General features: G+C 67.4%; 155 protein-coding genes and 1 tRNA gene (1 of these 156 running past the window's edge). 100 read left to right on the forward strand and 56 right to left on the reverse strand.

Features of this window, described 5'->3' with window-relative positions; all coding sequences use genetic code 11:
• On the reverse strand, window positions 1-214 hold a 214-nt coding region (locus E1286_RS04835), incomplete at its 3' end, for a GntR family transcriptional regulator (RefSeq protein WP_132609072.1).
• A gap of 67 nt (window positions 215-281) precedes the next feature.
• On the opposite strand from E1286_RS04835, the gene E1286_RS04840 reads away from it, so the two are divergent.
• Window positions 282-731, forward strand: coding sequence for a carboxymuconolactone decarboxylase family protein (locus E1286_RS04840; protein ID WP_132609074.1), 450 nt, complete (start codon window positions 282-284; stop codon window positions 729-731).
• Window positions 728-1897, forward strand: a complete 1170-nt coding sequence (locus E1286_RS04845) for an MFS transporter (RefSeq protein ID WP_132609076.1) — start codon at window positions 728-730, stop codon at window positions 1895-1897. The genes E1286_RS04840 and E1286_RS04845 overlap by 4 nt, the downstream gene beginning before the upstream one ends.
• On the opposite strand, the gene E1286_RS04850 is transcribed toward E1286_RS04845, so the two are convergent.
• From E1286_RS04850 to E1286_RS04860, 3 genes are all read right to left on the reverse strand, one after another.
• Window positions 1880-4093: a heavy metal translocating P-type ATPase gene (locus E1286_RS04850; RefSeq protein ID WP_132609078.1), complete on the reverse strand. Its 2214-nt coding sequence runs from the start codon at window positions 4091-4093 to the stop codon at window positions 1880-1882. The two genes, E1286_RS04845 and E1286_RS04850, sit on opposite strands and share 18 nt — an antisense overlap.
• Window positions 4094-4115: 22 nt before the next feature.
• Complete coding sequence (locus E1286_RS04855) at window positions 4116-4835, reverse strand: hypothetical protein (RefSeq protein WP_246074458.1); 720 nt, start codon at window positions 4833-4835, stop codon at window positions 4116-4118.
• Window positions 4836-5011: 176 nt separating this feature from the next.
• Window positions 5012-5224 carry a heavy-metal-associated domain-containing protein gene (locus E1286_RS04860; protein WP_132609082.1) on the reverse strand — a complete coding sequence of 71 codons (213 nt, stop codon included), beginning with the start codon at window positions 5222-5224 and terminating at the stop codon, window positions 5012-5014.
• Between the two features lie 414 nt (window positions 5225-5638).
• Between E1286_RS04860 and E1286_RS49030 the strand changes: the two genes are divergently transcribed.
• From E1286_RS49030 to E1286_RS04870, 3 genes are all read left to right on the forward strand, one after another.
• The gene (locus tag E1286_RS49030; protein WP_218154143.1) at window positions 5639-5758 is read left to right on the forward strand and encodes a DLW-39 family protein; all 120 of its coding nucleotides are present in this window, start codon (window positions 5639-5641) and stop codon (window positions 5756-5758) included.
• A gap of 15 nt (window positions 5759-5773) precedes the next feature.
• The gene (locus E1286_RS04865) at window positions 5774-6502 is read left to right on the forward strand and encodes an HAD-IA family hydrolase (RefSeq protein ID WP_132609084.1); all 729 of its coding nucleotides are present in this window, start codon (window positions 5774-5776) and stop codon (window positions 6500-6502) included.
• Between the two features lie 16 nt (window positions 6503-6518).
• Window positions 6519-6591, forward strand: a tRNA-Ala gene (locus E1286_RS04870).
• An 89-nt stretch (window positions 6592-6680) separates the two neighbouring features.
• Here E1286_RS04870 and E1286_RS04875 read toward each other — a convergent pair.
• A complete protein-coding gene (locus tag E1286_RS04875) occupies window positions 6681-8372 on the reverse strand; it encodes a site-specific integrase (RefSeq protein WP_132609086.1) in 1692 nt (563 codons plus the stop codon).
• A 26-nt stretch (window positions 8373-8398) separates the two neighbouring features.
• Between E1286_RS04875 and E1286_RS48765 the strand changes: the two genes are divergently transcribed.
• Window positions 8399-8782, forward strand: coding sequence for a hypothetical protein (locus tag E1286_RS48765; protein WP_187368117.1), 384 nt, complete (start codon window positions 8399-8401; stop codon window positions 8780-8782).
• A 545-nt stretch (window positions 8783-9327) separates the two neighbouring features.
• Here E1286_RS48765 and E1286_RS04885 read toward each other — a convergent pair.
• Window positions 9328-9639, reverse strand: a complete 312-nt coding sequence (locus E1286_RS04885) for a hypothetical protein (protein ID WP_132609088.1) — start codon at window positions 9637-9639, stop codon at window positions 9328-9330.
• A 235-nt stretch (window positions 9640-9874) separates the two neighbouring features.
• Window positions 9875-10345 carry a helix-turn-helix domain-containing protein gene (locus tag E1286_RS04890; RefSeq protein WP_132609090.1) on the reverse strand — a complete coding sequence of 157 codons (471 nt, stop codon included), beginning with the start codon at window positions 10343-10345 and terminating at the stop codon, window positions 9875-9877.
• Between the two features lie 157 nt (window positions 10346-10502).
• On the opposite strand from E1286_RS04890, the gene E1286_RS04895 reads away from it, so the two are divergent.
• From E1286_RS04895 to E1286_RS04980, 20 genes are all read left to right on the forward strand, one after another.
• Window positions 10503-10757: a helix-turn-helix domain-containing protein gene (locus tag E1286_RS04895; protein ID WP_132609092.1), complete on the forward strand. Its 255-nt coding sequence runs from the start codon at window positions 10503-10505 to the stop codon at window positions 10755-10757.
• Window positions 10754-11095 (forward strand): hypothetical protein, encoded by a 342-nt coding sequence (locus tag E1286_RS04900; protein WP_132609094.1) that lies wholly within the window; start codon window positions 10754-10756, stop codon window positions 11093-11095. Before E1286_RS04895 ends, E1286_RS04900 begins: the two co-directional genes overlap by 4 nt.
• The gene (locus E1286_RS04905; protein ID WP_132609096.1) at window positions 11092-11799 is read left to right on the forward strand and encodes a BRO-N domain-containing protein; all 708 of its coding nucleotides are present in this window, start codon (window positions 11092-11094) and stop codon (window positions 11797-11799) included. Before E1286_RS04900 ends, E1286_RS04905 begins: the two co-directional genes overlap by 4 nt.
• A 194-nt stretch (window positions 11800-11993) precedes the next feature.
• Window positions 11994-12395 carry a DUF6197 family protein gene (locus tag E1286_RS04910; RefSeq protein ID WP_132609098.1) on the forward strand — a complete coding sequence of 134 codons (402 nt, stop codon included), beginning with the start codon at window positions 11994-11996 and terminating at the stop codon, window positions 12393-12395.
• Complete coding sequence (locus E1286_RS04915) at window positions 12392-12625, forward strand: hypothetical protein (protein ID WP_132609100.1); 234 nt, start codon at window positions 12392-12394, stop codon at window positions 12623-12625. Before E1286_RS04910 ends, E1286_RS04915 begins: the two co-directional genes overlap by 4 nt.
• Complete coding sequence (locus E1286_RS04920) at window positions 12622-12945, forward strand: hypothetical protein (RefSeq protein WP_132609102.1); 324 nt, start codon at window positions 12622-12624, stop codon at window positions 12943-12945. The genes E1286_RS04915 and E1286_RS04920 overlap by 4 nt, the downstream gene beginning before the upstream one ends.
• Complete coding sequence (locus E1286_RS04925; RefSeq protein ID WP_132609104.1) at window positions 12942-13208, forward strand: hypothetical protein; 267 nt, start codon at window positions 12942-12944, stop codon at window positions 13206-13208. The genes E1286_RS04920 and E1286_RS04925 overlap by 4 nt, the downstream gene beginning before the upstream one ends.
• Window positions 13205-14116 (forward strand): ATP-binding protein, encoded by a 912-nt coding sequence (locus tag E1286_RS04930; RefSeq protein WP_132609106.1) that lies wholly within the window; start codon window positions 13205-13207, stop codon window positions 14114-14116. The genes E1286_RS04925 and E1286_RS04930 overlap by 4 nt, the downstream gene beginning before the upstream one ends.
• Window positions 14113-14622 carry a hypothetical protein gene (locus tag E1286_RS04935; RefSeq protein ID WP_132609108.1) on the forward strand — a complete coding sequence of 170 codons (510 nt, stop codon included), beginning with the start codon at window positions 14113-14115 and terminating at the stop codon, window positions 14620-14622. The genes E1286_RS04930 and E1286_RS04935 overlap by 4 nt, the downstream gene beginning before the upstream one ends.
• The gene (locus E1286_RS04940) at window positions 14615-14995 is read left to right on the forward strand and encodes a hypothetical protein (RefSeq protein ID WP_132609110.1); all 381 of its coding nucleotides are present in this window, start codon (window positions 14615-14617) and stop codon (window positions 14993-14995) included. Before E1286_RS04935 ends, E1286_RS04940 begins: the two co-directional genes overlap by 8 nt.
• Window positions 14992-15300, forward strand: coding sequence for a hypothetical protein (locus E1286_RS04945; RefSeq protein ID WP_132609112.1), 309 nt, complete (start codon window positions 14992-14994; stop codon window positions 15298-15300). The genes E1286_RS04940 and E1286_RS04945 overlap by 4 nt, the downstream gene beginning before the upstream one ends.
• 196 nt (window positions 15301-15496) lie before the next feature.
• A complete protein-coding gene (locus E1286_RS04950) occupies window positions 15497-15985 on the forward strand; it encodes a hypothetical protein (RefSeq protein ID WP_132609114.1) in 489 nt (162 codons plus the stop codon).
• On the forward strand, window positions 15982-16176 hold the full coding sequence (locus E1286_RS04955) for a hypothetical protein (protein ID WP_132609116.1): 195 nt from the start codon (window positions 15982-15984) through the stop codon (window positions 16174-16176). Before E1286_RS04950 ends, E1286_RS04955 begins: the two co-directional genes overlap by 4 nt.
• A complete protein-coding gene (locus E1286_RS47545; RefSeq protein ID WP_165969573.1) occupies window positions 16173-16343 on the forward strand; it encodes a hypothetical protein in 171 nt (56 codons plus the stop codon). The genes E1286_RS04955 and E1286_RS47545 overlap by 4 nt, the downstream gene beginning before the upstream one ends.
• The gene (locus tag E1286_RS47550; RefSeq protein WP_165969574.1) at window positions 16336-16500 is read left to right on the forward strand and encodes a hypothetical protein; all 165 of its coding nucleotides are present in this window, start codon (window positions 16336-16338) and stop codon (window positions 16498-16500) included. Before E1286_RS47545 ends, E1286_RS47550 begins: the two co-directional genes overlap by 8 nt.
• Entirely contained in the window at window positions 16497-17537 is a 1041-nt protein-coding gene (locus E1286_RS04960) for an adenine nucleotide alpha hydrolase family protein (RefSeq protein ID WP_132609118.1), read from the forward strand. The genes E1286_RS47550 and E1286_RS04960 overlap by 4 nt, the downstream gene beginning before the upstream one ends.
• The gene (locus E1286_RS04965) at window positions 17527-17721 is read left to right on the forward strand and encodes a hypothetical protein (protein WP_132609120.1); all 195 of its coding nucleotides are present in this window, start codon (window positions 17527-17529) and stop codon (window positions 17719-17721) included. Before E1286_RS04960 ends, E1286_RS04965 begins: the two co-directional genes overlap by 11 nt.
• On the forward strand, window positions 17708-18172 hold the full coding sequence (locus E1286_RS51885; protein WP_246074461.1) for a WhiB family transcriptional regulator: 465 nt from the start codon (window positions 17708-17710) through the stop codon (window positions 18170-18172). The genes E1286_RS04965 and E1286_RS51885 overlap by 14 nt, the downstream gene beginning before the upstream one ends.
• Window positions 18169-18618 (forward strand): hypothetical protein, encoded by a 450-nt coding sequence (locus tag E1286_RS04975; protein ID WP_132609124.1) that lies wholly within the window; start codon window positions 18169-18171, stop codon window positions 18616-18618. Before E1286_RS51885 ends, E1286_RS04975 begins: the two co-directional genes overlap by 4 nt.
• A 104-nt stretch (window positions 18619-18722) precedes the next feature.
• Window positions 18723-19439, forward strand: coding sequence for a hypothetical protein (locus E1286_RS04980; RefSeq protein WP_132609126.1), 717 nt, complete (start codon window positions 18723-18725; stop codon window positions 19437-19439).
• 5 nt (window positions 19440-19444) lie between these two features.
• Here the strand turns inward: E1286_RS04980 and E1286_RS04985 are convergent, their stop codons facing one another.
• Window positions 19445-19654 carry a hypothetical protein gene (locus E1286_RS04985; RefSeq protein ID WP_132609128.1) on the reverse strand — a complete coding sequence of 70 codons (210 nt, stop codon included), beginning with the start codon at window positions 19652-19654 and terminating at the stop codon, window positions 19445-19447.
• Between the two features lie 172 nt (window positions 19655-19826).
• Between E1286_RS04985 and E1286_RS04990 the strand changes: the two genes are divergently transcribed.
• The 12 genes from E1286_RS04990 to E1286_RS05045 all read left to right on the forward strand — a co-directional run bounded on the left by E1286_RS04990 (window position 19827) and on the right by E1286_RS05045 (window position 25593).
• Entirely contained in the window at window positions 19827-20636 is an 810-nt protein-coding gene (locus tag E1286_RS04990) for a helix-turn-helix domain-containing protein (RefSeq protein WP_132609130.1), read from the forward strand.
• Entirely contained in the window at window positions 20633-21556 is a 924-nt protein-coding gene (locus E1286_RS04995) for a DnaB-like helicase C-terminal domain-containing protein (protein WP_132609133.1), read from the forward strand. The genes E1286_RS04990 and E1286_RS04995 overlap by 4 nt, the downstream gene beginning before the upstream one ends.
• The gene (locus E1286_RS05000; RefSeq protein ID WP_132609135.1) at window positions 21553-21834 is read left to right on the forward strand and encodes a hypothetical protein; all 282 of its coding nucleotides are present in this window, start codon (window positions 21553-21555) and stop codon (window positions 21832-21834) included. Before E1286_RS04995 ends, E1286_RS05000 begins: the two co-directional genes overlap by 4 nt.
• Window positions 21831-22229: a helix-turn-helix transcriptional regulator gene (locus E1286_RS05005; RefSeq protein ID WP_132609137.1), complete on the forward strand. Its 399-nt coding sequence runs from the start codon at window positions 21831-21833 to the stop codon at window positions 22227-22229. The genes E1286_RS05000 and E1286_RS05005 overlap by 4 nt, the downstream gene beginning before the upstream one ends.
• Entirely contained in the window at window positions 22226-23425 is a 1200-nt protein-coding gene (locus tag E1286_RS48770; protein WP_132609139.1) for a DNA-methyltransferase, read from the forward strand. The genes E1286_RS05005 and E1286_RS48770 overlap by 4 nt, the downstream gene beginning before the upstream one ends.
• A gap of 43 nt (window positions 23426-23468) precedes the next feature.
• Entirely contained in the window at window positions 23469-23681 is a 213-nt protein-coding gene (locus E1286_RS05015) for a hypothetical protein (RefSeq protein ID WP_132609141.1), read from the forward strand.
• A gap of 42 nt (window positions 23682-23723) precedes the next feature.
• Window positions 23724-24002: a hypothetical protein gene (locus E1286_RS05020; protein WP_132609143.1), complete on the forward strand. Its 279-nt coding sequence runs from the start codon at window positions 23724-23726 to the stop codon at window positions 24000-24002.
• On the forward strand, window positions 23995-24360 hold the full coding sequence (locus tag E1286_RS05025) for a hypothetical protein (protein WP_132609145.1): 366 nt from the start codon (window positions 23995-23997) through the stop codon (window positions 24358-24360). The genes E1286_RS05020 and E1286_RS05025 overlap by 8 nt, the downstream gene beginning before the upstream one ends.
• On the forward strand, window positions 24357-24704 hold the full coding sequence (locus tag E1286_RS05030) for a hypothetical protein (protein ID WP_132609147.1): 348 nt from the start codon (window positions 24357-24359) through the stop codon (window positions 24702-24704). Before E1286_RS05025 ends, E1286_RS05030 begins: the two co-directional genes overlap by 4 nt.
• A gap of 120 nt (window positions 24705-24824) precedes the next feature.
• Entirely contained in the window at window positions 24825-25148 is a 324-nt protein-coding gene (locus E1286_RS05035) for a hypothetical protein (protein ID WP_132609149.1), read from the forward strand.
• Window positions 25145-25324, forward strand: a complete 180-nt coding sequence (locus tag E1286_RS05040; protein WP_132609151.1) for a hypothetical protein — start codon at window positions 25145-25147, stop codon at window positions 25322-25324. The genes E1286_RS05035 and E1286_RS05040 overlap by 4 nt, the downstream gene beginning before the upstream one ends.
• Window positions 25324-25593 carry a hypothetical protein gene (locus E1286_RS05045; RefSeq protein ID WP_132609153.1) on the forward strand — a complete coding sequence of 90 codons (270 nt, stop codon included), beginning with the start codon at window positions 25324-25326 and terminating at the stop codon, window positions 25591-25593. Before E1286_RS05040 ends, E1286_RS05045 begins: the two co-directional genes overlap by 1 nt.
• A gap of 4 nt (window positions 25594-25597) precedes the next feature.
• On the opposite strand, the gene E1286_RS05050 is transcribed toward E1286_RS05045, so the two are convergent.
• Complete coding sequence (locus E1286_RS05050; RefSeq protein ID WP_132609155.1) at window positions 25598-25888, reverse strand: hypothetical protein; 291 nt, start codon at window positions 25886-25888, stop codon at window positions 25598-25600.
• Between the two features lie 156 nt (window positions 25889-26044).
• Between E1286_RS05050 and E1286_RS05055 the strand changes: the two genes are divergently transcribed.
• From E1286_RS05055 to E1286_RS47565, 4 genes are all read left to right on the forward strand, one after another.
• Window positions 26045-26254 carry a hypothetical protein gene (locus E1286_RS05055; protein ID WP_132609157.1) on the forward strand — a complete coding sequence of 70 codons (210 nt, stop codon included), beginning with the start codon at window positions 26045-26047 and terminating at the stop codon, window positions 26252-26254.
• 84 nt (window positions 26255-26338) lie between these two features.
• Window positions 26339-26956, forward strand: coding sequence for a hypothetical protein (locus tag E1286_RS05060; protein WP_132609159.1), 618 nt, complete (start codon window positions 26339-26341; stop codon window positions 26954-26956).
• Between the two features lie 87 nt (window positions 26957-27043).
• Window positions 27044-27181: a hypothetical protein gene (locus tag E1286_RS47560; RefSeq protein ID WP_165969575.1), complete on the forward strand. Its 138-nt coding sequence runs from the start codon at window positions 27044-27046 to the stop codon at window positions 27179-27181.
• 138 nt (window positions 27182-27319) lie between these two features.
• Window positions 27320-27475 carry a hypothetical protein gene (locus E1286_RS47565; RefSeq protein ID WP_165969576.1) on the forward strand — a complete coding sequence of 52 codons (156 nt, stop codon included), beginning with the start codon at window positions 27320-27322 and terminating at the stop codon, window positions 27473-27475.
• 179 nt (window positions 27476-27654) lie between these two features.
• Here the strand turns inward: E1286_RS47565 and E1286_RS05070 are convergent, their stop codons facing one another.
• The gene (locus tag E1286_RS05070; RefSeq protein ID WP_246074463.1) at window positions 27655-27933 is read right to left on the reverse strand and encodes a hypothetical protein; all 279 of its coding nucleotides are present in this window, start codon (window positions 27931-27933) and stop codon (window positions 27655-27657) included.
• Window positions 27934-28043: 110 nt separating this feature from the next.
• On the opposite strand from E1286_RS05070, the gene E1286_RS05075 reads away from it, so the two are divergent.
• The 26 genes from E1286_RS05075 to E1286_RS05190 all read left to right on the forward strand — a co-directional run bounded on the left by E1286_RS05075 (window position 28044) and on the right by E1286_RS05190 (window position 47298).
• Window positions 28044-28316, forward strand: a complete 273-nt coding sequence (locus tag E1286_RS05075) for a hypothetical protein (protein WP_132609163.1) — start codon at window positions 28044-28046, stop codon at window positions 28314-28316.
• Window positions 28309-28920 carry a hypothetical protein gene (locus E1286_RS05080; protein WP_132609165.1) on the forward strand — a complete coding sequence of 204 codons (612 nt, stop codon included), beginning with the start codon at window positions 28309-28311 and terminating at the stop codon, window positions 28918-28920. The genes E1286_RS05075 and E1286_RS05080 overlap by 8 nt, the downstream gene beginning before the upstream one ends.
• Window positions 28910-29053: a hypothetical protein gene (locus E1286_RS47570; protein ID WP_165969577.1), complete on the forward strand. Its 144-nt coding sequence runs from the start codon at window positions 28910-28912 to the stop codon at window positions 29051-29053. Before E1286_RS05080 ends, E1286_RS47570 begins: the two co-directional genes overlap by 11 nt.
• A 28-nt stretch (window positions 29054-29081) precedes the next feature.
• Window positions 29082-29312 (forward strand): DUF6011 domain-containing protein, encoded by a 231-nt coding sequence (locus E1286_RS05085; protein WP_132609167.1) that lies wholly within the window; start codon window positions 29082-29084, stop codon window positions 29310-29312.
• Window positions 29309-29746, forward strand: a complete 438-nt coding sequence (locus tag E1286_RS05090) for a DUF6221 family protein (protein WP_132609169.1) — start codon at window positions 29309-29311, stop codon at window positions 29744-29746. Before E1286_RS05085 ends, E1286_RS05090 begins: the two co-directional genes overlap by 4 nt.
• A gap of 459 nt (window positions 29747-30205) precedes the next feature.
• Entirely contained in the window at window positions 30206-30880 is a 675-nt protein-coding gene (locus E1286_RS05095) for a hypothetical protein (RefSeq protein ID WP_132609171.1), read from the forward strand.
• Window positions 30877-31092 (forward strand): helix-turn-helix domain-containing protein, encoded by a 216-nt coding sequence (locus E1286_RS05100; RefSeq protein ID WP_132609173.1) that lies wholly within the window; start codon window positions 30877-30879, stop codon window positions 31090-31092. Before E1286_RS05095 ends, E1286_RS05100 begins: the two co-directional genes overlap by 4 nt.
• A gap of 475 nt (window positions 31093-31567) precedes the next feature.
• On the forward strand, window positions 31568-32551 hold the full coding sequence (locus E1286_RS05105) for a phage antirepressor KilAC domain-containing protein (RefSeq protein WP_132609174.1): 984 nt from the start codon (window positions 31568-31570) through the stop codon (window positions 32549-32551).
• Between the two features lie 438 nt (window positions 32552-32989).
• Window positions 32990-33223 (forward strand): hypothetical protein, encoded by a 234-nt coding sequence (locus tag E1286_RS05110; protein WP_132609176.1) that lies wholly within the window; start codon window positions 32990-32992, stop codon window positions 33221-33223.
• A 2-nt stretch (window positions 33224-33225) separates the two neighbouring features.
• Entirely contained in the window at window positions 33226-33681 is a 456-nt protein-coding gene (locus E1286_RS05115) for a hypothetical protein (protein ID WP_132609178.1), read from the forward strand.
• 28 nt (window positions 33682-33709) lie between these two features.
• Complete coding sequence (locus tag E1286_RS05120) at window positions 33710-36421, forward strand: LamG-like jellyroll fold domain-containing protein (RefSeq protein WP_132609180.1); 2712 nt, start codon at window positions 33710-33712, stop codon at window positions 36419-36421.
• 9 nt (window positions 36422-36430) lie between these two features.
• The gene (locus E1286_RS05125; RefSeq protein ID WP_132609182.1) at window positions 36431-36745 is read left to right on the forward strand and encodes a hypothetical protein; all 315 of its coding nucleotides are present in this window, start codon (window positions 36431-36433) and stop codon (window positions 36743-36745) included.
• 4 nt (window positions 36746-36749) lie between these two features.
• Complete coding sequence (locus tag E1286_RS05130; RefSeq protein WP_132609184.1) at window positions 36750-37274, forward strand: class I SAM-dependent methyltransferase; 525 nt, start codon at window positions 36750-36752, stop codon at window positions 37272-37274.
• A gap of 37 nt (window positions 37275-37311) precedes the next feature.
• Window positions 37312-37470 carry a hypothetical protein gene (locus E1286_RS47575; protein ID WP_165969578.1) on the forward strand — a complete coding sequence of 53 codons (159 nt, stop codon included), beginning with the start codon at window positions 37312-37314 and terminating at the stop codon, window positions 37468-37470.
• A gap of 89 nt (window positions 37471-37559) precedes the next feature.
• Complete coding sequence (locus E1286_RS05135; RefSeq protein ID WP_132609186.1) at window positions 37560-37865, forward strand: HNH endonuclease; 306 nt, start codon at window positions 37560-37562, stop codon at window positions 37863-37865.
• Between the two features lie 246 nt (window positions 37866-38111).
• Window positions 38112-38588 (forward strand): phage terminase small subunit, encoded by a 477-nt coding sequence (locus tag E1286_RS05140; protein WP_132609188.1) that lies wholly within the window; start codon window positions 38112-38114, stop codon window positions 38586-38588.
• A gap of 2 nt (window positions 38589-38590) precedes the next feature.
• Window positions 38591-40246 carry a terminase gene (locus E1286_RS05145; protein WP_132609190.1) on the forward strand — a complete coding sequence of 552 codons (1656 nt, stop codon included), beginning with the start codon at window positions 38591-38593 and terminating at the stop codon, window positions 40244-40246.
• 21 nt (window positions 40247-40267) lie between these two features.
• Complete coding sequence (locus E1286_RS05150) at window positions 40268-41734, forward strand: phage portal protein (RefSeq protein WP_223189561.1); 1467 nt, start codon at window positions 40268-40270, stop codon at window positions 41732-41734.
• A gap of 92 nt (window positions 41735-41826) precedes the next feature.
• On the forward strand, window positions 41827-42642 hold the full coding sequence (locus E1286_RS05155) for a hypothetical protein (RefSeq protein ID WP_132609192.1): 816 nt from the start codon (window positions 41827-41829) through the stop codon (window positions 42640-42642).
• Between the two features lie 43 nt (window positions 42643-42685).
• Complete coding sequence (locus tag E1286_RS05160; RefSeq protein WP_132609194.1) at window positions 42686-43438, forward strand: hypothetical protein; 753 nt, start codon at window positions 42686-42688, stop codon at window positions 43436-43438.
• Window positions 43439-43457: 19 nt separating this feature from the next.
• On the forward strand, window positions 43458-44171 hold the full coding sequence (locus E1286_RS48775) for a hypothetical protein (protein WP_187368118.1): 714 nt from the start codon (window positions 43458-43460) through the stop codon (window positions 44169-44171).
• A 12-nt stretch (window positions 44172-44183) separates the two neighbouring features.
• Window positions 44184-45218 (forward strand): major capsid protein, encoded by a 1035-nt coding sequence (locus E1286_RS05170; protein ID WP_132609196.1) that lies wholly within the window; start codon window positions 44184-44186, stop codon window positions 45216-45218.
• A gap of 9 nt (window positions 45219-45227) precedes the next feature.
• Entirely contained in the window at window positions 45228-45578 is a 351-nt protein-coding gene (locus E1286_RS05175) for a hypothetical protein (RefSeq protein WP_132609198.1), read from the forward strand.
• Window positions 45578-45964 carry a hypothetical protein gene (locus E1286_RS05180; protein WP_132609200.1) on the forward strand — a complete coding sequence of 129 codons (387 nt, stop codon included), beginning with the start codon at window positions 45578-45580 and terminating at the stop codon, window positions 45962-45964. Before E1286_RS05175 ends, E1286_RS05180 begins: the two co-directional genes overlap by 1 nt.
• A 33-nt stretch (window positions 45965-45997) precedes the next feature.
• Window positions 45998-46294 carry a hypothetical protein gene (locus tag E1286_RS05185; RefSeq protein WP_132609202.1) on the forward strand — a complete coding sequence of 99 codons (297 nt, stop codon included), beginning with the start codon at window positions 45998-46000 and terminating at the stop codon, window positions 46292-46294.
• Entirely contained in the window at window positions 46291-47298 is a 1008-nt protein-coding gene (locus E1286_RS05190; protein WP_132609204.1) for a glycosyltransferase family 4 protein, read from the forward strand. Before E1286_RS05185 ends, E1286_RS05190 begins: the two co-directional genes overlap by 4 nt.
• Here the strand turns inward: E1286_RS05190 and E1286_RS05195 are convergent.
• A complete protein-coding gene (locus E1286_RS05195; protein ID WP_223189563.1) occupies window positions 47295-47840 on the reverse strand; it encodes an SHOCT domain-containing protein in 546 nt (181 codons plus the stop codon). The genes E1286_RS05190 and E1286_RS05195 overlap by 4 nt on opposite strands.
• 71 nt (window positions 47841-47911) lie before the next feature.
• On the opposite strand from E1286_RS05195, the gene E1286_RS05200 reads away from it, so the two are divergent.
• The 18 genes from E1286_RS05200 to E1286_RS05285 all read left to right on the forward strand — a co-directional run bounded on the left by E1286_RS05200 (window position 47912) and on the right by E1286_RS05285 (window position 61725).
• Entirely contained in the window at window positions 47912-48217 is a 306-nt protein-coding gene (locus E1286_RS05200) for an HK97 gp10 family phage protein (protein ID WP_132609206.1), read from the forward strand.
• Window positions 48214-48591, forward strand: a complete 378-nt coding sequence (locus E1286_RS05205; RefSeq protein ID WP_132609208.1) for a hypothetical protein — start codon at window positions 48214-48216, stop codon at window positions 48589-48591. The genes E1286_RS05200 and E1286_RS05205 overlap by 4 nt, the downstream gene beginning before the upstream one ends.
• 78 nt (window positions 48592-48669) lie before the next feature.
• Window positions 48670-49254 carry a phage tail tube protein gene (locus tag E1286_RS05210; RefSeq protein WP_132609210.1) on the forward strand — a complete coding sequence of 195 codons (585 nt, stop codon included), beginning with the start codon at window positions 48670-48672 and terminating at the stop codon, window positions 49252-49254.
• Complete coding sequence (locus E1286_RS05215; RefSeq protein WP_132609212.1) at window positions 49254-49580, forward strand: hypothetical protein; 327 nt, start codon at window positions 49254-49256, stop codon at window positions 49578-49580. The genes E1286_RS05210 and E1286_RS05215 overlap by 1 nt, the downstream gene beginning before the upstream one ends.
• Before the next feature lie 77 nt (window positions 49581-49657).
• A complete protein-coding gene (locus E1286_RS05220) occupies window positions 49658-50098 on the forward strand; it encodes a hypothetical protein (protein ID WP_132609214.1) in 441 nt (146 codons plus the stop codon).
• A gap of 41 nt (window positions 50099-50139) precedes the next feature.
• A complete protein-coding gene (locus E1286_RS05225; protein ID WP_132609216.1) occupies window positions 50140-54363 on the forward strand; it encodes an NlpC/P60 family protein in 4224 nt (1407 codons plus the stop codon).
• A gap of 43 nt (window positions 54364-54406) precedes the next feature.
• Window positions 54407-54670, forward strand: a complete 264-nt coding sequence (locus E1286_RS05230; RefSeq protein WP_132609218.1) for a hypothetical protein — start codon at window positions 54407-54409, stop codon at window positions 54668-54670.
• On the forward strand, window positions 54667-54936 hold the full coding sequence (locus E1286_RS05235) for a hypothetical protein (RefSeq protein ID WP_132609220.1): 270 nt from the start codon (window positions 54667-54669) through the stop codon (window positions 54934-54936). Before E1286_RS05230 ends, E1286_RS05235 begins: the two co-directional genes overlap by 4 nt.
• A gap of 58 nt (window positions 54937-54994) precedes the next feature.
• The gene (locus E1286_RS05240) at window positions 54995-55369 is read left to right on the forward strand and encodes a hypothetical protein (protein WP_132609222.1); all 375 of its coding nucleotides are present in this window, start codon (window positions 54995-54997) and stop codon (window positions 55367-55369) included.
• 81 nt (window positions 55370-55450) lie between these two features.
• Window positions 55451-57280: a phage tail family protein gene (locus tag E1286_RS05245; RefSeq protein WP_132609224.1), complete on the forward strand. Its 1830-nt coding sequence runs from the start codon at window positions 55451-55453 to the stop codon at window positions 57278-57280.
• Between the two features lie 40 nt (window positions 57281-57320).
• On the forward strand, window positions 57321-59135 hold the full coding sequence (locus tag E1286_RS05250; protein ID WP_132609226.1) for a hypothetical protein: 1815 nt from the start codon (window positions 57321-57323) through the stop codon (window positions 59133-59135).
• Window positions 59132-59545: a hypothetical protein gene (locus E1286_RS05255; RefSeq protein WP_132609228.1), complete on the forward strand. Its 414-nt coding sequence runs from the start codon at window positions 59132-59134 to the stop codon at window positions 59543-59545. Before E1286_RS05250 ends, E1286_RS05255 begins: the two co-directional genes overlap by 4 nt.
• Before the next feature lie 128 nt (window positions 59546-59673).
• A complete protein-coding gene (locus E1286_RS05260) occupies window positions 59674-60018 on the forward strand; it encodes a hypothetical protein (protein WP_132609230.1) in 345 nt (114 codons plus the stop codon).
• Window positions 60015-60227 (forward strand): DUF7620 family protein, encoded by a 213-nt coding sequence (locus E1286_RS05265; RefSeq protein ID WP_132609232.1) that lies wholly within the window; start codon window positions 60015-60017, stop codon window positions 60225-60227. Before E1286_RS05260 ends, E1286_RS05265 begins: the two co-directional genes overlap by 4 nt.
• Window positions 60220-60546: a putative phage holin gene (locus E1286_RS05270; protein ID WP_132609234.1), complete on the forward strand. Its 327-nt coding sequence runs from the start codon at window positions 60220-60222 to the stop codon at window positions 60544-60546. Before E1286_RS05265 ends, E1286_RS05270 begins: the two co-directional genes overlap by 8 nt.
• Entirely contained in the window at window positions 60543-61238 is a 696-nt protein-coding gene (locus E1286_RS05275; RefSeq protein ID WP_132609236.1) for a peptidoglycan recognition protein family protein, read from the forward strand. The genes E1286_RS05270 and E1286_RS05275 overlap by 4 nt, the downstream gene beginning before the upstream one ends.
• Window positions 61239-61354: 116 nt before the next feature.
• Window positions 61355-61543, forward strand: a complete 189-nt coding sequence (locus E1286_RS05280; protein ID WP_223189565.1) for a hypothetical protein — start codon at window positions 61355-61357, stop codon at window positions 61541-61543.
• Window positions 61540-61725 carry a hypothetical protein gene (locus tag E1286_RS05285; RefSeq protein WP_132609238.1) on the forward strand — a complete coding sequence of 62 codons (186 nt, stop codon included), beginning with the start codon at window positions 61540-61542 and terminating at the stop codon, window positions 61723-61725. The genes E1286_RS05280 and E1286_RS05285 overlap by 4 nt, the downstream gene beginning before the upstream one ends.
• Before the next feature lie 66 nt (window positions 61726-61791).
• Here E1286_RS05285 and E1286_RS05290 read toward each other — a convergent pair whose 3' ends face one another.
• The 3 genes from E1286_RS05290 to E1286_RS05300 form a co-directional block, all read right to left on the reverse strand.
• Entirely contained in the window at window positions 61792-62358 is a 567-nt protein-coding gene (locus tag E1286_RS05290; protein ID WP_132609240.1) for a hypothetical protein, read from the reverse strand.
• 16 nt (window positions 62359-62374) lie between these two features.
• On the reverse strand, window positions 62375-62953 hold the full coding sequence (locus tag E1286_RS05295; protein ID WP_132609242.1) for a class F sortase: 579 nt from the start codon (window positions 62951-62953) through the stop codon (window positions 62375-62377).
• Window positions 62954-63016: 63 nt separating this feature from the next.
• Window positions 63017-64117: a hypothetical protein gene (locus E1286_RS05300; protein WP_132609244.1), complete on the reverse strand. Its 1101-nt coding sequence runs from the start codon at window positions 64115-64117 to the stop codon at window positions 63017-63019.
• A 377-nt stretch (window positions 64118-64494) separates the two neighbouring features.
• On the opposite strand from E1286_RS05300, the gene E1286_RS05305 reads away from it, so the two are divergent.
• The gene (locus E1286_RS05305; protein ID WP_132609246.1) at window positions 64495-64692 is read left to right on the forward strand and encodes a hypothetical protein; all 198 of its coding nucleotides are present in this window, start codon (window positions 64495-64497) and stop codon (window positions 64690-64692) included.
• Window positions 64693-64796: 104 nt separating this feature from the next.
• Here E1286_RS05305 and E1286_RS05310 read toward each other — a convergent pair whose 3' ends face one another.
• Together E1286_RS05310 and E1286_RS05315 are read right to left on the reverse strand one after the other, a co-directional pair.
• Complete coding sequence (locus tag E1286_RS05310) at window positions 64797-65882, reverse strand: XRE family transcriptional regulator (RefSeq protein ID WP_132609248.1); 1086 nt, start codon at window positions 65880-65882, stop codon at window positions 64797-64799.
• Window positions 65879-66505: a hypothetical protein gene (locus E1286_RS05315; RefSeq protein ID WP_132609250.1), complete on the reverse strand. Its 627-nt coding sequence runs from the start codon at window positions 66503-66505 to the stop codon at window positions 65879-65881. The genes E1286_RS05310 and E1286_RS05315 overlap by 4 nt, the downstream gene beginning before the upstream one ends.
• Window positions 66506-66654: 149 nt before the next feature.
• On the opposite strand from E1286_RS05315, the gene E1286_RS05320 reads away from it, so the two are divergent.
• Entirely contained in the window at window positions 66655-66954 is a 300-nt protein-coding gene (locus E1286_RS05320; RefSeq protein ID WP_132609252.1) for a hypothetical protein, read from the forward strand.
• Here E1286_RS05320 and E1286_RS47580 read toward each other — a convergent pair.
• The 16 genes from E1286_RS47580 to E1286_RS51890 all read right to left on the reverse strand — a co-directional run bounded on the left by E1286_RS47580 (window position 66942) and on the right by E1286_RS51890 (window position 75304).
• The gene (locus E1286_RS47580) at window positions 66942-67100 is read right to left on the reverse strand and encodes a hypothetical protein (protein WP_165969579.1); all 159 of its coding nucleotides are present in this window, start codon (window positions 67098-67100) and stop codon (window positions 66942-66944) included. The two genes, E1286_RS05320 and E1286_RS47580, sit on opposite strands and share 13 nt — an antisense overlap.
• Before the next feature lie 49 nt (window positions 67101-67149).
• A complete protein-coding gene (locus tag E1286_RS47585) occupies window positions 67150-67317 on the reverse strand; it encodes a hypothetical protein (RefSeq protein ID WP_165969580.1) in 168 nt (55 codons plus the stop codon).
• 141 nt (window positions 67318-67458) lie between these two features.
• On the reverse strand, window positions 67459-67749 hold the full coding sequence (locus tag E1286_RS05325) for a hypothetical protein (RefSeq protein WP_132609254.1): 291 nt from the start codon (window positions 67747-67749) through the stop codon (window positions 67459-67461).
• Window positions 67750-67824: 75 nt separating this feature from the next.
• Window positions 67825-68109, reverse strand: coding sequence for a hypothetical protein (locus E1286_RS05330; RefSeq protein WP_132609256.1), 285 nt, complete (start codon window positions 68107-68109; stop codon window positions 67825-67827).
• A gap of 93 nt (window positions 68110-68202) precedes the next feature.
• The gene (locus E1286_RS05335; RefSeq protein WP_132609258.1) at window positions 68203-68430 is read right to left on the reverse strand and encodes a hypothetical protein; all 228 of its coding nucleotides are present in this window, start codon (window positions 68428-68430) and stop codon (window positions 68203-68205) included.
• Window positions 68431-68453: 23 nt separating this feature from the next.
• Entirely contained in the window at window positions 68454-70313 is a 1860-nt protein-coding gene (locus tag E1286_RS05340; protein WP_132609260.1) for a hypothetical protein, read from the reverse strand.
• Between the two features lie 94 nt (window positions 70314-70407).
• Complete coding sequence (locus tag E1286_RS05345; RefSeq protein ID WP_132609262.1) at window positions 70408-71157, reverse strand: hypothetical protein; 750 nt, start codon at window positions 71155-71157, stop codon at window positions 70408-70410.
• A complete protein-coding gene (locus E1286_RS05350) occupies window positions 71154-71555 on the reverse strand; it encodes a hypothetical protein (protein ID WP_132609264.1) in 402 nt (133 codons plus the stop codon). The genes E1286_RS05345 and E1286_RS05350 overlap by 4 nt, the downstream gene beginning before the upstream one ends.
• An 11-nt stretch (window positions 71556-71566) precedes the next feature.
• On the reverse strand, window positions 71567-72004 hold the full coding sequence (locus tag E1286_RS05355; RefSeq protein ID WP_132609266.1) for a hypothetical protein: 438 nt from the start codon (window positions 72002-72004) through the stop codon (window positions 71567-71569).
• Window positions 71991-72263 (reverse strand): hypothetical protein, encoded by a 273-nt coding sequence (locus E1286_RS05360; RefSeq protein WP_132609268.1) that lies wholly within the window; start codon window positions 72261-72263, stop codon window positions 71991-71993. The genes E1286_RS05355 and E1286_RS05360 overlap by 14 nt, the downstream gene beginning before the upstream one ends.
• 171 nt (window positions 72264-72434) lie before the next feature.
• A complete protein-coding gene (locus E1286_RS05365) occupies window positions 72435-72842 on the reverse strand; it encodes an SsgA family sporulation/cell division regulator (protein ID WP_165969581.1) in 408 nt (135 codons plus the stop codon).
• A complete protein-coding gene (locus E1286_RS47590; RefSeq protein ID WP_165969582.1) occupies window positions 72839-74050 on the reverse strand; it encodes a hypothetical protein in 1212 nt (403 codons plus the stop codon). The genes E1286_RS05365 and E1286_RS47590 overlap by 4 nt, the downstream gene beginning before the upstream one ends.
• A gap of 195 nt (window positions 74051-74245) precedes the next feature.
• Window positions 74246-74392, reverse strand: coding sequence for a hypothetical protein (locus E1286_RS47595; protein WP_165969583.1), 147 nt, complete (start codon window positions 74390-74392; stop codon window positions 74246-74248).
• Complete coding sequence (locus E1286_RS05370) at window positions 74389-74775, reverse strand: hypothetical protein (RefSeq protein WP_187368119.1); 387 nt, start codon at window positions 74773-74775, stop codon at window positions 74389-74391. Before E1286_RS05370 ends, E1286_RS47595 begins: the two co-directional genes overlap by 4 nt.
• A complete protein-coding gene (locus tag E1286_RS05375) occupies window positions 74772-74969 on the reverse strand; it encodes a hypothetical protein (protein ID WP_132609272.1) in 198 nt (65 codons plus the stop codon). The genes E1286_RS05370 and E1286_RS05375 overlap by 4 nt, the downstream gene beginning before the upstream one ends.
• A 110-nt stretch (window positions 74970-75079) precedes the next feature.
• A complete protein-coding gene (locus tag E1286_RS51890; protein ID WP_132609274.1) occupies window positions 75080-75304 on the reverse strand; it encodes a helix-turn-helix domain-containing protein in 225 nt (74 codons plus the stop codon).
• Window positions 75305-75502: 198 nt separating this feature from the next.
• On the opposite strand from E1286_RS51890, the gene E1286_RS05385 reads away from it, so the two are divergent.
• Both E1286_RS05385 and E1286_RS05390 read left to right on the forward strand, forming a co-directional pair.
• Window positions 75503-76261, forward strand: coding sequence for a GntR family transcriptional regulator (locus E1286_RS05385; protein WP_132609276.1), 759 nt, complete (start codon window positions 75503-75505; stop codon window positions 76259-76261).
• Complete coding sequence (locus tag E1286_RS05390) at window positions 76258-76818, forward strand: NUDIX domain-containing protein (RefSeq protein ID WP_132609278.1); 561 nt, start codon at window positions 76258-76260, stop codon at window positions 76816-76818. The genes E1286_RS05385 and E1286_RS05390 overlap by 4 nt, the downstream gene beginning before the upstream one ends.
• Window positions 76819-77119: 301 nt before the next feature.
• Here the strand turns inward: E1286_RS05390 and E1286_RS05395 are convergent, their stop codons facing one another.
• Both E1286_RS05395 and E1286_RS05400 read right to left on the reverse strand, forming a co-directional pair.
• Window positions 77120-77449: a hypothetical protein gene (locus tag E1286_RS05395; RefSeq protein ID WP_132609280.1), complete on the reverse strand. Its 330-nt coding sequence runs from the start codon at window positions 77447-77449 to the stop codon at window positions 77120-77122.
• The gene (locus E1286_RS05400) at window positions 77446-77715 is read right to left on the reverse strand and encodes a hypothetical protein (protein ID WP_132609282.1); all 270 of its coding nucleotides are present in this window, start codon (window positions 77713-77715) and stop codon (window positions 77446-77448) included. Before E1286_RS05400 ends, E1286_RS05395 begins: the two co-directional genes overlap by 4 nt.
• A 166-nt stretch (window positions 77716-77881) precedes the next feature.
• Between E1286_RS05400 and E1286_RS05405 the strand changes: the two genes are divergently transcribed.
• Together E1286_RS05405 and E1286_RS05410 are read left to right on the forward strand one after the other, a co-directional pair.
• Entirely contained in the window at window positions 77882-78130 is a 249-nt protein-coding gene (locus tag E1286_RS05405) for a GntR family transcriptional regulator (protein WP_132609284.1), read from the forward strand.
• A gap of 201 nt (window positions 78131-78331) precedes the next feature.
• Window positions 78332-78577 carry a winged helix-turn-helix domain-containing protein gene (locus tag E1286_RS05410; protein ID WP_132609286.1) on the forward strand — a complete coding sequence of 82 codons (246 nt, stop codon included), beginning with the start codon at window positions 78332-78334 and terminating at the stop codon, window positions 78575-78577.
• Window positions 78578-79242: 665 nt separating this feature from the next.
• Here E1286_RS05410 and E1286_RS05415 read toward each other — a convergent pair.
• The 9 genes from E1286_RS05415 to E1286_RS05450 form a co-directional block, all read right to left on the reverse strand.
• The gene (locus E1286_RS05415) at window positions 79243-80535 is read right to left on the reverse strand and encodes a site-specific integrase (RefSeq protein WP_132609288.1); all 1293 of its coding nucleotides are present in this window, start codon (window positions 80533-80535) and stop codon (window positions 79243-79245) included.
• Complete coding sequence (locus E1286_RS05420) at window positions 80535-80717, reverse strand: helix-turn-helix transcriptional regulator (RefSeq protein WP_132609290.1); 183 nt, start codon at window positions 80715-80717, stop codon at window positions 80535-80537. Before E1286_RS05420 ends, E1286_RS05415 begins: the two co-directional genes overlap by 1 nt.
• Window positions 80707-82041, reverse strand: a complete 1335-nt coding sequence (locus E1286_RS05425) for a replication initiator (RefSeq protein ID WP_132609342.1) — start codon at window positions 82039-82041, stop codon at window positions 80707-80709. Before E1286_RS05425 ends, E1286_RS05420 begins: the two co-directional genes overlap by 11 nt.
• A 128-nt stretch (window positions 82042-82169) precedes the next feature.
• A complete protein-coding gene (locus E1286_RS51160; RefSeq protein WP_281282622.1) occupies window positions 82170-82298 on the reverse strand; it encodes a hypothetical protein in 129 nt (42 codons plus the stop codon).
• 9 nt (window positions 82299-82307) lie between these two features.
• Complete coding sequence (locus E1286_RS05430) at window positions 82308-82994, reverse strand: DUF2637 domain-containing protein (RefSeq protein WP_132609292.1); 687 nt, start codon at window positions 82992-82994, stop codon at window positions 82308-82310.
• Between the two features lie 22 nt (window positions 82995-83016).
• The gene (locus tag E1286_RS05435) at window positions 83017-84351 is read right to left on the reverse strand and encodes an FtsK/SpoIIIE domain-containing protein (protein ID WP_132609294.1); all 1335 of its coding nucleotides are present in this window, start codon (window positions 84349-84351) and stop codon (window positions 83017-83019) included.
• Window positions 84344-84655 (reverse strand): SCO3933 family regulatory protein, encoded by a 312-nt coding sequence (locus E1286_RS05440; RefSeq protein ID WP_132609296.1) that lies wholly within the window; start codon window positions 84653-84655, stop codon window positions 84344-84346. Before E1286_RS05440 ends, E1286_RS05435 begins: the two co-directional genes overlap by 8 nt.
• Window positions 84656-85003: 348 nt before the next feature.
• A complete protein-coding gene (locus E1286_RS05445; protein ID WP_246074473.1) occupies window positions 85004-86200 on the reverse strand; it encodes a helix-turn-helix domain-containing protein in 1197 nt (398 codons plus the stop codon).
• A gap of 2 nt (window positions 86201-86202) precedes the next feature.
• Window positions 86203-86499 carry a putative quinol monooxygenase gene (locus tag E1286_RS05450; RefSeq protein ID WP_246074469.1) on the reverse strand — a complete coding sequence of 99 codons (297 nt, stop codon included), beginning with the start codon at window positions 86497-86499 and terminating at the stop codon, window positions 86203-86205.
• 189 nt (window positions 86500-86688) lie between these two features.
• Here E1286_RS05450 and E1286_RS05455 point away from each other — a divergent pair, with 189 nt between their 5' ends.
• Both E1286_RS05455 and E1286_RS05460 read left to right on the forward strand, forming a co-directional pair.
• The gene (locus E1286_RS05455) at window positions 86689-87117 is read left to right on the forward strand and encodes an ATP-binding protein (RefSeq protein ID WP_132609300.1); all 429 of its coding nucleotides are present in this window, start codon (window positions 86689-86691) and stop codon (window positions 87115-87117) included.
• A gap of 596 nt (window positions 87118-87713) precedes the next feature.
• On the forward strand, window positions 87714-89174 hold the full coding sequence (locus tag E1286_RS05460) for a hypothetical protein (protein ID WP_132609302.1): 1461 nt from the start codon (window positions 87714-87716) through the stop codon (window positions 89172-89174).
• 4 nt (window positions 89175-89178) lie between these two features.
• Here the strand turns inward: E1286_RS05460 and E1286_RS05465 are convergent, their stop codons facing one another.
• Window positions 89179-90942, reverse strand: a complete 1764-nt coding sequence (locus tag E1286_RS05465; protein WP_132609304.1) for an AAA family ATPase — start codon at window positions 90940-90942, stop codon at window positions 89179-89181.
• Window positions 90943-91016: 74 nt separating this feature from the next.
• The gene (locus E1286_RS05470; protein WP_165969586.1) at window positions 91017-91880 is read right to left on the reverse strand and encodes a DNA-methyltransferase; all 864 of its coding nucleotides are present in this window, start codon (window positions 91878-91880) and stop codon (window positions 91017-91019) included.
• A 623-nt stretch (window positions 91881-92503) separates the two neighbouring features.
• On the opposite strand from E1286_RS05470, the gene E1286_RS05475 reads away from it, so the two are divergent.
• Window positions 92504-92704 carry a hypothetical protein gene (locus E1286_RS05475; protein ID WP_132609308.1) on the forward strand — a complete coding sequence of 67 codons (201 nt, stop codon included), beginning with the start codon at window positions 92504-92506 and terminating at the stop codon, window positions 92702-92704.
• Window positions 92697-93641 carry a PGN_0703 family putative restriction endonuclease gene (locus tag E1286_RS49035; protein WP_342776157.1) on the forward strand — a complete coding sequence of 315 codons (945 nt, stop codon included), beginning with the start codon at window positions 92697-92699 and terminating at the stop codon, window positions 93639-93641. The genes E1286_RS05475 and E1286_RS49035 overlap by 8 nt, the downstream gene beginning before the upstream one ends.
• 621 nt (window positions 93642-94262) lie before the next feature.
• Here the strand turns inward: E1286_RS49035 and E1286_RS05485 are convergent.
• Both E1286_RS05485 and E1286_RS05490 read right to left on the reverse strand, forming a co-directional pair.
• Window positions 94263-94622 carry an Arc family DNA-binding protein gene (locus E1286_RS05485; RefSeq protein WP_132609312.1) on the reverse strand — a complete coding sequence of 120 codons (360 nt, stop codon included), beginning with the start codon at window positions 94620-94622 and terminating at the stop codon, window positions 94263-94265.
• A complete protein-coding gene (locus E1286_RS05490; protein ID WP_132609314.1) occupies window positions 94619-94864 on the reverse strand; it encodes a hypothetical protein in 246 nt (81 codons plus the stop codon). Before E1286_RS05490 ends, E1286_RS05485 begins: the two co-directional genes overlap by 4 nt.
• Window positions 94865-95170: 306 nt before the next feature.
• On the opposite strand from E1286_RS05490, the gene E1286_RS05495 reads away from it, so the two are divergent.
• Window positions 95171-95401, forward strand: coding sequence for a hypothetical protein (locus E1286_RS05495; protein WP_132609316.1), 231 nt, complete (start codon window positions 95171-95173; stop codon window positions 95399-95401).
• A 309-nt stretch (window positions 95402-95710) separates the two neighbouring features.
• On the forward strand, window positions 95711-95887 hold the full coding sequence (locus E1286_RS47605) for a hypothetical protein (RefSeq protein ID WP_165969572.1): 177 nt from the start codon (window positions 95711-95713) through the stop codon (window positions 95885-95887).
• Between the two features lie 135 nt (window positions 95888-96022).
• On the opposite strand, the gene E1286_RS05500 is transcribed toward E1286_RS47605, so the two are convergent.
• A complete protein-coding gene (locus E1286_RS05500; protein WP_132609318.1) occupies window positions 96023-96301 on the reverse strand; it encodes a hypothetical protein in 279 nt (92 codons plus the stop codon).
• 124 nt (window positions 96302-96425) lie between these two features.
• Here E1286_RS05500 and E1286_RS05505 point away from each other — a divergent pair, with 124 nt between their 5' ends.
• Window positions 96426-96653, forward strand: a complete 228-nt coding sequence (locus tag E1286_RS05505; RefSeq protein ID WP_132609320.1) for a DUF6011 domain-containing protein — start codon at window positions 96426-96428, stop codon at window positions 96651-96653.
• 76 nt (window positions 96654-96729) lie between these two features.
• On the opposite strand, the gene lgt is transcribed toward E1286_RS05505, so the two are convergent.
• From lgt to E1286_RS05520, 3 genes are all read right to left on the reverse strand, one after another.
• Window positions 96730-97659, reverse strand: coding sequence for a prolipoprotein diacylglyceryl transferase (gene lgt, locus E1286_RS05510; protein WP_132609322.1), 930 nt, complete (start codon window positions 97657-97659; stop codon window positions 96730-96732).
• Window positions 97660-97847: 188 nt separating this feature from the next.
• On the reverse strand, window positions 97848-98609 hold the full coding sequence (locus E1286_RS05515) for a class I SAM-dependent methyltransferase (protein ID WP_132609324.1): 762 nt from the start codon (window positions 98607-98609) through the stop codon (window positions 97848-97850).
• Window positions 98610-99164: 555 nt separating this feature from the next.
• Window positions 99165-99902 (reverse strand): class I SAM-dependent methyltransferase, encoded by a 738-nt coding sequence (locus E1286_RS05520; RefSeq protein ID WP_223189569.1) that lies wholly within the window; start codon window positions 99900-99902, stop codon window positions 99165-99167.
• 75 nt (window positions 99903-99977) lie between these two features.
• Between E1286_RS05520 and E1286_RS05525 the strand changes: the two genes are divergently transcribed.
• Window positions 99978-100889, forward strand: coding sequence for a LysR family transcriptional regulator (locus E1286_RS05525; RefSeq protein WP_132609328.1), 912 nt, complete (start codon window positions 99978-99980; stop codon window positions 100887-100889).
• 42 nt (window positions 100890-100931) lie between these two features.
• On the opposite strand, the gene E1286_RS05530 is transcribed toward E1286_RS05525, so the two are convergent.
• The 5 genes in view from E1286_RS05530 to E1286_RS05550 are tightly spaced (at most 11 nt apart) and all read right to left on the reverse strand, a layout consistent with a single transcriptional unit that may run on beyond the window.
• Window positions 100932-101702 carry a serine hydrolase gene (locus E1286_RS05530; protein WP_132609330.1) on the reverse strand — a complete coding sequence of 257 codons (771 nt, stop codon included), beginning with the start codon at window positions 101700-101702 and terminating at the stop codon, window positions 100932-100934.
• The gene (locus E1286_RS05535) at window positions 101699-103288 is read right to left on the reverse strand and encodes an N-acyl-D-amino-acid deacylase family protein (RefSeq protein ID WP_132609332.1); all 1590 of its coding nucleotides are present in this window, start codon (window positions 103286-103288) and stop codon (window positions 101699-101701) included. Before E1286_RS05535 ends, E1286_RS05530 begins: the two co-directional genes overlap by 4 nt.
• Window positions 103285-104037, reverse strand: a complete 753-nt coding sequence (locus E1286_RS05540; protein ID WP_132609346.1) for an amino acid ABC transporter ATP-binding protein — start codon at window positions 104035-104037, stop codon at window positions 103285-103287. Before E1286_RS05540 ends, E1286_RS05535 begins: the two co-directional genes overlap by 4 nt.
• Window positions 104038-104048: 11 nt before the next feature.
• Complete coding sequence (locus tag E1286_RS05545) at window positions 104049-104942, reverse strand: amino acid ABC transporter permease (RefSeq protein ID WP_246074470.1); 894 nt, start codon at window positions 104940-104942, stop codon at window positions 104049-104051.
• A protein-coding gene (locus E1286_RS05550) for an ABC transporter substrate-binding protein (RefSeq protein ID WP_132609334.1) crosses the window boundary here: on the reverse strand, window positions 104933-105548 show its 3' portion. Its footprint extends 269 nt past the window's final position; 616 of the gene's 885 nt are visible here — the last part of the coding sequence; its start codon lies off the right edge, out of view — the gene reads right to left on this strand; its stop codon occupies window positions 104933-104935. The genes E1286_RS05545 and E1286_RS05550 overlap by 10 nt, the downstream gene beginning before the upstream one ends.

Raw genomic sequence — 105548 nt, forward strand, 5'->3', positions numbered from 1 at the left:
CACCCGCCCGCCCTACCAGGAACCCGTCGGCGACCAGCCGGTCGTAGGCGAGCGCGACGGTGTTCCTGGAGATCTCCAGCCGGCGGGCCAGCTCCCTGGTCGGCGGGAGCCGCTCGCCCGAGCGGAGGCGGCCGTCGAGGATGGCGTCGAGCAGCTGCCGGTAGACCTGTGCGGTCAGGTCGGCGCGGCCTTCGAGGCTGATGTGCACGTCCATCTTGGCCCAATCGGATCGCTGGAAATTGGAGCTTATCGCGGGACAAGTAGCGGTCCACGATGGACTCATGACCGAACGAATGGACCTGCACGCGCTGGCCGCCCCCGCGTACCGCGCGCTGGCCGGGGTGGACGCGTACATCAGGGGCACTCCGCTTCCTCCGTCCCTGCTCCACCTGGTGAATCTGCGTGCCAGCCAGATCAACGGCTGCGTCTACTGCGTGGACCTGCACAGCTCGGACGCGAAGAAGGCGGGGGAGAGCGACGCCCGCCTGCACGCGGTCGTGGTCTGGCGCGAGGCGCCGTTCTTCGACGAGCGCGAGCGTGCCGCGCTGGCCTTCACCGAAGCCGCGACCAGGCTCTCCATCGGTGACATCACCGACGAGGTGTGGCAGGAGACGGCGGACCACTTCACGCAGGAGGAACTGGCCGCGCTCGTGATGGCCGTGGCCGCCATCAACGCCTGGAACCGGATCGGGGTTGCGATGCGGACGACGCCGGAGTCGTACAAATCATGAAATTTCGGCGGATCCTGGTGCATGCGCAGCTTGCCGGGTCCATCGGTGACGGCGTCTTCCTCGTCACATCCGCGTTCTACTTCGCCAGGATCGTCGGGTTATCGGCCACCGAGATCGGGCTCGGTCTCACCGTGGGCTGGGCCGTCGGCTCGGTGGCCGGCGTGCCGCTCGGGCACCTCGCCGACCGGCGCGGGCCGCGCGGCGTGGCCGTCATGCTCGCGCTGGCCACCGCCGCGGCGGTCGCCGCCTTCCTCGTCGTCCGCTCGTTCCCGCTGTTCGTCCTCGCGACCAGCCTGTACGGCACCGCGCAGACCGGTCTGTCGGCCGCGCGCCAGGCGCTGCTCGCCGCCCTGGTCGAGCCCGCGGAACGCACGGTCGTCCGGGCCGCGCTGCAAGCCACGCTCAACGGCGGCCTGGCCGTCGGCGCCGCGCTGGGCGGGATCGCGCTCCACCTCGACACCCCGGCCGCGTACCTGACCCTCTTCGCCCTGGACGCCCTGACCTTCCTGCTCACCGCGGGGCTGCTGCTCGCTCTGCCCGCCGTGCCGCCCGGGCCCGTCTCGCCTGGGCCGCGCCTCGCGGTGCTCAGGGATCGGCCGTACGCGCTGGTCACGCTGATCAACGCGGTGATGCTGTTCTACATGCCGCTGCTCAGCCTGGTGGTGCCGCTGTGGATCGCCACCCGTACCAGCGCGCCGTCCTGGATGGTCTCCGTGCTGCTGCTCGTCAACACCGGCAGCGTGCTGCTCTTCCAGGTGCGCGTCGCCCGGCGGATCAAGGGGCTGCGGGACGCCTCGGCGGCGGTCCGGCTGGCGGGGCTGGTGATGTTCGCGGCCTGCGCGGTGTTCGCGCTCAGCCCGTACGGATGGATGTTCCTGCTCGTCGGCGTGGTGCTGCAGGTCGCGGCGGAGATGCTGCTGGCCTCGGGGTCGTGGGAGATCAGCTTCACGCTCGCCCCCGACGACCGGCAGGGGCAGTACCAGGGATTCTTCGGCACCGGCGTGGCCGTGGCCCGGATGCTCGGGCCCGTCGTGCTGACCACGCTGGTGATCGGCGGCGGCCCCCTGGGGTGGCTGGTGACCGGCGCCGTGTTCGTGGCGGCCGGCGCCGCGATGGCGCCGGCCGTCAGATGGGCCCTGCTGCGGACGTCACCTGAACCCGCGTAGCCGCAGGCTGTTGCTGACCACGAACACGCTGGAGAACGCCATCGCCGCCCCCGCGATCATCGGGTTGAGCAGGCCCAGCGCGGCCAGCGGCAGCGCGGCCACGTTGTAGGCGAACGCCCAGAACAGGTTGCCCTTGATGACCTTGAGCGTCCGGCGCGCGAGCCTGATCGCGTCGGGCGCCACCTTCAGGTCACCCCGCACGAGCGTGAGGTCGGAGGCCTCGATCGCCGCGTCGGTGCCGGTGCCCATCGCGAGGCCCAGGTCGGCCTGGGCCAGCGCGGCGGCGTCGTTGACGCCATCACCCACCATGGCCACGACCTTGCCCTCGGACTGCAGCCGCTTGACCACGTCGACCTTGTCGGCGGGCAGCACCTCGGCGATCACCTGGTCGATGCCCACCTCGGCCGCCACGCTCCTGGCCACGGCCTCGTTGTCACCGGTGAGCAGCACCGGGGTCAGACCCAGCGCCTTGAGCTGCTCGATCGCCTCCTTGCTGGTCGGCTTGACCACGTCGGCCACGACCAGCACCGCGCGGGCCCGGCCGTCCCAGCCGACCGCGACCGCCGTACGGCCCTCGGCCTGCTCGTCGGCGAGCTCGCGTTCCAGGTCGGCGGGCAGGTGCTGGGACCACTCCGCCAGCAGCCTGGGCCGGCCGACCAGGACCGCGTGGCCGTCCACGACGCCCTGCACGCCGAGGCCCTCGACGTTCGCGAAGCTCTCCACCGTCGCGTCGGAGCGGGCCTCCCGCGCGATGGCGCGGGCGATCGGGTGCTCGGAGGCGTGCTCCAGCGCCCCCGCGAGCCGCAGCACCTCCTCGCGGCTCTCGCCCTCGGCCAGGTGGACGGCCGTGAGGGACATCGTGCCCGCCGTGACCGTGCCCGTCTTGTCCAGGACGACCGTGTCGATCCTGCGCGTCGACTCCAGCACCTCGGGGCCCTTGATCAGGATGCCCATCTGCGCGCCCCGGCCGGTGCCAACCAGCAACGCCGTCGGGGTGGCCAGGCCGAGCGCGCACGGGCAGGCGATGATCAGCACCGCCACCGCCGCGGTGAACGCCGCCGTCGCTCCCTCGCCCGTACCGAGCCAGTAGCCCAGTGTTCCCACGGCGAGCGCGATCACGATGGGGACGAAGACGCCCGAGATGCGGTCGGCGAGCCGCTGCACCTGCGCCTTGCCCGTCTGGGCCTCCTCCACGAGCCGCGCCATCTGCGCGAGCTGCGTGTCGGCCCCCACCCGGGTCACCCGGACGACCAGCCGGCCGCCCGCGTTCACCGTCGCGCCGGTCACCCCGTCGCCCGGCTTGACCTCGACCGGAACGGATTCGCCGGTCAGCATCGAGGCGTCCACCGCCGAGGAGCCCTCCTCGACCACGCCGTCAGTGGCGATCTTCTCCCCGGGGCGCACCACGAACCGGTCGCCGACCTTCAACTGCTCGACCGGCACGCGCCGCCCGTCGGCGAGCTCGACGTCCTTGGCGCCCAGCTCCATCAGCGCCCGCAGCGCCGCCCCGGCCCGCCGCTTGGAGCGGGCCTCGAAGTAGCGCCCGGCCAGGATGAACGCCGTCACCGCCGCGGCCGTCTCCAGATAGATCGCGTCCGCCCCGGCCCCGCGCTCGATCGTGAACGCGAATGGGTGCGTCATGCCCGGCATGCCCGCCTCGCCGAAGAACAGCGCCCACACCGACCAGCCGAGCGCGGCGAGCGTGCCGAGCGAGATCAGCGTGTCCATGGTGGCGGCGCCGTGGCGCAGATTCGTCCACGCCGCCTTGTGGAACGGCCAGCCCGCGTACGCCACCACCGGCGCCGCCAGCGTCAGCGACAACCACTGCCAGTACGTGAACTGCAGCGGCGGGATCATCGCCATCGCCACCACCGGCACGGACAGCACCACCGAAGTGATCAGCCGCTGGCGCAGCGAGCGCAGCTCGTCGGGCGGCTCCTCGGCCTGCGGCGGCGCCGGCAGCGCGGCCGTGTAGCCGGCCTTCTCCACCTCGCTGATCAGGTCCTGCGGGTCGACGCCCGAGGGGAAGGTGACCTTCGCCTTCTCCGTCGCGTAGTTGACCGACGCGGTCACGCCGTCGAGCTTGTTGAGCTTGCGTTCGATGCGGTTGGCGCAGGACGCGCAGGTCATGCCGCCGATGGTGAGCTCGACGGCCCTTTCCCCGGACTCGGTGCCGGTCTCGGTGAGGGAAGTCATGACCTCTCCTTTCTTCGCGTCCTCAGCTGTGGCCGTGGGTGGCCGCGGGGGAGTCGTCCTCGTCGGCGGTGGTGGCCGTGGCGGTGAAGGCCGCCGTACGGACCTCACCCTCGTGCTGGAAGTCGAGGAACAGGCGGTAGTCGCCGCGGCTCGGCGCCTCGACGTAGAACACGATCTCCGGGCCCGCCGTGGCGCTCTCTTCAGGATGTACGTGGAGATGGGCCAGGTCTCCGGCGCGCAGCGCGACCAGGTGACCGTACGCGCCGAGGTAGGGCTGCAGGTCGGTGACCGGCTCGCCGCCCTTGCTCACCGTCAGCGTGATCTTGCTGGAACGCCCGGCGACCAGGTCTCCGGCGAGGCTCACAGTGTAGTCGCCGACGCTCGTCGTGCGGCCGGCCTGGGGAAGCGGCTTGGGCCGGTAGTCGCCCGCGGCCTGCAGGTCGGCCCCGAGCGTGAGCCCCTCCGCGCCCTGCGGGACGAAGTCCGCGAACGCGCGGTACGGGCCCGCCTCCGGGACCGCCAGCCTGATCGACCACGTGCCGTCGGGGGCCATCTCGGGGTGCACGTGCTGGAAGCTCGTCAGGTCGCGGGAGGCGACGATGAGGTGCATCTTCTTGTCGTGCGCGACCTCGAAGCCGGTGACCGGCCCGCCGTCGGGGCCGATGATCCGGAACGTGAAGTCGGCGGGCGCGCCGGTCGCGATCGGTGTGATGGGGTCGAGGGTGTAGCCGTCCTGAGACACTTGGAGCCCCCCCGGGGGTATGGTCGCCCACGTCTTCTGCAGGCGTTGAGGCTTCTGTCTTTGTTGCCTTGTGGCCGCTGGGCTCGGGGTCACGGCTGTCACCTTGCCCACGCCCAGGGCACCCCCGAAGACGACGGTGAGCCCCAGGGCGTAGGAACCGAGCTCGGCGGCCGTGTTCATGACCGCCCTGCCAATGCGTATCCGGCCTCTTCGACCGCGGCGGCGATCTTCGCCGGGTCGACGGGCCCGTCGCTGTCAACGGTCAGCAGGCCGCTGGCCAGGTCGACCTCGACCTTGGTCACGCCGGCCACCTCGCCGACCTCCTCCTTGACGGAGCTCACGCAGTGGCCGCAGGTCATGCCCTTCACGGTGTAAGTGGTCGTGCTCACGGCTCTCTCCTTAGATGTGGCGTCACTACTCATTCTTCGCCTAGAAGTCTAACACCGTACCCCCCTAGGGTATCGGCGGCCTGAAGCGGAACCTAATATACCTGTGGGGGGTATGTCAACCCACGAGTGACATACCTCGGATGCGCGCGTCGGCGGGATATTTGGCATGATCAGGCTGTTGTCCATTGATGAGGTTGCCTGGAACGGGGTCTCGGATGTCGTCCACGGCGGGCCGGCCGGATTCGGTCAGGAGCGAAGGTGGGCCTCACCTGGGGGTGAAGGGCTACCCTTCGCGCATTCCACACATCTGGACAGCGCGCAACACAGGGAGCGCAGCCATCCCTTGCTAGGCTGCTTGTCAACCGTTGGGTCTCACCCCGGCAGGTGAGGCCGTCGAAGAAGTGGGGTCACACCGTGAAGAAGCTGCTCGTTCTGGCGCTGATCGCCCTCGGGGGTTTGCTGATCTGGCGCAAGGTGCAGGCCGACCGCGCAGAGCTCGATCTCTGGACCGAGGCGACCGGCACCGAGAACTAACCGACCGGCGAGGCGATGAGCGACGTCGTCCCCATCAAGCTGGTGTGCCTTGACCTGGCGGGCACCACGGTCGGTGACATCGCCATGGTCGAGCGCGCCTTCGCCGAGGCGATCGCGACCCAGGGCATAGTGCCCGGGACCGGAGCGTACGCGCGTGCCATGGTTCACGTGCACCGGTCCCGGGGCTGTCCCAAGATCGACGTCTTCCGCGGGATCTTCCCCGGAAACGAGGCCCAGGCCCAGGCGGCGAACCTGACGTTCGAACGCTCCTACGAGGGCGCCATCGAACGGGCGGGTCTCGTCCCCATGCCCGGCGTCCTGGAGGTTCTCGACAAGCTCCGCGGCACCGGCAGCAAGCTCGCCCTGATCACCGGCTTCAGTCGTACGACCCTCAGCCGCGTCCTCAGCGTGCTCGGCTGGCACGACAAGATCGACCTCGCCATCTCCCCGGAGGACGCCGGCGGCCGTGGTCGCCCCTGGCCCGACATGGTCCTGCACGCGGTGCTGCGCCTGGGCGTGGAAGACGTCCGCCAGGTGGCCGTCGTGGGTGACTCGGAGAGCGACATGTTGTGCGGCAAGCGCGCCGGCGCCTCGATCGTGGCCGGCGTGATGACGGGCGTCCACAGCCGCGAACGCCTCCTGAAGGGCGGCGCCACCCACATCCTCGACTCGATCGCCGACTTCCCTGACCTGATCCTCAGCGACGACCTCGGCACGACGCAGGTGGCTTCCTCGTCCGGGTAAGCTATCTTCGACCCGAGGGGCCTTAGCTCAGTTGGCAGAGCGCCTGCTTTGCAAGCAGGAAGTCAGGAGTTCGAATCTCCTAGGCTCCACCCAGCTCAGGACACGTAAACGCCCCGCTCCGGAAGATCCGGAAGCGGGGCGTTGTCGTTTTTCGCGATGGTTTCGCGATTCCGGGCCATTAACCCACTGTCGCGGCGGGGAATTCGAGGACCTCTCCGCGACGCTCGTACGGGGCGATCGGCTCCCGTCGTCCGTCACGGAATGGAGTCAGCAGCTCGTCGAGGACTTTCACCGGCGAGTGAAGATCGAACCAAGCTCGCCTTGCCAATGCGCCGTCCCACAACCGCTCCAGCTCTCCACGCAACCACACCCGAGACTCCGGCGTCACATGCGAGTACCGTTCGCGCATCCCGCGCATGTCCGGCGAGGCGTGCCCCATCCGGTCGTCTCGAAGCTGCAGCGGACAACTCAGGTCCATCAGCCACGTCGAGTGCGTGTGCCGGCCGAGCTCGTGCAGAGTCAGCCCCTTCTCGACGGGCAGCCACGTGGCCACCGATGCGTCCGCAGGGACCGGCCGGATGAACCGGGCCAGTATCTGCTCGCGCGTCAACTGCCGCGCGTCCCTCTCCGTCATGCCCTGCCTGACAGCGAACGCGACCAAGTCGTTCTTGGATGACGCCGCGTTCACCCCGAGATGCAGTGGCCTCCGCTGATAGCCGCGGACAGGACGCGGCTCCCATGGCTCGCCCTTGACTGCCTTCGGCCACGACGGCACGGGAGCGCCTGGCCACGTCGAGTCGACCGCGACGAGGACGGGGTCTCCCGCCCTCCGCTTGCCTTTAGCGTCCGGGTACCAGCCGTCCACCGCAGGCTGGAACACCCGCCGGCTGAAGTTCGAACGGCGCGGGTGGGCCCCTCGCTCACCCAGGAAGATGTAGGGCCCGCCCTGGCATGGCTGCTCTTCCTGGCCGGGGATTGTCCTCGGCTTGCAGGCGCACTGCCGGTCCGGGTGGGCGGCGATCTGCCGGTTGAGCAGATCCTGCAGGAAAGGCGGGAGGTCGATGTCGCGGTTGCTGTCGTCCTTCGGCGGCAGGCGATAGAACTCGCCGACTTCCTCCAGAAGCTGCCAGTCGAGGCGGATCTTCCCGAACTTCACGTCGGACCGCTGCAACCCGAACGCTTCCCCGTCTCGCAGCGCACACCAGGCGACCGTCACCCCGAAGATGAACTCGTCGTCGCGGCCGGACATGACGCCCATGCGCTCTGCGGTGACGAGCGCATGGAACGGACTGATGGCCTTCTTCTCCTGGCCGCGGCCAGCGGTTCCGGCACCGGAGCGGCGCCCGCGGTGGCGTTGGCGCAGCGCCGGGTTGGAGCCGATCAGCCCTTCCGTGACGGCGTCGCCCAGGAGCGTGGTCAGGCGTGTGCGGGCGCTCTGAGCGACGCCGGTACGGCTGTACTCTGCCTGGATCATGCGCTGTTCCCACGCGTTCACATCGGACGCCTTGATGGCGCTCAGGGGCCAGTGCCCCCACTCGGGGAGCACGTGGGCCCTGAAGATGTAGGCGTAGTTGTTGCGGCCTTTCAAGCTCAGGTCGATGCCCGGCCACCAGCGGGCGAACCACTGATCGACCGTGACCTCGTCCTCGTCTGCCGCCTCCGGCTCGGGCTGCTGCTTCCGCTTTCGGTAGTCCGGGGCGAGGCCTCGCTGTTCGAGGTCCTCCATCCAGTTGCCCCACGACTCCGCCTCCTCGGCGTCCGCCCAGTACTCCCCCGTGTCGGGATGGCGCGACTTGGTCCCGTAGCTGCCATCGGCCCGCTTCCAGCGGGCCACGATGACGCTGTCCTTGCGGACTTGGTGGAACGCCATGGAGGGCTCCTTGAGGGTTGAGGGGGATGGAACGCAGGCTAGCCGAGGACGCAGAGGTCGATGCCGCCGATCCCGATCCCTATGCCGTCGCATTCATCGTCTCCGGAGTCGGGCCCAGGATCCTCCGGCTCAGGTTCAGGCTCAGGTTCAGGCTCGGGTTCGGGTTCGGGTTCAGGCTCCGGTTCGCCCTCAGGCTCGGCCTCGGGGCGGGGTTCGTCCGGTCGCGGGTTGGGTTCCTGCTCAGGCGTCGGCTCCGGTCCCGACTCCGGCTCAGCCTCTGGGAGCGTGGCGGAGTCCGCGGCCCTCGGGCTGCTACTCGGCGGGTCGGCACGTTGAGACCGCTCAGGTGCGGCGGCATTCTCCTCGGCCTGCCGGGTTTGGCGCGCGGCCGGCGGGTCGCCGGCAGGTGAGGACGCGCGAGCAGGCGGGGGATCGCTGGATCGTTCCGGAGATGGATCACGCGGCGGCCTAGGAGCAGGGTCCTGAGGTCGGTCAGCACCGGGCTGGTCAGCCTGCTGATCGGCAGAGGGTTGGGCCTCTCGCGATGTCCGCGGCTGGTCCGGTGTCGCAGTGATCGTCACCGGCGGCCTGGGCGGAAGCGTGATAACGCGCGCGGCCGTAGGCGGCTGCTCAAGAGGTTGGGGCTCCACGGCTACCGAGACGAGGGCGTAAGCGCTCGTGGAGACCACCGCGGTGCCGGCGGCGACCGCGACCGCCATCTGACTGCGACTGGACCGTTTCGCCCACTCGACGAGTGATCCCAGACCGCTGACGCCCCCAAGCCAGATGATCACTCTTTTGATCGCCGATTTCGCGGCGGGGTCGTCGCGATTAACGAGCAGCATTGTGTTTTCGTCACCGTCATCAAACGTGAGCGACATCGCGCCTATCTCACGCTCCAGGCTTTCCCGTCGGTAATGCCGGACGACGTTGTCTGACTTATCCGATCGGCTACTCATGCTGCCCGCGCCTCCAGTTCGCGGTCAACGCGTTCGCGCAGGCACTGCCATACCCGCGCCTCGCGAGCAGGGTCGCGCCGTCCGAGGGCATGCAGCAGGGACCTGATTCTGACGCCGCGGTGGTACACCTCCACGACGCTATCGACGCCCCTGGGGGCGCGCAGAGCCTTCGAGATCTCCACCGGGACGTCGGCTGCGTCAGCGGCGAGGCTGGCCTGGCGCCTTGCTTCGGACAGGGCGATCTCGGCGAACGCCACCTTCGTTACGAGAGCCTGCTCGCGCGCAGACGACCGGTCGAGGAGCCGCATGGCCCTATCGATTAATTTCCTGTAGGAGGGATCGGAATTTGCGTGAGGGGACGTCAAAACGTCCGCACCTCCCCTGGATGCGACGACTTTTGGCTATCCCTCGCCTATGAGCTGTCGGGACCACAATAAGACGCGTGGCCCCCGAACTGGGTCTATACCGCGCGCCGAATCGTGCCCATTCCGTAACAACGGTTGAAAATTTGATCTCGGGAACTCGCGAAAAGATTTGCTGGCTTTACGCGCCGCGGCGATGGGCGTCGCCGCTCTCATCCCGTTCGTGGTCGGCCTCAAGCGTGTCGACCCGAGCCTTGAGCTGGCGCAACTCTTCGTTCATGGATTCGAAAAGCTGTTCCAGCGCCACCTCTCTGGGTGACTTCGGCTCGTCGGGGAGCAGGCGTAGCGGTGCTGACGCCTCCTTGGCCTCGCGGATGGCGCGCAACTCTTCGGCGGCATCGCTACGGCCGGCCTTCTCCAGGTCCTCTGGTGTCAGGCCGACCACGTCTGCCATGCGGGCAACGGTGTCTTTGGGTCCGCGTACGGGGGCGTAGGTGCCTGCGCTCACGATCTGGTAGCCGCTGACGATCTGCCGCCAGCGCCCTTCGCTGATGCCGGTCGCGGTGGCGGCAGCGCGCGCAGATAGGCCTTTTTTGGTGAGCGCGTCCTTGATGAGAGCGCCCTCTGGGGGTGGCTCTGGTCGCTGACTCATGTTGACCACCTTCGCATCCCTTCGCACCGCTGTCCAGTCAGAACCCCACTGTCGGCATGTAAAGCGTCTTGACAGTGGTGCATGTGGTGCGAATGGGACAGAAACAACTTCGCGCGAAGGGTTGACCCTTCGCACCACTTCGCACTACCTTCGCAACATGACGAACGCAACCACCCGGCAGCGCAAGCGGCCCAAGGACCCGCTCAACCATGAGCCCGTAGCCGTCACCTACGCCCGTGAGATGGCCGGACTCAGCATGACCGCCCTCGCGCAGCGGCTCGGAAAGTCCGTCAGCTTGATCAGCGAGATCGAGTCCGGCACTCGCAACGCCACCCCCGAGATGCTTCGACTGCTAGCCACTGCCCTGAATTGCCCGCTCGTCGTTTTGCAGCGCAAGCGGGAGCCGGAGTGACACCGCCCGTCCGCTACAACGCCCGCGAAGCCGGAAAGCTCCTCGGCAAGAGCGCCGACTGGATGTACAAAAAGGGCGCCGCCGGCGAGATCCCGCGCAGCCAGCTCGGCCACCACGTGTTCTGGACCCCGCAGCAGATCGAGCAAATCCTGCGCTCCGCCGAGCAGCCGGCCAAGCAGACGAAGCCGGCCGAGAAGAGCGAGCGCGAGCAGCAGCGCAGCCCTCAGCCGCCCAAGCGCGAGGTGAAGCGCAGGCGGCCCCCCGCGACCACCAACGCGAACATCCCGGTTGCTGACCGGTCGGTGTCGCGCCTGTACCGACAGGAGAGTACGGCGTGAACGACATCCAGCTCTTCGACAACGGCGAGTTCGAACTCCGCGTCACTCCGGACGCCGACTCGTTCAAGGTTGCCGCTCCCGGCCTGGCTCGGGCGCTCTCCTTCCATGCCGCGAAGGACATGCTCCGCACCATCCCGGACGAGGAGAAGGGGTGGGAGATAGCTCCCACCCTTGGCGGCGACCAGAAGGTGTCCTTCGTTACCGAGGCTGGCTTCTACCGCGCCATCGGGATGCGACAGGCGGCCCGCATCAAGGACGCCGACGTGCGGGACACGGTGATCAGGTTCCAGAACTGGGTGTACCGCGAGGTGCTCCCGGAGATCCGCAGGACTGGCGGGTACACGATCGCGCCTCGTACGCCGAGCGACCCGCTGGACCCTGCCACGTACACGTGGGACGAGACGACGGCCGTCGTCCGGCAGCGATACGGCGTGAACGTCTCCGTCGTCCACTTCCGGCGGATCCTCCGCAGCGCCGGCGTCCTGCGCCAGTCGGGCGACCCGAAGTCGAAGTACCAGCCGTGGTTCTGGTTCACCGGCTCGTGCTGGGAGGTTCTCCCGCATTGGATCCCGGCCCTGTTCCACAAGTACATGGACACGTCGGCCAAGCTGCGCGGCTTCGCCCAGGACCAGCTCGGTGCCGACCACGAGCAGATGGCCATCGGCGACGTCATCGACTTTCCCAACGCGGGCGGCGCGTCGTGACCCTCGCCGAGTACCGCGACCAGGTGATTGCTGGCTGGCACGTCCGGTGCGTGTTCCGCGAGCTGGACGACGCCGAAGAGACCGCGGCCGAGCAGCCCACCCCTTGAACGGCTGCGGGCCCAGCAGATGTGACCTGCCGAGCCCGCGATCCCGCTCACACCCCAGTCGGACCACGACTTAAGGAGCTGGAACCAATGACCACTATCTCACCTGAGACGACCGGCGTGACGCCGGCGAGCATCCTGGCCGGCGCCAGCAGTGTTCTGGAGCAGCGCGGCAGGTGCACCGACCACTACGAGATCCGCGACGGACAGGTCGACGCGTTCGGCGCGATGGCCCTCGCCGCCGGTGACGACCCTGGCGTGTGGACGGCGCTGTGCTGGGAGCGGACGCACGAGTGGGAGGAGCAGGACCGGGCGCTGGTCGCCGCCGGACACTTCCTCGCCGACGCCGCGACCCCGGGCCTGTGCCCGCCTGACATGCCCGTGGCTGACCTGGTGGAGACGCTGAGCATCCGGCTGGACGCCGCGTCCGACGCCGAGGTGTACGACGCGTTCACGAAGGCCGCGCACCTCGCTGAGCAGGAGGCGGCGTGAAGGGCATCCCCATGACCGGCCCCTCCCTGGTGGTCGGCGACACGCTCGTCTTGGACGACCGCGAGCTGGTCATCACGAAGCTGGTGCCGGCGACTGCCGCTGACGCGATCCGGGCCGGAGCCCGCGAGGTGTTCTCCCTCGGCTGGTCGATCACGTTGGAGGGGCGCGACACCGTCAACGTGTTCCCCCGCCACGGCGCCTTCGTCGAGCAGGCGGGAGTCGCGTCATGACCCGCATCCGCGACGAGCTCTTCGACTGCGAGCAGGCCATCCACTACCTGGCAGCTCTGCACTTCAACGGGTTCACGGTGACGATCCACTCGCCGAAGACGTCCCCCGACGGCCTGTACTGCGTGACCGCGTACGGCCACAAGGGCAAGCGCAACATGGTGTTTCGCGGCTCTCACGCCCGCCTTCACATGGCGATCCGGCAGGCGGGACGCAAGCTCGGCAAGGACCGCCTGCAGGCGTACATGCTGCACTCACTGGACGCCGGCCTGCTGCTTCTCGCTGACCAGCCCGCCGAACAGGAAGCGGGAGCGACGCCATGACGGGCCGCTGGTGGACGCGCACCGCCGCCGCGAAGCGCCTAGGCAAGACCCTCGACGAGGTTGAGGCGCTGATCGCCTCGGGTGACCTGCACCTGGAGTCCATCGCGGGCGACCACGAGGTCATCTCTCAGGCGTCCGTCGAGCAGTACGAGCGGGAGCACCCGCGGCCGGCCTTCACCCCGTGGACCCGGGACGACGACCCCGAAGCCTTCCATGACCGCGCGGACTACACCCCCAACGACGAGGGAGAGCAGCTTCAGTGAACTTCACGTTCGAGCCCGCGACCAAGGACGAGGCGAAGGCGCGCATCGCGCTCACCGGCCCGACCGGCTCCGGGAAGACCTACACGGCGCTGACGATCGCCACGACGCTCGGGCAGACGGTCGCCGTCATCGACACCGAGCGCGGATCGGCCAGCAAGTACGCCGACGAGTTCCCCTTCTCGCGGCTCAACCTCCAGTCGTTCGAGCCGATCACCCTGTGCCAGGCCCTTGCCGCTGCCTCAGCGCAGGGTCATGACGTGGTCGTCGTCGACTCGCTGACGCACTTCTGGTCCGGGACCGGCGGCATGCTGGAGCAGGTCGACGCCGCGGCCAAGCGCGGCTACGGCGGCAACAGCTTCGGCGGGTGGAAGGAAGCCCGCCCGCAGGAACGCCAGATGATCGACGCGCTCGTGTCGTACCCGGGCCACGTCATCGTCACGATGCGGTCCAAGACGGACTACGTCATCGAGGAGGACCAGCGCGGCCGGAAGGTGCCGCGGAAGGTCGGCCTCAAGCCTGAGCAGCGCGAAGGCATCGAGTACGAGTTCGACATCGTCGGCGACCTCGACCACGAGAACACGCTGGTCATCTCCAAGTCGCGGGCCCGGACGATCGCCGGCCGGGTGGTCCCGAAGCCGGGAGCGGAGTTCGCGCAGGAGATCGCCGCGTGGCTCGGCGATGGCAAGCCCAACCCGGACGCGTTGCACTTCCGGGACCTGCTGCTCGACCAGTACGCCACTCTCGACGACGTCGCCGCGGCTGGTGCGGAGATCCGCAAGCGCGGCCTGTTCGGGGCGCAGGTGGTCGACGAGCACGACGAGGCGATCCAGCTCGGGGAGTTGGCCCGTCGCCGCTGGTCGGAGCTGTCCAAGGCCAAGCCTGCCGTTGATGGCGGTGAGGCTGCGTGATCGCCAACGATGTGGCGCTGGCCGAGGTCGTGCTGAAGGTCATGACCGAACGCCTCAAGCAGGCCAAAGCCAACGCCGACGCCGAGATCCGAACCACCGCCCTGCCTGGGGACCGCACCAACGCGGTGCTGCCGGACGGGACGGTCGCCGGGTCCGTCGGGCAGGCCAAGGGCCGCACCAGCGCCCGGGTGACTGATCGGGAAAAGTTCGCCGCCTGGGTGGAGGAGACCTACCCGAGCGAGGTGGAGACGGTCACCACCACCGCTGTTCGGCCGGCGTTCGAGAAGGCCGTCCTGGACGTGTGCAAGAAGGCGGGCCATCCGGTGGACGTCAACGGCTTCGAGGTGCCCGGCATCGAGGTCGGGCAGGGCGAGCCGTACACGATGACGAAGGTCGCGGACGGCGCCGAGGATGCTATCGCGGCGGCTTACCAGTCCGGTCAGCTCACGCAGATGCTGGAGCGTTTCACCCGCTCTGCCATTGAGGCGGGTGAGCGTGGTGAGTGACGACCTGACCACACCGGTCGGCATCGAGGCCAGACTGCGCCGCATCGTCACCGATCTGACCATGTCGCAGCAGACGCTGGCCAAGGTCCGCGACGAAGAGGTGAACGCCAAACACGGCTACGAGGCGGCCCGCCGGCGGGCGCTGTTCTCCGACCACTGCCCGAAGGTCGCCCGCGGCGGCTACACGACCGCTGACCGGGACGCCTGGGTGGACGAGCAGGTGAAGAACCAGCGCTACCAGTACGACCTGGCGGTCGCCAAGCGTGAGGCGGCGCAGGACCTTCTGCGGGTCGTCCGCGACCAGGCGATGGTCGTGATGGCGTTGGCGAACTCGGTTCGGGCCGCCTACCAGGTGGCGGGGAGCGGGCGATGAAGCGCACGCCGATCCGCCGCGTCAGCAAGAAGCGCGAGCAGGAGAACCGCAGGCGCCGGGCGATGGTCCGCAAGCTGTGGCCTGACATGCAGCCCGGCTGCGTCGTGGACGGTTGCCCGCGGCTGGCGGATGACGTGCACGAGCCGCTGTCGCGGGGGCGCGGCGGCTCCATCACAGACCCAGGCAACGCCGTCCCGATCTGCCGGCCGCACCACGACGAGGTCACGTTCGGCGAACCGGAGTGGGCGTACGAGCAGGGCTTGAAGGTCCATTCGTGGGACGCGCCCAAGCGGGAGGCGTCGTGACGGAGCTCGAATGCCAGGCCCTGTACGAGACGGGCGAGCGCTGCGGAAAGTGCGCTGGCTGCCTGTGCCTTCAGGACCGATCCGAGTGGCCGAGCAGCGACCTCGACAGTTCCGCCTGACCCGATGACTTGCCGGTGGGTGACCTATCGGGGGCACCCGCCGGCACTCCAAGACCCTTCTGACCCAGGAGCACCAAGTGAGTAACCCCTACGCGACCGATACGCCGGCCCTCCCCGCTCTCACCGAAGCAGGCATCGCCCACTTCCGGAAGCTCAACGAGCGCGACGAGAAGGAGCTGGACATCCTCCGCTCCGAGCGCACCCGCCTCAAGGCGGAGATTGCCAGCATCGACAGCGTCGTGACGGACTTGCACGAGACGATCGGCCGGCGGCAGGCCAAGATGCGCGGCGACGTCATCGCGCAGCTTCCCCTGGGTGCGGTTCCGCCGAGGAGCAACGGCTCCGACGTGATCGAGCCGACCACGGTTCAAGGGCCGGGCTCGTTCCCGGAGACGAAGCCGGACGGCCACTGCGTCCACTGCCTGGAGCCGGTGTGGCAGGTGTCGATCAGCCCGGCGAGCCCTAAGGGCTACCGCCACTCGTACGGGGCGACGTGCAACCCGGAGGACCCGCACAGCGGCGTCGCCGAGGTCGACGAGGCGGACACAAAGGCGATCCAGTCGTGAGCCGCCTGTTCTCCCGCCGTCGTGGCCGCCACTGCCGTCACGGCTCCTACACCGGGTGGGCGGCGCTCTCCCAGATCCGCCCCGCGCAGGGCGACGACTTCTCGCGGCGCCGCACGACCTCTCTCGCCGTCTTCCCGATGGCTGCCCCCGACTACCCCCACCCCTACGCCTCGAAGGAGAACGCGGCATGAACGTCGTGATGTTCACCTTCGGCCAGCTGTTCGTGCTCGCGGTGATCACCGGCGTCGTGGGGATCGGCCTGGGCGTACTCATGGCCGCCACCTACCGCAGCCGCCCGACCAGCCGTGTCCGTGCCGCTGACCTCCACGACGTGTTCGAGGAGAGCGATCGTGACTGAGCCGACGCCGCCTCCCGCCTACTGCTGCACCGTCGCCGCGTTCGAGGGCTACGCGGAAGCCCATCAGGCGGACTGCCCGTACGCCGCGGAGCGCCAGCCGCAGACGGACACCCTGTTCGACCTTCCCGAGCTCAAGAGAGGAGGGCAGCACCTGTGAGCGCTGCTATTCGGACGCTCAGCCTCGGGGCCGGCGTCCAATCGACCGCCCTGGTACTCCTCGCCTGCGAAGGCAGGATCAAGCCGTTCGACGCTGCGATCTTCGCCGACACCGGCTGGGAGCCGCAGAGGGTCTACGACCACCTGGACCGGCTCACCGAGTACGCCGACGCCCACGGGCTGCCGATCGTGCGCGTGTCCACGAGCAACATCCGCGACGACGCCCTCGACCCGGCGCACCGCTTCGTGTCGCTGCCGACCTTCACTCTCGGCCCGTGCCCGACCTGCATCCCGCACGGCCACCTCGGCTACGTCTACGACCTGCCGCTGCCCGATTACGACGGCGAAGGCCCGTCCACCTACACGGGCACGTGCCCGAAGTGTCGCGGGACCGGCGAAGCGCAGGGCATGGGCCGGCGCCAGTGCACCAACGAGTACAAGCTGAAGGCGGTCAAGCGGGGCACTAGGGACCTGCTCGGATACCCGCACCCGCAACCGATCCCTCGCGACGTCTTCGCCGATCAGGCTGTCGGCATCTCCCGCGATGAGATTGGCCGCGCCAAAGACTCCGGCGTGAACTACCTGCGCAGCTACTTCCCCCTCCTGGACATGCCGGGAGCCGCGGACGGACGGACCGGGTGGACCCGTGCGGACTGCCGCCGCTACCTGAAGGCCCACGGCTGGGGAGCGACACCCCGCTCGGCCTGCGTCGGCTGCCCGTTCAAGGGAAACCGGGAGTGGCGCGAGATGCGCGACAACCACCCCGAAGAATGGGCTGACGCTGTCGCCTTTGATCACGCCTTACGCGCCGTCCCCCGCGAAGACGGGATCCGCGAGTACCTGCACGCCTCCCGCGTCCCGCTGGACGAGGCCCCCATCGACCGCGTGACTGGGCACGAGTGGCGGTCTCGACAGACGGACGTGTTCGGCCAGATCGCTGACGCCCGGCTGGAGAACGGCGACCCGGACGGCTGCTCCCCGTGGGCGTGCCGCTCTGGTGAGCCCGTGGTTGCGGCGGAGGTGCCTGATGGCGCCTGACCTGACCGCCCTGGAGCGGCCGACGGACGCGGAACTGGACGCCCGAGTGGCCCGCGCTGTCGCCCACCACAACCGCCAGCACGCCCGCGTCGACCTCGCCGCCGAGCTTGTGGAGCTCGCCGCGCAACTCCTGGCCACCCCCACCCCCCACGTTGAGAAGGAGAAGACCAGTGGCGACGCCTAACTGGAACTGGACCGAGCGTGCCGCGTGCCGCGGCGCGGACCTGCTGCTGTTCTTCGGCCGGCCCGGCGAGCGGATCGACGAGCGGCAGGCGCGTGAGGCGAGGGCGACCGCGATCTGCGGGCGCTGCCCCGTGCAGCAGACCTGCCTTCAGGGTGCGTTCGAGCGCAATGAGGGCGCGGGAGTTTGGGGTGGCCTCGGGGAGGACGAGAGGCGCTCCAGGCGCCGCGCGTGGCAGAGGAGAACCTCCTACGAGAGGCGTGCGGACACCGCAGAAACGGAGCCCGTCACGGCGAAGTGGTGCCCCGCCTGCACTGAGACGAAGCCTGCCGGCGACTTCCCGAAGGACCGCCGCCAGTCCGATGGCCTCAACCGGTACTGCAAGCCGTGCACCAACGAGGCCAACCGCGAGGTGCGGGCGCGTCAGCGGCAGCAGAAGGAGGCGGTGGCGTGATGGCCACGGAAGCGATGATCGACCTGGCTGTCTATCAGCCGAGCCGATCGGTCGGCGGCTACAACGCGGACGCGACCCTGCACCGGGCGCGCGGCTCCGAGGACGTGGAGCAGGCGGAGCGCGCCGCGGCGGCGCGCGTGATCGTCCAGCTGGTGCTGGGCCGCCACGAGTGCGCCCTCCTCCCGGTCTGCCCGGAGCACGGCAGCGACGTGTGCGACTGCCGGCCCTGCACCCACCCCGACCATGCATCTGACATGGAGTTGGCGGGGGAGGCGCTGCGGGCATTCGGTCTGGTCGAGCACGAGCGGGTCGAGCGCAAGTCCTGCGTCACCTGCTTCAGATCGAAGCCGATCTCCCAGTTCTCCCGGATCAACGACACGTGCAAGGTGTGCCTGTCGGCGAAGAAGAAGGCCAAGGAGAGGGCGAAAGAGGCGGGGCGGGCGTGATGACCGAGCACTCGCACGGGACCTTGTCCCGCTACCGGACCGGCCGTTGCCGCTGCCGGCCGTGCAAGGACGCGAAGTCCGCCTACGGCCGGCACCGGAGCCGCATGATCGCCTACGGCCAGTGGGAGACGTACGTCGACGCTGAGACGTCCCGCCAGCACGTCAAGGAACTGATGGCTGCCGGGATGACACGCGGCCGCATTTCCGTCCTGTCCGGGGTCACGCTGACCACGCTGGCCAAGCTGCTGACCGGCACCCCATCGAACGGCGGGAAGCCTGCACGGCGGGTACTGGCCAGAACGGAGAAGGCTCTTCTCGCGGTCCGGGCCAACCTTGACGACCTGCCCGACACGGCTCTCGTGGACGCGGCCGGGACCCGCCGGCGCGTGCAGTCGTTGGCGGCGCTCGGATACACGCTGAAGGAGCAAGCCGAGGCGATCGGCAGATTCCCGACGAATTATCAGAGGATCGCCTCTCAGCCCTTCGTGTCCGCCAGGGTGGCCCGAGCGGTTCGAGACCTGTACGACGCCTGGTCGATGACGCCGCCTCCGCAGACGTGGACGTCGGAACGCACCCGCCGGCACGCGGCTAAGCGTGGTTGGTTGCCGCCGCTCGCCTGGGATGACGACCTGATCGACCTCACCGACGAAGCGTTGGCTGCAGCTCTTCGTGAGCGGGTTGAGCAGATGTCGGATCGGGATCTGGTTCGCGCCCACACCGCCCGCTATCGGGACGGCGACACGACGCCCCTGACCCTCGAAGCGTCGAGGGAGTACAAGCGGCGTGTGAAGGCCCGGCAGAGGCTGGGGGAGGCGTCGTGACGACCTCAGCCGGCGGCGTCTTCGGTGATCCGCTTGACGATGGCCCGGATGGTCTCTCGGGACCATCCGGTGACCTCGGCCACGTCGATGATCTGCCACTCGCCGGAAGTCACCGCACGGGCGATCTCCTGATCCAGCTCGCGTCGGGCCTGCTCAAGACGCTCTTGAGCTGTCTTGTGGGCTCGAATCTTCGCCACCAGGGTTCCCGTCGCCATACGCACATCTTCGCATGTCAGTGTCATGCAATTCAGTTTGCCATAGAGAACGCAAAGCTGCTTGGCGTATAGTAGGGACAAGTTGCTTACCGGTACGGGGTGGGGGAGCGGCTATGCGTCAGCTCCGCCCCTCCATCTCCCACAACTACGAGCACTAACCGGGGAACCACGAATGACCTTGCGTCCGGTCGATCCGTTCGAGTGGCGTCGGATTGTGCGACGTTGCCGGCTCGGCGCGACGACCAAGCATGTGGCGTCAGTCCTGGCGGACTACGCGAGCCCGGACGGGTCGGATGTCCGGCCGGGCAACGATCGACTCGTCGCGGTGACGGAGCTCGGGGAGAAGACGGTCCGGCGAGCTCTGGACAAGCTGCGGACGGTCGGCCTGATCCTTCGCGTGTTTGAGGGGTCGAAGCAGGGCCGGCGTGCGCTGGCAGACGAGTACCGGTTGACGGTCCCGGACGACCTCTCGGATCGGGTGGAGATGCTCGGCCCGGACGAGCGAGCACCGGTCAAGGTGACCGGTGATAAGCCGTCGAATCCTGTGGATAACCCAGTGGATAACGCCGAAACACCGGTCACTGAGACCGCTGATCCTGACCTGTACGACGTAGAACACCGGTCACTGGAGACCGGAACACCGGTCACTGAGTCCAGGAACACCGGTCACGGTGACCGCCCACCTAACCAAGCACCTACCAACACACCTACCAACAACTCAAATGACCGTGATCACTTCGGTTCCGTGGAAGGGAACGACGAAGCGGCTGAGCCGAAAAGCGATCAAGGTTTGAGTTACTCCGAGGCGTTCAAGATCAACAGCTCGCTCGGGGCTGAGATCGAAACCTTCGTCCTCGCAGTCAAGGCCGACGCCATCGAATACGGCCTCGAACCGCCGAGCGGGCAAGCCCTCGCGGTCGCCGTAGCCAAACTCGCCCTCCTCAAGTACCCCCAGTTGCTTCCCGAACGGAGAACCGCATGACCCCCAACGAAACTCCCGCCGCGGACCTGGCCAGCGCCCTCAGCTCCGCTCCCAATCGCGAGCGCATCTCCACCGGATTCGCTCACCTCGACGCCCTCACCTCAGGAGGGCTCCCGCCTGGCACCCTGACCGTCATCGCCTCCCGGCCCGGCATGGGCCGCACCACACTGCTGTACGACATCTGCCGCCACAACGCCATCCGCCACCACCTGGCGACGGGGCTGTGGACCCTGGAGGAGACCACCGAGGACGTCGCCACCCGCTTCCTGAGCGCCGAGACAGGGGTACCCCGCCACGCAATCCAGGCCGGCACCCTGGACGAAGAGGGCTGGCAGCGGATCGGCAAGCGGATGCAGGCCATTCAGGACGCCCCGATGATCGTCGATGCGCCACCGTCCCTCACAGCCGCCGAGATCGCCAGCAAAGCCACCGAACTGGTCGCAGAGCACGGAGTCCGCCTCATCGCCATCGACGGCATCCAGGACATCCGCCCGGAGAAGCGCAACGACCTTCGTGAACGCGAAGTTGGCGACGTCGTTCGCGATCTGAAGACCCTCGCTCGCGAACTCCAGGTCCCGATCGTCGCCACCTCGCACCTGAACCGCAGCCCTGAGTACCGACTCGACAAGCGGCCCCGGTTGGACGACCTACGCGAGTCAGGGGCAATCACCTTCGCCGCCGACCTGATCGTCATGGTGCACCGCGAGGACTACTACGACCCCGAGTCGCACCGCGTTGGCGAGGCCGACCTCATCTTGGCCAAGCACCGGTACGGCCACACCGCCATGCTCACTGTCGGCTTCCAAGGTCACTACAGCCGCTTCCTGGACCTTGGGCCCGACTTCAACCCGCCTCGCCCGACTGGGCCCGGGTTTGGATTCGCAAACATCTTCAAGGCTGGGCCGAAGGAGCCGTCATGACCAAGACGGACTTGCCAGACCTGAACGAGGCGACCCGTGCCGCTGTCGCTGCTCTCGCCCACCGTGTCCGGGAGCGTGACGCCCTCGACGACCGCCCCGACGCCGACCTGTTCGCCACCGAGTTCCTGACCGCGCTTCGCGGTCAGGGGTGGCGCCCTACTGCTGCCCGGCCGTCGCAGCCGTGGACTGAGCAGATCGGGCCACCGCCTCGCCCTGAGACGGCCCGCCGCGGCGCCGACCTGGCACGAGCCGCTCTGCGTGGCGAGGAGGTGTCATGAGCGAGCCCTTCCCGGTGTCCGTGCGGCGCCGGAGGCGAGACCGCGGTCTGACGCAGCAGCAGCTGGCCGACCTCGCAGACGTCAGCCGGGGCACCATCCGCAACATCGAGGGCGGCATGGAGCCGTATGCGGGGACTGTCGCCCGGGTCGAGAACGCGTTCGCCCGCTTCGACGAGTCCGCGACGGCTGTTGCGGTGGCCAACGGGCCGGCGCTGGTGTTCGTGGCTCCCGATGGTGCCGCTCACGCAGTCGACAGCGACCAGTGGAACGCGTCGGTTCTGTCGCCGCGGGATCGGACGCTGCTTCAGGCGCTGCTCGGCCATGTGACCGCCCGCCTCTCCGATCCCGGTCCCCCTGACCGCCCCCCGACACCAGACCTGAAGGAGCCCGCGTGAACGGAAGAGCGATCGTTCTCCGGGGAGACGCCCGCAACCTGCCCTTACCGGACGAGAGCGTCGACCTGATCGTGACGTCACCGCCGTACTACGGGCTGCGCGACTACCGCGACGGCGACGAGAGCCTCGCCGGCCAGATCGGCAACGAGCCGCACCCACGCGAGTACATCGACAACCTCCTCGACTGCACCCGTGAATGGATGCGCGTGCTCAAGCCCGAAGGCTCGATCTGGGTCAACCTGGGCGACTCCTACTACAGCGGCCGTGGCGCCCCGAAGGGGCAGGACGCGAAGTCGCCGGCCCGCCGCTTCGGTGTCCGCCCCCTCGATCGGTCGGGCCTCGGCTTCCCGCCGAAGTCGCTGATCGGGCTGCCTTGGCGATACGCCATTGGATGCGTTGATGACCTCGGGCTGACATTGCGGGCCGAGGTAATCTGGGACAAGCCCAACGGGCTCCCTGAAAGCGTGACCGACCGCGTCCGCCGCAGCCACGAGCACTGGTTCCACTTCACTCTTCAGCGCCGCTACTACTCCGCGGTTGATGAAATCCGGCAACCGGCCAGCGACTACTCCCGCCGCCCCGGAGCCCAGCGGGCGACACCGCCCGGTCAGCGCCGCCGCGCCATGGCCGACACGGTCAACCCGCTCGGTGCGCTTCCGGGCAGCGTTTGGGAGGTCGCCAGCCAGCCGCTCAACGTGCCCGAACACCTCGGCACCGACCACTACGCCGCCTTCCCCATGGAGTGGCCGCGCCGCATCATCCGCGGATGGTCGCCACCCGGCATCTGCACCGCCTGCGGCGAGGGCCGGCGCCCGGTGTGTGAGCGCACCCCGATGGTGTGGCGAGAGTCTCCGACGATCGCTGGCCGTACCGGGGACCGTAGCTACAAGCCCGCGTCGGGCACGATGCTGACTCCGCCTGAGACCCGCATCACCGGCTACGCCTGCGCCTGCCCCACACCAGTCGCGCCCACGCGGCCTGGGGTCGTGCTCGACCCGTTCGGCGGCTCGGGCACCACCTCGCTTGTCGCGGCCACGCTCGGCCGCCACGGCGTCAGCGTGGATCGTTCCGCCGACTACTGCCGCATCGCCCAGTGGCGCACCACCGACCCGGGGGAGCGCGCCCGAGCTCTGGGCCTGCCGAAGCCTCAGCCAGTCCACCCGGGCCAGGACAGCTTGTTCGAGGAGATCGCATGACCTCCCGCCCCCCCGACACTCCCCAACCTGAAGGAGCAGCCCCATGGCTGACACCGCGAGAGACCACTCCCGTTGCGCCGCAAGCCTCAAGGGCGAGATGGCCGACATGGGCGTGGACATCGCCGTCTCGACGTCGCGCCCGCTCGTGGCGGGGCCGTACACGACGGATGGGTTTACCTGCCCGCACGGAACCACGTACTGGATCGAGCCGACCGGCGAGCAGATCGCTGCGTGGGCCCGCGATGGCGTCGAGTGACGCGATCTTCCTGTTTTTCAAGATCGATAGAGGAGACCAACCATGGGTGACACCAAGACCGAGGCCACGGTCATCGACCTGAACCGCCCGTACCTGGGCTGGTTCGACCACTACCAGGAGGGCTGGCAGGCCGTCGTCGTCTACCTGAAGGACGGGCAGAGGAAGGCGTACCGGCTCGGGAACGGACTGCCGTTCGCACGGGTCACCGAGATGTGCGAGGTGCTGTCCGAGACAACCGGGCTGCCGGTCGCTGGCGAGCTGAGCAAGCGAGAGTTCGCCCTGCCCGTCGCCGACACCACCGAGGAGACCCCCAATGGCTGACACCAAGACCGAGGCGCCTCGGGAGGCGTGCGTGTCCTGCGGCGCGACACCCGACGTCCTGCATCTGATCGGGGACCCGGCGAGAGGCCCGTTCTGCGCAGACTGCGTGGCCGCCGGCATCGTCGGCCCGGAGGAGACCAAGACCGAGACGACGATCGCCGCCGACGAACTTAAGGCTGCCGCAGCGAACCTTCTGGAGATAGCCAAGGGTGATGCCAGCTCCGCGATGGTCCATCCACACCTGGCCAAGCATCTCGCCGCCTGGATGGCGAGCGCTGCGTGGTGGGCTGAACGTCGCGGCGGCGCTGACAAGTACGCGCTGGCTGTGGCTCGGGTCCTGAACGGGACCGCCCCATGATCGTCCTCGACGGGGTGTTCGCCCTCCTCGCCTCGCTGCGATCCCGCCCGGTCCCGTTCGGTCGGCCTGCCGTGGAGGAGGGCTCCCTGTCGGAGGTGGCCAACGTGGAGATCCCTGGACCGCACTACGTTCCGCCTGGTTCGGAGTGGCGGTTCCGGGCGAACACGGGCACGGAGCGGGCGGTGCTGGAGCAGTTGGCGGCGCTGACTGGGGAGCACGGCTCGTGGGAGGCGGCTCGTCGCGTGTTCGGCGCGGGGGCGGGGGACGGCTCGGACGGTGATGGCCGTTCCCGCGTCTCAGAGGCCGACAGAGCGGGCGTAGACGGCGTTCCGGTCTCCCGCTAAGACCCACCCCCTCTCGCGGGGCTGTACGGGCATCTACGGCCCCGCGAGCCGAACTCAAGATCCAATACATCAGTCATTCACGGATCCCCTGATCCATGTTCGAGAGAGGAATCGAACGAGATGAGCACATACCTCGTCTGGTCGAACGAGCACCGCGCCTACTGGGGGCCGAACAAGAGCGGCTACACCACCGACTGGCTGAACGCCGGCCGCTATGGCGCCAAGGACGCGGCCGACTGCTTCGGCGCCCGCAGCTGGGAGCCCCGCAAGCCGCCGCCCGAGGTGATGGTCCTCGCTCCCGACAGCGAGCAGAGCAGCTTCACGATCGCCGAGCTCCGAGCCCTCCCGATGGTGCTGGAGGCGCGGATCGTGAAGGCGACGAAGGCGGCCATGGCGGAGCGTCGGCGCATCGCTGCTAAGCAGCGCGCGGAGGCGTCCCGGTGAGCATCCGTGGAGTCGCCCTCAACTGCGACACCGAGGGCTGCTGGGCGTACTGCCAGATCACGGGACCCACTGTGGAGGCCGTGGTCGAGATCGCCGTGGAGCGCTACGAGTGGAGCGTGCGTGACGGGCAGCACTTTTGCAGCCCGTGCACGCGTAAGGCGTCGGGGGAGTCCTGATGGCCGTAGACGTCCGCTCGCTGGCCTGCTCCTACGTCCGGAACGGCAACGTCGCAGTCGTGTCAGCCACCCCCGCCGACGACGCGGACAGGCAGGCCGGTCACGTCATCGCGTACGTGCACGGCCAGTCCAGGACGTACCAGGTGACGTTGGGCCGGCGGGGCTGGTCGTGCACGTGCGAGGAGGCCAACTCCTGCCCGCACGCTGCTGCTGTGCAGCTCGTGACCGGGCATGACGGGCTGGCGCGGAAGTCGGGGGAGTCCGGGTGAACGGCTACTCCGGCTGCTCGCCGGCGGCTGGCGCTTCGACTCGGTGGCTGGCGATCAGCCACTCCCGGACCTTCCGCCAGGACCAGGCCGGAGTGCCGTTGACGGTGGTCTCCGGGGCAGGCATGGGCATCTCGCGTGGGCGGGTCTCGCTGCGAGTGGGTGAGCCTTTGGCGACCCAGGCGCGGCGGTACTTCTCCCAGTTGCGGACGGTGCTGACCGGGAACTCGGCGCCGAAGTCTTCTTGGGCGCGTTCGATGATCTCGGCGTATCCGACGATGTCGTGTCTCCCTGTCATGTGATCAGGGTACCGCCCATGGCTGCAGGGTCAAGCCAGAAGCGGCTTAGTCACAGTCAGGTCACAGCTTCTTAGCTCAGCCATAAATGGCTTGATGGCTAAGCCAGATTTGGTAGTCTTGGGTTATCAGCAAGGGACACCGCCCAGGGAGACGAAATGACCGCCACGCTCACCGCCCCCACCACCATCCGCGACCTGATCGCCCGCCGCGACCAGGTGCAGCGTGAGATCGAAGCCGACCTCCGCTCCGAGGGCATCGACCCCGAGGCCGGCGACTGGGAGCACCCCCGCAACGAGGAGTGGCTGCAGCTTCACGAGGCGGTCGAGAACGCCGTCGCCCAGGCGGTCAGCAAGCTCCGCCGCTAGACCCCAGGGCCCCGGAAGGGGCCCACCCCCTCTCCCTGACCCGAAACCCGACCCGACCCGACTCCGGAACGGAGCACTCAACCGATGACCCTCGACACCCGCGTCTACGTCCACGACGAGATCGCCTACAAGGACGTTTGGCTGAAGTGCAACCAGCTCATCGGCACGAAGGAGAACACCCGGTTCCGCGACGAGCAAGACAAGACCTGGCGCAACGGCGAGAGCTTCGTGGAGCCGGGTAACGCCTGGTCGATCGGGAACCTCGCAGGGCAAGGGCTGTGTGCCCTGCTGGACATCTCCTACCGTCCTGGCGCTCCGCTGCGCACAGCCGAGCAGGCGGCGGCGCACGATGAGGACATCTGCAACCTGCCGGAGTCCTCCTGGTACGACGCGGAGTCCGGCCCGTGTGACGGCTCGGACCACCGTCCGGCCTGCTGGCTGGAGGTCTCGTTCGACACCACCTACGGCTACAAGGGCGACAACGGCGAAGGCTGCGGCGACCTACACGCGCGCCTGGTCGCTGAACTCGGCCAATGGCTGGATGGGCGCGGCGTCCGCTGGACATGGGTCAACGAGTTCACGGGCGAGGTCCACTCCGGCTACGAGCGGCTGATCGACCTGTGCTCTGGCGGGTTCGAGGCTACGGCGTGGTTCCGGACGTCGGTCCTCCCTGCTATCGAGGCGCACGCCCGCCCGTCCTGACCTTCCCCGGCCCCGGTTCTCCACCACCGGGACCCTCTCCCTCTCCCCGTCCTCAGAGACGGGGAGACCCAACCCTTGGAGATCGACATGACGGAAACGCAGAAGCGCTGCCACACCTGCGGAGAGCTGCCCTTCGATAGGCCGCTCCCCGAAACCCACGAGTCTCTGCCCACCTGCCCCGACTGCCACGGCCCGCTCCTCAACCTGTGGCCCATCGACGCCTGACCCCCGGCCCTCTGTCCCCGGGTACGCCGGGAGGCGTTACACCCCAAGACCATCAACGACTCTTTTTCGAGGTCGGGGGCAGAGTGTTTACGCTGGAGAGGGGAAGGGTGTCGGGCGGAAGGGTGACAGGAGGCCGCCGTGACCGTCCTCGCGATCTTTCTTCTCGTCATTGGGACGATTCTTGTTCTCCTGGGGACGATCCTGATCGGCATCGGTGCGACCCTGGTCCTGCTGGGGATCGTGTTGATCGCTCTCGGGGCCTTCTTGCTGATCCGGAGAGCACTGAGACGCTGAGCTGCTTGCAGGCCGCCACGCGGACCTGCTCGGCCATCTCCGCCGTCACGACGGGCGACCGCAGAGCGAGCATCGCCTCCCGGAGGGTCGCGCTCGGGTCAAGCATGACGGCCGCGATCACTTCGTCGGCCTGGACGTACAGGCCGCGCGCAGCGGAAGGGGCGCGCGGCCCTGCCCGGCTACCTGCGGGTGTCGGCGTACTGCTGCCCCAGCCGCTCCCGCTGAGGCCCCACCTCCTCCTGCTGAGGCTCGTGGGTTTCCTCCATGCGGAGCGCCAGCCCGAGCACGAAGAACGTGGGCGCCCACTCGCCGACGAAGATCCCCCAACGGTCCGCGCGGGCGGTGTTCTCAGCGAAGTACGACGCCACCCACGAGGCGACGGTAAAACCGATGGATGCGATGCCGGCGGCGTACGCGTGTTCGGCTCGTATCCCCATCTTGTGAAGCGTGCGGATCATGATGCCCCCTGCTGTGGTCGATCCATCCCGCACCCCCGTACCCGACGACATGTCCGGTAACGAGCCGTTCCGAGCTTTTGGACTGCACCTATCCGAGAGGAAGCACACACGTGTCCACACCTGATCCCATCCCGGCAGAGGCCGTACAGGCCGCCACGCAGGCGATCATCGACCACTACGGGAGCCCAGAAACCAGCTCTTACCAGATCGCCACCATCGCTCTGGAGGCTGCTGCTCCTGTCCTCGCCGCCCAAGCCCGGAGAGCGACCTCCGAGCAGATCGCCCGAGAGATCGAAGCGGGTGCGCCGTTCCACTGGTCGCGCTCTCAGGCTCGGGCCTGGGCAGCCCGTATCGCCCGCGAGATGGGAGAAGCCCGTGGCTGACGACCTCCGCCAGCGCATCGCCGAGGCCATCGCCAACGCCGAGTGCGAGAAGCAGCCCCGCTGCGCCGACTGCATGGCCGACGCCGTGATGTCCGTCGTCGAAGACGAGGCGCTCGACCGCATGACGGAGCACTTCGTCAACGAGACGAAGGTCCGCTCCATGGACTTCCGCAACGGCATGTCCATGGATCTGGAGCCCGCCCGCGAACTGGCAGCAGTCTGGGTCGGATGCGCTCGCGGGATGCTCGGCGACGCCCCCAACTACACCGAAACCAAGGTCACGTACACCGTCAGCCTGGCAGGAGAGGTGGAGGAGTACGCCTTCACCTTGCAGCGGGTCGGGAAGCTGACGCCGCACGAGGCGCGGCAGCGGGCTGAGCGGGAAAGGGACGAGTGGCGGGAACGCGCTGAGAGGGCCGGGACGGAGCGCGACGAGCTACGGAGCCTGATCCGTCCCCTCACTTACGCGACGCCCTGCGAGTATGACCACGACGACCACTGCCAGGCCCACAGCCTGCACTCTAGGCCATGCCCGCACGCGCGAGCTCAGGAGCTGCTCGCCGCTCTCGACGCCCTACCTGAGGAGACCACCGATGGCCAGTGAACTCCGCTGCTCCGAATGCGGCAGGCCGTGCACGGCCGAGCCGTGCGGCTTCATGCACGCCGTCATGCGGATGCAGGTCGCCCTGATCCGGCAGATGATGGAGTCGATCCTGCGGGGTGGCGGCCGTGGCTGACGACCTCCGCCACCGCTAGCGTCGGCCTGTGGATGAACCCCTCCTGCTCGACCTCGGCGAGCCCTCCACCCGCGACCACGTTTCCCGGTGCGCGGCCTGCAAACACCGGCTGCGCACCGACGCGTCCCGAGCTCTCGGGTTGGGTCCGGACTGCGCGTCCAAGCTCGGCATCACCCCCCGCCGGCCCGTTCGGATCACAGGCGTGGAGAAGTGGCGAGACTGTGAAGGACAGATCGACCTGCTGGAAGAGGAGACATGACCGACGACATGCTGTCCTGGCTGAGGGAGCAGATCGAGCACCGCGTTGCCGTTGCTCGCGCTGCGACCCAGGGCTCCTGGAAGATCGGCGAGCCCCTGCCATACTCCGACCCAGGCGGCGGGATCAGCATCGACGGAGATGACGATGAGGTCGCCGGTCCAGGACATTCGGGTGGCGGAGTCTGGAAGCAGGAAGACGCGGCGCACATCACGTTCAACGACCCCCGCCAGGTCATCGCCGACTGCGAGGCCGCCTTGTCGCTGATCAAGCTCCACGACGACCTTCACGACTGCGTGACACCGACCTCATCGCAGGTATTCCCCGCAGGGGACAAGGACGAGATTCCCTGCCCCGTGCTGCAGCGGCTCGCGTTCAGCTACCGCCACCGCCCCGGTTACCGCCCCGAGTGGGCTCCCGAAGGGGCGACGTCTTGAGCACCGCCCACGACTGCGTCCGCCCCGACACGGCCAGCGACACCGAGTCGTGGCGCTGCCCTGACTGCGGCATGCTGTGGGAACCACTACCGCCAGAGCCGGCCGCGAAGCCGAAGAAGGAACCGTCAACAGGCAGAGACGTCATCCTGCCCACCGTAGGAATGGTCACAGTCGCGATCGCATGGGGTGCGGTCGTCAACTGGGCGGTGCGAACGCTACCGCCAGTCGTGACACTCATCGGCTTAGTCGCAACCGTGGCGATCATCGTAGTGGTTGCGCGCTGGCGGGATGCCCGATCGTGAGACGATAGCTGTCGATCTGCCGCCCTGGCATGCGGCAGACTCTCACTAGACGCGAAAGCGACCCTCCGCCGTCACTCGGAGAGCCGCCCTCAACCCGACACTTCAACCCCAACCGCCTCAGGTCTCCCGTACAGCGTACTGATCGGGGGAAGCCTGCATGTCTCAGCACACGTACGACCACTTCGCCGCCTTGCGCGACGCCCTCCAGCATTTCGACACCGCGCTCCTTCCTGGCACCCCTCGCCGATGGGCCGAACGGGACCTGACACCGCAGCAGCGCGACCGCATGAACCAGCGCGCCATCGAGGAACGCGAAGACAAGGTGCACAACCTGGCCCGCGGCCTGAAAGCTCTCGGCGACGGCAAAGCGCCGCTCAGGCTGGAAGTCCTGGACGCCGCCGCCGACATCACCGCCTCCGTCGCGGAGCTTGAAGACGCCGTCTGTGACGCCCTCGGCCTCACCCAGCTGCAGAAGGCGACCACCGTGGACCGGATCCGCCGCATCGTCGACCTCCTCGACCGGATCGACCTCCACGAAGACCTCGCCGACCACGTCCACCACGAAGCCCAACGGCTGCGCCGGCTCGCCTCCTCCGCCATAGGAGACGCCGAGACGGTGCGCAAGCTGAAGTTCCGCTGCCACATCTGCGACGCCACCAGCATGCGCGCCTTCCCCGAACGCGAGCTCATCATCTGCGTCAACAGCGAATGCCGCTGCGACGACGCCGAGTGCCCGTGCGGTTGGGAGCGCCCGCAACGCCACAAGTGGACGTTCGACCAGTGGCCTTGGCTCGCATCCCTCCTGGACGAAGGCATCGGAGTGGACGCATGACCGGCGACATCCTCGACGACCCGCTGTTCACCGCCGAGGAAGCCGCCGAGGAGGTGGGCGTGAAGGTGGCCACCATCTACGTGTGGGTCCACCGCGGCCATCTCACGCCGGCGGGCACACGCGGCAAGCACAAGCTGTTCCGCCTCGGGGACGTGTTCGCCGCGGAGTCGACACGCGACCGAAAGAGGCGCAAACGTCCCGTTGCGTGCTAGCCTGCTCACTGAAAGATCAAACGGCGTGCGTGAGCCATGCCCAAAGAGCCCCACTTCGGTGGGGCTTTTCGCATGTCAGGGCTCCTATACGCAGCTAGAGATCCCCATATGCGCGCACTCTGGCGAGGAGTGCGCAGCTCCACGGACAGCTTCCCCCAGGTGGCCCACCGTGTAGAGCGACGTGTCGGCCCGGTCCCGTTCTGAGGGGGTCGGGATCGGGATCGACACCAACCAGGGGTGCATTGAAGCGGTCGATCCCCGGGTTTCGAGCAGGTTCACGCATGTCAAGTGTGGCGTTGGTCACCTGATCGTTAACGACCTGCGGATATGTCCCGCAAGGCCCGTGTAGCACGGGGTTTGCCCAGATCAGCCCGATAGAATCGAAACATCGTTCGACCCCAATCCGGGGATGCCCTGACGGTCGCGGTAACGATCCGCCAGGGCTGCCGATCAACCTCTGCAACAGGAGATCGACATGGAGAACAGTAGCTTGCCGCCAGGATGGCCAGCCGGCCAGGGGCAGCCTTCGAGCGACGTAGCCCTCTTCGGCAACATCGAGTGGGGCATCCGCGAATTCAACGAGACTGCCATCCTGACCGCGACCATCGACGGCACCCCGTACTACGAGGCAGCGGGGCTGACCGCCCTCACCGGACACACCAACGCGGCCAAGGCCGTGCGTGATCTGGTCGCGCCCGAGCACATCGAACGACTCGACATCACCCCAGCTCAGAGCATCATAACTTCGGTTCGCGTGGGCCGACCTGCGGTAACGCTGGGCCCCAATCCGATCCGCCTCTTCGTCACCCGTGAGGGCGCCAACCGGCTGGTCCTCGACTCCCGCCTGCCCGGCGCCCGCCGACTCAAGGCGTGGCTCGCCGACGAGGTGATGCCCGCGATCGAGGACAACGGTTCCTACATCGCCCCCGGCACCGAGACGATCGACCTCGACCTCAACGACCTCGGCGAGCTGGAGAAGCTCAACCTCGCCTTCGGCCATGCCATCGCCGCCGCCAAACAGGAGCGTGTGGGCCGCCTCAAGGCTGAGGCGCGCGTGGCCGAACTGGAACCCGCCGCCGCCCAAGCTGAGGTGTACGCCTCCGCTGATGGGCTGACCACGAAGCGCGCGTTCGCTCGTGACGTGCAGCAGTGGTACAGCCCTCGCGGCGTGAAGGTGACGCAGCAGCAGGTGTTCGACTTCCTCGGCCACATCGGGCTCATCATCCGCGCCGCCGGCAGCGAGCACGACCAGGCGACGGCGCAGGCCATCAAAGATGACCGGGCCAAGAACGCGACCAAGAACGTGGAGATGCCCGACGGCACCATCCTCAAGGTCAAGTACGGCAAGCTCACGTCCAAGGGCGAGAAGTACGCCTGGCGGCGCATCTACGCCGCGATCGGCGAGTACGGCACGCTCGACCTCAACGTAATCCGCAAGGCCGTCGTCCCTGTCGCCTGACCTCATAGACCTCCGGGCGGGTAAGCATTCGAGGGCGACAAAATCCACTTCTAGCTGCCGCCTTCGCGCTTGGGTTAGCCCGCCCGGACCCTTCTCGAATACCCGTTCGATCGCTGGGTACTCTGACCCTCGTGCAGCAAGACCCTCCCGTCGTAAAACTCCCAGGCCACCCAGCCCGCGCCGGGTACCTGTTGGAGTGGAGGCAGAAGCCGGACCGCACGTGGGAAGCGCTGGTCGAGTACATGGTCGACGTGCCCGGCGGCTACCGGGCCCACCTCGAATCCCACACGGACTGGTTCCCCGCCCACCAGGTAGAGCCCCTCGCTGGCGTCGACTACAGCCGCGTACCCCGCATCCGAGCTCAACCAGAGTAGTAACCCGACCCGCCACGAAGCCCGCCGATTGTGCGGGCTTTCTGCATGTTCGAGGGAGTTTCACATGTCCAGCGCTGAACGCGCCGCAGACCTTCGAGCGCAGGCCGACGCCCTCGATGCGCTGGCCAGCCTCGAAGCCGAACTGACCGCCGCGAAGGCGGCCTACACTGCCAACCCGAATCCGGAGACGCTCGCCGCGAAGCGGGCGGCGATGGACAACATCCGCGAAGCCCGCTCCCTCACCCGCACTGAGGGTGTGTCCGTAGGCGGCGACGCCTACGTGGATAAGGAGGTCTGACAGTGGCTCTCAACGGAAGCGGCCTCTTCGTCGCCACGTTCGTGGACATGCTGGACGACACCGCCCTGGACATCGACTGGACCAGCGACACCGATCTCAAAGCCGCGCTGTACACGAACTCGATCACGACGCCCGACCTGACCACAGCTGTTGGCTACGGTGCTGCCCCGTTCAACGTCAACGAGGTGTCTGGAGCGGGCTACACGGCCGGCGGCGCGGTCCTCACGGGCACGACTCTGACTGGCGCGGCTGGCGTGATGACGTTCGACGCGACTGATGCCCAGTGGGCCGCGTCTACGATCACAGCCGCCGAGGGCGTGCTCATCTACGACAACAGCCAGACGGGCAAGAACGGCCTCGTCCTGGTCGACCTCGGAAGCCCCTACTCGACCTCGAACGGAACGCTCCTAATTTCCTGGAGCGCGTCGGGCATTGCGGCTGTCGATCTTGTGCCCTGACCTGCGCTAACCATGTTCGGAGGCTGGCGTGGCGGTCCGGTTCGAGCCGAACGAGAACTACACCCGAGCCATGTCGCTCGGCACTCAGACGACGTGGACGGTCGCGTGCTGGGTGAAGATCGTCGTCGATACGGGGACGTTCACCACCGCCTGGGTGATCGACAACGGCGCGGCCGACTACCTCAGCCTCAAAGCCGACGGTACCGGCACCCTGATGCGCGCCTTGACCAACGAGGGCGGCACCCTCGCGAGCCGCGAGTTCACGGTCGGTACCTGGTACTTCACCGCCATCGCGATCAACGCGACGGCCGGCCGTATGGTGACCCGGGCGATCGGTGATGGCTCGTTCACCACGGCCACCTGGTCGTCTGCGCACACGCTGAACGCAGCGAACCTGCGGATCGGTATCTGGCCGTCCAACATGGACGGCCTGAACGGGTCCATCGCCGGGCTGAAGATCTGGCAGGCTGCCTTGTCGCAGTCGGAGATCGAAGCGGAGTACGCCCAGTTCGCGCCCGTCCGGACGTCGAACTTGTACGCCTACTACCGGTTCGCGTCACCCAGCACCACGGACGACTCCGGTCAGGGGCGCAACCTGTCCGGCGGCACAGGCGTCACCACGGACACGGACCCGGCGATCGGCGGAAACGCCACCGCCGCACCGGCGACCGTCCAAGCGGTCGCGTCCATCCCCGCGCCCAGCGCCACAGACGGGCAGGTCAAACTCCGGTCACACGCCTCCGCCGCCACCCTTGGAACGTCGTCCACATGTACGGTCAACCGGCCGGCCGGGACCGCCGAGGGTGACCTGCTCCTGGCGTTCCACTCCACCAGCAACGGTCACTCCTCCGGCATGACCGCCCCGGTCGGGTGGACGCTCGTCGACACGATCGGGTCGAACTCGGCCGCCTATACCAAAGTGTGGAAGCGGACCGCGACCTCGTCCGAGCCGGGCTCGTACGCGTTCGGGCAGCTGTCCAGCTCCGAAGGCGTCGCGATCGTCGCAGCGATCACCGGCGCAGACCACGACACCCTGGTCACCGCCCAGGGCGGCTACTCAGGCGCGACGGTCACCTGCCCCAGCATCTCCCCGGACGCGAAAAGCCTCGACCTGCGGTACGCGGCTGGCACCCTGTTCACGCCGGGCGGCATGTCGTGGTCCGCCCCAGCCGGCTACACCCAGATCGCCGACCTGCAGTCCGGGCTCTACATTTGTGGCAGCCTCGCCGTCCGTGAGTGGACCGGCGGCGCGACCGGCGCGAAAACGTTCACCGCCGGCACTTTGGGCGGCGGCACCGGCTCGTCGGTAGGCGTGAACCCGGCACCGCCTCCATCGAACGTTGACGCCACCGCCACCCCCAGCGTGGTGTCCGGCGCCACCACGACTCCGGGTCCGACCACATCGTCCGGCTCTCGCACTGCTGCGTCTACGGTCTCGGTCGCAGCTGGTATCCCTGCGCCTACGGTCAGGGTCAACGGCACGGCCAGCGCATCAACGGTGCAGGCGAGTGCGAGCCTCCCGGCCCCGACTGTGGCTGCTGGGGTGACCGCCCAGGCCGCCACGGTGCAGGCGCCCGCGACGCTGCCCGCTCCCGCAGTTGCGGCGGTTACTACGGCGTCCCCGATCACGGTCACGGCTACCGCGTCGATTCCGGCTACTGCTACAGCCATCGGCTCTACAGCCGCCCTGAACGTCGTCGAGGCCACGGCCAGCGTGCCTGCGCCCACCACGTCTGCCGGGGCGACCTCGGCTGCTGGTGTGGTCTCGGCGACCGCCATCGTCCCTGCGGTGTCGGCTGCGTCGGGCTCAACGGCCCGCCCCTCCGTGGTGCTGGCCACCACGCAGGCTCCGACTCCGGTCATCTCCGCAGGCGCTTCGGTCGAGGCGGGTCTGGTCCAGGCCGTAGCGTCCGTCCCCGAGCCCACCGTGGCCACCGGCCAGGTCGCTCAGATTGCGACCGTCACCACGACGGTCGCAATCCCCGCACCCGAGATCGCGTACGGGCAGACCACCACAGCGGACACGGTCGCCGCGGTTGCGTTCATCCCGTCGCCGGCAGTCCAGTCGGGCAGCTCGACCACAGCCACCCCCGACACGGTCACAACTGCGACAGCGATCACGACTCCGGGCGTCTCGACAGGATCCACTGCCAGCGCGCCCGTGGTCGCCGCTGAAGCCTCGATCGCTGCTTCCACGGTCTCCGCTGCGGCGACAGCGTCTCCGGGAGCTGTAGCCGCTTCTACGACGATCCCGACACCCATCCTGGCCGAGGGATCAACGGCAACCCCGGACACCATCCAGGCGAGCACCAGCATCCCCACGCCGACCGTCGAGGCCGGCGGGAACGCCACTGTCCACCCGCCTACGATCCCTGCGGCGGCGAGCATCCCAGCGCCGGGCACGACCAGCAGCTCCACAGCGGCGCCCACGCTCGTGCTCGCCACAGCCGCGGTCCCGACACCGACCACGACGGTTCTGGTCGCTGCTACGCCGGCAGCCGTTCAGGCGTACGCCACGATCCCCGCGGCGTTGATCGCGTCCACGGCGCGGCCTCCCACGGTGGCTGCGGTGGCATCCATCGCAACGCCGGCCGTGTCGAGCGGAGACCTGCCCCAAGAGATCGACATCGCCATAGGTTCGCCGCGCCGGCACTGGACAGCCGCGGAACCTCACAGAACATGGCGAGCCGAAACACCAACACGAGCCTGGTCTTCCGCCCCGCCACGACGAACGCCATGAGAGGGGTGGATGGTGCTCTGCGCTGACGGCATCCCGGAATTCCCTTCGGGGACACTGGAGTACATCCACTCCGGCACCATCACCGGCACCTACGACCCCGCCTCCACCCCCGTCTTCATGGCGGTCGTCGCCTACAGCAACGAACCAGGAACCGACGACTGGTACCCCGCCGCATGGGACACCGAACACGGCACAGCGAAAGTCCTGTACGGGGCCGGCAGCGCCCTCGGCACGCTCGACGAAGGCATGTACGACGTGTGGGTGAAACCCGTCACCGCCAACGAGGCACCCCTCATCAAATCCGGGCCGATCAGGATCACGTGACCGCATGCCCTTCTCCGACAGTCAAGGCAAGGACTGGGCACTCGACGCCTACCTCAAGGTGCGGCCCGACCACGTCATCGACATCGGCCCCGGCGCTGGCACCTACGCCAAACTGATGCGACCTCACCACAAGGCGCGCTGGGTCGGCATCGAAGCGTGGGGCCCGTACATCGCCGACTACCAGCTAGACCAGCTGTACGACGTCGCCCACGTGGCGGACGCCCGCCTCGTCGACTGGACCTGGTTCGCAGGCCGCGCCGACCTCGTCATCATCGGCGACGTGCTGGAGCACATGACGTCCGTCCACGCCGCCGTCCTCCTCGACCGGCTCAAGCGCGTGGCGACCAACCTGCTGGTGTCCATTCCGGTGCTACACATGGACCAGGGCGCCGTGTTCGGCAACCCGTTCGAACGCCACGTCGACCACTGGACATACGAGGCCATGCTGGACGAACTCAACCCCGGCGTGGCCGACACCTGGCACGGGGGCGTCCTCGCCTACTACTGGTGGCGCAACCCCACCGCCTGAGACCGCCGGGCTCTCGCCACACACGAGGAGAAACCCCATGCCCGATCCCGAGGACCCCATCACCCAGCTCGCTGCCGCAGCCGTGGGACTTCACGAGCTGTATGTCAGCCTCGTAGCGGCTGGATTCACCGAGAGCCAGGCCCTGCACCTTGTAGGTCAGGCGCTCAGTGCAGCAGCCCAGGGACAGTCGGGCTGAACCAGCCACGCCCGTCACGCTCTGTACAACTCGTCACATGCGGGAAGACCGAGGATCAGCTACACAGCGTGAGAACAGCAGGAGGGCCGATGTCCGGCAAGTGGGCAGACTCCAACCGCCGAGCATCCCTTCCCCGCAACTGGCCTGAGATCCGCGAGCAGGTCAAACGCAGGGACGGCTACCGCTGCACAGCCACCCTCAGAGACGACACCCGCTGCCCCGACCCCGGCACCGACGTCGACCACATAGGCGACCCCCACGTGCATGAGTTGAAGAACCTCAGACTCCTCTGCTCCTGGCACCACAACAAGAAGAGCTCAGCCCAAGGCAACAGCGCACGCAACAAGCCACCACCACTACGCCGGCCCGCAGAGAAGCACCCAGGCATGCGGTGACCTCGCAAGCCAGAGCAGAGGGTGGCGGGTACCCCCGCCCCCAGGGGTATCCCGCATCGGGAAGGTGCTGTGGCCGCCCTCGCGTACGGGCCTGGGGCATTTCAGCTCTCGCTTGAGGTGCGGGCCTGTGCGTCCGTCAGTGCGGCTCTCAGGGCCGTCTAGATACTTCTCCGTCATCTGGCGGAGCTCACGTGGTGCCAGCCCGTCAGGGGCGGCGCTGCTGTCCCGACATGGGAGGTAGAAGTCATGGCCGGTATGGGCCCCGCTCCGAAGGATCCGTCGAAGCGAGCTCGGCGTAACAAGGACCCTCAGCCGCAGACGATCCTGCGGTTCGAGCAGGCTGAAGCGCCAGAGCTGCCGACGTTCGAGCTCCTGCAAGAGGGCGAACTGGTCGAGTGGCGTTGGCCGGCCCGGACGGAGGACTGGTGGCAGACGTGGCGTGACTCGCCGCAGGCTGAGCACTTCTCCTCGACGGACTGGCAGTTCCTCCTGGACACCGCTCTCATTCATGCCCGGTTCTGGATGGGCGATCTTTCGGCGGCGGGAGAACTGCGACTTCGGGTGGCGAAGTTCGGGGCGACGATGGAGGACCGGGCGAGGCTGCGTATGCAGTTCGCGCAGGCCGATGAGGCGGATGGCCGCCGGCCTGAAGGCGTTCCGTCGTCGAGGGAGCGCCGCGGGGTGCTGCGCGCTCTGCCGGATCCCAAGGCGTCGAACGAGTAGCCATGCCGTGGATTCCCCCCGAGCCTGGGGCGGTTCCTACGCTCGGCTATGACGTCATCGACTGGATCGCAGAGCATCTCGCGGCGCCGGATCGCGGCGAGTACGAGCCGTTCGTGCTGTATCCGGAGCAGGAAGACTTCGTTCTCCGCTTCTACGAGATTAACCCGCGTACCGGTAAACGCCGGTTCCGTCGTGGCGTCATCTCTCGGCCGCGAGGATGGGGCAAGAGCCCGTTTCTCGCTGCGCTGGCGATCGTGGAGGCGCTCGGCCCGGTGGTGCCGGACGGATGGGACGCGGCCGGCCAGCCGGTGGGCAAACCGTGGTCTGAGGTGCGGACGCCGCTGGTGCAGATCGCCGCGGTGTCTGAGACGCAGACGAAGAACACGTGGGCGCCACTGCTGGAGATGCTGCAAGGCCCAGTGTTGGACGCCTACCCCGGCCTGGAGCCGCTGGAGTCGTTCGTCAATCTGCCGCGCGGCAAGATCGAACCGATCACGTCGTCAGCGCGGACGGTGAAGGGTAACCGGGCCGTGTTCGCGGTGCTGGACCAGACCGAGGAGTGGGTGAAGGGCAATGGCGGCCTGAACCTGTTCCAGAAGATGAAGAACAACGCCGCCAAGATCGGCGGGTCGTTCGTCGAGTCGCCGAACGCCTACATCCCGGGGCACGGCAGTGTCGCGGAGGAGTCGGCGGCGTTCTTCAAGGCGATCCGCGAGGGCCGCGCCAAGGACGACGGCTTGTACTACGACCATCGTGAGGCGCCGCCAGAGACGGACATGGCCGACCGGGAGTCCCTCACGGTGGGGCTGCGGCTGGCGTACGGGGACTCTGCCGGGCATCCCGAGGGGTGTGTGTTGCACACGCCGGCGTGCCCGCCTGGGCACGTGGACTTGGATATCCTGGTGGCGACTATCTGGGATCCTTCGTCGGATCCGCAGGAGTCACGCTCGGACTTCCTCAACCAGGTGACGCATGCGTCCGATGCGTGGCTGTCGCAGCCGGAATGGGCGGCGTGCGCCGATTCGGCGAAGGTGGTTGCGGACGGCGAGACCATCACACTTGGGTTCGACGGCTCACGCAAGCGGAACCGGGGCGTCACCGACGCGACCGCGTTGATCGGCTGCCGCATCTCGGACGGGCATGTGTTCCCGATCGGGATCTGGGAGGAGCCGGAAGGTCCCGCTGCGGACGGATGGCAGGTTCCGGTGATCGAGGTGCTGGCCGCGGTGCGCAGCGCGTTCGACCGGTATGACGTGGTCGCCTTCTACGCCGACCCTGCCAAGTGGGAAGGGCACGTCGCCGACTGGGAAGCCGACTACGGCTCCCGGTTGAAAGTGAAGGCCGCACGGGATCATCCGGTCGAGTGGTGGATGTCCGGAGGGCGGGCGGTGCAGATCGTCCGAGCCACGGAGCGGCTGCACAACGCGATCGTCGACAGGGAGATGACGCACGACGGGTCGCATGTCCTGACCCGGCACATGCTGAACGCGCGCCGCCGCACCTCGCGGACGGGACTGCAGATAGCCAAGGAGCACCCGGACTCTCCGCGGAAGATTGACGCCGCAGTGGCGTCCATCCTGGCGTGGGAAGCACGGGCGGATGCGATCGCCAAGGGCGTGCTGGAGCAGGCCGAAGAGATGCAGGGTTACACCTTCTGACTAGGGATGCGGGGTGCGCTCGTGCTGGATACCACCCCGCTAACGCCGGACTGGTGGCTGCTGCGGCTCGGCCGGAAGCTTCGGGACCGGCAGATGCAGCTGAATTGCTGGTGGGACTACTACTCGGGTAATCCGCCGCTGCCGCAGGGTCCAAAGGGGCCCGCGTCGGTGTACCTGGACTTTCAGCGGAAGGCGCGCACGAACTTCCTGCAGATGGTGGTCGACGCGAGTGTTCACCGACTGCTGGCGATCGGCGTCACCGACGCCGCCGGCAAGTCGGATGACGAAGCGTGGCGGTGGTGGCAGCAGAACCGGATGGACTCCCGCCAGAAGCAGATCTTCAGGACCGCGCTCAGTCAGTCCGAGTCGTACGCGATCGTTGGCCCGCATCCGAAAGACCCGAAGCGGCCTCTGATCACCCCGGAGCATCCGCGCGAAGTGATCGTCGAGTATGACCCGGCGACAGGGGAGCGGATCGCGGCACTGAAGGCTTGGTATGACGACGTTGAGCAGGTGGGGAAGGCTACCGTCTACCTGCCTGATGTGATCGTCAAGTATCAGACGGGTCGGCGCTCCGGAGGCCGGGCGTTGCCGTGGGGGGCCGAGAACTGGGGTCCGCGGTTGGACTTCGACGGCAGCTATGTCGAAGCCCAGTCGAACCCGCTGAACGAAGTCCCGGTGGTGCCGTTCACGTGTGCTCCCGAGCTCGGCGAACTGCCGCAGCCGGACTTCGCGCAGGGCATCGACATCCAGGATCGGATCAACCTGTCGATGCTGAACCGGATGACGGCCGAGCGGTATTCGGCTTTCCGGCAGAAGTACGTGACGGGTCACCGATTCCGGGAGATCAAGGACGAAGAGACTGGGCTGCCGATCCTGGACCCGATCTCGGGTCAGCCGCAGATCGAGCAGCCGTTCCGGCCTGACCCGGGCAGCTTGTGGGCGTCGACGGGGGAGAACGTCAAGTTCGGCGAGTTCTCTCAGACGGACCTGATCGGCTACCTGAAAACTCACCAGGCCGACATCCTGGATCTGTTGATTCTGACGCACACGCCGGCGTACTACTACGCGGGCGACCTGATCAATGTGTCGGCTGACACGGTGATCGCGCTGGACACGAACCATGTGGCGAAGATCGGCGAGTATCAGACCGGGTTCGGCGAGTCCCTGGAGGACTTGTTCGGCCTGGCGGCGAAGATCGCCGGTTCGGAGCGGGATTTCGTTTCTTCAGAGGTCCGCTGGAAGGATCCGCGCCAGCTCAATCCGAGCGTCATGGCCGACATGGCGACGAAAATCAAGAGCATCGGCTATCCGCTCGGCGTCGTCGCGGAGCGGATGGGCGAATCGCCGCAGCAGGTCAAGCGGATCACCACCGGGCAGGCGCAGGACGCATTCCTCGCCGCGAGTCTCAACCCGGCCGTCGCCCAGCAGCAGGCCCCGCAGCAGCCGCGGCAGGCTGAACGGCCACCGCCGGACAACCTGGACTAGGAGGCCTGGTGGCGTACGAGCAGCAGGCCGCGATCGCCGCCGCCTACATCGCCTCCACCGTCGAACTCCGTCTGTCACTCCTGGACGCGATCGTGGCGTTCTTCCAGCGGCTCACCTCCTGGCGCGACGCCGACGCCGACACTTTTGTGGCCGGCACGGTGCCGATGGTGCGCGGCGCCCAGCAGGCGATGGTCACGATGACCGACGCCTACATCGCGGCGATGCTGGCGGACCTGCTCGGCGAGGACATCCAACCGCTCGGCCTGCAAGCCGAGGACAACCTCCGCGGTGTTGACGCGGAGGCGGTGTACCGGCGGCCGTTCACTCAGATCTGGACTGACCTGTCGCAGGGATCGCTTCTGCGAGACGCCATCCAGGCCGGGGAGCGGCGATCGGAAGGCCTCGCAGCGACCGATCTGGAGTTGGCCAAGACGCACGCCTCACGGCAGGCGCTCGAAGGCCACGACGATGAGCGGATCGTCGGATACCGGAGGGTGCTGACGGGGGCGGAGAACTGCGCCATGTGCGTGCTCGCCTCCACACAGCGCTACCACATCGGGGATCTGCTGCCGATCCATCCCGCGTGCGACTGCGCCGTGGCGCCCATCATCGGCGACGCAGACCCGGGGCAGATCATCAACTCCGTCGTCGTCACCGAAGGCGCCCAGGCGCTGACGACGAACAGCCAGGGAGTGAACGTGTTCTCCGGCGACCAGCTCACAGACCTCGGGGAGCTCTTGGAGCCCCTGCACGAGGAGATCGAGAAGCGTTTCGGCAAGTCCGACAGGGGCGGCCGGGCTCTCGATTACCGCAAGGTCCTCACCGTGCACCAGCACGGCGAGATCGGCCCCGTTTTGGCGGTCAAAGGCCAGCACTTCACGGGACCTGCAGAAATTCCGACCCACTGACCGCCCGTCATGGGCGCGTGTCCCGACATGGGAGATCACCCGCATGAACACTGCCGTGCTGCCCGTACACCCGTACACCGGCCTCCGCGCCATTGCCGTTCTGCCCTCGGGCAGGGTGGTGTGGCCGATCATGGGAGGGTCCGGCGACGGGGGACAGCCGCAGGGGACGCAAGAGCCCGCCACGGGCCAGCCCGCCCCTGTCGCACCGGCCACAGCGCCTGCCCAGCAGACGCAGCCGGGCCAGCAGCCCCAGCCGACCACGCAGCAGCCCGCCAACGACCGCGGTTACCCGGACAACACTCCGGTCGCCGACATGACGGTCGATCAGCAGGCCGCCTACTGGAAGTCGCACGCGCGTAAGCACGAGGACCGGCTGAAGGCGATCGACGTCACCCCCGAGGAGCTCACGCGGCTCCGCGAGGCCGACGCCGAGATGCAGAAGCTCGCCGACGCTTCCCGCACCGACATGGAGAGGGTTGAGGCGCGAGCGACCGCCGCCGAGCAGAAGGCCGCGGCGATGGAGCCCGAACTGCTTCGGCTGCAGGCAGCCATCAAGGCCGCTCTGCCTGCCGAGGTGTCGGCGAAGCTGATCGCCGGTTCCCGCCGGATCGTCGGCAGCACAGCCGAGGAGTACGAGGCCGACGCCGCCGACTACTTCGGGTCCGCGCCGATCCAGATCGCCCCTCCCGCGCCTCCGGTGCTGGACCAGGGCGCCCGGCAGACCGGCAAGCAGGCCCCCTCCGTGGCCGCAGGACGCGACCTGTGGGCTGAACGGCACGGCAACAAGACCACCTGAACTCCCTGAGGAGACACCTATGGACCTCAGCATGAGGACCGAGAACTTCAGCTTCGACGACCAGTCGTGGCTCGGCTCCGCTCACGGGACCGACGCCGCCCGAACCATCACCCTGGACGTGTCCGCTTTCACTGCGGGCGTCCACTACCCGAACGGCTACTTCCCGTCCGGTCTCCCGCTCGCGAAGATCACCGCGTCGGGCAAGTACGGCCCCTACGCCGCCAACCCTGGCGAGGTGCAGACGGTCACCATCACCGGCGGCCCGACCGGCGGCACCTACACGCTCACCTTCGACGGCGAGACCACCGCGGCGATCGCCTACAACGCGACCGCGTCGGCCGTGCAGACCGCGCTGGAGGCGCTGTCCAACATCGAGCCCGGCGACGTGACCGCCGCCGGCGGCCCGCACCCCGGCACCGCGGTCACGGTCACCTTCGCGGGCGGCTACCTGGGCGAGAACGTGCCGCAGATGAGCGCCGCTTCGGGCTCACTGACCGGCGGCACCACGCCGACTGTCACCGTGACGACCACGACCGGGGGCGGCTCCGGCTCCGCGGACGGTACGGAGATGCTGGCCGGGTTCCTGTTCTGCGCCGTGGACGCCCCCGCCCTGACCACGACGGACGTCGGTGCTGCCCTGCTGGAGCACGGCCGTGTCATCGCTTCCAAGCTGCCCATCGCCGTCGACGCCGCCGGGCAGGCGGACGTCGCCGGCCGGATCATCTTCGCCTGATAGGGGCTCCTGATGCTGATCAACACTGACTACATCACCCCGGCGGAGCTCACCGGCTACGTGCGGGCGGGCGCCGCTGACTGGGCGCGCAACCAGTTCTCGCTCGCGAGGTGGCTGCCGAACAACCCGATCGACGACCTGGACTTCCGCTTCACGCGCGGCGGCGAAGGTCTCATCGAGGCCGCGACCTTCCGCGCCTACGACGCCGAGTCGCCGATCGGTTCCCGGCCTGGCGCGGTCCGTATCTCGGGCGAGCTCCCGCCGATCAGCCGCAAGATCCGGCTGGGCGAGTACGACCGGCTCAAGCAGCGCAAGCTGGATGACCGGATCCGCGGCGCGCTCATGTCGGACGCCGAGCGCATGGTCAAGAGCATCATGGCGCGGATGGAGCTGGCCCGCGGCGACGCGCTCGTCAACGGCAAGGTCACCATCTCGGAGAACGGTCTCATGGTCGAGGCTGACTTCGGCCGGTCCGGGTCCATGTCTGTGGCGCCTGGCACGCTGTGGTCGGACCTGGCGACCGCCACTCCGCTGACGGACCTGCTCGCGTGGCGGGAGACCTACATCTCCACCAATGGCGAACTGCCCGGCGCGATCGTCACCAGCACGCGGGTGCTGAACTATCTGCTGCGCAACGCGGAGATCCGGGCGCTGGCCGCGACCGCGATCGGTACGCCGACGCTGGTGGCGCCGGGCATGCTGACGCAGGTGTTCGAGGCGCACGGCCTGCCGCCGGTGTACGCCTACGACGCCCAGGTCAAGGTCAACGGCTCCGCCACCCGCGTGGTGGCTGACGACAAGCTGGTGCTGCTGCCCGCTCCGGGCGACGCCAACAGCCCCGAGTCCTCCGACCTGGGCGCCACTCTGTGGGGCACCACGGTGGAGGCCACCTCGCCGAAGTACGCGATCGAGATGGGCGAGGAGCCCGGCATCGTCGCCGGATCGTACGAGGACGAGGACCCGATCGCGCTGTGGACGAAGGCGTCCGCGATCGGCCTGCCGATCCTGGCCAACCCCGACCTCGCCATGGTCGCTGACGTCGCCTAGGAGGAGATCGTGGCTCGACTGACGACCACGGTCTACGTCGTCGACCCGGACGGGCGTCAGCGCCCGTTCGGGCCCGGCGTGGACCTACCGGAGTGGGCGGTCACCCAGATCAGCAATCCTGATGTGTGGGACGGCGACCTCCCCGAGCATCTGAACGCCTCCGACGAGAAGGACGAGGACCAGGGGCCAGACAACGGCCAGCAGCCCGAACCCGAGCTTCAGGAACCGCCCAGAGGCGGCTCCGGATCCGGCAAGGAGGCGTGGGCCGCCTACGCCGCCGCCCGCGGTGTCGAGGTGGACGCCGACGCCTCGCGGGACGACATCATCGACCTGCTCGCCGAGCGAGGGCTGATCGACTGATGGCCTACGCCACGCTCGCCGACTACGAGGCCCGGCATGGCAGCGTCTGCTCCGCCGAGCAGATCAACAAGATCACCGCCCTGCTGGATGACGCTTCGGCGCTGATCCAGTCGATCCTGCCCGTCGGATACACGCCGGCGCAGGAGCTGACACGGGCGGTCACGGTGGCGATGGTGGCGCGCGGCTCGACGAACACGGGCGGCCTTCGGTCCAAAACCGTAGGCAACGTGTCGGAGGCGTACGCCGAGCAGGCCGGCCTGTACCTCACCGAAGGGGAGGAGCGGATGCTGCTGGCCGCCTACGACGCCGACCATTCCTCTGCCTACACGGTGGACGCCCGCGACGACGGACTTCCGCTGCGCCGCCGCTCATCCTGCAGGCGGTGACGCGTGCAGACCGGAGGGCAGACGGTCACGTTGGTGCGTCGCGTCGAATCCGGCCGGGACGCGCACGGAAACCCCGTCTACACGCAGACCCGGACAGCGGTGAGCGGCTGCTCGGTGCAGCCGCTCACCACCAACGAGCAACTCGCGGCCGGCGCCCAAGTTCAGGGCCGGTGGAGGTTGTTCGGCCCCGCGGGCCTGAACCTGGACGGCATTGACGCCATCGAGGTGAACGGCCGCACATACGAGATCGACGGCGAGGCGCAGGAGTGGCCGGACCTGTCCGGGCGGGCCGACCACGTCGAGGCTTTCCTGAGGAGAGTGACCGGGTGAGGATCCTCGCCAGATTTCACGCATACCCGCCACTGCACAACGCGGGCGCCGAATGGGCGGCGCACACGCTGCTGCGCGCGCTCGCCGAGCGGGGCCACCAGGTGCAGGTGTGGCTGTCGGAAGTAGCTGGGCGGGAGCCGTACGAGCTGGACGACGTCCAGGTGCTGCCGGCCCGCACGCAGAAAGACTTCGTCGAAGCCGTTCGGAAGGGCGCAGTTGTCGTCTCCCATCTGGAGAACGTCCGCTCTGCCGCGTCGGCGGCTCGCGGGTGGGGCAGGCCGCTGGTCGTGCTGGCCCACAACACCTTCCCTGGGACGTTCAAGGCGATCGGATCGGGCACGACAGCGCTGGCTGTCTACAACAGCCAGTGGATGGCCCAGGAGGCGACCAAGTTTTGGGCCAAGCACCCCGAGGCCGTCAAACCCGAGCGGGAGATCGTGGTCCGGCCGCCGGTGCACGCCGGCGACTACCGCGCCACACCGGGCGAGCTGGTGACGCTGGTCAACTTGTTCCCCAACAAGGGCGCTGATCTGTTCTGGAAGCTCGCCGCGGCCATGCCTGAGCGGAAGTTCCTCGCGGTGAAGGGCTCCTATGGGGATCAGGACGTGCGTGACCTGCCGAACGTGGACGTGGTCGAGAACGTGCCTGGCACTGACATGGCCAAGAGCGTGTACGGGCGTACCCGCGTACTGCTGATGCCCAGCGAATATGAGTCGTGGGGACGGGTTGGGGTGGAAGCGTACGCGTCCGGCATCCCCGTCGTCGCCGCGCCCACCCCGGGTTTGAAGGAGTCACTCGGCGACGCCGGCATCTTCGTTGAACGCGACGACCTGGACGGCTGGCGGGCCGCCGTCGAAGCGCTGGACGACCCGGACGCCTACAAAAGCGCCTCCGCTGCGGCGAAGAAGCGATCCAAGCATCTGGACCCCGCTACGGATCTGGCGCGATGGTGCGAGGCGATCGAGGCGCTTAGTGGAAGTTCGGCTCGGCGGGCGCGCGGCTAGATACGCCGCAGGATCTGCGCCTTCTTCGCCTCGAATTCGGCCTCGGTCACGACGCCCATGTCTCGGAGCTCACCCAGGCGGCGCAGCGTCTCCAATGGGTCCTCTGATGGTGCGGCCGGCGGGGGCGGCGGTGTTGGCGCACTGCTGGGGTTGTCCACTGGGGCAAGCCGGTTTCGGATTGCGTCAGCGATGGACTTGCCGTCCGGGTTGAGGAGCTGCTTGATCTCCGCCTTGTTGCCGGATGCGAAGACAGTCAATACCCCTTGGGTCAGCCCGGACCGCCACTGCACGGACGAGATCTTCTCCAGGGGAAAGTCCTCGGTGGCCTTGTTGACCCAACCGTCGCGAAGAAACAGCAGTCTGTGGCCGGTGAGGGCCACCAGTCCAAGCCCGCCACCGTAGGTCCCGCCGGCGAGATGGTGAACAACTTCTCCTTCCCACAGGTAGTCGACCAGCCGCCTGATCTCGCGTTTGGCGCCGAACTTGGATCCCATTCGGTCGGCCGCGGCCTGGATGTCTTGCCGTAGCGCCTCATCTGTCACGCCGTTATCCCTTCTTCGTAGCCACCCGTACGACGCGCACCACGGGTGCTTAGTTGTCGCAGGAGGTCACCGTGGCAGTGCGCGCCCGCTTTCGTGGCAACTACAAGGGCGTCGGACGCCTTCTGGCCTCAAAGCAGATGCAGGACGAGATGGAATCCCGCGCGAAGCGGCTCCAATCCGCGTGCGAGGCGGATGCGCCTCGGGACACCGGCGCCTACAGCCAGAGCTTCCGCGTGGAGACGGGTGTCCGGCAGGGCCGCACACCACGCGCCGAATCCAAGGTCATCAACGATGACCCTGCCGCTCCCTACGTGGAATGGGGCACCTCCCGGACACCGCGTCATCGTGTGATGGGCAGAGCGGCAGGCGCCGAATGATCGACATTGAGGCGGCGCTCACCGTCTGGCTGCAGGACGCCTTCGAAGGCGTTCATGCCTCCACCGAAACTCCTCCGGACCTGGAGCGGCGTCTGCCCTGGTTGCAGGTTGAGCGCCTCGGTGGCCCGTATGACGGGTTCCGCCGCGATCAGCCGATCGTGGACATCACCAGCTTCGCCGCTACCGGTACCGCAGCATCCGACCTCGCGCTACTCGTGCAGCAGGCGCTACACGACCAGCTTCAAGGGGCCACCGCCGGCGGTGCAGTTTTCGCCCGAGTGCAGACCCGCACGGGCCCTCACAAAGTGCCTTACGACAACCCCAACCTGCGCCGCTACGAGGCGACCTACGCCTTCGTAGTCCACCCCGCCTAGCGGCGCACCTCTGCGAGCCCCCGAGCCGACGGCCGGGGGCTTTTGCACGCCCACGACCACGAGATCTAGGAGCTCACCATGGTCAACATCATTCGCGCTGCCGATCTCGCGCTCGTCGGGAGCAACGGCGGCGCATGGGTCGCCCCGCTCGGCACCGCGCAGCCGACGGACCCTGCCGGGGCTCCCACGGGCGCGTGGCTGGCGATCGGCGCCATCTCCGAGGATGGCCTCACCAACGGAGTCGACGAGGACTCGGAGCAGTTCACCCCGTGGGGCCTGAACAGCCCGTTCCGTACGGTCGTCACCTCCAGCGTCAGGACCTTCAGTTTCACCGCGTGGGAAACCAACAGGCCCATCGTGAAGTCGCTTCAGTACCGCATCCCGGTGGAAGACCTCGCCCCTGACGAGGACGGCATCATCACCTTCGCTGAGACGGCGACTGCGGCACCCGACCGGCGAGCGTGGCTGTTCGATGTGTACGACGGCACCGTCTGGGAGCGCTTCTTCATCCCGGAGGGCGAGATCACCGAACGCTCCGAGGTGACCTACGCGCAGGGCGAGATGGTCGGATACGAGTGGACCATCAGCACCTACCCGGACAGCTCGAACAACCTCGTCTACCACTCGTACCTGGCCCCCGAGGTTGAGGAGCACATGTCCTGATGGCAACCCCGAAGAAGGTCATCACCCAGGCCGGCAAGCCCGTTTCCATGTTCTCGCTGCGGCAGCGCACGCGGGAGGCGACGCAGGAGCCGTTCACTTTCGACGTGGACGGCGAGTACTTCACCATGGCGTCGCCGGCGGAAGCGGACTGGCAGGTGACCGCCGGCCTGTCCACGGGCGACAGCAACCTGCGCGACTTCGTGCGGGAGCTGCTCGGCGACGACTACGAACGGTTCTGCAAGATCGAGGGCGTCTCCTCCGATGACATCAGTGCCCTCATCGAGGCCGCCAGCCAGCACTATCAGGGGGTTGGCCGGGGGGAATAGCGGGCCTCGTCGCGCTGCTCGCCGAGCACTACGACGAGGTCGAGGCCGATCTGTGGTTTCACGCCAACAAGACGGATGTGCGGGATGTGCTGAGGCCGGGCGGCGGCGAATCACGTATGACCTGGCGGTTGCTAGGCAATTTGATTCGCCACCTTCCGCCCGAGTCGGCCACCAAGACGGCCCTGCGCAACAAGATGAGCGACGCCGAGATCGCGCAGGCAGCCAAGCACGGCGACCCGTCGCAGGGGCAGTGGTCGCAGTTGGAGATGCTGATGGCCACGATCAGCGACAAGCTCTCCTGGCTGCTGCACGCCACGCTCGTCGCCAATGGGGGCAAATCCAAGAAGCCTGAGCCGACGCCGCGTCCCGGCGTGAAGGCGAAGAGTGCGAAGCGGCACCGTGCTCTGACCGCCGAACAGTCTGAAGCGGTGCTTCGCCGTATCCACGGCGCTGACCTGCACGGCACATGGCAGCACACCAAACCCGGGCGCGTTGCTCACCTGCCGCGCTCTAACTGAACCAGCTCGACCGCAACCCGCAGACCGCAAGGAGGTGGGTTGTGGCCGAGTTCCAGGCTGGCGAAGTCGTCGTACCGGTCGTCCCATCGGCGCAGTCCTTCATCAAGGACCTGCAGAAGCAGGTTCTGAAGGGCGCCTACCCGCTGGGGCAGGAGATCGGCAAGGAGATCCAGCGCGGCATCTCCGACCAGCTCAAGGGCGTCTACGAGCCGCTGAAAGAGGAGACCCGCAAGCAGCGGCAGCAGGCGCCGAAGGACGGCGACCAGATCGGCGGCTCATTCGCGCAGGCGTTCCGCCGCCGGCTGGAAGCAGGCCTGAAGGCGCTGCCGAAGGCCGAACTGGACGCCGACGCGACCGCCGCGGACCAGCAGGTTCAGGCGCTGCGGGCGCGGCTGGCGACACTCGCCGACCAGACCATCGGCATCGACATCGACGCGGGCGCCGCCGAAACCGAGTTGGCGGCGATCCAGCGGGAACTCGCCGCCATCGACGGCGACGCGGTGACGATCGACGTCCGGACCGATATCGCAACCGCGCTGGCGGAACTGGCTGCCGTCGAGTCCGGAATGAACCGCGTGGGCGGGATTGTCGCCCGCCCACGCGTAGACGTCGACATCTCCGGTGCGCTCGCCAGTATCGGCACGATCTCCGCTGCTCTGGCAGGGCTGGCGGCCATCCCGGTGGCAGCGACCGTGGGAGCCGGTGTCGCCAGCCTCGCCGCCCCATTGGCGGCGGCGGGTATCGGCTTCGCCGGCCTGGCCGCGGTAGCGGTGCCGAGCGTTTCCCGGATCGGAGAGGCTCTCCAGCAGCAGGAGCAGGCGCAGAAGGCGGCCACGACCGCGACTGCGGGCGCTGCCGGTGCCGCCCAGCAGGCGCAGATCCAAGCCCTAAACCTGGCCGCGGCGGAGGATCGTGTCGCCGACGCCAAACGGGACGCCAAGACCGCAGAAGACGACCTCACCCGGGCCCGCCAAGAAGCCAAGCGGGCAGCCGAGGACCTCGCGCGGGCTGTCGCGAACGCCGCCCTGGACGAGGAGTCCGCGGCGCTCGCCGTTGAGGAAGCCCGGCAGCGGCTAGCCGAGGTGCAGGCCGACCCGAAGGCCGGCGAACTGGAGCGTAAGCGGGCCGAACTCGACGTCCGGCAGGCGGAGCAGCGCGCCAAGGACACTCAAGCACGCAACAAGCAGCTGCAGCAGGACCAGAAGACCGCCGACAAGGCAGGCATTGAGGGATCCGACCAGGTCGTTGCGGCGAAGAAGCGGATCGAGGACGCCAACAATCGGGTTGAGGACGCCGAACGGCAGCTGCGGCTCATGCAGTTGCAGCAGGCGGCGGCTGCTCAGCAGTCGGCGGCGGCGAACCGGCAGGTGGCGGGCGAGGTCATCAAGCTGTCGCCGGCGGCACAGAAGCTGGCCAAGCAGTGGAAGTCCTTCAGCGACGTCTACGAGACCTGGCAGAAGAAGCTGGAGCCGGACGTCCTGCCCGCACTCGGCAGTGGTCTCCAGTTCGTGGAGAAGCTACTGCCGAAGCTGTCTCCGCTGGTCAAGGGCGTCTCAGGCGCTCTGGATGGCCTGATCGATTCGGCGACGAAGGCGCTCGGCGGCAAATTCTGGACCGACTTCTTCGCCATGCTGTCTCGGGAAGCGCCCGGGATCGTGACCGGTCTGGGCAAGAGCTTCGGCAACGTGATCACGGGCGTGGCGGGAATCGTCAAGGCTTTCCTGCCTTTCTCGGGGACGGTGGTCGGCGGGATCGAGTCTGCGACGAAGGCTTTCTCCGACTGGGGGAAGAGCCTCGGCGAGTCGCAGGGCTTCAAGGACTTCATCGCGTACGTGCAGGAGAACGCACCCAAGGTGATCGAGGTCGTCTCGAACATCGCGACGACCATCGGCAATCTGCTGTCCGGCCTGTCCGGGCCGGGGGCCGGCGCGCTCGATGTGATCGTGTCGATCTCGGAGACACTCGCCAGCCTCACCCCGGGACAACTGCAGGCCATCGCGTTGGCTGCGGCTGGGGTGTTCGCGGCGTTCAAGGCGTGGCAGGCGATCACTGGCATCGTCAACGGTGTCCGGTCCGCCATTCAGACCGCGAGCTCCATCGTTGGTGGCGCCAGGGCTGTCTGGAGTGGGCTCGGCTCTGCCGCCAAGGGGGCCGCCGGGGTTGCTCGTACTGCCGGGTCCGGTATCGCTACGGCCGCCCGTACAGCCGGGTCCGTCGCTTCGAAGGGCGCTACGGCGGCGTGGACGGGCATCCAGACCGCGGCAAGTCGGGCTGGGGCGGCGGCTCGTACCGCGGGTACCGTAATCGCGTCAGCGGCTCGTACAGCCGGTACCGCGGCGGTTGCTCTCCTTAGGGTGGCGGCCGGCTACACGCGGATCGCTGCACAAGCCCTGCTGGCGCGGACGCGGATTCTGCTCGCGACGGCCGCCCAGGTCGCTGTGCGGGCGGCGACGGCGGCGTGGACAGCGATCCAGTGGGCCCTGAATGCGGCTTTGAATGCGAATCCGATCGGTCTGATCGTCATCGCCATCGCCGCTCTGGTGGCCGGGCTGATCTACGCCTACCAGAACTCCGAGACGTTCCGGAACATCGTCGATGCCGCGTTCAAGGCCATCGGCGAGGCCGCGACGTGGGTGTGGGAGACCGTGCTCAAGCCGGTCTTCGACGCGCTGGTGGCGCTGTGGCAGAACGTGATCGCACCTGCAGCGACGTGGCTGTGGCAGACCATCATCAAGCCGGCGTTCGACGGCATTGGGGCCGCGGTCCAGTGGGCGTGGACGAACCTGATCCAGCCGGCGGTGCAGGCGCTCGTCGCGTTCTGGCAGTCCACCCTGGGGCCCGTCTTCACGTGGCTGTGGAACAACATCGTCAAGCCCGCCTGGGATGGGATCGGTAAGGGAATCAAGATCGCCTGGGAGACGATCATCAAGCCCGCCGTGGCTGCCCTGGTCGCCTTCTGGCGGGAGACCCTTGCCCCGGTTTTCACCTGGTTGTGGAACACGATCATCAAGCCCGCTTGGGACGGCATCTCGGGGGCGATCAAAACCGCGTGGGAGAAGGTCATCCAGCCCGCCGTCCAGGCGTTCTGGAAGTTCATCTCCGAAACACTCCCGGATGGGTTCAAAAAGGGCGTCGACATGATCGGCCGCTTCTGGGACGGCCTCAAGGAGATCGCTAAGAAGCCCGTCAACTTCATCATCGAGACCGTCTACAACAACGGCATCGTGAGCTTGTGGAACACCGTCGCGGATGCGCTCGGTCTGGACGCGAAGCTGTCGAAGATCCCCGCGCTGGCGACCGGTGGAGTTGTGCCGGGGTACACGCCAGGGCGGGACACGATGATCGCGGCCGTTGGCGGCGGCGAGGCGGTCATGCGACCGGAGTGGACGCGCGCCGTTGGCACTGACTTCGTCAGCCAGGCGAACGCCGCAGCTCGTAAGGGCGGCATCTCCGGCGCGGCCTCGTTCATGCAGCAACGGTTCATGGGCGCCTACGCCGGCGGCGGCATCATCGGAGACGTTCTCGCCCAGGGCGTCAGGTGGGGCGCAGAGAAGCTGCTCAACCCGATCCTGGACAGCGCCGCTTCGGCGATGGGCAGTGGCCAGTGGGCGAAGATGCTCGTCTCATGGCCGCGCAAGATGGTCGACGACGTCATCACGTTCCTGGAGGGCAAGGAGGCCGCGGCCGGCGGTCCGGGCGCACAGAAGGCGTTGGAGTTCGCGCGTCAGCAGCTCGGCAAGCCGTACCAGTGGGGCGGCGCAGGGCCGAGCTCGTTCGACTGCTCCGGTCTGACGATGCGGGCATGGCAGGCCGGCGGCAGGTCGGACATTCCGCGCACGTCACAGCAGCAGATGGGGTGGGTGCAGCAGGTCGCCAAGCCCGTTCCTGGCGCGCTCGGTTTCCCTCACCCAGGCCATGTGTGGATGTACGTCAACCCGAACACCATCATCGAGGCCCCACAAACCGGGCTGAACGTCCGGCAGGTATCTGCCCGCGCAGCTCAAATGGTCGGTGTGCCCCCGTCGAAGGACGCCGCCACCTACGACAACGGCGGCTACCTGCCGACCGGCCACAGCCTCGTCTACAACGGCACCGGACAGCCGGAGCCGGTGCTGACGGACCGGCAGTGGCAAGCCATGCAGGGCGGCACCCGCGGCGGCGACGGGGCGCTGATTCGCATCGATGAGTTCAACGCCACCCCGCAGCAGGACCCTTACGCGATCGCTAAGGACCTGAACTTCATTCTGGGCCGTCGCAGGCGATAGCCGGGCGGCCCGCCCCGCATTTCAGCGAGAGGCGGTTTTTGGCATGTCCACGATTCAGCCGTACACGACGGCTGACCTGGCGCGTCTGAGGTCGATCCAGGCCCGCCCTCAGGGGTGGTCGCACAGGGTCAAGCCGAGAGTCACCGACGGTCGCCGCTCGTCCACGGGAGAGCGGATCAAGGTGATCCTCGACGAGCTCGGCAACAAGACGCGCATGAGACAGCACGGGCAGGACGTCAAGATTCTCAACGTGCAGACCGTGGTCGGGCAGATCCCCGCCCACCTGGTGGATTGGAGGCGGCAGTGACCAGCGCACGAGTGGTTGCGATCAGGCTGCGGCGCGAGCAGGAGTTCCTCGACGTGTGCGCCGGCCTCGAAGAGCGGTTGGAGACCGCCAAGCAGGCGGCCCGCGGTGACGCTCCGGAGTCTGCTGTGGCCGAACTGGGGGCAGCCAAGCAGGAGATGCGGTCGTTCCGCGAGTGGGCCCGTACGGTCGGCAGCCCGAGAGAGGGCATCCCGGGCAGGGATGCGACGGTCAGGATGGGGGGTGCTGTCAGTGGCGTGGGCAGGTAGCGGCTGGTATGCCCAAACGCTGGTGGCGTCGCTGGGCGGGACTGAGTACCCGCTTAACTTGGACGACGACACTCACAAGCTCGCCCTGTACGACAACACGATCACCCCCGGTTTCGGGACTGACGAGTCGTATTCGACGTCAGGCGAGATCTCCGGAACCGGCTACACGGCTGGTGGTGCGGCGATTGCCTCGGCAACGTTCACGGTCGTTACCTCGGGCGGCGTGTACGCGGTGTGGGACGGCAACAACGTGCAGTGGGAGGCGTCCACGCTCACCGGAGTGCGGGGCGCAATTGCGCATGCCGACGCTGAAACACCCAAGCGGCTGATACTCGGGATCGACTTCGGCCAGGCGTACCAGACCAACGACGGGGTCCTCCTCGTGTCGTTCAACGCGTCCGGCATCGGCCGGATCAACGTCGTAAGCCCGTAGTCCCATACCTTCTCCGTTCACGCCGCCTCGTGCGGCTTTTTTTAATGCCCGCCCTACCTGACCTGACGAGAGGGGGCGGGCATGCCGATTGAGATTCACTCCTCCAGCCCGGCACCAGCCACCGGGTCCGGCACCATCACCACCGCGGCCTTCAGTCCTCCCGCAAACAGTCTGCTCGTGGCTGTGGTCGGTGCGAGCGTCAGCAGCCCTGTCATCTCCAACAGCGGGACGGCGCGCACGTGGACGCTGCGCCGCCAGCATGCTTCGGCTGCGGGTGTGGCGATCTACACGGCGCCGAACCCCACTGCGCTGAGCAACATCACGGTGTCCATTGGGACCGCTACGGGCGGCCTGAAGGTCTACGTCCTCACTGGCCAGGACCCCACCAATCCGATCGGTGTCAACGGGTCCGGGTCCAGCACCCAGAACAACGCCACCGTCAACGGGTACGTGTCGACCGCAGTCGGGTCACGCGGGTTCGCCGTCGCCTGGGATTTGTCCGGCAACGGGCTGCCGACTTCCACGGACGAAGAGGCCGCGTGGGAGCTGTTCGGCCTAGGCGGTATGGGTCTCGCCAAGGCCTCGGGCGTTGCCACCGCGGGCGAAACCGTCACGTTCAACATGGACGCGGGCGGCACGGCGGCAGCCGACTGGGCATGGGTGGCGCTGGAAATTATCTCTGCGTCGCTGGATGCGACGATCGACGCGGTCGAAGTGGAAGCTTCGGCCGAAGTGCCTGCGGTAGCGATTGAGTCTGGTCAGACCGTCCATTCCGCAGCGGTGGAAGCGTCGGCCGAGGTCCCCGCTGTGGAACTCCACGCCGGCCAAACCGCCGATCCCGACCCCGTTGACGCTTGGGCGCAGGTCCTCGAACCGGACGTGGTCGCGGGCTCGGCGGAGCTGGTGGAGCCGACCGTGGTCGACGGCGCAGGCGACGTGCCCGCTCCGGCGATCACAGCGGAGCAGCATAGGACCCTGACGCCGGACGCTGTTGACGCTTCAGCGGACGTGCCTGACCCGGACATCACGGCCATCCGGGCGTGGACGCTCACTCCTTCCACCGTCGAAGCGCAAGGGCTCATCCCGTCCCCGGATGTGAACGTCCCGGTTCTGCCCGGCGATCTCATCACTGGGGACTGGCAGATCGAATGGGCCGGCCAGATATATGGCGGCCACGGCAACGTCTACCGTGTCCTCGCTGACAGCGTCGAAGGATGGGACAACCTGCCCGGCCTCGACAGCGACAGCGCGTTACGGCCCTCGCGGCATGGGGCATGGCCGGGCAAGCAACTCGCCCAGCAGCGGGAAGTGTCGGCGATCATCGCTATTGACGATCCGCAAACGTTCGCTGCGTCCCTGCGAGCCCTACGCCGAGCGACTCGCGTGCAAGACGGTGACGGTGAGCAGAACCTCGTTATCCGCACTTACGGCGAAGCGCTGGTGACCACCGGAGTCGTCTCAGCCCGGGAGATCCCCACCCAGCACTACGGGCAAGGCTGGGCGCAGGTCAGCGTACGTTGGACGTGCTCCGATCCGCGCCGTTACAGCTTGGCACAGTACTCGCAGGTCATCCCGGCCGGCGGGACGCAGTCGATCGCCAACGCAGGGGACGTGGCGACGTCGCCGAGGTTCCGCATCTTGGGACCGGCGGTGAATCCGGTCCTCGTCAACGTCACCCTCGATCGCATCCTCGGGTTCGATCTCACGCTGACATCGGGCCAACTGCTCGAAGTCAATACGCAGCTCGGCACTGTGAAGATCGGCGAGACGTCCTACATGTCCACCCTGTCGGCGGAGTCTGTCCCCGTCGAGGACTTCATCGTCGATCTGGATGACAACGAGCTGGCTTACGAAGTCGACTCCGGAGGCGCTGCAGGCGCTGAATGCCTGTGGTCTGACGCCTACCTCTGATCGCTGTATCGGCCCTTCTACCCGGACTGGGAGGTGGGCTGTGGCGGTCCTGCGATCCACCTCATCGGCAACCAGCGCCAGCGCCTCATTCTCATGCCCCAAACCGTCGGGAACGCAGCAAGGCGACATCCTGATCGCCTTCCAAACCTGTTCCGACTTCGGCAACGGCAACATGACCACCCCCACGGGTGGTTCGCCCTGGCAACTGCTCGGACAGCGGGACGACACCGAGTGGGCCGGAACCCGAGTCTGGTGGAAACGAGTAGGGGCGAGCGAACCAGCCGCGTACACATTCCGCCAGTCCGGAAACAACGACTCGATCGCCGCCATCGCGGCCGTCGCAGACGCCGGCACAGCAACGCCGCTTATCGCCTCCACCGAAAACGGCGCCGACGCCAGCGTGTCCTGCCCGTCAGTGTCATCATCGCTATCCCCAGGCGTGACCCTCCGCTGGGCTGCTGGTCTGCGCTTCTCCTTCGTCGGATGGTCTGCGCCGTCGGGATACTCGGAGCATCTCGACCGATGGCTGTCTGCTGGTGCGACGGCTTCGCTGGCGTCCCGCCCACGAACCGCGACCGGGGCGACAGGCGCTGTAGCGTTCACCGCTTCCAGCGCGCCGATTTTCAGTCACGGCTTCACCGTGGACGTCGGGGGAACTGCGGTTCCTCCCGCGCCGCCGCCGCCGGCGATCCCGCCTAGCAAGGACATTCATTACCGGTATGTCTTCTGCGATCTGCTGACGGATGACTACATCACCGACCTTGATCTGTCGGACGTCTCCTACGACCGGCGGATCGGGGAGCCGGGCAGCTTTTCTGGGTCGATCAGTATTCCGTCCAACGATCCAAATCTTGCTGAGAAGGTCGCTGCGGTCGTCCCGCGCTACCCGGGTGACCTGTCTACGGGTCCTGGTAGGTGCGTGGTGCACGTCTACAGGAACGGCCTGATCTGGGGAAGCTACCTGATTTGGCAGGCGTCGCTCGGCATGTCCGACCGGGGCAACCTCCAAGCGCGCCTGTCGGGCGCCACCCTGGAGTCGTACCTCGATCGGGTGGAGGTCCGGGAGGACCTCGACTTCTCCGACACCGACCAGGTGGACATCGCGCGGGCGTTGATCGAGTCCATGCAGGGGCAGGCGGGCGCCGACCTCGGGATCACCCTGGCTGCGGGCGGCAGCGGCGTCACCCGCACCGTGTCGTACTTGGCGGGGGAGTCCACCAGCTACGGGCAGCGCTTGAACGAGCTGTCGCAGCTCAACGACGGCTTCGAGTGGATGATCCAGACCAGCGACCCCGGAGCCGGTACACGGATTCGTGAATGGGTTTTCGGCTATCCGAAGATCGGCGAAACCGACACCGAGCACCTGTTCACCCAGCCGGGGAACGTCGTGTCGTGGCAGGAAGACATCGACGCCACGCGAGGCGCCACGAGCTTCGTAGCGCGTGGTGAGTCCGTCAACGAGGACGCGTCCAGCTCGGGTGGCCCCACCCTGTCCGTACCGCACGACGCCGCGGCGCACTTCGCCGCCGGATGGCCCCGCCTCGACTCGACCATCACCGCGCACTTCCAGCGCGACACCGACACGCTCGACGACTACGCGGCCCGCTACGCGGCACAAAACGCCGGCGCCGTCCGCGTCCACCAAGTCTCCATCCGCCTCGACGGCGACGACTTCACCCCCGCCCACCTCGGCGACCGAGCCCGGGTCGTGCTCGTCAACCAGTGGTGGCCCCGACTCAACGGCGCCGCGTCCTTCGACCAGTCATGGCGGGTCATCGGCATCTCCGTCCAAGCAACCACACGAGGCCAGCGCGAGACCGCGCAACTGGTCTTCGAGGAGGTCATCGACTCATGACAATGCCCTACCCTCGCGGGCTGGAAGACCGGCTCGAAGCGCTCGAACGCCGCGTCGAGCAGCTGTTCGCGTCAATCCAGAACCGGCAGCCCATCACCACCGCCTCGGCCGGGTGGAAGATCCCCAACCAGGGCCTGCCATCCAGCCCATCTTCTGGAGGCCACCTGACGGCGTCCGGCGCTGAGCCGATGTGGACGGGTTCTGACGGGTCAACCTACTCGCTGAAGCCGCCCCCGCCGTTCACGCCAGCCTCTGATCCGGGCGGCATGTCCGGCCTGTCCACACCCGACGACTGGCCAAGCACCTACGACCCCACGTACGGGGAGCGGGTGCAGGACGACCTGCAGATGATCCGCCTGTGGGTGCTGCAGCTGCGTTCCAACATGCTCTCGGGCGGCCTTCTCATCTGATCGCCGCCCCTTCTGATTGTGGCCGCCCGCGTATCGACCCCAGCCCTGTGAGGGTGTGCTGGACGCGTCGGTAAAGGGAGCGCGGGCGGTCCACCCCATCTCACCTACCGACCCTTGGAGGCCGCTCTGTGGAGTGGACGCAAATCCCCGTCGTACAGCTGGGGGCATTGGGCGTCCTGCTTGCCGTTCTCTGGCTGGTGTTCCGCGGGCACCTCGTGCCGTCGACGCTCGTGCCGCGCTCAACGCTCGACGACGTCAGATCCGACAGGGACACCCGCCTCGCCGAGGCGAACCAGGACGCGGCCGACTGGCGGGACCTGTACGTACGGGAGTGCGAGGCACACGACCTCACCCGGCGGGCGCACGCCGAAGAGATCCGGGCGGCGCTCCTGGCCAGCACCGAAGGCGCCCAGGTGGCTGCTGTGCTGCTGGCTGAGATCCGATCCAGGCAGATCGAGGCAGGCTCATCATGACCGACCGCGATGACGAGAATCTGCCTGACATTGACGAAGCCCGCCATGCCGCCGACGAGTCGCTGCAGCGAGCCGAGCAGGAACTGCGCCTCGCGCGAGAGCGCGCCAGATGCACGTTGAGCCTCGCCGACCGTCTGCGCCGGCTGAGGGAGGAGAACGGATTCCACGAGATTCTCAGCGACGCGTTCGGAGGTGCCGGCCATGGCTGACCAGCTCTACCTGATCGGTAGCGGACTCCTGGTCGTGTCGGCTCTGCTGGCGCTCGCGTGTGTGGCGTCTCAGGCTTTGCTGGCCCGCTGGTGGGAGACCGCTGGCGGACGTCACGTGATGGGTTTCCAGGCTGTCCTGGCGGCGGTTCTGACGTTGTGGGCGCTGCGGGTGTGGATCCCCGACAGCGGTGTGATCCTCGCCCTGCGGTCTATCGCTTTCGCCGGCGTGCCCGCAGTCCTGGCGTGGCGGCTGGCCATCATCCTGCGCACCTGGCAAGCCAAGCGGCGCGAACATGCACAGAAGGGGCAGGATCGATGAAGCTTGTGAAGCGTTCCGAGTTCGGGTGGGGCTCCTCGGGGGCGTCCTACGCGAAGCCGGCTCGCGGCTTGGTCATCCACTATGACGGCTCGGACCAGGGGTTGGCGGGTAAGCCGCACAGCGCCTGCGTGACGTATTGGAAGAACACGCGCCGCTTTCACGTGGGCTCCGCCCGCCAGTGGGTGGATATCGGGTACAGCTTCGGCGCCTGCCCGCACGGCTACGTGCTGGAGGGCCGCGGCTTGAATCGCGCGCAGGCCGCCCAGCCGACCGGCAACACGACTTTCTACAGCGTGACGCTCATGGGTGGCCCCGGCGAGGAGCCGACCTTGGAGCAGATCAACGCTGTCCGTGAGCTGCGGGCGTGGCTGATGGACAAGGGCGTCGGCCCGCTGGTGAAGGGCCACCGGGACTTTTTCCCCACCTCGTGCCCGGGAGACCGCCTGTACCAGCTGGTCAAGGACGGCACGTTCGGCAAGGCACCGACTGAGGAGGACGACGTGGACGTCAACGATGTCTGGCACAAGGCCCAGATCAAGATGAACAAGGGCGAAGAGACGGAGTCGGAGCGGTCGCCGGCCGCGGTGCTGCAGGAGCTGGAGACCGAGCAGGACCGGATGAAGGTCCGGCTGGACAACCTGAACGGCAAGCTCGACGCGATCCTCGACAAGCTCGACGCGCTGACTCGCTGATCAAGGTGTTAGGAATCGGCTGATTTTATCAGCGCTTCCCTAACACCCTCCTTTTACCTGCGGCAACGCGGCAGGGTGCATGATTTTCCAACCTCAGATGAGAGGGCATTCACGCCATGATCAAGGTAGGTAGTGCCGCGAAGTCCATCGTCGCCGCGGCGTCCGCTGGTACGGCTTCGCTCTTCACCGCGATGGGCGACAACGTCATCGTGACCGGCGAGTGGGTGACCATCGCCCTGGCCGTCCTCGGCGCGCTCGGGATCACGTACGCGGTGCCGAATGCCGCGAAGTCGGATCAGAGGTGAGCAGCGGGACCTTCCTTGCGCTGCTCGGGCCGTTCGTCCTGGCGTGCTGTGCGCTCGCCGGTCTGGTCTGTCTTGCACTGTACCGCTGGGAAAAGGGTTGGCTTGCTCTTGCGTTGGCGCTCGGAGGATGGGCGCTGATCACCGTGGTGATGGGCCTGCTCTCGTACAACCTGAGCGCATAGATGACGACGCCCGCCTCTTCGTTGCCTTAGGGCAGCGGGGAGGCGGGCGTCTTTCGCGTTGTACGGCTACGCGGCAGCAGGATCCCTCAATCGTGGGGCTACCAGCTTGTCGAGGTTGTCGATGATGAACGCTTCGATCCGATCCCGCTCCTGAGGGTCGGTCGTGGTGACGCCTTGCATGAGGAGGTCCAACAGGAAGGCGTCCACGTGCTCTCGCCGGTCGATGATGTTCTCTCGCATGGCGACCTCGGCGCCCTGCTCGCGGCACAGTCCACACCAGGCGGTGCCTTGCCTCAGGCTCACCCTTAGGTGGGTGTCGCACATGGGTGCGGTGACGAGGTGCTCGTGGACGCATCCCATCACGCTGATGCGGGCCGCGTTGTTCGGGCACGGGCCCGGCGTTACCCAGGGGTGGTCGGGGTCTTCGTCGATGACGCTGGCACAGGAGATCTCGATGTGGAGCGGGCCGACCATCTCGTGCATGTCGGGAACGGAGTCGATGTGGATGCCGAGACGGTCGGAGATCTGCTGCCTGGTGGTGATGCCCAGTTCGGCGAGGGCCTTGGATGTGTCGCGGAACGAGATGAAACGGAACGCGTCCAGGCTTGTTAGAGGGATGTTCAGGACTGGCATGGCTCCTCCATCCGAGTCAGGCGGCGTCTGCCCACACGATGATGTTCGCGACGTAGTGCGAGGTCGTCTTGTCGAACGCTCCTCCGCAGGTGATGAGCCGCAGCGCTGGCCCGTCCGTCTCTCCCCAGATCTGCTTGACGGGCAGGGCGGTCTTGGCGGTCTGCTGCTTGCGCCCGGCGACGAACTCGTGCGTCTTGCCCTGCTTGTCGGTGACGAGGATCTTCGCGCCCTTGCTGAGGGTCTTGAGGCGGGCGAACACGTCGGGTCCGCTCTTGCTGTCCACGTGGGCGGCGATCACAGCGGGACCGTCCTCGCCGGGCTTGGGCCCTTCCTCGTACCAGCCAGCGCGCCCGAATGCCGGCGTCTCCATGCTGCCGTCCTTGGCGAGCCCGAGCGGCACCAGGCGGGCGTCCACGCCGATGGAAGGGATACGGATCCGTGCGGGCTCTGAGACTGTGCGGGCGGGCGTGCTGGGTGTGGCGACGGTGGACGGCTGATCCGCAACGCGAAATGGCTGAGACGGTCCAGGAGAGGCTTCCGCGCCGCAGGCGGACGTGAGGACCAGACAGGCGGCTACGACGGCGAGACGACGCATGAGGGCTCCAGAGGTAAAGAGAAGGCTGGACGGCCCACACGGGACCGCCCAGCCGAAGGGGGACTAGCGGGTCAGGCCGCCGAGACCGGTGTCCACGCGGGCGGGAACCGGGATGTTGTTCACGACCACGACCGGAGTGGTCGGGGTGGCGCTCGGCGTCTGGCAGTCCGGGGTCTCGGAGACGACGAACATCCACTCCGCCGCGGCGCCGTCCTTCAGCGTGTAGCCGTCGGCCGCCTCAGCGGTGAGGGAGACGTTGCCCGCCTCCACCGTGTACCGCTTGCCCTGCTCCACCGTCTTGCCGCTGGCGGTCTTGTAGACGACGCCGGCGACCTCGGGGATGGCGATCGAGGCAGTCTTGTCGTCGCAGGTGGCCTGCGTCAGCACCGGCGCCGCCGGCGTGGCCTCCCGCACCTCGGGGGTGTCGGTGGGGCTCGTCGTCGGCGACGGGCTCACGGGAGGCTCGGTCGGCGTGGGGCTCGGGCTGGGGCACGCCGCGGCCTTGTCGACGGTCAGGCGCCACCGCTCATCGCCCACCAGCCGGTAGCCGTCACGAGCCTCCGCGGCCACCCGGTAGACGCCCGGCCGCACCTTGTACTCGCCGGGCCGCCACGCCTCGCCGTTCACCTGGTAGGTGACGCCGTGCTTCGCCGGCACGGTCAGGGTGCCGCGGCTGGTGCCGCACTCGGGCTGGACCACCTTCGGAGCGTCGGGCGTCACCCGGGCCAGCGGACGGTTCAGGAACGACACCGGGCGGCCATCGACCCGCAGGTCCGACACGACCACCTGGCCGGGCTTGCCGTTGTCGTACACGACGCCGGCGGCGCCGATGCGGCCGTTCGCCGGCACCTTGAAGGTGACGACGCCGTTGCTGCCGCACTGGGTGCCCGCAGCGAGATTCTGGTCCCACGAGTTCGTGACGACGCCCTGCGCCTCCACGTAGACGCGGGGAGCTCCACCGTCGCACTTGGCGTCGCCCTGCAGGACGTAACGGAACGAGACCACGTCGCCAGCCTGGACGAACATGTCGAGGTTGGCGGTCTCGACGCTGGTGTTGCCGCCGACGAGACGAACCGTGTTGGAGTTGAGGATCTTCGACGGGCTGTTGGCAACCCATCCGGTAGCGGCGTGGGCGCTGGTGGCCAATCCAGCGACGACCAGCACGCCTACGGCCGCAGCCGCAGTGAGTCTGCTGAGCATTCGAATGTGCCTCTCGGGATGCCGGTCCTCGGGTGGGGCCGGTCGTGGCGCGGCAGCCTCCGTCCGTGTCGGGCGTGGCGGCATGCCAGCCGTATCTGATTGTGCACTATGACCAGTCATCGACGCCGATTAGCGGAAATCTGTACAGCCGATGCGCGTATCCTTGGACGAGTTGCTCAGTCGGGAGGGCTGGCGGCGGATGCGAGAGGGGCCGGGCCACCTACGGGTGGCCCGGCCCTTTCTGCGTTGTACGGCCACCTGCGCGGCGTAGCCTGATGTACGCACGGGGTCGGGTCGCCTACGGGCCGCTCGGCCCCTTTTTCGCGCAGGAAGGAGCTCCGGTGAGCGAGCCACCCGAGACCGTCGTATGGCATGACGGGCGAGACGTGTACGTCTACCCGGGCGGGGACTCCTTCTACGTGGACGAGATCGAAGCCATACGGGCCGGCGTGGAGGAGCGGCGCAAGCAGCCGCTCAAGGCCGACAACCTCGACGAGCTGAGGGCGAAACTAGAGGCGCTCCGAGACTGGTCATGCTGACCCCGGCGACGTAGCTTGTTCGCGGGACCTCTGGTGCCGCCGGCATGGAACGAGAAGCCCGCCTGCCCCTTCCGGGATAGGCGGGCTTCTTCGTGTTGTACGACCTAGGCTCGCCGCACCCGTCGAGAGCTGAGACTGATCACGTTCGTGATCCGACGACTTGGGAGTTCGGACCCCGTGGCGTGCCGTGCGAGTACCTCTTCCGCGAAGGCCGGCGTCCAGTTTGCGGCGCGTGCCAAGCCTTGTGCCGGGTGGGGTCCAAACAAGGTCTCCGCCATGGCGCGAAAGCCTCGAGGCTTTGTCGGAGAGATAGCAGCTCGTTCTCGCAGCCGCTCGCCTCGGGCAGCCATCTGCTTGAACAAGCTGGTGTACCGGTGGTCGTCGATTCGTCCGAGGCGGCGAGCGGTGCGAATGAGCGCTGCGATGGACACCCCCCATCGCCGTTTGAGCAGGGCGAAGTCTTGGAGGGTGGGATGTGCAGGGATTTCCTTCTCCATCGCGGCCAACGGGGTGAGGAAGTGCATGGCGAACTCGTCGGCCTCCTGCTCCAGGGTCTTGCTGGCGCCGGCGTCGCGATGCAGTAGAGCGTGCCCAAGCTCATGCGCCGTTGACCAGAGCTGACGATCGCCCGCGTCTGTGTCGAGGAGTGCAAGGACCGGCTGTTGACCGAACCACAGCGAGAAGGCGTCGCGTCGCGTGTTCGGGATGGGAAGGGCGACTACTAGGAAGCCGGCGTGCTCGAGAAGCACGGGTAGGCCGAGGGCGGCATCATGAGGCCCCAACCCGAGGGCGTCTCGCGCTGCCTGCGCTGCCGCTTCGGGAGAGGTGCCGAGCGCGTGCGACTCGAGCCTTAGCGGAGGTCCTTCGAGCTGCTCGAGCATTGCCAGAGCTGCCTCGGCGACAATCTCACCGCCGCGCTTGGCCTGGTTCGACTCCTTCACGCTCATGCCTGCTCGAGCCCGGAAGTGAGTGGGTAGCCCGTCGAAGGCGACGCGCGGCCCTTGCTGAAAGAACTCGACCGGGAAGCCGGTCGTGGTAGCGAGCTGCGTCAGCACATCCATCGGCAGCTCGGTCACGTCGCGTTCAGCGTTAGACAGCGTGCCCTGGCTGATCCCGATCTCCGCAGCCAGGGCCTTCTGGGTAAGCAGGCAGAACTCGCGCGCTTGAGTAAGCCGAGTTCCGTAGATCACTGTGCCTCTGCCTCCCCGTTCCCAGTCTTGTCGTCCCGGCGACGGTACTGCAGATCTTCAACCTGGGTGTAACGGCCCAGCAGCGGGACGCGCCAATCGATGGCTACGTGCCCGTTCTCCACGCCGATAGGTCTGACCAGGTCGAATCGCAGGATGGTGGGCCCTTCGGCTGTCCACTGGATGATGACGTGGTTCTTCTGCGGCTTGCGCTGCTCCATCTCGTCCAGTCCGAGGTCGAGCTCGTCGTCGCCGATGAGGGGGATCTTCCGCTCGGAGACCTGGCTGATGAACCTACGCCGTGCTTCGGTGGTCGGCCTGGGGATCTTGAAGTCGGTGGTGTGCCAGACCCGGATGATGTCCTCGGGCAGGTGCAGGATGAGGCCGCTCATGGGAAGGCCAAGGTCATCCTCGTCCTCGAGTTCCGGGTTGAGCTGCTTGAGTTCCTCGACGGCCTCCCGCCGTGTCATGTGCCGGTAGAAGTGGATGTCGCCGGCAGGCTTCCACCCTCTGTCGTCGTGCACGTAGTCGGCGGTCTGGAGGCCTTTCTCCAGCGCGCGGAAGACCTCGAGGCACGCGGTTTCCAGTCGGGCGGAGGTGGCGTCGGAGGAGTCGTCTCTGATCACGTGATTAATCATATTCCTAGAAAATACACACCCGCTAGTCGAACACGCCGTGATCGATGCTGCGACAAGGCGGTCCGTAACCATTCCTTAGAGCCAAGAATCTGGGGCGGTCGTCGAGTCGCACGGGTGTTCGGGACTAGGATGCGCGCGTGGCCGACTACGACATCCCCGACGACTTGCTGCAGCTCAAGGTGGACTTTCTCGCCGCTATGGCTCGCTGTGAGGAGATCGCAAAGCGGTTGCCGTCCGCGGTGGCGGTGCTCGCGCAGGAGGCCGAGCCTGATCCGGCGCTGCAGGCGGAGTATGACCAGGAGCGCGCCCGGCGACTCGACATCGTGGTGCGGATTTATCGGCACCCGTGGTGGGAGACGGTGAAGGAGACCCGGCATCAGGCGGATATGGCGTTGCTGGCCGCGGCCAAGGAGGCGCTCGCGCGTCAGGAGTCTTGACCGTTGGTGGCGTCCGCTGCCGGCCCGGTCAGTCCTTCGGGTGGCTGCTCGTCCTGCGCGAGGAGGTAGGCGAGGCGCTCCTCCGGAGTCATGTCCACCCATACGGGGCGTAGGACGGGGTCTTCCTCGGGGGGTACGTCGCTCATGGGCGCCATCTTCGCGTGAGGGTGTGATCGCTGGCAGGCCGTTGGGCGATCAGCGTGGGGCCCCTGGTTGGGCCGGGAAATCCACCACTTCCACCAGGTCGGCGAGGTCGACGTGCCGGGTGACTTGGGCGATGGTTGCGCAGTAGCCGAGCAGGTAGCGGCGGCCGTTCGTCTTCTGGGTCACCTTGAAGCGCTGCCTGTCGTTGAGGGTGATCACCTCTATGGTGATGCCTCGGGGTCCGCGCCAGCAGTGCATGGCAGCAGGCTAACGCCGAATCGGACAAAACGGCATAGTCTGGACATGCGAAAGCCCCGGCCCGCGGGGAAGCGCGGTCGGGGCTCTCACGTGCTGATCAGGTCAGCCCAGCGACGGTGCCAAGCCGTAGTGCGCCCTCACTGTGTCGGCCACGCGCACCACCGGGTTGTCGTCTTCCGGACCGTCGCCGGGCCAGCCGCAGTCGAACGTCTTGTCGATCACATCCTTGGCGTCGAGGTGCCTGTACTCGGGCCGCTGGAGAAGTTGGTCCAACTCGGAGGTGAGCTCCTCCGCGATGACTTCGGTGTACTTCGCGCACACGCGCAGGCCGGCGAGCACAGCCTCATGCTTGGCGTTGTGGTACGGGGTGTCGGGCCGGTTCTTCAGAACCATGATTTCCTCCGGGTGATGAGCGGGGTTTCGATCTCGAAAGGGTTAAGAGGGCGTGGCGCTTGCTGGCGGGAGTGGTCACGCTTGAGCGGCCGGGGCGTACCTGTCGATGTCCTTCACGGCCTCGATGAGGGCGCCGTCGATGTTCTCAGCGATCGTGTGAAGCTCGCTCGCGGTGATGTGCGGCATCGATGCGCGCACGGTGGCCAGCATGGAATCCATCGCCGTCTTCATCGCGTCCACGGCCTTGGCGGCGGCTTTCACTTTGGCTGCCTTCGCGTCCGGCTGCTCCAGGCCGACCTCGTAGAGGTGGTCCATTGCTGCGCTGAACCTTTTGACAGCGTCCTGGATGTTCTGGGTCATGATCGGTTTCCTTCGGATTGGCGCGGATGGAGCTGGCTGCTCCGGGCACCCGCCACGGCCCCCGCGGTCGTGGCGAGCACCCGCAACAGCCGCTCACCTCTGGCGTTCGACCCCGGCTGCGTCCAGCCATTGCTGGCCCTGCCTGCCGGCCAGTACCGCGGCTGGAGCTGACGCCACCTCCAGGGCTGTCGACGCGAACGAGGTGTGGGCTTCCGCCGCCGCGGCGAGGGCTGAGACCTTTGCCCAATCGCTTTCGCGGCGGGCCTTGGCGAGCTCGTCGAGGCAGTCCGCCGCCTCGCTGAGGTGCTCGGGTCCGGTCATTCGTCTAGCCATGGGAAGGCCTCCTAGGACTCGTTGGGAACCATCTGGTAGACGTCGCCCTTCTGGCGGGCGACGCCGGCCTTGGTGAGGGCACGGAGGGCGGCAGGGATCTCCGAGAGGGGCACGTTCTCGCCGATCTGCTGGCGGACGGCGGCGCACACCTTGCCGACCTCCATCGGCCCGTTCAGCAACGCCTTCTCGACCGCGGCCTGTACGTCGCCAGACGTCGGCTGGGACGTCTTGGACTCTGAGTGTGCGGGCTTCGTCTGCCGCGGGTCACGACCGCGCGTCTTGTGGTGGCGGTACTCGTCCATCCAGGCGAGCGTCCGTTCCCCAAGCTGGCCCGCCGCGGGAGTGGAGGCGATACCGAACGCGTCACGCACGGGCATCATGCGCGCCGTGGCGCCCGGCCGGCGGTCGACGCCAGTCAGGTAGCCGAGGCCGTGAGTTTTGCTGCCGTCCCGGAAGTACTCGGGAAGCTTGGACGGGTCCGAGGGCAGGCCGACCATGCCGTGGTCCTGCGACGAGCCTGTACGGAGCGCTGTGAGGCTGCCGCCGGACAGCAGGTTGGAACGGAACGACTGCTTGTTGAAGAAGTTGTCCAGGCCCAGGTTCTGGTTGACCACGAGCAGGCCGCCGCCGGCCTTACGCCAGGTACGGACCCCAGTGGACAGCAGCTCGTAGCCGAGGGCGCCGAACGGGCCGTCGAGGAACAGCTTCAGCTCCTCGACGCAGACCAGGATCATCGTCATGCCGTTCAGGTCCGGGTCGCCCGGCAGCAGGTACGGCTTGCCCTTGCGCTCGCGACCCAGGTCATCGACCCAGGGGGCATGTGCCACGTAGTGGGCGCGCTTGGCCATGACGAAGTCGAACATCTGCAGGTTCTCGTACGTCGCCTCGTGCCCTTCCCCGTAGATGGGGGTGCGGCCGGACCAGTCCGGCTGAGAGCTGCCATCCTGCGGGTCGAGCAGCGCCGTGGCGATGAGCGGGCACCGGTGGGCGAGGGCAAGCAGAGCGGACACGTGCGCGGACTTACCGGAGCCGGTGTCGCCTGCGACGACGCCCATCTGCGCGCCACCGGACGGCGTCCAGAACTGCCGGCGGGCGGGCTGCAGGTCGAAGAACGTGCCGACTCTGGCGATGCCCGTTTTGGGGTCGATTGCGGCGCCGGAGTCTTCCAGCCAGATGGTTTCCTGCAGGTTGGATTCGGACCGGATGACGGTCACTCGTGCGCGGGAGGCGTCCCCGTCGCCGCAATCCTCGACGGCGACCCGCGAGGGGTGCACCTGGTTAGCCGACGCGATTGTCTCCACAGCCGCAGGCAGGATCATCTGCGAAAACCGGGTGGTGCCGGGCTCGCCGACGATGATGCCGGTGTAACCGTTCGGGACGGGCTCGACCTGCTCCAGCGCGGTCACCTTGAACGCTTGCGGGCTGGAGTTCGGGGCGACCCGCTCCTGCCACAGCGCCACCTCGGGCGCCACTGCGGCGGTTTTCTGCTGCGCGGGCTGGTCCTTCGCCGCGGGAGCGACCTTGGGGCGGGGGCGGCGCAGCACGCCCAACACGTACGGCACCGAGAGGATGATGCCGGCGATCCACAGCAGGAGCGCCACCCATCCGTACGGGCCGAACAGGCTCGCCGCCGCTGCCCACAGCACACCGGCCGCGACGTTGACGATCGGCAGGTCCTGGCCGCGTCGTTCGGCGTTGCCGAGCACGACAACGGCGGTGGCGGTGATGACGCCGACGCGGATCAGCGGATGCGCCTCAAGGGCGTCGGCCGCCCACGCGGTCGTGTGGAGGGTGGCCAGCCACGCCACGGGCTGCAGCAGCGCGAGCTTGCCCCGCTCGTGGTGAGCGACCCGGCGGGCGGTGCGCAGCACGGCGTCGGCCCGGTTCGGCTGGGCCTGAGGGCTCGCGTCCGCGGCTGGTGCGGTCACCGTGTCGTGACTGGACATGGGGTTTCTCCTCGGAGGGTTAGTTGTTCGCGACTTCGAGGGCGCGGTTGGCGATGCGCTCCGCAACGCCAGCGGCCTGGTTGAGCAGGTCCTGCAGCTGGGCCGTCTCGCCGAGCAGGTCGGAGTTCTCGTTGAGGATTTCCGCCATGGAGGCGGCGAGGTTCTCGCTGCCGCTCATCTGGTTCCGCAGCTCCTGCGCGAACTCCTGGTGGGCGGTGGCGTAGCTGGTCAGGCCTGTGGCCTCGGTCTGCATCTCGGTTCCTTCCTGGACGGGTTCCGCCTCCGGGCTGGGGGCGGGTTCGGGTTGCGGCTTGCTGTCGTCGGCCGGTTCGGGCTGAGAGGTAGGCTTCTGCGCTTCGGGCGCGGGCTGGTCAGTCGCAGGCGGCGGGGCGGGCTGGTCGTCGCGCTTGACGACGACCGCCTCGATCACCTCGCCGTCGACGGGCTGGGAGTCCTTCCACTGCCGGTAGCGGTCTCGGCCGCCATCCCACGCTGACCGGCGGATGCGGTTCGCCGCGGCGATGGTCTTGCACGCGCCGTACGTGGCGGCGAGACCCCATGACGCCCACCGGCGAGGGTTGATCGCGCGGGGGTTGCCTGCGCGGAGCTTCTGCTGGGCGAAGGTGTAGCCGTCACGGAACTCGCGGACGGCCTGGCTCTTGCCGGCCTCCCACGCGCCTGAGGCGGCGGCTCTGGCGTCGGGGCGGCGCCACAGGACGCCGCCGCACACGATCGCCGCGATGAGCAAGGAGAGGAGGAAGATGCTCATCGCGTGTCCACACGCGAGGTCAGGGTCTGAACGTTCGTCTCCACCAGGTCAGCCACGTAGCCGAAGGTGGTGTCCCCGGTGAACAGGACGATGGTCAGCAACGCCGGCAGAGCGAACAGGTTCCACGGCTTGTCGAGCTTCTTGTCGGACAGGTCCGCGGCGGTGGCGATGCCGAAGCCGCTCCCCAGGATGAGGGCGATGCTGCCGACGATCAGAGTGGCGACCATGCCTGCACCTGCGGCGAGTTGGGCGACCCACGCGGCGATACCCACCAGGCCCAGCCCTGCCAGGAACATGAGGGCGCCCATGACGGGCCACCACTTGTCGCGCTTCTTGAGCTGGAGCGCGGAGTAGAGGAACACGGCGGTGGCGACCAGGCCGCCAAGGATGAGACCCATGGTTGGTCCTTTCAGAGGAAGAGGGCGATGAAGGCGATGAGCAGGCCGGTGCCAGCCAGCAGGCTCGGATAGCTGATGATCAGGAGGAGGAGGTGCGCCACGGCGCTGACCGCGATGACGGGGGCGCCGTAGATGGCGTACGGGATGCGCAGGATCAGCGCGTCCTTGATGTACGGCTTCGGATCAGTCCAGAACTGGCGGGCCAGATCCGCGACCGGGCGGGGGCGCATCCCGAGGAGGCCGTCGCCGATCCACGCGGCACGCCACCCGTCGGCAGTCCGCTCCAGCGCCGGCCGTACGGCCAGGGCCAGCGCCAGAGAACGCTTCTGATCGGCGGCCGACTCCTCAACAGGCGCGGGCACAGAGTGGGGAAACAGCACCACCTCGGCCGGCTTCTCCGCAGGCGCCTCGCCTGGCAGGTCCAGCTGGAACAGGTCACGCGCTGGCACGGGACTTACCTCCTCTCTGCGACATCAGATGGGCGTGGTGCTTGGCGTTGAGTCCGGACGCGAACGACATGAGCTGGTTCGCGAGGGTGAGTCCCTGCTCGTGCGCTTTCGCCGCGTCCCGGCGGTCCAAGTGCTTGAGCTCGGCTACCGCCCACCAGGCCGCCCACCAGAACCGCATGACGCCGTTCTTCTCGCGGGCGATGCGGTTCTCGTGGAAGGTGCGGCGGGTCTGAGGGCCGGTCTGGCGCTTCTGCGACAAGGGGACTCCTCCGTTGCGGATAGTGAGGTTGACAAGGGCGGTTATACTCGCGCGCGTAACGCTTCTGTGCGCGTTACGTAACGCTTCTGCGTTAGGGGGCCTCTCGGCAGGGTTCGGCCGGCTCGCAGGACGTCTCTCCATGGCTTGCCGATCGGTTACGGGTTGTGACCATCACGAGGTCACCTCCAACAACCAGCCGTCGAGATCGATCAGGTCCTTCTCGCGGCCGAGGGGCACCAGCCGGAAGGTGGCGTCGATGAACGCCTCCAACTTCACCCGCTCGGCGTACAGCTCCTGGCGGCGGCCGTTGAGGGGCAGTGTGAGAGTGATGTAGTCGCTGTCGACGATGTGCGGCTCGATCCGCACTGCGCCGTCGCCGGTCGGCTTCTCCAGGCCGTCGATGAGCAGCGCCCTGCCGAACAGGACCTTGGTCACGTGGCGGCCGTCGCCGCGCGGGAGCACGAGCTCAACGGCGAACGGATCTGACAGCCGGTAGACGAGCGAGGCCGCGTACGGCTGTTCGTCGTGGCGGTCCGCCACCCACAAGATGGCTGGCCGGTGCACGAAGTTGGTCTTCACGCCGACACCTCCGCCGGCTCCGAAGCGTCCGAGTCGGCGACCGATCTGGTCGGTGCGATGACCGTTCCGTCTTGTTCGAACGTGTAGCCCTGAGCGGTCATCCGCTTCTGCACTTCCTGGACGCGCTTGAGAGCCCAGGTTTCGCTGAATCGGAACCGCTCCGCGACTTCGGTTTTCGAGGGGCGCCGACCTTCACCGTTTCTGCCACGGCACCTTGCACGGATCCACTCGCGGGCCTCGCGATTGTCCTGCTCGTCGGGCCTTTCGCGGTCGCCGTCGGAGTCGCCGTCTCGGTCGCGGGTTCGGTCGCCGAAATCGGTGTCGTCGGCGACCGTGAGCGCGACCGGTTGCGCGACCGTCAGGGGGGTGGCCGGAGCGACCATCGCCGGTCGCGTGATCGGTCGCGTCTCGGTCGCGTCGGCGGCCGGGGAAGCGACCGCCGGCGCGACCGAAGTTGTCGGCTCGCTGCTCTCCACGCCACGCATGCGGCGGGTCGTCCACGCCCTCAGTTCGGCGAGCGCCTGAGAGCCGGTGTCCGGCTCGGCGGGTTCGGTGGCGGCGTGTGCTTCCGCGATCGCCTTCGCCCGCTCGACCGCTTCAGCGGTAGCACCGTCGATGGCCGCGGCCCGTACGGCGGCGGCGTGGTACGCCTTGTGTACGGCGAGGGTGATCTGGTGCTTCAGCGTCGTGACGGCTTCGGCCGCGCAGAACACCATGATCGGCGGCACGGAGTGGAGCAGGATCAACGCCGGGTCCAGGACCGTCCACGCCGACCACGTGTTCATCGCGTACGTGAGCGCGAGCGCCGTCCACTTGGTGCGGCGGATCCACCGGCCGGCCTTGATCCGCTGTCGGGCGATGATCTGCTCGCCGAGGAGGACGCCGACGAGGACGAGGGACACCATGGGGTCGAGCAGCCAGGCGATCCACCACCCGATCTCTTCCTGGGTGCTGCCCTGGGCGGCGAACGACTGGACGTTCGCCATCGTGAACGCCAGCCCGAGGATGAGCCCGGTCCAGATCAGCCGGTCGACGCGGGTCCGCAGCCGCTCGATGCGGAGGGCGACCACGTCCGGGTCGGTGTCGTAGGCGCGCACGTCGGCAGCGGCTTTCGCCGCGGCGGCGAGCTTCTGCGCCCGCGTTGGGCGGCGCCGCTTGGCCCAGTCGTTGACCGGGCGGTCCGGCGGGCCGTGCTGGCTACTGTTCATCGCTCCGGTTCCAATCAGGGGAAGGTCGGTCGTTGGCGCCCGCCCGGGACTCGCACGCCGGGTGTCTGCTGGCCGGTCTGGGGTGGTGCCCCGTCCGCGGGGCTCTGTGGGTGGATTCCGCCCACGGACGGGGAGTGGTGTCGCCCGGCTGCCGAGCCGCAGGGTTACCGCGGTGGGATGCGGCAGCCGGGCAAGTCATCGCGAGCCTCGCCGTGGGCTGCAGGTGGCGCAGGTGCATCCGTTCCTGACCAGGTTGGGGCGGTCGGACGGGCGCATCGCGGTGCACGCCTTCATCGCCTGGTCGAGGGTGGCGAGTGTCGCCTTGATCTGGTCGGCGGTCATCGGGCCACCTCCTGGGAGGTCTGCTCGTGACGGATCTGCACATCGGCGATCCGCCCGCGGATGGCCGCAGCGATAGGCCGCGGCACTGCCCGGCACATGCCGGCGTGGTCGTTGGCGTCCTCGCGGGCTTCCTGCTCACGGCGGAACCCGGGGTCGTGGTAGGTGTCGCCCTCACGTCCGTAGGAGCCGCAACCGTGGCAGCGCCAGTTGTAGCCGTCGATCTCGTACGGCTTGCTGGCCCCGTACGGGGCGCCCCTGTGGTCGAAGGTGGTGGTGAACCGCTGGCGGTCCAGGTCGACCATGGCGCCGCCGAGAGTGACGAAGCGGGCGACGAGGGTCGTGGGCCAGTCCTCAGCCTGCTCGGCTGCTCTCCGGCGGATCATCGGGCCACCGCCTGACGGGGCACGTACGAGCGGAGGTCGATGACGTCCGCCGGCATCGGCAGGCCGGCCTCGTGGCGGACGGCGGCGACCCGCTGCAGGATCGACAGCGCCCCCTGGAACAAGGCGTCCGTTTCGGTGACGATCCGCTGCTGCTTCTCGCTCGTGAGAGAGACGACGTTAGGGCCGTGTGACATCATGGTGAGCGTCCTTCCGTAACCGGACCGGTGATGGGGGACACGCGAGTGGGCGGCTTCGTCTTGGCGGATGAGGGCCGCCCTTCGCATGTCTTGGGGGATCGCGTTCATCAGATCGCGACCTCTTCCTGCTCGGCTCCCCACTTGGGCGTGGCCAGCAGTGCGTCTACAAAGGCGCGCGGGACTTGCTTCCTGCTGCGCACTGGCACGTGCGGGAATTCGCCGCTAGCGACAGCGCGCCGGACGGTCACAGGGGAGACGCCGAGCAGTTCGGCAACCTCGGGTATCGGCAGTGCCTGCCGCCTGTCCTCACACGTAGCGCTCTGATCGCTCAAGGTGGCTCCCTATGGCACTGATCGCTCTTAACGCTCTCTGGTAGGTTGATGGTAGGGCGACCAAAGGCCATCCACAAGCCTTACGGGGTTATTAATTGACTCCCACCCCCTAGGTGGATGGCTCATGGTTGCCTTTAAGGTGGGATCTACACCGCACGCAAGAGCAGCCAGGTAACGAGGAGCCCATGAGGAGACCGCATGCCTAAGCCGCCCACGAAGGCTCAGGCGATCGCAGAAGCGCTGGCCGCAAAGATCAGAAGCGGTGAGTACGGCGTAGGAACCTGGCTTCCCTCAGAGCGAGAGCTCGCCACCGAATACGTGGCAGACCGGTCGACTGTCCGACGCGCTCTTCGGCTGCTCCGAGAGCAGGGGCTTGTCGCGCCGCCTTCCAGCCAGGGGGCCAAGGTTGTCGACCCCAACGCCCAGCCGGTTCAGCGCCACGCCTCCGATATCACCAGCAGAGTGGGGCAGTGGCGGGGATTTCACGTGTCGATCCTGGCCCTGGGTCGAGAGCCGTTCACGCACACAGAGATTGATGAAGTGCAAGCTGATGCGGACCTTGGCCGCTGGCTCGGCGTCCCGGTCGGATCACGGCTGCTGCGTCGGAGTCGTGTCCAGGGCGTTGTGGGTGATGCCCCCGTACAGACGTCCACGACGTACCTGCCCTGGGAGTACGTCGAGCTGGTCCCGAGGCTGCTACAGGTCGACACTGGGCCAGGCGGAATGTATTCGAGACTGGAGGAGATCGGGCATCCGGTGGGGGAGTTCGAGGACAGCGTTTCATGCCGGCTGCCGAACGCCGCTGAACAGGAAGTCCTAGAGATCCCAGCGTCGGAGCCGGTACTGACTATCTGGAGACGGGCCTACGACGTGAATGGCCGCATCCTCGACGTCACACACAGAGTCGTTGTCGGCAGCCGCCATGAACAGATCTACCGTTACGGGCCTGGAGCATGAACGAGCAGCCCAACACTGAGCATCCGATTCAGCAACTCTCAACAGAGATCGTCTACGAGAGCCCCTACATGAGGCTGAGAGAGGATCGGATCCGCCGGCTTGACGGGTCGGATGGCCTCTACACCTATGTTGAGAAGCCCGACTTTGCGCTCATCATTGCGATCGAGAACGACGGCTTCCATCTGGTGGAGCAGTATCGATACCCGGTGCGAGCTCGATCCTGGGAGTTCGTCCAGGGCACCTTCCCTAAGATGGGCGTGGGTGCTCCTGAACTGCTAGCTCGTGAAGAGCTCAGGCAGGAGACCGGCATCACAGCCGGCGTTATGCGCCACCTCGGGCGGCTCCACTGCGCGAAGGGCATCTCATCCCAGGGCTTCGACGTATTTGTAGCCAGCGACCTGACCCACGGTGAGGCCGAGCTGGAAGTCGAAGAGCAGGATCTCCGCCATCAGTGGGTCAGCCGCACCGACTTCGAGAACATGGTGACCGACGGTGTGGTTACAGACGACTCCACGCTGGCCGCCTACACGCTATTCCTGCTTCACCAAGGGGCATGATCGAACTGTGGAGCCATGCGTCGAGCAGTTACCCGCAAGCGCGCCTTAGAGCTTGCGGCCGAGTAGCCGGGCCCCGAACCGCAGATGGTGGCCGCGCCCGTTGCATACCCGGCACATGCCGAACGCGCCCTTGAACATGGTCGAGTGACTCTCGCGTGACCGCTGACATGCTTTGCAGATCTTGAATGGGTGCACCATGCAAGAGCCGAAGTAGACGATCGCGCCGACGAGGGCGAGTAACAGGATCGGGTCCACACGCAGCCCCTCTACTCGATGGGTGGGAGTCGCTTCGCTTGGTCGGCTACCGGCTTGCGGGAGGTCCGATCCGTCGTCGCATGTGGCGCATGTACAGGCCGTACGCGGCCACCATGAGACGCTCACGCAATCTCTCGTCGACCATCGTCCTTGAGCGGAACTCTTCGCGGATCGGTACCGGTCCGGCCTCGTTCAGCATGTACAGCAGCGTGGCTGCGATGAGCGCGTCGACTTCGTCCTGCGGATGCCAGGGCGCGTCATGGCAGCGGGCGCCGTCCCTGGTCAGCCACCAGCCGGCGTCGCTCACCTCGAACTGGTGTCGCCAGCAGGGCTTCACCAGGTCGCTGAGTATGGCGGGGAGATCGGCGTCGGTCATGGCAGGTCGCCGACCCGGAACTCGGGTTCGGGCCGCGACCACGGCGGCTGGATGCGGCGCAGCTGAGGCTCCCACGCGGCGTGGGTGCGGAGGATGGCGCCCTGGATGACAGGGTCTTCCTCGTCGTCTCTGGCGACCGCTGTCTGCCCGGTGCCCTTGTGTGTGAGATGGATCCGCCCGTCCTCTGCGCGTACCACGTGACACTCGGGGATCTGGGGGAGCTGGGGCGTGGTCGCCGGAACGTCGCTCTCATAGGCTGAAGCCATATATCGCACCTCCATCGTGCGATCAGGGCCCGTGTAGCGTTCCCGCGCTGCCGGGCCCAACTTTCTGTTGCCATCACCGTAGACCAAACGTCTGCCAACGTCTGCACCTGACTGCGGATATGGGCGATCGAAGGACCACGCCTGGGGACATCTACGGTCCGTGGCCATGACGATCGACCATGACGGGATCGAACCGCTCTACCTCCAACTGGCGGCGATCCTGCGTGACCAGATCAAGTCAGGCGAACTCCCGCCGGGCCGCGCCATCCCAGCGGAGTCGAGGCTGATGCAGATCCACGAAGTCGGCCGCGACACCGTACGCAAGGCGGTGCGCTTGCTGCGCGATGAAGGGCTCGTGGTCGCGGTCCAGGGGCGTGGCACCTTCGTTGCGCCACAGGAGCCGAGCGAGGATTAAGCGGCGCGACGACGTGGGCCCGACAGCTTCTTCTGGCGAAGAATCTGTTCCCCACGTCGCCGCTTGGTCGAGCGTTCCCACTCCCGCATCTTGCGAAACATATGAGGTCTGAGGATCGGATGGGACGTCCTAGTACCACCTAGGTCGGCCGGGGTAATTCCCGGAGGTCTGGGGTCTGTCCTAGGCCACTACGTTCTCACCATGATCAAGTGGGAGCCGAAGTACCGCTACGAGCAGGTCGCCGATGACCTTCGCGAGCGGATCGAGCGTGGCGAGTACGCGCCCCGGTCTCCGATCCCGGCGATCCCACGGATCATGCAGATCTACGAGGTTGGTCGGAACACCGCTCTACACGCGGTCGCGCTTCTCGCCGACGAAGGGCTCGTGGTGATCAAACGGTCGCAGGGCACGTTCGTGGTGCCGCTGGAGGATCGGCCGCAGCGGTGACCGCGCCGGCGGGTGCGGAGCGTGACCCTCGAAGGGGCGGTTCGCGATTCGCGATGGATTCGCGATGACCAACGCCTAATGATCTCCGTTGGCGACCATTCATGACCAAGGAAACCCACGCTGACCAGCGGTGATTCTCTTCAGGGCAGGTGGCCAAATATAACGACTATTCTTTGCAAGCAGGAAGTCAGGAGTTCGAATCTCCTAGGCTCCACCGCAGGTCAAAGGCCACTTCCCATGATCAGGAAGTGGCCTTTTCAATCTTGTACAGCTGCAAAATACAGCTACAGCCTCAGCCGTTCCACACACGCTCTCTCTATTCCTGCGGGATCGGGAATCCGTAGCGCTGTGAGATCTCCTTGAGAGCCTGAACGCAGGCAGACTGCACCGGCGCGTAGTTCTTGTACTGGAGCTTCACGCTGGCGTAGGGCTCATTGCGGCATGGGCCTCGACCAGAGGTCATACCGTGCCAGCCGCAGTGCCCCTTGTGTCCCTCTGTGTCTGGCTGATGATGCTCGGGTTTGTAGGGCTTGACCCATATGACGACGCTCTCCATGAGGCCGACCTTACGAGCGTTCGGCAACAGAAGGATTGAGATCTGTCGCAGCAAGCAAAGGCCATCCCCGAGCGTCCGGGGATGGCCTTCGGCATCGTTCTGTGTATCTCTAACGCTCTAGGTGATCTCCCAACCTCTTGAGTGCTTTGCGCGTCGCTTCCGACGAGACCTCGCTATACACGTTCATGGTCACTGAGATCTGCGAATGGCGAAGGATCTGCATGGCCACACGCGGGTGGACGTCGAGGGCGACGAGCAAGGACGCGCAGGTCTTACGGGTGGCGTGGACGTGCACCCTCCGTACTCCCGCCTTGGCACAGGCAGTCGCGAAGCTTCGCCGGAAGTTGGACGGCTCGATCGGCCGGCCACTGGCGGTCGTGAAGACGAGGCCGGTCTCCTGCCAGTGATCCCCAGCTGCTTCCCGGGAGATGTCGCGTGCCCGTTGACGGGCACGAAGGGCCGTCGTCACGATCTCGGGGAAAGGCAGGGTGGCGTCGGACGCGTCCGTCTTGGTCTGACGATGCAGCAGCTTGCCCGCGACGCGCTGAATCTGCCAGCCGATCGTCATCTCAGTCCGGTCGAGATCGACATCTTCCCACCGTAGCCCTAGCGTTTCACCTAGACGCAGCCCGAGGACGAGCACCAGGACGTACGCCGGGTACATCGGGTCGTTGTTCTTGCGTGCGGACTCCAGGAAGGCCCGTGCCTCCTCGACGGACCAGGGCTTGACCTTGCGCTTGCGCGGCACCGACATCTTGACGTTGGTGGCGACGTTGCGGGTCAACGTCTCCTCCCGCACCGCATTGCTCAGGGCGGCCCGCAGCGTCATGTACGCGTCGTGAACCGTCCACTCCGAAGGTAGAGACCGACAGCACTTGCCGATGGCGCAGCAGTGCCGGCGCCGCTTCGGATTGCTGTGATTCTCGGGGCGTGCGGCATCTTTGCCCTGGTCGCAGCAGAGGCAGGAGCGGCGCAGCTTGTTCAGCCAGGTTTGGACGTCCCGGACGGTCAGCTTGTCGAGCCTCTTGGTGCCGAGCGCTGGAACGATGTAGAGGCGGACGAACATCTCGTAGTTGGCGGCCGTCTTGGGCGCGAGGTTGGGTTCCACGACATTCGTGAGCCAGTACAACAGGTAGTCCGATAGCTTCGGCGACTTCGTGACTACCGATCCCCTACGGGCCAACTCGTGGAGCTTGAGCCACTTCTCGTGGGTCTCCTCGCGGGTCTGGCCATAGGCCCATTTCCGGGTCTTCTTGCCTTCTGGGGTGGTGACCCAGACGTAGCCCGCCCAGCCGTTCTTGTACGGGAAGATCGAGCCTTCGTTGTTGGCCCGGGTTCGCCGACTCTTGCGAGGGCCGCGCTCGGGCTCGTCGGGTGTCGCTGTGGTGGCCTTGGCGGGCATCAGGCGGTCTCCTCGCAGAGCTGGGTCACGTACGCCTCCAGTGCGGCGGCGGGGATGCGGCGGCAACGGACGCCGACGACGATCGAGCGGAGTTCGCCGGAGCGGATGAGGTTGTAGAGCGTCCAGCGGCTGACCTTCAGGACGGCCATCGCTTCCGGGACGGTGAGCAGTTCAGCGGTCATCTGGTCCCCTGAGGAGTGGCGCGTGCTGGCCGGTGATGGCCGAGGCGAGGAGTTGTTCGCCGACGGAAAGCCCTTGTCCGGCGTAGGCCCAGTGAGCAACGACGAGAACGGTGTCCTCGTCGAAGAGTGGGAGGCGTCCGGTGGTGATCTGTTCTGCGCGCATGTGTTCTTCACGGGCGGCGCGCAACGCGCCGAGGGTGGTCGAGTATCGGCGGGACTTGGTGGAGAAGTGGCCGCGGAAGCCGAGCATGTGGGCCCAGTGGGTGAGCCGTAGGTCGACAAGGCCGGGGTTTCGGCCCAGGCGCATGCAGGCGGCGATCAGCCGGCGGGCGTGCTCGCGTACCGGGAGTGCGGCCAGGTCGTCCAAGGGCTGAATGCGGCGGTCGAGGGTACCGACGCATTCGGCGGCCTTGGTGGCGTACTTGGCGATGTAGGAGGCTACGGCTTGTTCGGTGAGGTCGCCGTCCATGGTGATGGGGCGGACGTCGAGCTGCGTGCCCCATCGGAAGGTGCGGCTCAGCGGCTCGATCTCCGCTGTGACGACTGCGGCGGCGTGCTGGACGGCTTGGGCCAGGGCGTCGGCGGTCGCCCAGGGGGGTGGCGGTGAGTCGGGACCGTCTGGTCCGTCCAGGCGGATGACGGCGTGGAAGTGGACGACGCCGCGGCGCTGGTATTCGGCGACCTTGGCGAAGGCGATGCTGACGTGCTCGCGCAGGGCCTTGACGGTCAGGCCGTTGAGGCGGGCGAAGCGGCGGCGCAGGGCGAGGGTGAAGCGTCGCCAGAGTTCGGGGCTGATGGCGTTGAACAGGACCGAGCCGTCGTAGTCGTAGCAGTCGGGGCACAACGGTTCGCCGAGGCGCGGGTCGTCGGCGCTGTGGCGTTCGGTGCAGGACATGACACGTCCGTGCGGGCAGATCTCGGCGTCGCGACGGGCGTGGCAGGGCAGGACCTTGCCGGTCTTCTCCCGCCGGACGTGTACGGCTCCGAAGGACGGCGCGGTGAGGGTGACGAACAGGCACGGGTGCGCGCTGACCGTCTCGGGGACGCCCTTGCCTCCGACGAGCCCGGCGCGGACGAGCTGGTAGGTGTCGGCGCGGTAGACCTCGGCGCAGGCCGGGCAGCGGGAGGTACGGCGGGTCTTGCACGGGACGCGCAGGACACCGTTTGGTTCGGTTGTGGTGCTGTAGCGGTGAAGGAGGTGGCCGGTGGCCTGGTCGTAGTGTTCGACCTTGCCGCGCAGGTGGATGGGCTGACGGCAGCCGCCGGTGTGCTTGATCTGGCAGGCCCAGCGGTCAAAGTCGGGTTGGTTGAGCCGGTGGATCATTCCGGCGACGGCATGGCTGTGGGCAAGGTGGGGCAAGATGGGTTCCGTTCTATCCAGATGCTGGTGTGGATGGCCCCCGGCCTGGCGCGGATCTTGGCGGATGTGTGGCCAGGCGGGGGGCGCTACGGCTATGCGCCGTGGTTGTCGATGCCGGTGCCGTGGCAGTCGGCGCAGGTCTCGTCGTCGGTGATGCCGGTGCCGTTGCAGGTGCAGCAGCGGTAGTGGCCCTCGACGAAACCCGTGCAGTGATCTTGCATGGGTTCCTCTCAGGAGGCTGAAGTCCGCAGGGTGCGGAGCAGGTCAGAAGCGAGTTGCTCGGACACGCCCAAGCGGGCACGAAGTAGGTCGCGGGTGATGGGTTCGCCATGCCTGGCGTGGTGCTCGACGGCGACGCGCCGTGCGTAGGCGAGCAGGGCCGGGTCAGGTGCGGGTCCGTGGTCCGGGCCCTCATCAGTCGGGACGAGGACGGGGCGGTCCGCTTGCGGGACGGTCCGCGATCCGGCCGGGGCGGACGTGGCTGGTACGCACGACGAGGAGGGCTGCGGGAGGTCCCGCGGTGAGTCGGTACGGATAGCAGTGGCGCGGCGTTCGAGCATGGACACCGCGACGAGGAAGGCACCGGCCGGAGTGGCGGCGGTGATCCAGCCCCAGACAGTCGGTGTGGCCTGGGCGAGGTTGGCGGCTAGAGACAGGACGATGCCTCCCGTCAGAACCAGCACGGGCCACGAGACGGGTCCGCGTCGGGTACGGCCGGTCTTCTTGTCCCGTTGGCGTTCGCGGGCAGCCATGACGCAGGTCAGGTCGATGCAGATGGCGATGGCCCAGGACATCCAGCCGGACTGACCGTGTTCGCTGGCGGTCTGGCGAATGTGGGCGAACGAGCCAGCGCCCGCGATGACGGCCAGGACGAGAACCGGACCCGTGTCGAGCAGCCAGCCGGTGAAGCGACGCACCTCGTCTCCTCCTCGCCGTCGTTCAAGCGGTCTGCGGGTCAGGTGTGTGTTGGTGTTGTGCGGTCATCACATCCGCCCACGTCGGCGCAAGATCGGCGTAGGCGGTTGCGGCGTGTTCGGCCGTTTCCTCGCTGACGTAGAAGGACCGAGCCCGATACCACTGGCCGTCCTGGCTGGCGACGATCGCGACGCCGGGCGTCTCCGGGGCGATGGCTCGAGCGGAGTCGAGCGCGGCCGGGTCGAGATCGCCGAGGGTCATGGTGGCGGTCTCGGGATCGTTGACCCGATGGCAGATCCTCCCGGAGCACTGCGCGCGGAGCGCGGTGACACCAGGTCCGAGGTCGGACCCGATCCGTTGGCCGCAGCAGAACAGGTAGATGCCGAAGGCCCGCCCAAGCTGAGCCACCCGCAGCAGCGCGGTGGACGTCTTGGCGATCTCGTCCTTCTCTGACTTGTCGGCCATCAGATACAGCTCAGCCAGCTCATCGACCAGGACGACGACCGGTACCGGCCGCATCGTCGGTGGGAGCTGCCAGATGTTGCGGGCGCCGGCCATCCGGCACACGCCCATCCGGTCCGTCATGAGCGCGACCAGGTCATCCAAGAGCCCGCCGCACTCAGCGCGGGTGGTGGCCAGTGCGGACAGTCGGGGCGCGTACGGCGTGAACTCCACCCCGCCCTTGAGGTCGAAGCCGACCAGGGCGACCGGCTGCGGAGCCAGGCCCACGATGAGGGCATTGGCCAAGTTGGACTTGCCCGACTGAGTGGCTCCCGCGTTCAACCAGTGCGGCACCGTACGGAAGTCGATGACCCACGGCTTACCGGTCTCCAACCGCCCCACAGTGACTTTGAGCAACTCGGTCGAGGGCGGAAGCTCATGGACCTGCACGAGCGGATCGCGAAGGGTGACGGAGAGCCGTACGCGTCCTGGCTTGTCGGAGGAGACCCGTACGGCATGCACTCCCCACGAGTGCGCCAGCCGTTCGGCGACGTCGGCGTAGTCGCCTGGGATCTGCCCCTCCAAGGTGTGCAGGGTGACCCTCCACCCGTAACGGGTAGGGAGGGGCAACCACATGAAGGGCTTGGTGTCCACGGCGATGCGCTGCCACTTGCGCCGGACCCGGACGACACCGGTCGAGGCCACCAGCCCGGGCACGGTGGTGAACCAGAACCGGTGCCGCTTCTTGGTGAGCCCGCAGCCAAGGGCGACCCTGCGCCAGGACGCCCACACGCTGATCGCCGTGATCGGGTAGCCGACCACGAGCCAGAAGGAGCGATGGCGCCAGCGGCGCCAGGCCCAGAGCCCGGCCGGTACAGCGGCCAGGACTCCGAGCGTCCACAGGTACTGGTCAGACACTGGCCGCTGCCTCCTGCTGCGGAAGCAGGGCGGCGGCTCGGTAGGAGATGCCCCACCGACCGGCGATCTCCCAGACGTAGCCGAGCAGGCCGACCGCGTGGACGGCGTCTCCGGCCGAGATGGGCGGCTCCCCGGTAGTGCCTATCTTGACGAGTTCGATCCGGCCGAACTCGTCCTCGACAGAGACGGTCACCTCGTAGACGGTGTTGCCGTTCTTGTCGGTCTTGATCTCGCCGGTGTCCTTGTTAAGGACCCGCGGGCGCGGGGCCTTCACGCAGGTGATGGCGAGCTTGCTGGTGTCCACAGGAATGGGGACGGTACGCATGGCGAATAGACCTCTCGTCGGCCTGCTGATCAGGCGTTTCAGGACGAGGGAGGGCCGTACCGTCAGCTCGGACGCGATAGCATCGAAGCGCCAACTAGGGTGCTAACGCATCCGGCCTGGGCGGGTTCCTCCGCTCAGGCCACTTTCATGTGTGGCCTTCTCTCTCCGCCTTCCGTGAGCGGACCTCCTTGATCCACCCCTGAAACGCGAAGAGCGTTCGTGCTGGGCTGCCACCCTCCGACTACGGAGAGTTCCAGCTACAGCACGAACGCTACCTGATACCGAGAGTAATCGCTAGTACTTAGAGTACGTGTGCACGTACTTTTTCTACGCCCCTACGCGCTCGGCCAGCTCCCGCAGCTCAGTGGAGGCCGGATCCTGCATCGACAGCAGGTCAGAGACGAGCTGGTGGACGATCCGATGGTTACGGATCTGCTCCGGCGTGATGGTCTCCGCCTCAAGGAGCTGGGCCACCGCCTCATCGACCTGGCGACGCTGGGCATGGGCCCGCGCCAGGTCGATACACAGACGCGCTCGCCGCTCCGCCGACAGCGACGACGTGTCCACCGCGCCGCCCACGCGCAGCGCGTGACCGGCGTCACCGACCTCCACCGCCACCGCGACCTCGTGCAGGGCGACGTTGGCCGGCCCGAACTCGGTGTTGTAGTCGTTGCGCCCTTCGCCCACCCGCGCCGCCATCTCACGTGCTCGCGACAGGTGCTCGTACGCGACATCAGCCTGATTGAGCCGCGAGGCGGCCACGGCCCGCTGCAAGGTCAGCCCGCCCCACAGCGACATCGCTTCGACGTTGCCCTGATCGGTCAAGAACCACAGCGCCTCGGCGGTGGTGCGCGCCGTCTCCTCCACCTGATCGAAGTGCCGGGCTTGCAGGAAGACGAAGCCCAGCCGGAACGCTCCGGCCGCCATCATCAAGGGGTTGCCCGCACGCTCTGCCGCGCTGATGGCCCGATCGGCGGCGATCCACGCTGCTTCCGGCTCGCCCAGCTTGGCCAGCGATGCCGAGCACGCCTGATAGGTCACCGCAAGCAACTCGAACAACTCTGCCTGCTGCTCTGCCGGGGCGGAGCGGACGGCATTCTCAAGGGTGGGTACGAGCCCGCGGAGCAGTTCGGCCAGTTCGACGTAGCGGCTCGCGTGCGTGAGCTCCCACGCATGATCGACGCGCGGCCTCAGTTGCTCGATAGCCGGCACCGGGGTCGTGTGCAACATCGCCTGGAGCGAGTGGGCGCCGGACAGCACCAGGCGTAGCCCTGCCGTGCCGGGCGTCTCCTCGTTGGTGGCGGCGACCACCGGTGCCTCGGCGGCCAACTCCGAGAGCGGCACGTCCAGCGTCTCAGCGACCTTCTCCAGCACGGACATGCGATCGACTTTGCGCACGCCTCGTTCTACCTGGGAGATCCACGCAACCGACCGATCCACCAGCCGGGCCAATTCGGCCTGCGACAGGCCACGCCGCTTGCGCTCCTGTGCGATACGGCGCCCGAGCGCCCGCTGATACTCCATGCTCACGGCGTCGTGCCCTTCCCGCTCTGAAGCTCCAGCCAGTCGACCTCGACTGAGGCCAGCAGTTCTTCACGGGCGGCCAGGAAGCGCCTGGTGTGCCCGGTCTGCTCATGGGCGTCGAAGGCGTCCCGGTCGCGGTACAGCTCGTAGAAGATCCGCTGGAGCGGCTGACTGTCCACCCGGTGGGAGGCGTACACGATCGTTCCCGGCTCATGCTGGCAGATCGCCTCGATGGTTTCCCCGACGAGGGCGTCGAACGCTGCGGCGCTCTTTTCGTCCTTGCAGGTGAATCGAACCATTAGTCCGAACATGTGCACCCTTCCTGGGGCTGCCGCCGCGGGTCTCCGGATGTCGCTGTCTTTACTCGACCAGTACTTATTGTGCGGCGCAAGTACATCAAGTCGCTTGTACTTGAAGTATAGCGCTAGTACTTTAAGTATCGATAGCGATTGGCAGTTCTCTGACCTGCACGGACAAGAGGAAACGCGATGTCCCCAGCGCTGAACGGCCACACAGAGATCCACAGGTGGTGTCGTAACTTCCCCGGCACGCGGGACCAGGTCCGCGAAGTCCGTCAATTCGTCAGTGCCTACCTGGGGGACCGTCCGGAGATCGACGCCGCCCAACTGATCGTCAGCGAACTCGCCTCCAATGCCATCCGCCATACCCGAAGTGGATTCCCTGGCGGCCACTTCGGCGTGACACTCCACGCTGGCAGCACGCTACTGATCGTCGCCGTCCTCGATGAAGGGAGCCACTTCGTACCGCGCCCATGTGAGGCCGCGGACGAGGACCTTGGCGGACGAGGCTTGCACCTGGTCGAGACCCTCACACTCCGCTGGGGCGTATACGGTGACGCGGCCGGCCGAACCGTATGGGCGCTGCTGCACCTCACGTCGAGCGGCTCGGTTCCGTGACCGACTGTCTGGCTCCACATGTCGCCTCCCTACAGCCGGGTTCCCGAAAGCTGGTGTGGCTTCCTGCGGGAGGGGAAGCACGGTGCAGGACGCTCGCCTGGACCTGTCACTGTGCCGATGTCGTCTATGAGCTCTGTACGGCTGGCGGTCAGGCGTTCCTTCGACGCATCGAGTCGGCTACCCAAACGGTCTCAGAGACGCACCGCATGAACACGCGCGGGGGCGGAGCCGTCTGGCACGCACTACTCCACGGCCAAGCAAGGTAGAACCCGGCTTAACCTATGCCGCGATCGGGTACCCAGCAAGATCAGGTTTGTGGCGACAGTTTGTGACCTCAGTTGCGGATGAGAACTTTCTCTACGGTCTCAAGGGCAGCCCGCCTGCGGCGGCCTGCCGCGTTGGGCAGTCGCTGGCCGCGCTGCGGCTCTTCGGCCGGTCGCGGCCAGCATGCCCACGCGCAGGGGAGCACGTGGCGGAACGCTGGACCGAGAAGGTCGTCATGGGAATGACTCTCGGCAACCAAGCGAGCCGTTAGACATCAGACTCGTACGCCCCAAACGGGGAGAACTGCGTCGAGAACCACGTAGCCTGTCAACGTGACCTCGAGCACCGACCTCACAAAGACGCGCCTGCGCGTGTCTGTCGTTGCTCGGTCCGGCGAGGTCGAACTGAACGGCCGGGCAGTCAAGGTGGCCCCAGGGCCGATCGTCCTGAGCGTCGCCGGCCACGCCAGCCGAAGGATCCGCATCGATGGCACGGAGCGTCGGCTCTCGGGCGGGACGACGGGCGTCCTCGCCCTCGACTACACGCGCTCGACGGGCTTTCACAGAGTTGAGGTCGACGGTCAAGCATTTTGGTTCGCCACCGAGGACCACAAGCTGCGTCTCGAGGGAATCACTCGGATGCTGAGCCATCTCCAGAGCCTTGGGACCGGATGGACTGGTCAGGCCCTGTTCTCCGATGGCAGCGGCTACCTGGATCCTCACGTCGTCTACGGGTGGTTCGATGCCAACGCGGACGAGGCGCTGGACGCCATCGAGACCGTGCTCGCCGCACCGCGTACCGATGAGGTCTCGGTCCGGGCACTGAGCCGCCGTGGCGGGAGTTCAGCCCTCGCTATCCCGACGATGCGATTCCTCAGATCCGACCCTCGGAGGAACCTGATCGAACAGGAAGACGGTCTGCTGAGCGTTGCGGGTAAGAGATACACCCCGACCCGAGTGGTCGCGCGCCGACGCCAGCGCACTGTGGACACCGTGGCCAACCGCCGTACTGTGCACCTGCTCGGTCTTCTTCACGACCTGTTGTCCGAGGTGATGCGCGCGGAGCTCCCCTCCGGACCACGAGCTCGGTGCCGACTGTGGCGTGAGCGCGTCGGAAGGCTCTTCACTCAGCCGCTCGCGGTCAAGCTCCGGCTGAAGCCGAGCGCCCTGGCAGCGCCGCGCCATGGTCCCGAATACACCGATCGCAGCTACATCAAGGTCTTCGACCTCACGAGGACGATCGGTGAGTTCGGATGGTCGGCCAGCACGGATCCGGCCCGGCAGTACAGCTACATCAAGAGTGCCGACTGGATCTATCAGGCATACGCCGCGCACCGCGTCGCGTCGGTGCTCGGGCTCACCCAGACGACAGGTGCGCTCGGGTCCAACCCGCTCGCATTCACGGGGCCCGACTTCGACCTGTACTACGACACGGTTCCGCCTGTCGAGGTCATCGCCTCGTGGCGAGCCCGAACTCCGGTCCCTGACGCGTCTAAACCCGATCTGCTGCTCCACGAGAAGGCGACGGGCAAGGTCGCAGTGCTCGACGCCAAGTACAGGGTCGGAAAAGACGGCCACGCCTCGGAAGACAGCCGGAAGGAGGTCGCCGCTTACCAAAGCCTCTATGGGCTCTCGTCAGTCGCGATCATCTACCCAGGTGTGGACCGGGAAGCGAGGGTGATCACGGACCATGACAAAAGCATCGTCGAGATCCCCGTCGTAGGCCCAGACGACGGGCTGGAGGAGACGATTGTCTACGTCCTGGACCGGCTGGAGTCGCCCCCGTACGTGTAACGCCTCAGAGAAGCGGCAGGAGCTCGTCAGACGGTCCTGCCATCATCTGGTCGATTAAGCGACCGATCTCCTCGGCGTTGGGTAGTGTCGCCGAAGCTGCGAGGAGGGGTTGCGCGTCGGAGTGTGTCCCCCGAAGCTGATGCACGAGCTTGTCGGCGACAGCGTGGCCCAGGGCGGTCAGCTCTGCTCCGGCGTCCCGCTCCGCCATCACGAGTGCCATCACGATGTCCCGAAGGATTCCGAGCGTGAACCATGACCGACCGCTCGCGGTCTCGAGGACAGCGTTGGCCACGCTCACGAGTGCCTGCTGGGCCTGCGCGCTAAAGTTCGCGCTACCGGACACTGAGCGGAGCGCCGTGAGTCTGAGTGAGTCGAACTGCGACGCACGTCCCGCGTTCTCGCGATCCTCGACGCGCTTTCGTTCGTTGGCGATCAGGTTCCCAATGACGCCTGTGACGGCGGTGTCCGGGTCGTCCTCGTAACGGTCGCCGAGTACGTTGGGCATCGTGATCGTGGTCGATCTGCGCTTAGTCGGCGAGCTCACGCGGGTGCGGGTCTCAGGCTCGTCGCGGAAGGAGTTGCAAGTCGCGAGGACGAAAGTGTCGATCGGCAGGTTGGCGACCTCTCCGTTCGGTAGCCGGACGAGCCTCTCGCGCTCCTGGGTGGCGACGAGGACCGCAGACAGATAGGTCTCCACCGAGGCCAGATTGAACTCCTCGAAGATCACGACGCGAGCTTCGAGCGGGGCATCATCGAGGAGGATGTGGCGAGCGAAGTCCTGTAGATGGACAGTCCCGTCGAGCCGCTCGTAGCCGATTAGCTCGGCCTCATCGAAGTCGGCCCGCACAGGGATCAGCAGCGGTGCGTCCAGGTCGAACTCCTGCTCCATCGCACTTCCCAGGAGGGTGGCGAATAGGGTCTTTCCCGTCCCGGGCTGACCCACGAGCACGACCATGTCGCCGCGGAGCCAAGCGGTGAGGACGCGCTCCACCAGGCCGAGAGGCAGCTGGAAGCCCTTCGCCGTGACGCGCCTCTCCAGACTCGTGATGACGGTCGACAGGTCGTCGGTAACAGTAGGAGCTGGTGGAAGGGCGCCGAGCTGCTGGTAGGTCTCGTCAGAAACCGGATCAGCCGCGAATGGGACAGTCCGGTACTCGGCCGGGATGTCATCCTGGAAGATCGTTCCCACCAGGTCGCCGTGTTGTGGCCTGAACTCGTGCTTGAACCAGGCGTCGAGCTTGTCAATCTCCTCTGCGCCCGGCCCGAGGCCGGCGGCGCTGAGGATCGCGGGGTCGATCGCCGAGGTATCGACGTTGCGGCCGATCCAGAGCGCCAAGTCGATCAATCGAACGGACTTCTTTGTCTCCGCGAGGAGGTCTGCGCCCGCGGTAGGCGTGAGGCCCCACACATCCCCCGGCAGCCCAGTTTGGGCTGGCTTGCGCTGAATCAGGACCTCGCCACGACCCGCACGCTGGCCCCGCTGGCGCTGGAGCCCTCCGCCGGGGAACTTTCGCGTTTGCCAGGGCGTGTCGTCGCTCCAGATGGCTCGGTACGGACGATGCGGATCGGGTGCACCGGGCAGTTCGAAGAAGTCCTTAAGGTACTGCTCTTCGACGCCGCCGCCGTATGGGATCTGAGCCGTCGTAGGGTCGACCTGTGTCCTCCTCGCCTCGCGGAGAAGCGCCGGTAGCGTCACGACAGTCAGGGCGTGGGCGCCTCTGATCGCTGCGGCGGCTTCGAGGAGTAGATGAGCGGGCACATATGACATAGGTCAACGCTACTTCCAAGCCGCCCCAACATCGCACAGGGAGCGACGTAGTCCAGATGACCTATGCGGTCGACTCACCAAAGCTTCTCCATGTTCTCTGAGATGAGCGCACAGAAGTCCGGGTTGAGCTCGATGCCCACCGAGGACCTGCCCATCTCGTCTGCAACGTACATAGTGGTTCCTCCGCCTACGAACGGGTCGAGGACGGTCCCGCCTTCTGGGCATCCTGCCGCGATGCATCTCTCCACAAGCGCGCGCGGGTACGGCGCGTAGTGCGTGCCACGGGCCAGCGACTTGCGATCCGGTTCGATAAACCACACGTCCTCTTCGCCGTCGAGGCCCTCGCGATTGAAAAAGTAGCGAGGCGACTTCGAGAACAGGAAGATGTGCTCGTACTTGCGCCAGGGACGATCCTTGCTGGTCGGCTCAGGGATCGCCGTCTTCCGCACCCAGATGATGGCGCTGCGAAGCGTCCAGCCATCCTCCTGCAACGCCAGCGCGACGCGCCACGGGATGCCGATTAGAGACTTGCGGGGGAGGCCGAGTCCAGGGCCGTCCACCGCGCGAAGACCAGGCAGGCGACGGCTGCGGTGTTTCTCGTCCTTCCCGTGCGGTCTGCCCTTGGCGTTGTAGTACGTGTCGCCCAGGTTGAGGAAGACCACGCCATCATCGGTCAATGCCGGACGCAGTGCTGCGAACGTCTCGCGGAGGTTCGTGACATAGCCGTCGATCGTGGGCTCGAGCCCGAACTGGCCGTCGACCTCGTAGTCGCGTTGCCAGTAGTAGGGCGGGCTGGTGATGACGCAGTTGATCGATCCGGGAGCGAGCATGCTGGAAACGACCTTGCTGTCGCCGTTGAGGACTGTCCACGACGTGCCGTTGCCGCGCTCACCTGAGGCGTACAGCGGGTCCTCTTGGTCAAAGTCCTCGTTAGGCATGGACGACAGGTTCGCAGCAGGTACTGACATTCTCTTAGTGTAAGACATCTCCGACGGAGGTTGGAACTGGGACACCAGCGTGTTCCAAGACCTGACTCGATCACCCGAGAGTCGGTCCGGGAGTCGTAGGCTCAGAACGTGTCGAACGCAGCCGAGAATGACCTAAGAGCTCTCGCCGTGCACCTTGTGGGCCCGGCGGAGATCGGCGAGCTGTTGGGTGTCGACTCGAACACGGTGAATGTCTGGAAGGTGAGGCATGCGCAGTTCCCAGCGCCCGTGCGGCGTCTACGCTCGGGCGACATCTGGGACAGGCGTGAGGTCATCGCCTGGGCGACGGCAACAGGACGCTACCCGACCGAAGCAGAGACCGCGAAAGTCCCTCCGAAGAGCTGACGAGGCAAGCCTGTGGGGCCACGGCCGCTGCCAATACCGGGACGATGGCTGAGGCTGGGACGATCGCGCACTCCGGTTCTGTCGCCGGCGGCTGGGGCGATCGGCTGCCGCGCCGCTTCCGGTGCTCGCGCCCTGAGGGCGCTGCGCTCCGGGTCGGCTTGCCACCGGGTAGGGGCGGGCTGGGCACCGACGCTGGCTGGCAGGACGAGTTAGCCCGTTACGATCGCTCCATGCATAGGGCCGAGTTTCTCGCGGGTGCAGCCGAGGTCGGCCATCTACTCGGCGTCGAGGCCAACATCGTCAACGCATGGCCCATGCGATCCAACGGCTTTCCAGAGCCCATCATCCAGTTAAGGGCCGGAGCGATCTGGGACATTCGCGGGGTGAACGCCAGTGGTCGCGAATTGTCACAGGTGTTCGACGGTGCATAGAACTACGGGCCTTGGCCCTCTGCCGCAGTCTGATACCAAGTTCATGCGCCGTGTACGAGTCCACCAAGCCTGGTATCGCCTCAACATACTTGGTCTTGACCGCTACGGCTCACTGGCCGGCACTGAAGACCTGTGCGGATCTGTCCTCGTAGATGAGGATGCCGAACGCTGGCTAAATTTCCTGGGACCGTCTGCAGCGGAGACGTACGCAATCCGTCGTGCGGCCGGATGGGGCGTGGACCCTGTTCGGTGCACGAAGTACCTAACCTCAAGCCAGACGTTGACGTTCAACATGCTGTCAGAGGTTGTGCGACGACCGGTTGCCTCGGCTCGACTCTTCGGCACCTTGCTCGGGCGGGACGATCTGGCCTGGCTGGATTCGGCAGACTTCGAGTTCTCCGGGGTAGACACTCCCTATTGGCTCGGCGATCGGACGTTTATCGATCTTCTTCTCCGCTTCAGACGGACGGACGGCCGCCTTCAAGTAGTAGCCGTTGAAACCAAGCTTGCAGATCGCTTCTCAACACGGAGAACCGAGGCAATGGAAGGCTCCAAATATCGGCAACTCGCTGAACAATGTCAAATCTGGAGAGATCTCCATAAGAGTCTAACGAATAACGCGACTCGGCAAATGACACGTTGTCACGCACTCGCTCAGTCGGTACAAGTGGTAGATGGCGGACGACTGAATGAGAGCGCCGTGCTGCTGATGCTGCTCCACCCAGAGGACAAGGGCGGACTCAACCATGCACAGACCTACATTGAGGGCCTGAGTGCTGGCAATGCAGCCCTTTTGACCTGGGAGAGCTTCCTGCGTGCGGCAGAAGCAGAAGCGGCCATGGACAGTAGCTTGATACGGGATCTGGGACTCCGCTACGTCGACATGAGCTTGAGCGAAGATGCTTGGCGCGAGGTTCGTTCACGTAACGTTTCCTAGGTGCGAGCTCATGGCCACTTGATATCTCAAATGCGGGCCGGTCAGTACTTTAGGTAAACCTTCACGAGCCCTACGCCGGGATGATCGCGCACCGTGCGCGAACCAGCTGCGGGTCTTTCACGGGCCTTTGAGGCTTTCGAGCTGGTCAGATCGCATATGTCGGCCGGACAGTCTCCTCTCAAGTGAGTGGACATCCATGGAAGATGATCATGAGTGAGGTGCCTCCGATCAGGTCTTTTTGGCATCCGTGAACGCCGGTGGACGATCTTGAACTGGCTACGGAACAGATGTTGGCGTCTCGTTGTCCGCCAGGAGCTGTACAGCAGAGGAGTACAGCAACGCCGACGCACACGAGCGCTCAGGCTCAGGCAGCATCTACCGCTTGGCCAGGAGGAAGACCGCTCAACGGCGTGACTGGCTCCCGTTTGCAAGCAGGAAGTCAGGAGTTCGAATCTCCTAGGCTCCACCCACTCAAAGGCCCAGGCCAGGGCCGGTTTTCCCGCCTGGGCTTTTGATCGATAATCGGTTTTCGCGCTCTTGCGTGCCCGATCCCCTCTCGAATGCTCTCGCAGGCGGCTGTCGAGTCGCTTGGCCACCTGGTGCCGTCGCAGTCGCGCGTGCTCATCCCGCTCTCAGGAATTGCTCAAAGGCTTCCCGTGCCAGGGCAGACACACTCTTCCCTTCTTGCTCGGCGCGGGCCTTCGCGCGTTCGCGCAACTCCTCTGGAACTCTGAAGGAGACCCTTGGGGAATGTGTGCCCTCGCCTGTGAGCGATGGACGTCCTGGGCGGCCGGTAGGCACGGGTACGCGGCCCTCGTCGATCGCGCGATGAACGTCGCTGATTGCGTCCCGTACGTACTCTTCCGTGATCAGGTTGCCTTTGGCGTCGTAAATCTCTTCAGAGTCGCTGTCGATATCGGAGTCGTGGTCCAGGGCCAGTTCGATGTCTTCGGGTGGCCAGGCTGCCTCGTGCTCAGTCATGGCGTCCTTCTCCGTAGCGCGGTTGGCATCACGTGAATGATCACTAAAGCTTTGTCGGTGATGATGCCGATCACCTCCAGCTCTATGCCCCGATCATCGGGGCCGATCCAGACCCATCGGTCCTCCAGCGTCGGGTCGGCGGCCGGCACGATCGCTGGCGGCCCAGATCGGACGACATGTAAGGCATGCGCCTGTCCGATGCGGTGCTTCCGCGCCGATCGGTAGAGGCGCAACTTTTTCATGCCCATATTATGTCGGACACAACCTCTGTCGGTAGGGGGTTCTGGTCTGCACCATGGAAACAGGCGGTTGCGTCCTGGGTGTCGGCGGCTACGAGAGGACGGGGCGGACCAGGGGGCTGCGGCCCGTGCTCGCCGGCAGGTCGCGGGCTTGATCGACGTGCCATTGGCGTGCCATCAAGGGCGGTCGACAGGTGGTACTGGGACTGCCGTTGTCCCTGAAGATCGGGCCGATTTGCGAGCAGCTGCATAAGAGCGGGCGCCATCAGCCAGCACCTGGAGCTTGACCGGGATGAAGACCGTTCGACGGTGGCCAGGCTGCTCGGGCTGGAAGGCGACCTGGCGGGGGCCGCGACGGCGCTCGGGATGAGCCACGTGATCAGGGGTGTCTTCGACGAGGGCGATCCCGATCTGCGCCGGCTGGTGCCCGTCCTGGCTGGGCAGCTCGGCGACGAGGGCTACCTGGAGGCGTACCGGCGTGGCGCCAGCCTGCCGAGGCAGGAGGCGATGGACCGGCTCACGGCCCACTCGGAAAGGTAGCTCTGGAGGTCCTCGCCTCATCGTCCGGCTCGTCAAACAAGGGAGAAGCCGCTGCACCGGGCCGGATTTCCTCGTCTGCCAGTGGTAGGCCCGCACCAGGTTCAGGTAGTCGTACGGGCCCGCTTCGCAGGAGTCGGCCGCCTCCTGTTCGGCCACCTCGATGGTCTCCTCCGGGAAAGTGGCCCGCCAGGCGGTGATGCGCTCCTCATGGCTGCGGCCTGGTACGTCCCGCCCCGTGTGACAGCTGTCATGTCGTACTCATGACTGCGACGTCTACGCCGCTACGCGCTCCTGCACGAAGATCGAACCATGACGAACTGCAAGAACTCGCCCAATTGGACAGTCGGCATGTGGCCGGGCATCGCGATCGGCATGGGACTGGGTGTCACGATGCACAACCTCCTGCTCGGCATTGTGCTGTCCATGTGTCTCGGAGTCGCCCTCTCGTCCGTGCTCGTGGCCAACCGTAAGACCGCAGACGAGTGAGAGCGGGCAGCGGGCCGGTCGACTGTCATCAGCGCGGGCCGAGGCCATGGCGCCCGAAGATCAGATCGCTTTATCCGCCGATGCCTGAGCTGTGGGCAGGCCGCGCGCAGCGGAAGGGGCGCGCGGCCTGGCCGGCTACCGGCGAACGTCGGCGTACTGCCCCAGCCGCTCCCGCTGAGGCCCTACCTCCTCCTCTCCGGGAGCTTGGTGGGTTTCTTCCATGCGGAGCGCCAGACCGAGCGCGAAGAACGTGGGCGCCCACTCGCCGACGAAGATGCCCCATCGGTCCGCCCTGGCGGTGTTCTCGGTGAACCATGACGCCGCCCACGAGGCGACGGTCAAACCGATGGATGCGATCCCGGCGGCGTACGCGTGCTCGGCCCGTATCCCCATCTTGTGCAGTGTCCGGATCATGTGTTGCCCCCTTGTGGTCGATCCGTCCGCGCCCCGATACCCGAGCGGTTATTCCGGTAACGAGCCGTTCCGGCTTCTTGGGCTGCAGAGGGAGCAGACATGTCCGGCGTTAGCCTGCTGGTTGATGGACGAATTCCCTCTCGATCTCGGTGACCCCTCCACCCGCGAGCACGTCACCCGGTGCGCGGCCTGCAAACACAAGCTGCGCACACCGGGCTCCCAAGCTCTGGGTCTGGGCCCGGACTGCGCGTCCAAGCTCGGCGTCGCTCCGCGCCGGCCGTTGAGGATCACAGGCGTGGCGAAGTGGCGGGACTGCGAAGGCCAGATGGACCTGTTCCAGGCGGAGCAGTGACACGGCAGTGCTCGCGCTCACGGCATGGACGGCGCAGCCCCGTGACTGGACCCACCTGCACACCGGGCTCCGCGGGTCAAGAACCTCCTGGAGCTCGGCGGGTGTCCTTCTCCGCGTCGGCCTGGTCGGTCGGATGCGCCGGATCGGCGGCCTCCCCGCCGTCCTGCTTGTGCGAGGCCGGCACCACGATCTCTTCCGCGTCCTTGTGACGAGTCACCCAGAGGTAGACCAGCGCGCCGACGAACAACACGATCGAGGTCCACTGGTTGATCCGCAGATCGAGGAACGTCACCGCGTGGTCCACCCCGCCGACCGGGTCGATCCGCAGCCCTTCGATCCAGAATCGCCCGAACGTGTAGCCGGCGACGTAGAGGGCGAACAGGCGGCCGTGGCGCAGCGTGAACCGCCTGCCGGCCAGGATCAGCCCGAGACCGAGCGCCGCGTCCCACAGCGACTCGTACAGGAACGTCGGGTGGTAGAGCACGCCTGGCTCGCCGCCGTGCGCCTGGTCGATCTCCAGGCCCCACGGCAACGTGGTCGGACTGCCGTACAGCTCCTGGTTGAACCAGTTGCCCCAGCGGGCGATCGCCTGCCCGAACGCGATGCCGGGCGCGACCGTGTCGGCCACGGCGCCGAGGGACAGCCCCCGGCGGCGGCAGGCCAGCCACACGCCCACGCCTCCCAGGGCGACCGCGCCCCAGATGCTGAGCCCGCCTTCCCAGATGAACAGCGCCTGGTACGGCTCCTTGATCGCGCGCGGGCCGAAGTAGGTCTGCCAGTCGGTGATGACGTGGTACAGGCGAGCGCCGACCAGGCCGAAGATCACTGCGGGGACCGCAATGTCGCTGATGGTGCCCTTCTCGCCGCCGCGGGCGCGCCAGCGGCGGTCGCTCAGCCAGGCGCCGACGACGATTCCGAGGATGAAGCACAATGCGTAGGCCCGGATCGGGATGAATCCGAGATGCCAGACCCCCTCGGAAGGGCTGGGAATCAAGGCGAGGGGCATGACGGTGACGGTAGCCGATGCGGGATCACATGGCCGCGTGCGTGACCTGATCGTGTGATTCCTCCACCGTGACGCGGCGTGCACGAACCCGGTGTAGGCGTCCGGCTTGGAGGGTGGCCGGCGGGTCGCGATCAGCGGCCACTGCGTGGGATCGCAGGCTTGAGCAGGTCAACGAAGTGCTGTTGGCATTACCAGGGCCGTTCGAGCGTGAGCAGCGGCTCGGAGAAGACAGGCGCCGGCGCGTCGGGATCCGCGGCGACGGCCTGCTCCAGGTTGCGAAAGCCGGCTTCCAGCTCGTCGGGACTGAGCTGGGCGAAGAACGAAAGGGTGCGCAGGCGCAGCCGTTCGAGCATGTCACCGCAGGTGCCGGAGGACGGCTCGGTAACCGTGCCGAAGCCGGTAACGCGCCAGCCGTCCGACGTGAACATCGCGATGACCTCGTGCAACGGCTGAAACAACTGGGCGTCCGCCTCGAAGCCGCGGGGGAAGTGCTCCAGCCACCACGGCCTGGGATGGTGGTCGCTGAAGTTCGCGCGCAGGAGCAGCCGCCCGCCGGGCCTGAGCACCCTGGCCAGCTCCCGGGCCGCCCGCGGCTTGTCCTGGACGTGATGCCAGGACAAGAACATGAGTGCGTAGTCGGCGCTGCCGGACGGCACTGGCATGTCCTCGGCGGAGCCCGCCAGATACCGCACATCGGGGTGCAGGGACTGCGCCTGCGCTATCTCACGCATGCGGACCGACGGCTCGACGCCGGTGACCGGCCCGAACGCTCGCGCCAGCGCGGGGGTGAACCTGCCGGTCCCGGAGCCGACGTCCAGCCCCGCCAGCGGACGCCGCTCGGGCAGCACCGCTCCGAAGGCGCTGATCCATACCTGCAGCTGCGGCTCGTCAAGCGCACGGCCCCGCGCGTAGTCCTGGTACTGCTCCGTGTCGTAGTCGATCCGCCTCATCGCAACTCCCGCGTCAACCGGCCCTAGCGAGCCGTCAGCCCGATATATCGACTTGATACATCGGCACGATAGGTGCTGTCGCGTCATGCCGCAAGGGTCGGCGGCCGGGCGTGCCTGCACCGCGGTGACCAGCCGGGCGCAGGGCGCGTTACGGGAGCGGGAGACTGGCCTCTGATCGGCTTCGCCGTTGGTCGATGGAGGGGATGTGAACCAAGATCCTGAATGAGCTGCGGGCCGGGTGTGACCAGGCCGGGGGCGTGGACTGGACAGTGGGCATGAACTCCACCGCGGTGCGCGCCCACCAGCACGCCGCCCGCGCGCGCCACGACCCGCCCGTTGACCTGCCGTCCAGGGGACCAGGTAGATCACGTAACAGAGGCAACACCTGATGTCACGCCGAGGACCATTCCGCAAGAGTGGTGGTCAGGAGCATTTACGTGTTACTTCCGCTGAGCCGATCGGCCGCCGAGGACTTCGTGGTCTCTCAGGCTCCTCGGCCTCCGTACCGAACCAAGAACCGACCACATCGCCACCAAGCCGCTCCGGTCCGACCGCTCACCGGTCTCGACGCACGATCAGATGCGTCAAAGCGGCAACCTGACGGTAGGGATCTGTACGGCCCGCGCGCTCCTCGCAGGCAAGCAGATCCTCAAGATCCTCCGGGACGGGCGCGTCATCGGGCGCTTGGTCGGTGAACACACGGACTCCGTACCAGTCCTCGACCGACAGTCCGTGCTCAGCCAGCGCCGACCACAGATCAGCACGTCGATCTGCCCGCGCCGTGACCCCTATCCGATTGCCGTAGGACATGTCATCGAAGGCCCGCTGCGCGATCGTCCAATCCCCGCGCAGACCTGGCCGCAACACCAGCGCGTCGCCGTTTCGAACCAGGAGAGAGACCAGGCCGCCTGGCCTGACCACCGCTGCGATCGCCCGCAGGACCGGGGCCGGATCCTCGAAGTACATCAGCACGCCATGACACAAGACCACGTCGAAGGGGCCGGCGGGCAGCTCATCAGCCGAGCCGTGCACCACCTCGACAGCAAGATCAGGCGTCAGCGCAGCCGTCAGTTGGTCCAGCAATTCCTGGGAGGAATCCAACGCCGTGACCCGATGCCCGCGCCTCGCCACCCGAAGGGCCTGGGTGCCCTGCCCACACCCCACATCCAGAACGCGCGCCGGCTCGCCGGGAAGGTACGGCTCCAACTGGCGAGTGACCAACTCCTGCCGGACCACGTCCCTGAGCTTGCCCAACAGGTCCCGCCACTGCCGCTCACCCGAGGCGAACTCCATCGACATCCCCTCCATCGCAAATTGCCGGGAGTCCAGCGCCAAGGCGTTCAGTAGTCGGGCAGGATACTGGACGCCGTGTTGAGTAGTCACCGCCTTCGGGTGCTCAGGGAGGTCTTCCGGACGGGGAGCATCGCGGGAGCCGCACGGACGTTGCGGCTCTCGCCGTCCGCCGTCTCGCACCAGCTGTCCCGGCTGGAGGAGGAGGCCGGGGTGGCCCTGGTCGAGCGGGGGGCGCAGAGCCTGCGGCTCACCGCGGCCGGCCGACGGCTCGCCACCAGGGCGCAGGAGGTGCTCGACCTCATCGAAGCCGCGGAGAAGGACCTGCTGGCCCAGGCCAGGGCTGATGCCGGTCAGCTCAGGATCGGCTTCTTCGCCTCGTCGGGATACCGGCTGCTGCCGCTGGCGCTGTCGACGTTCGCGGCCCGCCACCCCGCCGTCGACCTCGACCTGGTGGAGGGGCAGCCGCACGAGCTGATGCCCGACCTGGAACGCGGCGCCCTCGACGTCCTCGTGGTGTTCGAGCACGCCCTGGATCCGTGGCGGCCTCCGGAGGGGGTGGAGATCACCTCCCTGCTGGAGGAGCCGCAGCTCCTGGTGCTGCCCCCGGGACACCCCGCCGGCCGGAACGCCAGGGTACGGCTCGCAGAGCTGGCCGATGAGCCGTGGATCACCACCTATGGCACCGACACGCCCGTCTCGGTGTTGGAACGGGCCAGCGCGCTGGAGGGGTTCAGCCCGCGGATCCGCTGCCGCAGCGACCACTACGAGGTGACCCTCGGCCTCGTCAGGGCGGGGCTCGGCGTCGCCCTGGTGCCGAGCCTCGGCGTTCATGGGGCCACCGGCGTGCAGGTGTGCCGCGTGGAGGGCCCTCGGCTGTACCGCCGGATCGGCGCCGCCGTACGGCCGACCAACCCGAACCCGGCCCTGCGGTCGTTCCTCGACTACCTCCTCGACGCCGCCGGCCGCCTGCGCGGCGCCACCGGTTGAGGCCGCACCGCATGTGGGTGCGCAGCCCCGACAGGGAGCACGCTAGGAGGCGCGGGGCTCGCCCGGCACGGCGCCGACGAGGCGGCCGATGCCGAGACCGGCCTCGCGCACGCGGGTGACCAGCTCGTGGTCGCTTCCCGGCGGCCCGGACGCGAGGACGGCATAGCCGATGCGCCGGTCGCCGACCATCACTCCCACGTCGGCGCGTACGCCGTCGTCGGTGCCCGTCTTGTTGGCCACCCGCACCGTGCCGGGCGGCACCGTCGCCGCGAACCGGCGGTCCTCGGGGTCGTGCGGCAGGAGGGCGGGAACCAGGGCGCGGTCGGTGTTGTGCGCCAGCCAGCCGAGCATCAGCCGGGTCCACTCCGCCCGCCCGTCGAGCGCGGCGGCGAATCTGGCCAGTTCGCCGGCCGTGCCGACGGCGAAGGCGGGCGGATCCGAGGGCAGGCGCGGCTCGCGGATGCGGTCGAGGACGCGGGTGCGGTACAGGCCCAGCGCCCGCGACTCCTCGGCGACCCGGTCGAGGCCGACGCGGCGCAGCAGCGCGTTGGTGGCGATGTTGTCGCTCACCGCGGCGGTCAGCAGGGCCAGGTCGGCGACCGGCCACCGGCGTCCCGACAGGGCCCGCAGCAGCCCCGACCCGCCCACGTGGTCCTCGTCGCGCAGCTCGACCGGCTCGGCGGGGTCGAGCGTGCCGGAGCAGATGGCCCGTGCCACCGTCGCCAGCAGCGGCAGCTTGCCGACGCTGGCGAGCGGCAGCTCGACGTCGTCGGCGACCGCGATCTCGCCGGGCACCGATACCGCGATCATCATGGCGTCAGTACCTTTCCCGGCCGCGCGGCCGTCTCCTCGCCCTGCCGTACCACGACCTGGCCGGCCACCACCACGGTGTGCACGCCCTTCGGCGGCAGCAGCGGCTCGGCGAAGGTCGCGCCGTCGCCCACCGTGGCCGGGTCGAACACCACCAGGTCGGCGTGCGCCCCGTCCGCGATCGTCCCGCGCCCGGCCAGCCCGAACCGCTCCGCCGCCAGGCCCGTCATCTTCCGCACCGCCGTCGCCAGGTCGAGCAGCCCGAGGTCCCTGGTGTAGCGGCCCAGCACGCGAGGGAACGTGCCGGCCCAGCGCGGATGGGGGCGCCCGCCCGGCTTGGGCACGCCGTCGGAGCCGATCATCGCGTACGGCGCCGCCAGCACCCGGCGCACGTCGTCCTCCACCATCGAGTGACTGATGATCATGACCTCGCCGCGCTCGGCCAGCAGCAGGTCGGCGGCCACGTCGAAGGGGTCGCGGCCGTGCGCGGAGGCCAGTTCGGCGACCGTACGGCCCTCGGTGTGCGGATGGCGGGGGGCGCGGGCGATGGCGATGCGGTCCCAGCCGCCGTTGCCCACGGTGTTCTCCCAGCCGGGCACGCCCTCGGCGATCGCGGCCCGCATCCGGTCGCGCTGCCCGGGGTCGGCCAGCCGCGCGGTGAGCGCGGCGGTGCCGCCGTCGGACGCCCAGGGCGGCAGCATCGCGGACAGGTGCGTGCTGGCCGCCGTGTAGGGGTAGACGTCGCAGGTCACGTCGAAGCCCTCGGCGCGCAGCCGGGCCAGCCTGGGCAGGGTCCGCTCGGTGCGACCCCAGGCGTACTTGCCGGCGGTCTTGTGGTGCGAGACGTGCAGGGCCGCGCCGCTCCGGCGGGCGATCTCGACGGCCTCCTCCAGGGCCTCCTCCACCCGTGACATCTCGTCGCGCAGGTGGGTGACGTACGGCTTGCCGTGCCGGGCCGCGACCCTGGCCAGCGCGACCACCTCGTCGGTGTCCGCGTAGGTGCCGGGCGTGTAGATCAGCCCGGTCGACAGGCCCGCGGCCCCCTGGGCGAGCGACCGGTCGAGCAGCGAGCACATCGTCGCCAGCTCGGCGGGGGTCGCGGGACGGTCCACGGACCCCAGCACCCCGGCGCGCAGGGTGCCGTGCCCCACGAGAGAGGCGAGGTGGTTGGCGCGCGGCACGGCGGCGTGCGCCGCGGCGAACCCGGCGAAGTCCTCCCAGAAACCGACGTCGCCGCCGAAGCCGACGGACGCCTCGGCGCGCAGCTCCGGCACCCGTCCGGGCAGCGCCGGGAACAACCCGGAGCCGCAGTTGCCGCAGATCTCGGCCGTCACCCCGGCCAGCACCGGGGCCCGCACCAGCTCCCGGTCGCCGCCGAGCAGCGCGATCCCGTCGGAGTGGGTGTGCACGTCGATGAACCCGGGGGCGACGGCCAGCCCGGCCGCGTCCAGGGTCTCGCGGGCGTCCGCGCCCGACCCCGCGGGCAGTACGGCAAACCGCCCCCCGGCCACGCCCACGTCGGCGGTCCGCGGCGGCGCCCCCGTGCCGTCGACCAGCAGCGCGCCACGGATCAGCAGGTCGAGTCTCACAGCACCCGTCCCAGGAACGCGCGGAAGCGCTCGTTGCGGGGGTCCGCGAGCACCTCACGCGGGTCGCCCTGCTCGACGATCACGCCGTCGTCGATGAAGACCAGGTGGTCGCCCACCTCGCGGGCGAAGCCCATCTCGTGCGTCACCACCATCATGGTCATCCCGCTGGCCGCCAGGTCGCGCATCACCGCCAGCACCTCCTGCACCAGCTCGGGGTCGAGCGCGCTGGTCGGTTCGTCGAACAACATCACCTTGGGGCGCATGGCCAGGCTGCGGGCGATCGCCACCCGCTGCTGCTGGCCGCCGGAGAGCTGCGCGGGGTAGTGGCCGGCCCGGTCGGACATCCCCACCCGGTCGAGCAGCTCCTCGGCCTGCCGCCGCGCCTCCTCCCTGGGAACCCCGCCGACGACCAGCGGCCCCTCCATGACGTTCTCCAACGCCGTGCGGTGCGGGAAGAGGTGGAACCGCTGGAAGACCATGCCGATGTTCTGGCGCTGCCGGTTCAGCCTCGCCGGGGGAAGGTGGTGCAGCCTGCCGTCGCGCTCCTCGAATCCGATCAGCTCGCCGTCCACCCTGATCCGGCCGGCGTCGATCGTCTCAAGCCGGTTGACGCAGCGCAGCAGGGTGGACTTGCCCGACCCCGACGGCCCTACCACGCAGACCACGCCGCCTTCTGGCACGTCGAGGCTCACGCCCTTCAGCACCTCCAGCGCGCCGAAACGCTTGCGCACCGAGCGGATCTCCACCATGGGACGGTCCACTAGACCCCACCTCCGGCGAACGGCCGCAGGTTGCGGCGCACCCTGGCGGGCAGCGTGCCGTGGCCGCGCTCGAACCGCCGTTCGATGAAGTGCTGGCCGACGCTGGCGATCGTGGTGAGCACGACGTACCAGATCGACGCGACCACCAGCAGCGCGATGACCTCGAAGTTGCCCAGGTAGATGCGCTGTGCCACGGTCAGCAGCTCGGCTCCCGCGATGACCGACACCATCGACGTCGTCTTCAGCATGGAGATGAACTGGTTGCCGGTCGGCGGCACGATCACCCGCATCGCCTGGGGCAGCACCACCCTGCGCAGCACCTGGCCGTGCGACATGCCGAGGGCCTCCGCCGCCTCCCGCTGGCCGGGGTCGACCGAGCGGATGCCCGCCCTGACGATCTCCGCCATGTACGCGCCCTCGTTGATGGCCAGCCCGAGCAGCGCCGCGGTGAACGGCGTGACCAGCTCGTTCGCCTGCCACTCGACCAGTTTCGGACCGCCGAACGGCACCCCGATCGCGATCGCGGGGAAGACCAGGCCGATGTTGAACCAGAAGATCAGCTGGACCAGCAGCGGCGTGCCACGGAAGAACCACGTGTACAGCGCGGCGGCCCCGCGCAGCACCGGGTCGCCCGACTGCTGCATCACCGCCGTCAGCACGCCGAGCGCCAGGCCGATCGCCATCGACAGCACGGTGAGCTGGATGGTGACCCACAGCCCGCCGAGGATCCTGCCGTCGCCGAGGAAGGCGACGATCACGTCCCAGTGCAGGTTCGGGTTGACGATGATCGTGTAGGCCAGCCAGACCAGGAACAGCCCGGCCACGGCCGCGGCCAGCCAGCGTCCGGGGCGCGGCGGCCGTACCGCGTCCACGGGCAGTTCGGTCACTTCCACGGCTTGGTGTTCACCATCACCTCGGGCACGGCATTGGCCGCCACGCCGTACGTGTCGAGGATCTTCTGGTAGCCGCCGTCGGCGATCAGCTCCTGCATGGCCTTGGCCACCGCGTCACGCAGGGCCGTGTCGCGCCGGTCGATGGCGATGCCCCACGGGCCGGCGTCGTACTGGCCGGGCAGCACCTCGTACTTGCCGGTCTCCTCGGCGTACATGGCGGCCACCGGGGAGTCGACGATGGTGGCGGCCGCGCGGCCGGAGTCGATGCTGAGCAGGCCGGTGGGGGCGTCCTCGCTCTGCATGATCGTCATTTTCTTGTCGCACTTGTCGTTCTGCTTCTCGCCGATGGCCAGGTTGGAGCTGCCCTTGGCGAGCACGACGGTACGGCCGCACAGGTCGGCGAGGTCCTTGACGCCCTCCGGGTTGCCCTTCTTCACCATGACGGCTCCGCCCGCGTTGAAGTAGTCGACGAAGTCGACGGCGGCCCGGCGCTCCTCGGTGTCGCTCATGGAGGAGAGCACGATGTCCCACCGGTCGCTCTGCAGGCCGGGGATGAGCCCGTCGAAGGCCGCGTTGGTGATGGTCGACTTCAGCCCGAGCTTCGCG

This window comes from Nonomuraea terrae, assembly GCF_004348995.1.
In the GTDB taxonomy this organism is placed as follows: domain Bacteria; phylum Actinomycetota; class Actinomycetes; order Streptosporangiales; family Streptosporangiaceae; genus Nonomuraea; species Nonomuraea terrae.

Coding starts and splice junctions, on each gene's coding strand:
- E1286_RS04840 (WP_132609074.1), top strand. CDS start 282: ATGACCGAACGAATGGACCTGCACGCGCTGGCCGCCCCCGCGTACCGC.
- E1286_RS04845 (WP_132609076.1), top strand. CDS start 728: ATGAAATTTCGGCGGATCCTGGTGCATGCGCAGCTTGCCGGGTCCATC.
- E1286_RS04850 (WP_132609078.1), bottom strand. CDS start 4,093: ATGACTTCCCTCACCGAGACCGGCACCGAGTCCGGGGAAAGGGCCGTC.
- E1286_RS04865 (WP_132609084.1), top strand. CDS start 5,774: ATGAGCGACGTCGTCCCCATCAAGCTGGTGTGCCTTGACCTGGCGGGC.
- E1286_RS04875 (WP_132609086.1), bottom strand. CDS start 8,372: ATGGCGTTCCACCAAGTCCGCAAGGACAGCGTCATCGTGGCCCGCTGG.
- E1286_RS48765 (WP_187368117.1), top strand. CDS start 8,399: ATGGAACGCAGGCTAGCCGAGGACGCAGAGGTCGATGCCGCCGATCCC.
- E1286_RS04885 (WP_132609088.1), bottom strand. CDS start 9,639: ATGCGGCTCCTCGACCGGTCGTCTGCGCGCGAGCAGGCTCTCGTAACG.
- E1286_RS04890 (WP_132609090.1), bottom strand. CDS start 10,345: ATGAGTCAGCGACCAGAGCCACCCCCAGAGGGCGCTCTCATCAAGGAC.
- E1286_RS04895 (WP_132609092.1), top strand. CDS start 10,503: ATGACGAACGCAACCACCCGGCAGCGCAAGCGGCCCAAGGACCCGCTC.
- E1286_RS04910 (WP_132609098.1), top strand. CDS start 11,994: ATGACCACTATCTCACCTGAGACGACCGGCGTGACGCCGGCGAGCATC.
- E1286_RS04920 (WP_132609102.1), top strand. CDS start 12,622: ATGACCCGCATCCGCGACGAGCTCTTCGACTGCGAGCAGGCCATCCAC.
- E1286_RS04925 (WP_132609104.1), top strand. CDS start 12,942: ATGACGGGCCGCTGGTGGACGCGCACCGCCGCCGCGAAGCGCCTAGGC.
- E1286_RS04945 (WP_132609112.1), top strand. CDS start 14,992: ATGAAGCGCACGCCGATCCGCCGCGTCAGCAAGAAGCGCGAGCAGGAG.
- E1286_RS47545 (WP_165969573.1), top strand. CDS start 16,173: ATGAACGTCGTGATGTTCACCTTCGGCCAGCTGTTCGTGCTCGCGGTG.
- E1286_RS04965 (WP_132609120.1), top strand. CDS start 17,527: ATGGCGCCTGACCTGACCGCCCTGGAGCGGCCGACGGACGCGGAACTG.
- E1286_RS04980 (WP_132609126.1), top strand. CDS start 18,723: ATGATCGCCTACGGCCAGTGGGAGACGTACGTCGACGCTGAGACGTCC.
- E1286_RS04985 (WP_132609128.1), bottom strand. CDS start 19,654: ATGGCGACGGGAACCCTGGTGGCGAAGATTCGAGCCCACAAGACAGCT.
- E1286_RS04990 (WP_132609130.1), top strand. CDS start 19,827: ATGACCTTGCGTCCGGTCGATCCGTTCGAGTGGCGTCGGATTGTGCGA.
- E1286_RS04995 (WP_132609133.1), top strand. CDS start 20,633: ATGACCCCCAACGAAACTCCCGCCGCGGACCTGGCCAGCGCCCTCAGC.
- E1286_RS05000 (WP_132609135.1), top strand. CDS start 21,553: ATGACCAAGACGGACTTGCCAGACCTGAACGAGGCGACCCGTGCCGCT.
- E1286_RS05005 (WP_132609137.1), top strand. CDS start 21,831: ATGAGCGAGCCCTTCCCGGTGTCCGTGCGGCGCCGGAGGCGAGACCGC.
- E1286_RS05015 (WP_132609141.1), top strand. CDS start 23,469: ATGGCTGACACCGCGAGAGACCACTCCCGTTGCGCCGCAAGCCTCAAG.
- E1286_RS05020 (WP_132609143.1), top strand. CDS start 23,724: ATGGGTGACACCAAGACCGAGGCCACGGTCATCGACCTGAACCGCCCG.
- E1286_RS05025 (WP_132609145.1), top strand. CDS start 23,995: ATGGCTGACACCAAGACCGAGGCGCCTCGGGAGGCGTGCGTGTCCTGC.
- E1286_RS05030 (WP_132609147.1), top strand. CDS start 24,357: ATGATCGTCCTCGACGGGGTGTTCGCCCTCCTCGCCTCGCTGCGATCC.
- E1286_RS05035 (WP_132609149.1), top strand. CDS start 24,825: ATGAGCACATACCTCGTCTGGTCGAACGAGCACCGCGCCTACTGGGGG.
- E1286_RS05045 (WP_132609153.1), top strand. CDS start 25,324: ATGGCCGTAGACGTCCGCTCGCTGGCCTGCTCCTACGTCCGGAACGGC.
- E1286_RS05050 (WP_132609155.1), bottom strand. CDS start 25,888: ATGACAGGGAGACACGACATCGTCGGATACGCCGAGATCATCGAACGC.
- E1286_RS05055 (WP_132609157.1), top strand. CDS start 26,045: ATGACCGCCACGCTCACCGCCCCCACCACCATCCGCGACCTGATCGCC.
- E1286_RS05060 (WP_132609159.1), top strand. CDS start 26,339: ATGACCCTCGACACCCGCGTCTACGTCCACGACGAGATCGCCTACAAG.
- E1286_RS47560 (WP_165969575.1), top strand. CDS start 27,044: ATGACGGAAACGCAGAAGCGCTGCCACACCTGCGGAGAGCTGCCCTTC.
- E1286_RS05070 (WP_246074463.1), bottom strand. CDS start 27,933: ATGATCCGCACGCTTCACAAGATGGGGATACGAGCCGAACACGCGTAC.
- E1286_RS47570 (WP_165969577.1), top strand. CDS start 28,910: ATGGCCAGTGAACTCCGCTGCTCCGAATGCGGCAGGCCGTGCACGGCC.
- E1286_RS05090 (WP_132609169.1), top strand. CDS start 29,309: ATGACCGACGACATGCTGTCCTGGCTGAGGGAGCAGATCGAGCACCGC.
- E1286_RS05095 (WP_132609171.1), top strand. CDS start 30,206: ATGTCTCAGCACACGTACGACCACTTCGCCGCCTTGCGCGACGCCCTC.
- E1286_RS05100 (WP_132609173.1), top strand. CDS start 30,877: ATGACCGGCGACATCCTCGACGACCCGCTGTTCACCGCCGAGGAAGCC.
- E1286_RS05105 (WP_132609174.1), top strand. CDS start 31,568: ATGGAGAACAGTAGCTTGCCGCCAGGATGGCCAGCCGGCCAGGGGCAG.
- E1286_RS05110 (WP_132609176.1), top strand. CDS start 32,990: ATGTCCAGCGCTGAACGCGCCGCAGACCTTCGAGCGCAGGCCGACGCC.
- E1286_RS05125 (WP_132609182.1), top strand. CDS start 36,431: ATGGTGCTCTGCGCTGACGGCATCCCGGAATTCCCTTCGGGGACACTG.
- E1286_RS05130 (WP_132609184.1), top strand. CDS start 36,750: ATGCCCTTCTCCGACAGTCAAGGCAAGGACTGGGCACTCGACGCCTAC.
- E1286_RS47575 (WP_165969578.1), top strand. CDS start 37,312: ATGCCCGATCCCGAGGACCCCATCACCCAGCTCGCTGCCGCAGCCGTG.
- E1286_RS05135 (WP_132609186.1), top strand. CDS start 37,560: ATGTCCGGCAAGTGGGCAGACTCCAACCGCCGAGCATCCCTTCCCCGC.
- E1286_RS05140 (WP_132609188.1), top strand. CDS start 38,112: ATGGCCGGTATGGGCCCCGCTCCGAAGGATCCGTCGAAGCGAGCTCGG.
- E1286_RS05145 (WP_132609190.1), top strand. CDS start 38,591: ATGCCGTGGATTCCCCCCGAGCCTGGGGCGGTTCCTACGCTCGGCTAT.
- E1286_RS05160 (WP_132609194.1), top strand. CDS start 42,686: ATGAACACTGCCGTGCTGCCCGTACACCCGTACACCGGCCTCCGCGCC.
- E1286_RS48775 (WP_187368118.1), top strand. CDS start 43,458: ATGGACCTCAGCATGAGGACCGAGAACTTCAGCTTCGACGACCAGTCG.
- E1286_RS05170 (WP_132609196.1), top strand. CDS start 44,184: ATGCTGATCAACACTGACTACATCACCCCGGCGGAGCTCACCGGCTAC.
- E1286_RS05180 (WP_132609200.1), top strand. CDS start 45,578: ATGGCCTACGCCACGCTCGCCGACTACGAGGCCCGGCATGGCAGCGTC.
- E1286_RS05205 (WP_132609208.1), top strand. CDS start 48,214: ATGATCGACATTGAGGCGGCGCTCACCGTCTGGCTGCAGGACGCCTTC.
- E1286_RS05210 (WP_132609210.1), top strand. CDS start 48,670: ATGGTCAACATCATTCGCGCTGCCGATCTCGCGCTCGTCGGGAGCAAC.
- E1286_RS05215 (WP_132609212.1), top strand. CDS start 49,254: ATGGCAACCCCGAAGAAGGTCATCACCCAGGCCGGCAAGCCCGTTTCC.
- E1286_RS05230 (WP_132609218.1), top strand. CDS start 54,407: ATGTCCACGATTCAGCCGTACACGACGGCTGACCTGGCGCGTCTGAGG.
- E1286_RS05245 (WP_132609224.1), top strand. CDS start 55,451: ATGCCGATTGAGATTCACTCCTCCAGCCCGGCACCAGCCACCGGGTCC.
- E1286_RS05255 (WP_132609228.1), top strand. CDS start 59,132: ATGACAATGCCCTACCCTCGCGGGCTGGAAGACCGGCTCGAAGCGCTC.
- E1286_RS05265 (WP_132609232.1), top strand. CDS start 60,015: ATGACCGACCGCGATGACGAGAATCTGCCTGACATTGACGAAGCCCGC.
- E1286_RS05270 (WP_132609234.1), top strand. CDS start 60,220: ATGGCTGACCAGCTCTACCTGATCGGTAGCGGACTCCTGGTCGTGTCG.
- E1286_RS05275 (WP_132609236.1), top strand. CDS start 60,543: ATGAAGCTTGTGAAGCGTTCCGAGTTCGGGTGGGGCTCCTCGGGGGCG.
- E1286_RS05280 (WP_223189565.1), top strand. CDS start 61,355: ATGATCAAGGTAGGTAGTGCCGCGAAGTCCATCGTCGCCGCGGCGTCC.
- E1286_RS05290 (WP_132609240.1), bottom strand. CDS start 62,358: ATGCCAGTCCTGAACATCCCTCTAACAAGCCTGGACGCGTTCCGTTTC.
- E1286_RS05295 (WP_132609242.1), bottom strand. CDS start 62,953: ATGCGTCGTCTCGCCGTCGTAGCCGCCTGTCTGGTCCTCACGTCCGCC.
- E1286_RS47580 (WP_165969579.1), bottom strand. CDS start 67,100: ATGAGCGACGTACCCCCCGAGGAAGACCCCGTCCTACGCCCCGTATGG.
- E1286_RS05325 (WP_132609254.1), bottom strand. CDS start 67,749: ATGGTTCTGAAGAACCGGCCCGACACCCCGTACCACAACGCCAAGCAT.
- E1286_RS05330 (WP_132609256.1), bottom strand. CDS start 68,109: ATGACCCAGAACATCCAGGACGCTGTCAAAAGGTTCAGCGCAGCAATG.
- E1286_RS05335 (WP_132609258.1), bottom strand. CDS start 68,430: ATGACCGGACCCGAGCACCTCAGCGAGGCGGCGGACTGCCTCGACGAG.
- E1286_RS05345 (WP_132609262.1), bottom strand. CDS start 71,157: ATGAGCATCTTCCTCCTCTCCTTGCTCATCGCGGCGATCGTGTGCGGC.
- E1286_RS05350 (WP_132609264.1), bottom strand. CDS start 71,555: ATGGGTCTCATCCTTGGCGGCCTGGTCGCCACCGCCGTGTTCCTCTAC.
- E1286_RS47590 (WP_165969582.1), bottom strand. CDS start 74,050: ATGAACAGTAGCCAGCACGGCCCGCCGGACCGCCCGGTCAACGACTGG.
- E1286_RS47595 (WP_165969583.1), bottom strand. CDS start 74,392: ATGACCGCCGACCAGATCAAGGCGACACTCGCCACCCTCGACCAGGCG.
- E1286_RS05370 (WP_187368119.1), bottom strand. CDS start 74,775: ATGATCCGCCGGAGAGCAGCCGAGCAGGCTGAGGACTGGCCCACGACC.
- E1286_RS05375 (WP_132609272.1), bottom strand. CDS start 74,969: ATGTCACACGGCCCTAACGTCGTCTCTCTCACGAGCGAGAAGCAGCAG.
- E1286_RS05385 (WP_132609276.1), top strand. CDS start 75,503: ATGCCTAAGCCGCCCACGAAGGCTCAGGCGATCGCAGAAGCGCTGGCC.
- E1286_RS05390 (WP_132609278.1), top strand. CDS start 76,258: ATGAACGAGCAGCCCAACACTGAGCATCCGATTCAGCAACTCTCAACA.
- E1286_RS05395 (WP_132609280.1), bottom strand. CDS start 77,449: ATGACCGACGCCGATCTCCCCGCCATACTCAGCGACCTGGTGAAGCCC.
- E1286_RS05400 (WP_132609282.1), bottom strand. CDS start 77,715: ATGGCTTCAGCCTATGAGAGCGACGTTCCGGCGACCACGCCCCAGCTC.
- E1286_RS05405 (WP_132609284.1), top strand. CDS start 77,882: ATGACGATCGACCATGACGGGATCGAACCGCTCTACCTCCAACTGGCG.
- E1286_RS05410 (WP_132609286.1), top strand. CDS start 78,332: ATGATCAAGTGGGAGCCGAAGTACCGCTACGAGCAGGTCGCCGATGAC.
- E1286_RS05415 (WP_132609288.1), bottom strand. CDS start 80,535: ATGCCCGCCAAGGCCACCACAGCGACACCCGACGAGCCCGAGCGCGGC.
- E1286_RS05420 (WP_132609290.1), bottom strand. CDS start 80,717: ATGACCGCTGAACTGCTCACCGTCCCGGAAGCGATGGCCGTCCTGAAG.
- E1286_RS05425 (WP_132609342.1), bottom strand. CDS start 82,041: ATGATCCACCGGCTCAACCAACCCGACTTTGACCGCTGGGCCTGCCAG.
- E1286_RS51160 (WP_281282622.1), bottom strand. CDS start 82,298: ATGCAAGATCACTGCACGGGTTTCGTCGAGGGCCACTACCGCTGCTGC.
- E1286_RS05445 (WP_246074473.1), bottom strand. CDS start 86,200: ATGGAGTATCAGCGGGCGCTCGGGCGCCGTATCGCACAGGAGCGCAAG.
- E1286_RS05450 (WP_246074469.1), bottom strand. CDS start 86,499: ATGGTTCGATTCACCTGCAAGGACGAAAAGAGCGCCGCAGCGTTCGAC.
- E1286_RS05455 (WP_132609300.1), top strand. CDS start 86,689: ATGTCCCCAGCGCTGAACGGCCACACAGAGATCCACAGGTGGTGTCGT.
- E1286_RS05465 (WP_132609304.1), bottom strand. CDS start 90,942: ATGTCATATGTGCCCGCTCATCTACTCCTCGAAGCCGCCGCAGCGATC.
- E1286_RS05470 (WP_165969586.1), bottom strand. CDS start 91,880: ATGCCTAACGAGGACTTTGACCAAGAGGACCCGCTGTACGCCTCAGGT.
- E1286_RS05475 (WP_132609308.1), top strand. CDS start 92,504: ATGCATAGGGCCGAGTTTCTCGCGGGTGCAGCCGAGGTCGGCCATCTA.
- E1286_RS05485 (WP_132609312.1), bottom strand. CDS start 94,622: ATGACTGAGCACGAGGCAGCCTGGCCACCCGAAGACATCGAACTGGCC.
- E1286_RS05490 (WP_132609314.1), bottom strand. CDS start 94,864: ATGAAAAAGTTGCGCCTCTACCGATCGGCGCGGAAGCACCGCATCGGA.
- E1286_RS47605 (WP_165969572.1), top strand. CDS start 95,711: ATGACGAACTGCAAGAACTCGCCCAATTGGACAGTCGGCATGTGGCCG.
- E1286_RS05500 (WP_132609318.1), bottom strand. CDS start 96,301: ATGATCCGGACACTGCACAAGATGGGGATACGGGCCGAGCACGCGTAC.
- E1286_RS05505 (WP_132609320.1), top strand. CDS start 96,426: ATGGACGAATTCCCTCTCGATCTCGGTGACCCCTCCACCCGCGAGCAC.
- lgt (WP_132609322.1), bottom strand. CDS start 97,659: ATGCCCCTCGCCTTGATTCCCAGCCCTTCCGAGGGGGTCTGGCATCTC.
- E1286_RS05515 (WP_132609324.1), bottom strand. CDS start 98,609: ATGAGGCGGATCGACTACGACACGGAGCAGTACCAGGACTACGCGCGG.
- E1286_RS05520 (WP_223189569.1), bottom strand. CDS start 99,902: ATGGAGTTCGCCTCGGGTGAGCGGCAGTGGCGGGACCTGTTGGGCAAG.
- E1286_RS05530 (WP_132609330.1), bottom strand. CDS start 101,702: ATGATGATCGCGGTATCGGTGCCCGGCGAGATCGCGGTCGCCGACGAC.
- E1286_RS05540 (WP_132609346.1), bottom strand. CDS start 104,037: ATGGTGGAGATCCGCTCGGTGCGCAAGCGTTTCGGCGCGCTGGAGGTG.